Genomic DNA, 115343 nt, shown 5'->3' with positions numbered 1-115343 from the left:
AGAATCCGCCACTGGTTTTAGCCGTAACGCTAGTAATGCCCCACGTGCCTAAATGCAAACCCGTTCTTCCTTATCTGCGTTTTAGTATATATCTAATCAGCTGACATGAAATGCCGTGAGGCCTTGGTCAACTATAACCCTTATTCCCAAACAAAATGGAAAATCTTGTAGAGTACCTGGACGAGTCGTTGGTGCCGCTGGAGGAAAAGATAAAAGACTACCTGGAGGTGGAACGCAACATTCGGTTACTGGAGGTCGAGCTGCTGTCTTTGCAGAGCATCCGAAGCGACTTTGTGCCAGAGGATAGCCGTGACCAACCCAACAGCATCTCCGGCCAACTCAACGACAAAGAACGGCGCCTGAACATGTTGTTAGAGGAATACCATACCCTGCGCCAGGATGTGATCAATATGCTGCCCGAGCAGAATAAATTCTTTGAGCTGAACCTGGGGTATGGCCCCAGCATGGTCGGCTACTTCACCATAGACCACGAAACCCGGCAGCCCCTTTCCGAACCAGTCCTTCGTGTGGTACACTAACCACATGTGCCGCCCGCCCAGGCGGCAATTCTTTTTTTAACACAACTAACTTAATCCGTAGCAGGTAACCAACTTCATGGGTTTACTTATACTGTATTTAGCAATTGCCTTATTCTTTTCATTCCTGTGCTCAGTGCTAGAGGCAGTGCTGCTCAGCATCACTCCCTCTTACATCAGCATCATCTCGCAGGAAAACCCCGTTTTAGGCCAGGAACTCCACAAGCTCAAGGAAAACGTTGACAGGCCATTAGCAGCCATCCTGACCCTGAACACCTTCGCCCACACCATTGGCGCCGCGGGCGTGGGTGCACAGGCACAGGTGTTATGGGGCGACGCCTACATCTCTGTCACGTCAACCATCCTTACCCTCATTATCCTGATCTTTTCTGAGATCATACCTAAAACAATCGGTGCCAATCACTGGAAGCAATTGGCTCCTTTTACCAGCCGCATTATCAAAATCCTGATTTACTCTCCGCTATACCCCATTATTGTACTCTCGCAGTTCATCACCAGACGGCTGAAGAAAGACAAACAGCGCAGCGTCCTGAGCCGGGCAGACTTCACGGCTATGGCGGAAATTGGGATAAAGGAGGGGATCTTCAAGAAGAGTGAGTCGCAGATTATCCGCAACATTCTGCGTTTCAACAACATCATGGTACGCCACATCATGACTCCCCGCACAGTGATCGTGGGGGCGCAGGAGGATATGCCGATCATTGACTTTTTCAATAATTTCCCGGACCTGCGTTTTTCGCGCATCCCGGTGTATGGCAAAAACCTGGATGATGTGACGGGTTACGTGCTGAAAGATGAGGTGATGTATGAAATGATTGAAAACAAAGGGCATAAGCCGCTCAAAGCCATCTGCCGGAAAATACCAGTTGTACCCGAGCACATGGCCATACCTGCTTTGTTCAGCCAATTGATTGAGCGAAAAGATCAGATCGCGCTGGTGGTGGATGAATACGGGGGCACGGCGGGGCTAATCAGTGTGGAGGATATTGTGGAGACGCTGCTCGGTATGGAGATCATCGATGAACTGGACCAGATTGCAGACCTACAGACCTGGGCACGCAACAATTGGGAAAAACGTGCCCGCCGCCTCGGCTTTAAAACCGAAAACTAACCATGCACTCCTTAGCCTTTCAGAAGGTAAACAGCACCGCTCAGCCTGAGTTCATAACGCTGCAACCTTTCTATGGGCAATCATTCCCTGAGAAGGAGCGGCGGGATTTTGGGCAGTTAGGACAGTTACTGTCACCCCCCGAAATGCACCTGTTAACAGCTTATGCAGAAAGTGGCCTGGCAGAAATGTATGTCTACTGGCAACTTTCCGGATGCTGTTTTCTGGAACACCTGGCGGTGGCCCCACAGTTACGCGGGCAAGGAATCGGCACCCGTTTGATGCAGCACCTGGCCCGCCAAGTCTCAGGCTCCGGCATTGTGCTGGAAGTGGAGCGCCCGCAAACCGGTGTACAGCAACAAAGGGTAAACTTTTATGAGCGCCTTGGCTTTGTGCTCCACCCTCAGCTAGATTACCATCAACCGCCCTACCGCACAGGGCACTCCCCGGTGCCGCTTTTTCTCATGTCCTCCCCCGCCCTGGGCACCTTGGATGAGGTGCAAACCACGGCGGCCCTTATTGCACAGGAGGTATACAGGAGGCACCAGTAGAACAAACTGATTATCAGCTTAAATAGGAATAGTTTGATATTCGAAATTTGAAAAAGCGGGCAACCTACCTTTTGTGCTCCGGTTACAAAAGCTTATCTTGTGCATCAGTAAAAGCCCGTGATTGGCTTATTCTCAGCCCAAATCGAACAGTTACCGCAGCACATGGCACAACTCTTAATCCGGAAACCAGCGCAGGAGGCACTGCCTACGCCGCTCTCGCTCCACCAACTGCACCAGCAGATAAAGGAGGAGCTGGAACTTGCGTTCCCGGATAGCTATTGGGTGGTGGCAGAGGTGTCGCAGGTAACCGTAGACCGCCGTAAAGGACACTGCTACCTGACACTGGTTGACAAGGGCACAGATGCGCGGCAGATGCTGGCACAAGCCCGCGCAACGATCTGGGGCTCGCGTTACCAAATGCTAGGCCGCTATTTCGAGGAAAAGACGGGGCAGCCGCTCAAAGCCGGGCTTAAGATACTTTTCCAGGCCTCGGTGCGCTTCCATGAGTTGTATGGCCTAAGCCTGGACATTGTAAACCTAGACCCCAACTACACCCTCGGCGACCTGGCACGGCAACGGCAGGAAACCCTGCAGCGGCTGGAAAAGGAAGGACTGTTGGAGCGGAACAAACACCTGCAGCTCCCCATGGTGCCGCAACGACTGGCAGTAATCTCTTCTGCCACCGCGGCAGGCTACCAGGATTTTGTGCACCAGCTCCAGCATAACAGTTATGGTTACTCCTTTCACATCACCTTGTTCCCGGCCACAGTGCAGGGCAACGACGCGCCTGCCTCGGTAAAGCAAGCCATGCTTTTGGCAGTCAGGCAGCAGCAGCAGTTCGATGCCATTGTGCTGATACGGGGCGGAGGATCTCAGACGGACCTGAGCTGCTTCGACGATTATGCCATTGCCGCTGCCATCGGACACTCGCCGCTGCCCGTGCTGACCGGCATTGGCCATGAGCGCGACGAGAGTATTGCAGATATCGTTGCGCATACCCGACTGAAAACGCCTACGGCAGTGGCCAACTTCCTGATCGATGCCTTTCACACCTCAGAGGAGCGGGCGGAGAGCCTGTACGACAGCATCCGAATGTTTTCGGCGCAACAGCTTAAACTCACGAACGATGCCTTGGAGCGATTAATCCTGCGCTTTACCAACCAGACGAAAGAGCTGCTACAAACCAGCAAAGACAAGCTGGAAGTATCATCAAGGTCGCTCCTGCTGAAACCCAAGTCTTACCTGGAAACACAACGGCATCATTTAAGCGACCTCGACAAAGACCTGTATGCACACACCCGGGATCTGTTACATGAACGGCAGCGCCTGTTACAGGAATTGTCGGTATGCGTGGAGGGCAAGAGCCAGCGCTACCTGCACATGAAAGAGCATGAGCTAAACAACCTGGTGCATTGCATCGATAATGAGGCAAAGGATCGGGTGCAGCGAAAGCAATTGCAGTTTAACAACTGCAGCAGTCGGATTGAGTTCTCTACCCGGAAAAAGATGCAGCACGAACATCACCGGATAAAGCTGTTTGAAATGAGTACGGAGGCCAATAACCCGGAACGTTTGTTGCTGCGCGGTTATACCCTTACGTTGGTGAACGGCAAGATCACCAAGAGCATCAAAAACATTCAGAACGGAGACGTAATCGAAACGAAAATGCAGGACGGCACGCTGCACAGTATGGTTGTAACTATAGATGAAGATGACAAATAAAGACCTTAATAACCTATCTTACCGCGAAGCCACACAGGAGCTGGAGGAGATTTTGCGGGCCATCGAAAACGACTCGGTGGATGTAGACGAGCTGACACAGAAAGTCCAGCGTTCGTCTCAGCTGATTAAACTTTGCAAGGAAAAGCTGCGCAGCGCCGAAAAGGCAATTGACCAGGTTTTCAACGAGGAGAACTGCGAAACGCCACAGGCTGGCACGGCCAAAGGGCAAGAAGCAAGACCCGCCGGAAACAGCAATACCCTTTTTTAAACAGGTAGCCCACTAAAACAAGGAAGGCCGATATTATGACAATATCGGCCTTCCTTGTTTTAGTGGGCTTGACTCTCTATTAACCTGTCATTAGTGCACCCGGCGATTGCTCCTGCCGTTTGCGGGCCTGCACCAGTCTTGCCAGGGTCTGGCGCGCCTCATCGCAGGTATCTACGTGGTACTTAGCTACCGAATAGGTATTGCCCACTTTGATGGTATAAGCTTCTCGCGGCATTGCCTTGAAGATATCCTCATCGCCCCAATCGTCACCGAGCGCCATCACGAATTTGTGCGGGAACTTGGTAAGCCAGTAGCTGGATGCCTTTCCTTTGCTGATTTCCTGGGCCTTAATCTCTACCGACATTTGCCCATCCAGCACCTGCAGGTTACTGTTCGAAGCAATAAAATTAAGGTGGTTCACCAACTCACGGGCACGCATTTCGCCTAAACCTGTTTCTACGCGGCGGTAATGCCAAACCAGCGAATACTCTTTCTCTTCGATGAAGGAAGCCGGTGTGCGGTCAACATAAAGGTCCAGTATCAAACGGATGTCCTTCTTCCAGTCGTCCATCAGGCTAAGCATAGTTTGCCATCCGGTGCCACGCTGTTTAATCCATACCCCGTGTTCTGCAATGATATCGATGTTTAGTTCGCCCAGCCAATCCTGCATGGTTGCTTTCTCGCGGCTACTCACCACCACTACCCTGTTCTTAGTATCCTTGCTCAGTTCGCTCAACAGCTCCAGCAAGGCATCATCCGGACGAGCCATTAACGGGCGGTTGCGGAAGTCCACCAGGCCTCCGTCATACTCCAGAAAGAACAGGCGTGAGCTGGCCGAATCGTAGGCGTTGTTCATTTCCAGAATAGTGGCTTCATCAAGGTATGAGGTAGCCAACGACATCTGCTTGATCTTCACGTAGGAGAGGCGATCCATGAACATGCTCACCCAATGGTGAATGTTGTAGCGCTGCAGCGACTCTTGCATGTTGTTCATACGCTCTATCTGCTGCTCCTCTGGCATGGTCAGGGCAGTATAGATAGTCTCCACCATCTGGTTAATATCGTTCGGGTTGATGATGAGCGCGTCGGAAAGTTCCTTAGAGGCACCTGCCATCTCACTCAAAATCAGTACGCCTTTCTGGTCAAGCTTGCTGGCTACATACTCTTTGCACACCAGGTTCATACCATCGCGCATTGGCGTTACCAAAGCCACATCGGCCATGCGATAGAAGGCAGACAGTGTTTCGAGTGGGTATGAGCGGTAGAAGTATTGGATTGGGTTCCAGCTGATGCGGCTGTACTTACCGTTGATCCGCCCAACCAATTCGTCCACCTCTTCTTTCAGTTCTTTGTATTTCTCTACCGCGTCACGGCTTGGCACCACCAGCATCAGCAAAGTTACGCGCTCATGAAACTCAGGATATTTATCCAGGAAAAGCTCAAACGCCTTCAGGCGCTGGGCGATGCCCTTAGAGTAATCCAGCCGGTCGATCGACAAGACCACTTTCTCGGCATTCAGGTTCCCTCTGTAAATATGTTCTCGTTTGATGACCTCATCCTCAGCCGCCGTCTGGCTGTACTTCTCATAGTCTATACCCATCGGGAAAGAATCCACGAGCAGCGAACGGGTGCTGGTGTTAATCCAGCCGTGCATGCTGCCGTAGCCTACCAGGCGGTTCACAGAACTCAGAAAGTGGCGCATGTCATCGTAGGTATGGAAGCCCACCAGGTCAGAGCCGAGCATTCCTTCCAGCAGTTCCTTACGCCATGGCAACAAGCGAAACACCTCATAAGACGGGAAAGGAATATGCTGGAAAAATCCGATGGTGCTGTTCGGGAGTTTCTCGCGCAGCATACTCGGCAACAGCAGTAACTGGTAGTCATGTACCCAAATCGTATCCTCGGGGCCAGCCTGTGCCACAACAGCCTCACAGTATTTCTGGTTAACCTCCACATAGGTTTCCCAGAGCTGCTGGTTATAGATGGCATATTGGCTAAAGTAGTGAAAAGTAGGCCACAGCGTTTCGTTGCTGAAGCCCTCGTAAAACTCCTTGATCTCGTTTTCGGTCAGGAAGACGGGTTGCATGCTTTCAGGACGCAGGTCTTTGCTGATCTGGTCCTGCATCTTCTTGTCATCTACCACCATACCAGGCCAGCCAATCCACAAATTGTCTCCCTGCTTATAGATAGAGCCAAGGCCGGTTGCTAATCCGCCTTCACTGGTTTTATACTGTAGTTCACCCTCCTTCTCTTGCAGTTTAACAGGAAGCCTATTGGATACAATGATCAGTTTTGCCATGTGTTATGGTTCTTTTTTTAAGGGCTTTTACAGGTTACGCATTTGGTGCAATGGCGCATTCAACAAAGCCGCTTTAATTCCAAATTCTAAATGTTCGGGTTGGACTCAATTTCTTATTTTCTCTTACGCAGAAATTGCATTTGCGTTCCATGAGTATATTAAGATAGCTATAATGCAATCCGTGTTAAAAATGCCAGCCGTATGGTTCAAAAAATAACCCGAGCGCACCATCAACAGTAAATTGTTCTCAATACTGTCCCTTCTGTTGCCAATTATTCTAACACATCATAAATATATCAGAATATTTAAACAAACCAAATGAAGAAGATTTTAGACTATGTGCAGCACCTCGACGATTTTGCACTGAGCATAGCTTTTTTGGGGCTTGCCATTCTTATTGGAATTATCGTATGGTATGCACTATTCCGGTTACTGCGCTTCTACAACAAACGCCATAACCCATACCTGGTCAAGTCCTTAACCGAAAACATGGGTCAGCCTCTCGCCTTTTTCCTGCCTCTGCTTTCTGTGTCCATTCTTCTGCCCGGCCTTCTGCTCACCGACAAGCAATTGTTTCTTTTTCGCCGTATCGTCGAGACCCTTAACATTATTGCCTTTGCCTGGATTCTCATAAATCTGACAGACGTGGCCCGCGATATCGTGCGCAGGAAATTTGAGATCGACCAGACGGATAACATGCGTATTCGCAAGCTTTTCACGCAGCTTACTTTCCTGAAGCGGCTAACGGTATCTATCATCGTCTTCATTGCCATTGCCCTTATTTTGCTGACCTTTGAGTCGGTGCGGAAACTGGGCACAGGCTTACTGACCTCGGCAGGTGTGGCAGGTATTGTGATAGGCTTTGCTGCCCAACGCTCCATTGCCAACCTGCTGGCCGGGCTGCAGCTGGCCTTCACGCAGCCCATTCGCATCGATGATGTGCTGGTGGTGGAGGGCGAGTGGGGCCGCGTGGAGGAAATCACGCTGACCTATGTGGTGCTGCGCATCTGGGACAACCGCCGCCTGATCCTTCCGCTCAACTACTTTATCGAGAAGCCTTTCCAGAACTGGACGCGCACCGGCTCCGACCTGCTGGCAACGGTATACCTGTACACTGATTATACCGTACCCATTGATGCCATTCGGGCAGAGCTTGGCCGCATCCTTGACAAAACCGACCTATGGGATCGCCGCGTGTCCGGGTTGCAGGTAACGGACTCCAAGGAACGGACGCTGGAACTGCGGGTGCTGGTGAGCGCTAACAACTCCAGCCTGGCCTGGGACCTGCGTTGCCTTGTGCGCGAAAAACTTATCCTGTTCATCCAATTGAATTACCCCGACGCTTTACCGAAAATCAGGACGGAGCTTACTGGAAGCCATCTCCAAAGCAGAAATTAGCGCTTGATCTTGTTTGTTACGCTTCTATGGAGCCAATACATGAGCAGTGATAATGAACAAAGGACTCGATTGCCGCAGTATCCTAACTACTGCTTCACCTTAAACTTAATAATTTACGATGCGCTTTTTTGATTCAGTAGATCCTTCGGTGATGGAGTGGGTGATTATACCGGCTCTCATTTTCTTTGCCCGTATCTGTGACGTAACACTCGGCACGCTGCGGATTGTGTTTATCTCGAAAGGCAACAAAACGATTGCACCTATCCTGGGTTTCCTGGAAGTACTGATCTGGTTGATTGCCATAACGCAGGTGATGGAAAACCTGAGCAATGTGGCCTCTTACCTGGCGTGGGCGGGCGGCTTTGCCACAGGAAACTTTTTGGGCCTGCGGGTGGAGCAGAAACTAGCCCTGGGCCAGGTGATGGTGCGGGTGATTACGGCAGAGCCAGCCCATACCCTCCTCGAGCAACTCATCGACAAAGGCTACCGCCTCACGAGTGTAGATGCGCAGGGTACCAGAGGCAAAGTCAACCTGCTGTTTATGGTCGTGAAGCGCAAAAAGCTGGATGAGGTGATCGAGATCATCCGCAACTATAACCCACAGGCCTTCTACTCGATAGAAGATGTACGCTCCGTCTCAGAAACAGAACTCACCCCCGACTCAGCCAAAGCAGGCCGGAACATCCGGAAGCTATTTCCGCTCCGGAAAGGTAAATAAGGGGTGTAATAGTTAGACCAATGATTAATGTCATACACCCAGAGCACGGCTTCACTTGTTTGTATAAAAAAAGAGGCGGCAGACCACTATGGTCTGCCGCCTCTTTTTTTATATTTCACTCACTGCTACTGCGCAGCACTCAGTTTGAAGTAAGTCACAGAGAGAGGTGGTAACTTAAGCGTGATGGAAAAATCGCGCCCATGGAACGGCTCCGCTACCGACTGCAGTATAGCCTCGTTGTGCTGATTGCTGCCACCGTAACGGCTATCGTCTGAGTTAAACACCTGCTGCCACTGCCCTTCCAGCGGCACACCAAGGCGGTAATGCTCGTGCAGGGCCGGAGTGAAGTTACAAACCACCAACAAGGTATCGTTCGGGTTATCCGACTTGCGAAGGAAACTCATCACGCTATTGTGCGCGTCGTTGTAATCCACCCACTCAAAACCCCGATGATCAAAGCTGTATGTATACAAAGCCGGTTCCTGCTTGTAGATCGCGTTCAGTTCCCGAACCACATCCTGCACCCCCTGGTGATAACCGTACTGTAACAGATGCCAGTCCAAGCTACCGTCATGGTTCCACTCGCTGCTTTGCCCAATCTCGGCGCCCATAAAGAGCAACTTGGCTCCCGGATGCGCATACATGTAGGCATAGAGCGTGCGGAGGTTAGCAAAACGGGTCCACTCGTCGCCCGGCATTTTCTGTAACAGTGAGCCCTTGCCATGCACCACCTCATCGTGCGAGAGCGGCAGCATAAACTTCTCAGAGAAAGCATACATCATACTGAAGGTGATCTCGCCCTGGTGGTAGCGACGGTAGATGGAATCCTTCGAAAAGTAATCGAGGGTATCGTGCATCCAGCCCATCATCCACTTCATGTCGAAGCCTAAGCCGCCATTCTCTACTTTATCCGACACGCCTGGCCAGGCGGTTGATTCCTCCGCGATGGTTTTCACGTCCGGGAAGCGCTCACGCACGGCTTGGTTAAAGTCTTTCAGGAAGGATATGGCTTCAAGGTTCTCACGCCCGCCATACTCGTTCGGAATCCACTCGCCCGCTTTGCGGCTGTAATCCAGGTAAAGCATGGAAGCCACTGCATCCACGCGCAGTCCATCGGCATGGTACTTGTCCAGCCAGAACAGGGCGTTGCTGATCAGGAAAGAGCGAACCTCGTTTCGGCCGTAATTGAAGATGTAGCTGTTCCAATCCGGGTGGAAGCCCTTGCGCGGGTCAGCGTGCTCAAACAAGTGCGTGCCATCGAAGTAAGCCAGGCCATGCTCATCAGATGGGAAGTGCGACGGTACCCAGTCCATAATCACCCCGATGCCGCGCTGGTGCAGCTTGTCGATCAGGTGCATCAGGTCCTGCGGAGAGCCAAACGTGCTGGCCGGTGCAAAGTAGCCCGTTACCTGGTATCCCCAAGATCCTGCAAATGGGTGGAACATAATAGGCATCAACTCCACATGCGTGAAGCCCATTTTCTCCATATAATCCGGCAGTTCCTCCGCCAATTCACGGTAAGTCAGGGAGCGAAAGCCTTCTTCGACATTGCGCCGCCACGAACCGAGGTGCAATTCGTAGACGCTGTAAGGCTGCGGCTTATCGCTCATCTCCTTTCGGTTGGAGAGCCACTGCGAGTCTTGCCATGCATACTCCAGGTCTGCCACCACAGAGGCAGTGTGCGGAGGCGTTTCGCGGCTCACGGCAAACGGGTCGCTTTTCTCAACATGGTAGAGGTGGTACTGCGATTTGATATGGTACTTGTAGAGCACGCCGGCGCCTACTTGGGGTATAAACCCTTCCCAAATTCCGGAGCCATCCAGGCGTACGTGCAGGCGGTGGCTTTCGCGGTTCCAGCCGTTAAAGTCACCCATCACGGACACCACCTCGGCATTAGGGGCCCAAACAGCAAAGTGGGTTCCCTTCCTGCCATCATGCTCCATAATGTGTGAGCCTAGCTTCTCGTAAAGCGAGAAATGCTTGCCTTCACGGAAAAGGTAAATATCAAAATCGGTAAGTAAACTCGCGTACTGTACTGCTTGCTCCAAAGTATGCTCTGTTGTGCCCGTTTCAGATGGGGCGGTTTCAACCTCAGAAGCTGAGGCTGTTTCCTGATATGGCGCAGCCATGCTCTTTTCGCTGGACTGTTCCGCAGTGCCGCCGTCGGATGCAGGGGGTATGGTGCTTCCCTGTGGCTTTAAAACCACCCGCTCGGTCACCGTTTCGGAGGAGGCAATCGTCACGACAATCCCCTCTTCAGGAGTTGCGGCAGGAGCCTTGCTTTTCCGCCCCGCCTTGGTGGGCTTAGGCGTAGTATCCGTATCCGTTTTTTTGGGTCGGCCACGTTTGGCAGCAACCTTGGGCTTGTTTTCATCGCCTGTGGTTTCCGTTACCGGTGCTCCCATTTCTGCCGTTGACACCTCGGTGCTTTTCTTTCTGCCGCGCTTTGCTGCCGGTTTGGCAGCAGCGTCGTCAGGTGAGGCGGCTGCGGCTGGCTTGCGCCCTCTCTTGGAGGCCGTGTTGCCAGCGCTTTCCGCACCCGTGTCAGCTTGGTTGAATATATCGTTAGTCTCGGTGGTTGTGCTTTCTTTTTTCTTAGCCATTCTTATACTTTTTCATGATGTACTTAATGCCTCTGATGGGGATGAGCACCCAATCCGGACGGTTATTCAATTCATATCCGAGCTCGTAGATGGCCTTCTCCAGCAGGAAGGTGTGCATCAGTATCTCGAAATCCTCTTCTTTTGCCGGCACTATGCCCGAGCCATTTGTCTTGCCCAGGTAATTGTGCATAAAGAAGCCACTGGCGTATTGGTACCACTGCTCCGCCCACGCCTCCAGGTATTCTTGGTCCTCGCGTCGGAGGCCTTCCTGCTGGAACAAGGCATTGTAAGCGGCATAGTGGAACGATCGGATCATACCGGCCACATCGCGCAAGGCAGAGCGCTTCAACCGGCGTTCGCTGAACGAACGGGCGGGCTCCCCTTCAAAGTCGATGATGTAGAAGTCCTTGCCTGTAAACAGGACTTGGCCCAGGTGATAATCGCCATGGGTACGGATCTTCAGGGTATCGATCTTATGAGAGAAAATCATCTTCAGGCGCTCCAGTATCTCCTCGCGCATCTGCAGGACTTCCTGCGCCTCTGCTTTTACGTGCTCCGGCAGGTTTGGCATGTGCTTTTGCAGGCTATCGAAGTTACTGCGCACTAACGACATCAGGGAAGAGTAAAGCGACCGCTGGTAGTGCAGCGAGAACTCTTCCGGTACAAAGTCTTTTTCGCCGCTGATGTTGCCCAGGGCAAGGTGCATTTCGGCGGTACGCTGCCCCAGCAATTCCACGCGCTCTACATGGGCGCCGCCCAGTTGCATCTGTACCTCTTCCGGAATGTCCGCGAAGGCTTGCGGGCGAGCCAGGGAGCTATTGACTTGCTTCACCTTCACCCGGTCCGTCTGCGTCAGTATGCGCTCGTAGAGGCGCTTGAGGGCATCTCCCAGATAGCTCCAGGCATCTCCCTGGTTCGGAACCAGCTCCTGCAGCATCACCAGTACCATCGGCTGCTTGCCATCCTCGTGCTGCTCCAGGGCACCCATAAAGCGCGGCACATGGGCAAACCCAACTTTCTCGGTTAGCATCTGCACCACTTCCACATCCGGATTCATGGCTCTGTCCAGCTTACGGTATACTTTCAGGAATAAAGTATTGTCGAAGATGATAGACGTGTTGCTCTGCTCAGCGGCCAGTATCTTGGAATTGACATGGCCGCCCATGTTGCGCAGTGTCGTAGCCACGCTGCGGTTGCTTAAGCCAATCAGCTCGGCACCTTCATGCCGCAAACGCTTTTTCTTCACCATCAACTGCAACAGGGTTTGTCTGAATTCCTCACTATAGAGGGCATCATACAACACACCTTCCTTGCCGTCAATGGAAACACGGGAAATGATGCTGTTCGGTGAATGGGCACGCAGATCCTCTTCCTGCTCGCCTGTGGCGAAGCTCACCGGCAGTTGGTAAAGTTCCGGAAGGCCTTCGTTGTAGCTCACCTCGATAAAGAGCAGCGATGCGCCTACTTTGGCAAGCGGCAACGGCATGTTGTTCACAATCTGCATGCGCTGCACAGTGCGGGCCTTGCCACCGAACCAGCGCCGCTGGAAGATATACTGAGGCAGCACCTTCGACTCCAGTTCCTTCACGGTCTTCGCGTTTAGGGAAGACTTCAGCGAACTGATCTGCAGGGACTTCTGCCTGGAATCGTGTTCGTGCGTCACCTCCTGGGGCTGCAGCTCCATCCAGTAATAGCCATGGCCGCTCATCGTGAACAGGTATGGCTCGTCCTTCACGTTCGGGAACTTGTTCTTGCTGAACACCTCGACAGGGGTATAGCCCTTGAAATCGTGCAGGTCGAGTTCTACTGCCTCCGGGAAGCGCGACAGGTTCGCGATCACCAGGATGGTCTCGTTCTCATATTCCCTGATAAACGCCAACACTTTGGAGTTTGTAGGCGCGAGGAACTTGATGGTGCCGCGGCCAAAGGCTTTGTAACGCTTGCGCATGTTAATAATGCGGCGCATCCACCAAAGCAGCGAGTTGCTGTTGTGGTTCTGAGTCTCCACGTTAATCGACTCATACTTGTACTCCGGGTCGATGATCACGGGAAGGTACAGGCGCTGCGGGTTGGAGGTTGAGAAACCGGCGTTGCGGTCTTCGTTCCATTGCATCGGTGTGCGCACACCATCGCGGTCACCCAGGTAGTAGTTATCTCCCATCCCGATCTCGTCGCCGTAGTATACCACAGGCGTTCCACGCATCGAGAACAGGAGCACGTTCATTAGCTCTATCTTCGCACGGTCGTTGTTGAGCAACGGGGCCAGACGATGGCGTATACCCAGGTTGATGCGCGCCATCGGGTCTTTGGTGTACACTTTATACATGTAGTCCCGCTCCTCGTCGGTCACCATCTCCAGCGTTAGCTCATCGTGGTTACGCAGGAACATGGCCCACTGGCAAGTTTCCGGAATCTCGGGTGTCTGGTTGAAAATATCGATGATCGGGTACCGGTCTTCCATCTTCACCGACATGAACAGGCGCGGCATGATAGGGAAGTGATAGTTCATGTGGCACTCATCCCCATTACCGAAGTAGGAAGCGGAGTCCTCAGGCCACATGTTGGCTTCTGCCAGCAAAAGCTTGCCCTGGTGCTTGCTGTCTACGTGGGCACGCAGCTTCTTCAGGAAGTCATGCGTTTCCGGCAGGTTCTCGCTGTTGGTGCCTTCGCGCTCAAAAAGGTATGGCACGGCATCCAGACGGAAACCGTCCACACCCAGGTCAAACCAATAATCCAGTACCTTGAACACCTCTTTCTGCACTTCGGGGTTGTCGTAGTTCAGGTCGGGCTGGTGCGAGAAAAAGCGGTGCCAGTAATATTGCTGCGCCTCGGCGTCCCAGGACCAGTTAGACGGCTCATAATCCGTGAAGATGATGCGCACATCCTTGTACTTGGTCGGGTCGTCGCTCCACACGTAAAAGTCTCTGTGCTTCGAGCCTTTCTTGGCTTTGCGGGCACGCTGAAACCAGGGGTGCTGGTCGGAGGTGTGGTTGATCACAAGCTCGGTGATCACCTTCAGGCCCCGGCGATGCGCCTCTTTCACGAAAAGCTTGAAGTCCTGCATGTTGCCATACGACGGGTTGATGCTGTAGTAGTCAGCAATGTCGTAGCCATCATCGCGCAGCGGCGAAGGATAGAAAGGGAGTAACCAGATGGCAGTCACGCCCAGGTCCTCCAGGTAGTCCAGCTTTTGCATCAGGCCCTTAAAATCGCCGATACCGTCGCCGTTACCGTCTTTAAAGGCTTTGATGTGCAGTTCGTAAATGATGGCGTCTTTATACCAATGGATGTTGTCGTCTAACAGGATTTTCTCGTCTGACATATTGTGTGGTCGAATGGGGTTTAGCTTATTCGTTGATGTTTGAAGGTAACCAGTTGTCGTCTAGATTATCGTGGCCCATACCGGTGTTGGCTTCCTCTACACGCAGCACGTGCACCGGCATCTCATGCGGCCGAAGCTCCACATAGTTCCACTCGCCCGTCCAGGTATACTTGCGCTCGGTCAGCAGGTCGTGCACCAGGTACTGCTGGTCAGGAGCCAGATTGAGTTTGGCGAGCGGCACCTGCACCCAGCCCGCTTTGGTCTGGTTCGGGTCGAGGTTCACGACCACGATAATTCTGTTTTTATAGTCGCTGCTCCACTTGCTGTAGGATAGCAATGCCGGGTTGTCGGTTGCGCTAAAGGCAATGTTCCAGGTGGTCTGCAGCGCCGGGTTTACTTTCCGGATCTTGTTGATGAGTGTGATCACCTCGCGTATCTTCGTCAGCTTGCCCCAGTCCCAATGCTTGATCTCATACTTCTCAGAATCCAGGTATTCTTCTTTTCCGGGAACGGGTGTGGCTATGCCAAACTCATACACCGGCCCGTATAAACCGTAGTTAGAGGACAGCGTGGCGGCCATTACCAGGCGCGTGATGTGCGTCGGTTCGCCTCCTTCCTGCAGGGCAACGGGGTTGATGTCCGGGGTATTCGGCCAGAAGTTCGGACGGAAATACTCCCGCAGCTCAGTTTGCGTGAGCTCGGTCATGTACTCTTTCAACTCCTCAGCGGAGTTGCGCCAGGTGTAATAGGTGTAGGATTGCGTAAAGCCCAATTTTGCCAGGCGCTCCATCACCCGAGGCCGCGTAAAGGCCTCTGCCAGGAAGATGATCTCCGGATGTTTCCTGTGCAGTTCTGCAATCACCCATTCCCAGAACGCAAATGCCTTGGTATGCGGGTTGTCTACCCGGAAAATGGTTACGCCCTGGTCAATCCAATGCTGCAGCACGCGCTTGAGTTCCTGCCACAGGTTCTGCCAGTCTTCCGTCTCAAAGTTAACGGGCAGCACGTCCTGGTACTTCTTCGGAGGGTTCTCGGCATACTGCACCGTTCCGTCGGGGCGCCACTTAAACCACTGCGGGTGTTCTTTTACATAAGGATGGTCCGGGGAGCACTGAATCGCAAAATCAAGGGCAACTTCAATTCCCTGATCTTTTGCCTGCTGCACGAAGCTCCTGAAATCATCCAAAGTACCTAGCTCAGGCAGGATGGCATCATGGCCACCCTCGGCAGCACCAATCGCCCACGGCGACCCCGGTTCGCCGGGCTCTGAGGAAGGGTTATTGTTTTTTCCTTTTCTAAAGGCGTGTCCGATCGGGTGGATCGGCGGGAGGTAAATCGTATCGAAGCCCATCTCGGCAATGCGCGGCAGCAGGCGCTCGCAGTCTTTAAAGGTGCCGTGCATGCCGGCCTGTTGGGAGGCAGAACGCGGAAAGAACTCATACCAGGCGCTGAAGAGGGCTTTTTTACGCTCCACATCCAGTTGCAGCACTTTCTCATAAGTCGTTACATTCTCGCGGTCGTGGCTGTTGCGCATCAACTCCGACACTTCCTTGCCGGTGGCAATGGCCACGGCATCAGCCTTGGAATGGTTGTGGCGCAGTTCGTGTGCCGCGGCGTAGAGCTGGTTTTTGGTGTCTTCTTCAGAACCGGCGGCTGTTTCCTCAAGCATCTGCGCCCCGATCTGCAACTCTAGGGTTATGTCCTGGTTCGCTTCGAATTTCTTGCTGAGCCCCTTCTGCCAGGTATAGAAATGGTCTACCCACCCTTCAACGGTATACTCATACCTGCCCATGGCGGTGGGTGTGAAAGTTGCACGCCAACGGTCGTTTCCGAGGAACTCCATCGGCACGGTTTCCCAATTGCCTGACTCATTGTTGGTGGTGTTGCGGTACAGTAGCTGTGCTTTCACCTCATCGTGCCCATCCCCGAAAATATCGGCTGTCACGGTCATCTCCTCTCCAACTACCCGCTTTGCAGGAAACCTCCCGCAGTCTATTTCTGGTTTTAAATGCTCAATTACGATGCGTTTTGTTCCTTCGAGTTCTTCCATGTAGTGGTTCTGCTTTTTCAAGTGTAGTTACTGCGCTCCGAAAAATAGGTTGCGGACAATATTCTATTATTCCGGCTATGGCCCAGATTACAACATTATTAATCAAAGGCAATCTAAAAAATCTTTCTATCAGTGTACACTAATTTCCTTACAAAATACACAACCTATTGGCCGGGATGCTAGTTAATACGTGCTGGAAAAAACCCTTGTATGATATGTCAATAGCCAGGAAAGTAGGAGCAGCGTGCAAACAAGGCCACGGCACTACATTCACCGTATGGGCCCCGAAGGCTGACACGGTGGAGGTAGCGTTTGAGAAACCACAACGGGAAAGGGCTGCCATGCAGCGGGAAGCCTTCGGGTATTGGACGGTTTTGGTAGAGGAAGCTGCCCCTGGGGATCTTTACAAATTTGTGTTAAACGGGGAAACAGCGCGCCCTGACCCTGCTTCGCAGCACCAACCGGGTGGGGTGCATGCCGCCTCCGCCGTGGTGGACCATGACGTGTTTAACTGGACGGACCAGCAATGGAAAGGGCTGCCGCTGGAGCAGCTGATCATTTATGAATTGCACGTGGGTACGTTCACGGACGAGGGTACTTTTGAGGGTGTGATCGATAAATTGCCAGAGCTGAAAGAGCTTGGTATCACCGCCATCGAGCTAATGCCCATTGCCCAATTTCCGGGTAGCCGCAACTGGGGATACGACGGCGTATACCCCTTCGCGGCCCAGAACAGCTACGGTGGCCCGCAAGGTTTGAAAAACTTGGTGAACGCTTGCCACGAGCAGGGCATTGCGGTGGTGCTGGACGTGGTGTACAACCATATGGGGCCCGAAGGAAACTACCTGAACGACTTCGGCCCTTACTTCACGCACCGTTACAACACCCCGTGGGGCGATGCCCTGAATTTTGACGATGCCTTCTCTGACCACGTCCGTAATTTCTTCCTGCAGAATGTGCTGATGTGGCTCCGTGACTTCCATGTAGATGCCCTGCGGCTGGATGCCGTGCACGCCATTTACGACATGGGCGCGAAGCACTTTTTACAGGAAATGCGGGAGCAGGTGGATATGCTGGAAACCCAGGAAGGCCGCCCCTACCTCCTCATCGCTGAGAGCGACCAGAGCGACGTGCGCCTCATCAACCCGATCGAGCAGGGCGGGTATGGCATTGACGCGCAGTGGTTCGATGATTACCATCATGCCATCCATACCCTGGTAACCGGGGAACTGGACGGCTACTACGAGGATTATGGCAAGCCTGCCCAACTGCGCAAAGCCCTGGAGCATACCTTTGTGTATAATGGATTGTATTCAGAGCACCGCATGAAAACGCTCGGTACTGATGCCACAGCCAACCCCGCCAGCCAATTCGTAGTCTGCTCACAGAACCACGACCAGGTGGGTAACCGTATGCTAGGGGAACGCCTGACGCAGTTGGTGTCTTTCGAGATGCTGAAGGCTGTGGCGGGCTTGGTGCTGCTGTCGCCCTACGTGCCCATGCTGTTTATGGGGGAGGAATACGGCGAGGAGAACCCTTTCCTGTATTTTGTGAGCCATACAGACAAAGACCTGGTAGAGGCTGTGCGTAAAGGCCGCAAGGCTGAGTTTGCCTACTTTGCCTCGAAAGGGGAAGCCCCGGACCCACAAAGCGAAAAAACGTTTGCGCAATCTAAATTGCAGCGCAGCTATACATCCAACGAAAAACAGCGTAAGTTGCGGGAGTTCTACAAGGAACTGATCAGGCTTCGGAAGACGTCACCGGCACTGGCTAAACCAGACAAACCCTATATGCAGGTGGGGTTGGAAGAAGACAAACTGGTGCTGCACATGCTGCATCATGGCAAAGCACCCCATCTGTACTGCCTCTTTAACCTCAGCAACCAGGCGCATGACACAAATCTCCTGCCGGCAGCGCACAGCGCGTGGAGCCTGCTGCTTCACTCTGAAGACGCGCAGTGGGGCGGCCCGGGGATAGCAATGGAACAGCACCTCCGAAGCGGTGCTGCCGTTAGTTTGCCGCCTGCTTCGGTCCTCATCCTAGAACAGAAAAAATAGATGAACAACTACATATGTATACATGGGCATTTTTACCAGCCCCCTCGCGAGAACCCTTGGTTAAACGAAGTTGAATTACAGGAGTCCGCCTCGCCGTACCATGACTGGAACGAGCGGATCACGGACGAGTGCTACGCCCGTAACTCAGCCTCCCGAATTCTGGATTCGCAGGAGCGGATTATCGATATCATTAACAATTACGCCCGCATCAGTTTTAACTTCGGCCCTACCCTTTTGGAGTGGATGCAGAAGAATGAGCCGGTAACTTACCAGGCCATACTGGATGCGGATAAAGAAAGCCTGGAACGTTTCTCCGGGCATGGTTCCGCCTTGGCACAGGTGTACAACCACATCATCATGCCCCTGGCCAGTGAGCGCGACAAGCAGACGCAGGTGCGGTGGGGCATTTACGATTTTAAGCAGCGCTTTGGCAGGCACCCCGAGGGCATGTGGCTAGCCGAGACTGCTGCCGACACGCCTACCCTGGAGGTACTGGCCGAGCACGGAGTAAAGTTCACCATCCTGTCGCCTTACCAGGCACGCCGCTACCGCAAGATCGGGGAAAAGGAGTGGCACCAGGCTGAAGGGGCTAACATCAACCCACGGCGGCCATACCTGTGCAAGCTCCCCTCGGGCAAAGAGATCGTGCTGTTTTTTTATGATGGTCCTGTTTCACAAGCCATTGCCTTTGAGCACCTGCTGGACCGCGGAGAGGATTTTGCCAACCGCATTGTGAGCGCCCTGGACAGCCACACCAAGGACCCGCAGCTGATGCACATCGCCACGGACGGTGAGACGTATGGCCACCACCACCGCTTCGGCGAAATGGCCCTCTCCTACGCCCTCGATCATATCGAGCGGGAAAACCTTGCCAAGATCACAGTATATGGTGAGTACCTGGAGAAGTTCCCGCCGGAATATGAGGCGGAGATCATCGAAGAGTCTTCGTGGAGCTGTGCGCACGGGGTAGAGCGCTGGCGTAGCAACTGTGGCTGTAACACAGGTGGCAACCACGGCTGGGACCAGGAATGGCGCGGACCGCTCAGAAAAGCCTTTGACTGGCTGCGCGACAAACTGGACCCGCTGTATGAGAAGGAGATGAAAACCTTGGGTGCCGACCCGTGGCTGGCCCGCAATAATTACATCGAGCTGATCATGGACAGGTCGGAGGCTAATGTGGAGCAGTTTATTCAGCGCCACACCAGCCAGGACCTGACACGCAGCGAGAAAGTAACATTCCTGAAGCTGCTCGACATGCAATACCATGCCCTGTTGATGTATACCAGCTGCGGTTGGTTCTTCGATGAGGTGACGGGCATCGAAACGGTGCAGGACATTTTCTATGCCGCACGGGCCATACAACTGGCCCAGAGCATTCATGGGCAGGATTTTGAGGTGAAGTTTGTACAGCTGCTGGAGAAGGCACGGAGCAACCACCCGGAGAGAGTCAATGCTGCTGTGGCCTACAAAAAAACGGTAAAGCCAACCATTATCGACTTGCTGCGCGTGGGGGCGCATTACGCGGTGGCATCGCTTTTCTCGGAGCACACTCGCCGCAAAACCATCTACAGTTACGAGGCTATTTCGCAACAGCATAACATGATTACAGCCGGGCGGCAGAAACTGGCCGTAGGCCGGGCTAAGATTCGCTCGCTGGTAACCTGGGAGGAAGTAGTGATAACCTATGGCGTACTGCACCTTGGCGACCACCAGCTGTTTGGCGGCGTACGGCGCTACATGAGCGACGAGGATTATACCCAGCTGCACCACGAGCTGGCAACAGCTTTCGACAAGGGCAACGTAAGCGAAGTGATCATGCTGCTGGACAAGCACTTCGAGTCGCACAACTACTCTTTCTGGCACTTGTTCAAGGACGATCAGAAAAAGATACTGGACCAGGTGCTGGAGCACACCATGGAGAACGTGGAAAACAACTTGCAGCAACTCTACGACAACAACTATCCGTTGGTGGCGGCCATCAAAACACTGGGCATGAAGCTTCCCAAACCCCTGCGTATCACGGTCGAGCATATCATCAACACAAAACTACTGCGCCAACTGGAGTCTGACGTGCCTGACAGCCAGGAAATAAAACGCCTGCTCGACGAGGCTTCCCGTATGAAACTGAAGTTGAGCCAGTCGGTGCTGAAGTTTGCCGCCGCCCACCGGGTAGACACCCTGATGCAGCACGTGCGGGACAACCAGGAAGACCAGGATACAATGGAACTGCTGATTGACCTCTTAAAAGTAATAGACAACTCAAAACTGAACCCCGACTTCTGGCATGCCCAGAACATTGCTTTCCGGATGAAGGAGGAGGTATACGATACGTACAAACAACACAGTGAGCGTGGCGACAAAGAAGCAGCCTCGTGGAACGAGAAATTCGAATTGCTGGCTACAAACTTAAACTTGAAAATATAACATGCCTTACATACCATCGGCCACCTACAGGCTACAAGTCTCACCAAAGTTTACACTGAAGCAGGTGCGGGAAATTATACCTTTCCTGCATGAGCTGGGCATTAGCACCATTTATTCCGCTCCCTTTTTCTGCGCGCGCCCCGGCAGTGAGCACGGCTACGACGTAACTGCCCCTTATGCCATCAACCCGGAGGTGGGCACCAAAGAAGAGCTGCAACAGATAGCCGAAGAGCTGAAAAGCAAAGGTATGGGCTGGCTGCAGGACATCGTTCCCAACCACATGGCCTACCACCCGGACAATGTGTGGCTGATGGATGTGTTTGAAAAGGGGCCGATGTCGTATTTCTATACCTTCTTCGACATCGACTTTCACCACCCCGATTTTGCAGGGCAGGTGATGGTTCCCTTTTTAGGCGAGCCGCTGGAGGAAGTTATCAGGCAAGGGCAACTTAAGCTAACGTTCTCTGACAAGGGTGCATTCCTGAACTACTTTGACAGTGCTTACCCGCTGAGCGTGGCCAGCTACCGGCTTTTGCTGGAGCAGGCGCAAGCACAATCTGGTGAGCCCGCTGTTAGCGAAGCGAAGCAGCAGGCCCTGAAGGAGATGAAGCACCTGGAGGCAGATGAGAGCATCAACCCGGCGGCCTGGAACAACTTTAAAAAGAAGCTGTACAGCCAACCGGAACTCCGCAATGCCCTCGAGCAGGTCTTGCAAAGGATAAACGATGATGCGGACGAGCTACAGGCACTGCTCGAGAAACAGCATTACATTTTGTGCCATTGGCAGAAAACGGAAAAGCAAATTAATTACCGCCGCTTTTTTACAGTGAACGACCTGATTTGCCTGCGCATGGAGCACCCGGAGGTGTTTGACCAATACCACCAATTCATCAAGCAGCTCTACGACCAGGGACTGTTGCAGGGCCTGCGCGTGGACCACGTAGACGGGCTTTTCGACCCGACCACTTACCTCAAGCGCCTTCGGGCGTTAACTGGCCCTGAGGCATACCTGGTGGTGGAGAAGATTCTGGAAGGCGAAGAACAACTGCCTGAGCGCTGGCCAATCCAGGGCAACAGCGGATACGACTTTTTAGCATGGGTAAGTAACCTTTACACCTCCGGAGACGGCCGCCGCAAGCTCACGCAGATTTACAGTCGCTTGGTGCCGAACGCGTCTACCAACTACGAACAACTGGTGTTCGACAAGAAAATGTTTATCCTCGAAACCCAGATGCAGGGAGAATTGGATAATCTGCTCCGCCTGCTGCAAGAGCGGCACCTGGTACCGCTGGAAGATGAGGAGAACTGGAAGAACGCCCTGGCAGTGCTGCTGTGCGCCTGGCCCGTTTACTGCATTTACGGCAACCGCCTGCCCCTGTCGAAAGACGAACTGGAGGTTGTGGACAACGCCTTTGCGGAAGCCAATAAGCAAGCCCCCGAATTGGAGCCACAGCTGAAGGAGCTGCACAAACTATTTACACTGGAGCCTGGCGATACTGACCAGACCAAGCACGACAAGCTATATTTTGTGATGCGCAGCCAGCAGTTCACAGGGCCGCTTGCCGCCAAGGGTGTGGAGGACACCACGTTTTACAACTATAACCGCCTGATCTCCCTCAACGAGGTCGGCAACAGCCCGGACATCTTCCACCTCAACGACAACCAGTTCCATGAGCGGATGCAGTACCGGCAGCGGGTATACCCCTACTCCATTAACGCCACGGCCACCCACGACACCAAACGTGGCGAGGGAGCGCGCATCAGGTTGAATGTACTGAGCGAGCTGCCCGAAGAATGGGAGGCAAAAGTGCAAGAGTGGCTGGAAATCAGCAAAAAGTATACAACCAAGCCAACTGTAAACGACTTGTATTTCCTGTACCAGACATTGGTGGGAGTACTGCCGCTGGATGGGAAGCCCGATGAAAGCATTGTGGAGCGGGTACAGGAGTACCTGCAAAAGGCTCTCCGCGAGGCCAAGGTAAAAACAGACTGGTCGGTCCCGAACGAGGGGTATGAGCAGGCCATGCAGGAGCTCGTGCAGAAGTTGCTGCTGGAAGACGACAAGTTCATGCCCTCTTTCCACCCTTTCTTCCGGAAGGTGGCTCATTACGGCTGGATTTATGCGCTTTGCCAGGCGCTCCTGAAGGTTACCTGCCCCGGCGTGCCTGATATTTATCAAAGCTGCGAACTCTGGGATCTGAGCCTGGTGGACCCCGACAACCGCCGCCCCGTAGATTATGACCTTCGCCAACAGTATTTAACCGAGCTGAAGGAGCAGCAGGAGAAAGAGGGCACCGAAACCGTTCTTCAACACCTACTCCAAAACCCGGACGACGGCAAGGTAAAGCTATACCTGCTGTACAAGGTCCTGACCAAACGTAGGGAAATGCATGGCCTTTTCAGCTTCGGCGATTACCTTCCGCTGCAGGTAGAAGGAACCCACAAGCACCATGTACTTGCCTTTGCACGACAGCACCAGGGGCAGTGGGCCATCATCATCACACCGCTCCATTTGGTAGGCCTTATCGCGGAGGGCCAACAGCCGCTGGGGCAACAGGTTTGGGAAGATACGTCTGTGGTATTACCAGCACAAGCCCCAACCCGGTGGGAGCAGGTGCTGGGTACAGGTTCTGTGGCTACAAATGGCTCCTTATTGGTTAGCCAGGCCCTCGATTCGTTTCCTGTCGCATTTTTAACCGCATCAAGCTTATGATTATATCCAAAAGAAGTGCCGGCCTGTTGCTGCACATCACCTCCCTCCCCTCCCGTTTCGGGATAGGGGATTTGGGCCCTGAAGCGCACCGCTTTGCCGACCTGCTGCAGGAGGCGGGCCAACGCTATTGGCAGATCCTGCCGCTTAACCCCACCGAATCCGGGTATGGCAATTCCCCTTACAGCAGCCACTCTGCCTTTGCCGGCAACCCCCTGCTCATCAGCCCGGAAATGCTGGTGAAAGATGGCCTGCTAAAGCAAAGCGATTTAGAGGATGTGCCTGTCTTCAGCGAGGACCGGGTAGATTTTGAGCTGGTAGCGGACTACAAAATCGGCTTGTGGCACCGGTCCTACGACCGCTTCATGGCACACGACGATAACAACCTGAAACTGGACTACCTTGCTTTCCAGGAAGAACACCAGACCTGGCTAACGGACTTTGCACATTTCGCGGCTTTCAAGAAGAAGTTCAACAACCGCAGTTGGGTAGACTGGCCCAACGAGATCAAGAACAGGCAGGAGGACGCCATGCTTCGCCTTGCCATGGAATTGGACCAGGAAGTGCAATTCGAGAAATTCATCCAGTTCCTGTTTTACAGGCAATGGGAGCACCTCACCCATTATTGCCAACAGCGCGATATCACCTTTTTTGGGGATATGCCTTTCTATGTGAGCCACGACAGCGCGGATGTATGGTCTAACCCAGCGTATTTTAAGCTAGATGAAGAGGGTAACTCTACCGGCGTGTCGGGGGTGCCACCCGATTTCTTCAGCGAGACAGGCCAGCTGTGGGGTACGCCCGTGTTTGATTGGAGAGAACTAGCCAAGCACCAGTATGACTGGTGGGTGCGCCGTATTGACCATAACCTGCGCCTGTTCGGCGTGCTCCGCTTAGACCATTTCCGGGCATTTTCCGCTTACTGGGAAGTGCCTGCCAAGCATAAGACGGCCATACACGGCAGTTGGGAGGACTCGCCTGGCGCTGAAATCCTGACGCTTATACAGCAGAAATACCACGAGTTGCCGATCATCGCCGAGGATTTAGGGGAGATAGATCAACCGGTGCGTGACCTGATGAAGCAGTTCAACCTGCCGGGCATGTTAGTGTTGCTTTTCGCTTTTGAGTCCGATGATAATGCCTTTGAAAGCTCTTTTCTGCCGCACAATCATACCCGCGAAAGCATTGTTTACACCGGCACCCACGACAACAGCACCGTGCGGGCGTGGTACGAGGAAGCCAAACCTGGTGACCGCCAAAACCTGAGCGACTATACCTATCAGCAACTTACAGCAGCTAACGTGCATGAAGTGATGATACGGTTAGCCCTGGCCTCGGTGGCGCAGTTAGCTGTGCTACCCGTGCAGGATGTATTAGGGCTTGGCAAAGAAGGCATCATGAACACACCCTCCACCTCTAATGGCAACTGGCAATGGCGCCTGCAGCCGGGGCAGTTCGGAAAAGAGCAGGCCCAGAAACTAAAAAAGCTCACCCGCCTCTACGGCAGGTTTCAAACCGCTGATTGATACAATCTCTTTATTGGATTAAAAACACGAAGCCTCCAAACATCGCGTCTGCAGGCTTCGTGTTTTTTAGTTTTATGCCTATTAGAAGGCAAACGGTATCTGCTTAAGAAAAAACTAACTTTAGCGAATCATACTTCAGAGGATTATGTCATTTGAATAAGATAAAGAACAAGTTATGCGATGTGATTTTAATTTGACGCAAGTGCCCGCTTATTCTGTTGTAAATTGAAAAAACTAGACAAATACAATTTAATTAGATAGAATCATGATTTAAATATGATATTTAAATCATGAAAATTACATATTATTATATTTATATTTTATATATCTTTTTTTAGTATTAAGTATTTTTATTTGAATATATGCCATACTCCGTAAACGAGCGATTTCTAAATATTTTTGAGGTTTTGAAAAGCAGAGGTATAATAGCTTCTCAAAAGGAGTTTAGTACGTTATTAGATTTTCCAGATCAGCATTTCAGCGGACTTCGCAATGGGAAGCGCAAAGTAAGTCTTGATATGATAGCTAAGTTATACAAACGCTTCGGCATTAATTTTACTTATATTTTGACTGGAGAAGGTGATATGTTTGGGAAAGGCAAATTGACAGACACAATTAATGAATGCAGAATAGAATCGAGGAAGGCAACTAACAATTTTGAAAACTGCGAGCAGCAGTTGGCGGTGGCTTTAGTTAAGATTGAGTCACTAGAGATGAGGTTGCAGGAAAAAGACCAACAGATTGCTTTTCTGCAGGGGCTATTACAAAAATAGTTGCTACTGTTCTGATTCTCAACGGAAATAATTGAGCTTATAAATTCTAATAATACAGTAGGCAAGTACTTAGTAATTAAAAGGGCAGCTTCGGTGAAGTCCAAGGCTGCCCTTTTAATTAGATTTATTTAATTCATCTGTCAGGAGGCCATCGGAGGCGGCATCTGGCTGTTTCGCTCTTGCACGAGCTCTTCCATAGCCGTCATGTGGTCGAGGTACTGGGAGGTATAGGCGTCGTGCGCGGCATGGGCATAGAGGGCGGTACCTCCCATCACGGCCTTAATAATCTCATCGTGATGTTCCATCGGCACGGCAGGGCAACCCAGGCTACGGCCCAAGCGGCCAGCCTGCTTAATAAAATCCTCGGTAGCGTACTCGGCCCCATGCATCACGATGCACCGGTCTTTCGCGTTTGTGTTGAACCCTTCGTCCAGCCCCTCCAGTTTAAGTGAGAGCCCGTGTTTGCCGTAGTAGGTGTCATCGGTCACGTAAAACCCGATGCTACTCATATAGGACTCGTTTTCATTCGAGAAGTGCTCGGCAAACTCTTCCCCGGAGTTCCGCCCATGTGACACATAGGTGTTGAACATAACTTCCTTCTTTTCAATGTCCACCACCCAAAGCCGCTTCTGGTTAGAGGACTTCGTAAAGTCAATGATCGTGAGAATGGGCTTGTCTGACACCTTGTTGTTGCGCTTCATGTTATAATAGCCTGTCAGGGCCTTATCAAAAACCTCGAAGCGTAAACCAGTGCTTTGCAGGTCCATATAGCTATAAAGGTTAAAAGCCAGATGGTTGAATTTGGATAGTTTATACCCCTGTACCTTGTTCTTTATCTTTTTCTGATTCGGTTTTGCCATCGCAGCCCCGGTATTCACGGGCGTGGCAAAAGGGACCAGCACCAAGGGTGCAAATAGCGGTAGTAGCCCTTTCGTCAGCTTGCGTTTAGCATATCTCCAAGTTGGTCGTCTCATGTTAATTCGGTTTTGGCCTAAAACATTGTACGGGCAATAGTCCGCACAGTTAATAAAGGGCCGAACCTATTCATGTTTAGCCAGAAAAGTTGCATCAAAACGGCATCATTTTGGTGTAGGTAGCTGTTAAGTAAACCAATGCACTTCAATAGACATCTGTATGCCAATCAAAATAAAACAAAACGCCATCCCGCTACTTCATACCCTCCTGATACTGTTGCTGGCCAGTTGCAGCGGCAAACAGACCCTGCGCGGTGTGTTCAGCAAAAGCGAGCCCCCTTACGAGCGGTATGTGGCCAAACTTCAGGAAAGCAAGCTGGATGAAACCGCCCTCGGCCAGGAATGGCTGGCTGCCGGACAAAAAGCCTTGCAGGACTCTATCACGATCACGCTGCCCTTTAAGGAAACCGGCTATTTCCCGCCAGAAAAACCCAAAGCCCTAGGGTACCGTGTCGCGGCTAAACGCGGGGAGCGTATCGTGGTGAACCTGGAGATGCGGGCCAGGGAACCAGGGCAGGTTTTCCTGGATCTTTTTGAAGCCGCAGGGCCCAATGCTGAGCGCGTTGCCTACGCCGACACCGCTGCCACATCGCTGCAGTATGAGGTGGAGGGAGACCGGCAGCATATTTTGCGCCTGCAACCCGAGCTATTGCGGGGCGGGCAGTATACCGTCACCATCAAGGCAGAACCCACCCTCTCTTTTCCGGTGGACGGAAAGACGAGCCGACATATAGCCAGCATCTGGGGCGACCCACGCGACGGGGGTGCCCGGCGGCATGAGGGCGTGGACATATTCGCCAAACGCGGCACGCCAGCCCTGGCTGCCACTGCGGGCCTTGTGTCGCGGGTACAAACAACACCTCGGGGCGGCAAGGTAGTATGGCTCACGGACGCCGCACATGGCCAAAGCCTTTACTATGCGCACCTCGACAGCCAATTGGTGGCTGCAGGCCAGCGTGTGCAGGCAGGTGATACGTTGGGCCTGATCGGCAATACGGGCAATGCCATCACCACTAACCCACACCTGCATTTCGGCATCTACCGGTTTGGCAGAGGCGCTACCAACCCCTACCCATACCTCCACACTTCCACTGAACAGGCACCCGATGTGCAGATAAACCCCGCATTTGTGGGCAACTGGGTGCGCATCACGTCCAAAGCCGCCAATATCCGCAGGCAGCCCTCAACTAAATCCACTGTTTACGCCAGTCTGCCCCGCCACACCACGCTGCAGGTTACCGGCGGCGTTGCGGATTGGTACCGGGTGGCGCTGCCCAATGGCACCGAGGCCTACATAGCCGGCAACCTGGTTGAGGCCACCACCAAGCCTATTGCGCTTGAGAAAGTGACTACCGAAACTGACTTGCTGGCTGAAGCACACCCACAGGCTGCGTCCAAAGACACGCTTCCAACTGGAAGCACCCTGGCGGTTCTGGGCAAATACGAAGGGTATAAACTGGTGCGCCTCGAAAGCGGTGAAACAGGTTGGGTAAGTGATAGGGAGTCAGCGCGTAGGTAGCGCTCTCAAACATGCAATTGCAGGCATAACTACCTGAAAGATGTTGTTTAAGGGCATCAATATGTGAATATAAGTTTGGCAGGATGGGGCTTGGCTTCCGCTTAAAAGATAATTTCTGCTTATATTTACCTGAAGATAACCAAAAAACAGAAGCATTTGAAGTTAGCAGCCATAGATATTGGGTCGAATGCGGTGAGATGCCAGATCTCCAGCGTGCTCAACCAAAACGGCCAGGTGTTCTTTAAGAAAGTAGAGTATGTACGCTATGCCATCCGTTTTGGCGAGGATGTGTTTAACACGGGCTACATCAGCGACGTCAAGATCGAGAAGTTTATAAAGCTGCTGAATGCGTTTCAGTTGCTGCTCGATGTGCACGACGTGGACCATTACATGATCTGTGCCACCTCCGCCATGCGCTCTTCCCTTAACGCCCCCGAGATCATCGAGCGTGTGCAGCAGGAACTGGGGATGGAGATAAACGTGATTGACGGCGAAACCGAGGCCGACCTGATCAACAAAGTGATTTACAATTACCTGGATGAGCGGAACTACCTGCACATTGACGTGGGCGGTGGCAGCACAGAGTTCAACATTTATGTGAACCGCGAAAAGAAAGCCTCGCAGTCATTCGAGCAGGGCTCCATCCGGCACATGCACAACCGCGACTCTGCCCTGCTCTGGAACGAGATGCGCGAGTGGATTGAATGCAACGCCAAAAAATACCACCTTTCCCGCGCCATTGGCACAGGGGGGAACATCAATAAAATATTCGAGATAGCCGGCAAGACCTCGGGTAAGCCGATCTTCCGGAAACAGATCGAGGAAGTGGCCGCCCGCATCGGCGCCATGTCCATGGAGGAGCGCATTACTGACCTGCTCCTCAACCCCGACCGGGCCGATGTGATTGTGCCCGCCTCTGAGATTTACCTGTCGGCTATGAAGTGGGCTAAACTAGAGACCATGGTGGTCCCATCAGTGGGCCTGAAAGACGGCATGCTGCACTCCCTCTACGAGCGTTACCACCCCGAGCGATTCGTGATCAGCAAAATCAGCTGAGACAATAAGCAATAAGCAGTTAACCATAAAAAGAGGCTGCAGCAAATCTTATAAATTTGGCTGCAGCCTCTTTCATTTATCCTCACTCAGTCCTGATAACTGATAACTGCTTACTGTTAACTGATTTATACCAGTTCTCCCTCCGTTACCTCATGGCAGTAGCGGTTGAAGAACAGCTTATGGATGTCCACTTCCTCCTCATTCGGGCCGGTGCGCTTTTTTATGTACGTGCCGTCCTCACGCATGATGTATGAGTTCTGGTTGTCCTGCAGGTTATGGTACAGGATGTTTATCACTTCTTTCTTCAAGTCTTCGTTCGTGATCAGGAACAAGGCCTCGATCCGGCGGTCGAAGCTGCGCACCATAATGTCGGCACTGCCGCTGTATACCTTCGGCTCACCGTTATTGTGGAAGTAATACAGGCGCGAGTGTTCCAGGTACTCCCCTACAATCGACTTCACGGTAATATTCTCGCTCAGTTCCTCTCTCCCTGGACGCAGGCAGCAGATACCGCGCACAATCAGTTTAATCGGCACGCCTGCCTTTGAAGCTTTGTAAAATTCATCGATTACCTCCTTATCTTCCAGGGAGTTGATCTTGATAACGATACCGCTCTTTAGCCCCTTCTTGGCATTGCGGGCCTCGTTTCGGATCAGCTCGATCAGGTGGTGGCGCATGTTCTTGGGCGAGGTCATCAGGTACTTGTACTCATTCGGGCGGGAGTGGCCCGTTATAACGTTAAAGAACTCCGACACATCGTGCGCATACACCTCATTGGTGGTCAGCAGACTAACATCGGTATAGAGGCGAGCTGTCTGCTCATTGTAGTTCCCGCTGCCTATGTGCACGTAGCGCGTCACCTTCTCCCCCTCCTTCCGAATGATCATCATCATTTTGGTGTGCGTCTTGTACTTGCTGATACCGTAGATCACGAAGCACCCGGCTTTTTCCAAACGCTCCCCTTCGCGCAGGTTGCGCTCCTCATCAAAGCGGGCTTTCACCTCAAACAGCACCGAAACGTGCTTGCCGTTCTCTGCCGCTTTCAGCAACGCCGCCGTTACCCGCGACTGATCCGCCAGGCGGTAGATCGTCTGTTTTATCCCCAATACCAGCGGGTCTTCCGCAGCACGCTCCAGCAGGCTTACCACCGGCTCCATGCTGTTGTAGGGGTGGTGCAGCAGTACATCGTGCTCCTTCAGGTACTCAAACATATCTACGCCGTCGCTGGGCAGGCTAAGCGGAGGCACGGAGGCCGGTTGCTTAAAGCCTTTGTCCTTGAACTGCCGGTGCTTGATGATCTGCCACAGTCCGCGCAGGTCCATCATGCTGTTAATGGTGAACACGTTAGAGTTGTCGATCACCCAGCGCTCCTTCAGTACTTTCATCAGGAACTGCGACGGGTTGCGCTCTACCTCCAACCGCACCACGCGTCCTTTCTTGCGCGTCTTCAGCTTCGATTTGATTTCCTGCACAAAATCAGCCTCCATGTCATCCGATTCCTCCAGCGTGAAATCGCCGTTACGGGTAATGCGGAACAGGTTCGCAGATACGATCTCCACATTGCGGAACAGCTTCTTGATCTTGGTCCGGACAATCTCCTCGATCGGCACAAACACGATCTTATCCTTGCGGTTAATCTCGTAAAAACGGCCCAGGTTCTGCGGAATCTGCACGAATGTCACGCGGTCCTGCGCTTTCTGCTCCTCGGTGGTGCGCGTCACCACGCCAAACGTCAGCAGCTGGTTCATCAGCAGCGGGAAACCGTGGTAATTATCGTATACCATCGGGGTAAGCAGCGGGTAGACGGTGTTCTTGAAGTAAGAGTCGGCTTTTTTCTGCTCAATCTCCGTGAGCTCACTCATCTTCAGAATGTCGCAGCCGTTCTTGGCAAAAATCGGCTTCAGCTCGTTGTTGAACGTCAGGTACTGGTCGTTGACGAAACGGTGCGCGTAGTCCAGCAGTTTTTTCCGGAACGGCAACTCGCGCAGGCCCGAGTAATCGGTGCGCTCCTTGCCGTAGTCGAGGTAATTGTATAAACTGCCCACCCGGATCATGAAAAACTCATCGAGGTTTGACGAGGTGATGGCAATGAACTTGAGCCTATCGAAAAAGCCCTTATTTGTATCGCGCGCCTGGTCCAGCACACGGTAATTGAAGCGCAGCCAGCTTAAGTCGCGGCTTATGTATTTACTTTTCTTTATCTGGTCAGAAACCTTATTTATCAGCATGCTTTCATATCTTAATGCTCCAGACCTGCCGGTTGCCACTGAAGCCACTTGTTTGTGTTTGCCAGAATATACCTCCAAAGTAGGTGATATGCCTGATATTGCGAATTTAAATTTTTAAGCGCAACTTGTACAATCAGTTTTACATAGATTTATAAAAATTTACCGCATTCCTATGCGATTCATCCCAAAATTAGTGCAATTCTCACCCAAATCTGGTTTCAGGTTAACGCGCCTGCTGGTCTTGCTGAGTATTGCGGGGTCCGGGCTTTCTATCCTTCTTTCCGGAACCGGGTTTGGGGAGGTATACCCATTCGCGACCTGGAAGCTGTACACGCAACCGCTCGGCAACAAACAAGTTTACGAAGAATACCGCCTTTATACCCTCACCCCGGGCGATAGCGCTTTTCGGAGGCTGTCCGTCCAGGCCACGGACGCTTTTACTGCCGACGAGTACGTGTATACCTTGCACGCCCTGACACAGGCTGCTCTCGGGCAGGGTGCGGCGTCGGGCAAGGCAAAGGCGCGGTTGCTTCAATTCGCCCGCCATGTTGCCCCTGCTGCTACACAGTATCAAGTCGTGCAGGAACGCTATCACCCGAAACACCACGCTGCTGCCCCGCAGGCTTATGACACACGCACTGTTATCCGCTTCTAGCCATGCCTCGACGCAGCGCTTGGGGAGCAAAGGCGACCTTGGGCGGAACGTCTTTAACTTCTATGCAGGTACGCTGCTGTTGCGGGCGTTTAGCCTTTTTTGGCTCTGGTGGACCTTTCAGCAATACCAATTGCTATTGAGGAGGCCTCCCGCACTGTTCTGGCAACCACACCAACTGCTGCGCCTGCTCATGCCAACTCTCCCCTCAGAGATGGCTTTTTATACTGTTTTGGGCATGGCAGCAGCCTCCAATGGATATCAGCTGCTCAGGGGCCGGAACATACCGCTACTGCAAGGCTTGCTGATCGGTTGCCTGCTGTGGCTGAACCTGCCGCAGTGGGGGTATGGCTACCTTTCGCACGTGAACCATACCTTCCTGCTGGCGCATCTCTTCCTGACGTTCATCCCGGTCCGGCCCAGCGCGTTGGCGAAACCCGATCACTACCTGAGCCGAAGCATCAACTGGTATTATGCGGGCATCCTGTTCACGTATACCCTGGCGGGCTGCTGGAAAATACCGGCGCTCCTCTACAAAACCTTCATACACTCCCCCGACATAACATGGCTGCACCCGGATGCGGCACTGCATACAGCCTTTATCAGCCACCGCAACTACGACCTGCCCTTTCACCTGCAAGCCCTTTTCACCGCTTTCCCGATGATTTGGCAGTTAGGCTTTGTAGTGGTGGTATACGTGCAGGGCACCAGCCTATTCGCGGCGTTCCGACAGCCGTTACGCCTCTGGGTCGGATTGTTTCTGCTGCTGTTCCATGGGCTGAATATGCTGGTGTTTCAAACTTACTTTGTAGTAGCTAGTGTGGTGCTGGTTTGTCTGTTTCTGCCTTATGACGTGCTGTTGCCACGTTTTTACCGGAAAGTGCCGCCACAACCTGTCAGCACTTTGCCTGTCGATACCCCCTTCCTGCGCTTCCGGCAGCGGCTGCAACAGAAAAACCATTACCTGGCCGGGATTTTATACCTCCCAGGTCTGGCCACGGTTTCGCGATTAGCCAGTTTTTTCAAGCGCAACAAATAGACTGAATTACAGCCACTTGCGTACCACAAAAACAAAGGACAAGCCATGGCGACACAAGACAATTCACCACAAAATCACACGCAGTTCCCGGCGCTTCCCCTTGCCCCCTGGCAGGAGACAAAGGAAACACTGCATCTGTTTGCCCAGATTATCGGGAAGATCAGGCTAAAAAGCATGCCCCGCCGAAACCATTGGTGGAACATCACCCTGTATGTTAATTCCAGGGGACTGGGCACCGGGCCAATGCCTTTCAAATCGTTTACTTACGAGATTAACTTTGATTTCCTTGCCCATCAACTTGTCCTGCAAAATAGCCTGGGAGAGACGCAGAAAATTGACCTGTACGATGGGCTAAGTGTCGCGCAGTTCTATACTGCTACCATGCAGGCACTGGATAAAATAGGTGTGAACGTAAAGATCTTGGGTAAGCCTTATGACGTGAAAAGCACTATACCGTTTGCCGAAGACCATACCCATGCCCGCTATAAACCTGAGCAGGTGCACCGATACTGGCAGGCACTAACCACAGTAGACCAGGTATTGAAAGAATTCAGCGGGCGCTTTTACGGCAAAACCTGCCCTGTGCACCTCTACTGGCATCACTTTGACCTGACTGTGACGCGTTTTTCTGGTAAGCGCCTGCCGGTGCGTGCAGAAGCCAGTACGGTAGAGAAAGACAGCTACTCGCACGAAGTCATCAGCTTTGGTTTCTGGCCTGGGGATGACCAGGTGCCTTTTCCTGCCTTTTATGCTTATGCCTACCCCTCGCCGGCAGGTATGGATCAGGAAAAGCTAGCGCCGGAGCAAGCAAACTGGGTAGACTCGAATGGCAGCCCAATGGCGCTGCTGAATTATGAAGAACTGCGGTTGCTTGACAATCCCCGGCAAGCGCTTATGGATTTCCTGGAAAGCGCTTATCAGGCAGGTGCTAAACTGGCGGGCTGGCCGATAAAGGATTTAACGGTACCGCCTCTGGATGAGCTGTAAAGAAAACTCCATAGGTATAAAACAAAGAAGGCCAGCTTTGCAGCTGGCCTTCTCACTATCTTAAATCTCAATTTAAACGTCTACGCGCGCATACTTCGCGTTGCGCTCGATAAAGTCGCGGCGAGGGCCTACCTCATCGCCCATCAGCATCGAGAACAAGTGATCGGCCTCAGCGGCAGAGTCTATGTTCACTTTCTTTAAGCTGCGGTGCTCCGGGTCCATGGTCGTGTTCCAAAGCTGTTCCGGGTTCATCTCTCCAAGACCCTTGTAACGCTGCACGCCAACGCTTTCCTCGCGGCCTTTGCCCAGTTCGGCAATCGCCTCTACGCGGTCCTGCTCACTCCAGCAATAGCGTTCTTCCTTGCCCTTCTTCACAAGGTACAATGGCGGAAGCGCGATGTAGATATAACCGTTTTCGATCAGCTCTTTCATGTAACGGAAGAAAAACGTCAGGATCAGGGTACGGATGTGAGAACCGTCCACGTCCGCATCCGTCATGATGATGATCTTGTGGTAGCGGAGTTTCTCCATGTTCAAAGCCTTGTCATCTTCCTTCGTTCCGAAGCTCACACCAAGGGCTGTGATCATGTTCTTGATTTCCTCGTTCTCGTAGATGCGGTGCTCCTGTGCTTTCTCCACGTTCAGGATCTTACCGCGCAGCGGCAGGATAGCCTGGAACTTACGGTTACGGCCCTGCTTGGCAGAACCACCTGCGGAGTCACCCTCTACGAGGTAAATCTCGCAGTTTTCCGGGTTGCTGTCAGAGCAGTCGGCCAGTTTACCTGGCAAGCTGGTGCTGGACAGTACACTCTTGCGCTGCACCATCTCACGGGCCTTACGGGCCGCGAAACGGGCCTGCGCCGCCAAAATTACTTTCTGAACGATGATGCGCGCCTCTTTCGGGTTTTCCTCCAGGTACTGGTTCAGCATTTCGCCCACCGCCGTATCCACAGCACCGGAAACCTCGGAGTTACCGAGTTTGGTTTTGGTCTGCCCTTCAAACTGCGGCTCCTGCACTTTCACAGAGATTACGGCTGTTAAGCCCTCTCTAAAGTCATCCCCCGCAATTTCTACCTTTACCTTGTCCAGCATACCGGACTTATCAGCATAAGATTTCAGCGTACGGGTAAGGGCGCGGCGGAAACCAGCCACGTGTGTACCACCCTCGATGGTGTTAATGTTATTCACGTACGAGAAGATGTTCTCCGCGTAGGAAGTGTTGTATTGCAGGGCTATCTCAACCGGCACGCCGTTTTTCTCGCTCTCCACATGGATGGGCTCCGGGATTAGGTTCTCGCGCGTTTCATCCAGGTAGGCCACAAACTCTTTCAAACCACCTTCCGACAGGAAAGAATCGTTCATCGGCTCCCCCTGGTCATTCATCTCACGCAGGTCCGTCAGGTTAATGCGGATACCCTTGTTCAGGAATGAAAGCTCACGCAGGCGGCTGGCAATCGTGTCGTACTTATACTCTGTGGTCGTGAAGATGGAAGCGTCTGGCTGAAAGCGAACCGTGGTTCCCGTTCTGTCCGTCTCACCGATCTCACGTACCGGGTAAGCCGGCACACCTATGTTATAATGCTGCTCAAAAATCTTTCCGTTGCGGTGCACCGTTACATGCAGGTCCGTTGAAAGCGCGTTTACGCAGGATACACCCACCCCGTGCAATCCACCTGAAACCTTGTATGTGTCTTTGTCGAACTTACCACCGGCGTGCAACACCGTCATCACCACCTCCAGTGCGGAGCGGCCCTCTTTGGTATGGAAGTCTGTTGGTATACCACGCCCGTTGTCTGACACAGTAATGGAGTTGTCCTCGTTTACGGTAACCGAGATCTCATCGCAATGACCGGCAAGCGCCTCGTCAATAGAGTTGTCTACTACCTCCCATACCAGGTGGTGGAGGCCTTTGATACCGATGTCGCCGATGTACATGGCCGGGCGCTTTCGAACTGCTTCGAGGCCTTCCAGTACCTGTATGCTATTTGCTGAATAATCGTTTGCTAATTGTTTTTCTTCTACGTCACTCATGTGTGTCAAAAGATAGATTGGTAGGTAAAATTACCACTTTTATTTCGTTTATACTATACTTTTAAGCGGCATACCTACTGCCTGAAAAGCATAGTTTCCGAAGGCCTCGACTTGCCAGTACTTAAGCACTTCTAAATTAACAAGCTACCGGTATGATTAGTGCCTTCTTGCTGGCTTTAGTCCTCTCTAAAATGCAAGAACCGCAGTAAGCAATTTCAGCAGACAGCAGGTATCACTCGAAGCTCTAAATAACGCACATCCTTGGGCAGTATCCCTATTTGGTGTTGTACTAATTCTTCAGGCGGGCGTTTACCTTCACCCTGGAGACCATCCTGCGATTAAAATCATTATATTCCGGCCCGTAGGGCACGGTGTTGTCCAGTTCCGTTATGCTGACGATCTCGAAGTCAGCACCCTTAGGGGCCAGGTAACGCAGCTTTGTTTTGGCGTCGTCCACAGATTTTTGCAGCAGTTGCTGCATCAGCTCCTGCCGCTTTTTTGGCTCCAGGTAAGTACCGTTCACATTCAGGTTGAAAGGGAGTTGTCGTCTCACCAGATCCTGGAGGATGCGGCTATACATGGCACTGTCCGTGACCAGGATGTTGAACGACATACTCGACTGCATCCGGTCTGGAGAGCTGGGCTGATTCACTTCCATACCAGGCATGTGGTTAAAGAAAATATTGTCGCTGGTGAGCATCATGCTTGGCACCTGCTTTTGCAGCGAATCGGCCCACTGCCTGAACTGGTTGCGCATGGGCAATGGGCCGTTGTAGAAAAGATTGAGTTTATACCCGGCCTCCGGCATGGCCTGTTCTGCCTCCCCGATTACCTCCAGGTAGTGCCCCTGCTCATCGCTGTACTGTCGGCAGCTACCCAAGCCCGCCAAGCATAGCATTAAAAGCAGTCTATACAGGGTTTTCACGTTCATCATATTTCTCACTCTTATACTGCTACGGCTCGTATACTCCCAGGCAAAACAACCAAGGAAAAGCATTTTATTTACCTGATAAACAATCAATTAAAAACCAATCCCACCCTTCTTATAACGGGCTTTTCGACATAACGATCTAGCCCAACATGGAAACCCTCTCCCCCTCCTCCAGGTATGTTAAAGGATACTTAACCATTAAATAAAGTGAGCTATGTCAATGAACTTTGAGGACTATTTGAAAGACGCGAAAACCTGGCTGCATGAGCTGTGCACCTATCTGGGCATTGCCGATGAGCGGAAAGCAGCCCGGATCTTCAGGGCCGTGCTGCATGCCATCCGCGACCGCATCCCAACCGAGGAAGCCATCCATTTGTCGGCACAGCTGCCCATTATCTGGAAAGGGATTTACTACGATGGGTTTAAGGCGCACGAGCCGGTGCGCATCCGGCACGAAGATGAGTGGCTGGAGTTTATCCGCAGCAAGGATTCCGGGTCCGGCGAAGCCGACTTCCCAACTTTGGACCATGCTTATTACGCCTACCACGATGTGATGGCTTTTCTGCGCGAGCATCTTTCCGAAGGGCAGTACAAACAAATCACACAGGCACTGCACGCTAAGTTCGCGGTTTACGCGTAAGCGTTTGATGGGGAAAAACTTGATTTTATACCAGGCCTGGCGCTTTGCCAGGCTTTTTGCGTGTCACAAATTATCCAAAAGCCGGGGCAGTACTGATAAGCACGGACAAGCCATAGCAACATCGGGCACTCTAAACTTGTACTTGCCAGCAGGCGGGTATACCTTTGCCACAGCGGGATTGATACCTGATGTGTCATCTAAAGCGGGTTTGCTTAAAAAGAAGGCTGCTTGGCAGTTTGCTTTGCATCTTCTGAACCTGGCCTGAACATTTTCGCACCCTAAACAATTGTGTCACTACGGATCATGAAGAAAACCTGGATACTGCTTGCGTTGCCAGCGCTTTTGTGGGCCTGCTCCCCAGATAAAAAACAGGAAGAGGACCAGGCCGGCATGCTGGAAACAGAGGTAATGGCGGTACACGACGAGGCAATGGCCAAAATGGGCGATCTCTATAAGATGCGCCGTTCCCTGCGTTCGCTCCGCGACACCCTGGCGGTACGGCAAGCTGATTCGGCTACCCTGAAAACGCTACAGCAACAGATAGACGATTTAAACCAGGCCGACGAGGTAATGATGGGTTGGATGCGCAACTACCAGGCCCCTGACAGCCTTCAGCAAAAAGAGGCAGTGCTGTACCTAGAGCAGGAACTAAAAAAAGTAAAGCGCGTGAAAATAGTGATGGACAGTACCCTGGGGGCTGCCCAAACCATGTATAAGAATTATGAGCTTTAAAAATAGATTGAATTTCCGGAAAGGAATCTTAGCCGTTGCCATCATGCTTTCGGTTGGCGCACTGTATGGCTGCGGCGAAAGCGCCTCTTATGAAAAAACGCTGCCCATATTGGGTGAGCGTGAAGCCATTGAAAAAGAGGTGAATGGCCAGACGGTTATCGATACCCTCTACCATCAGGTGCCGGACTTCGCTTTCGTGAACCAGGACAGCCAGCAGGTAACACAACAAACCGTGGACGGCAAAATATACGTGACAGATTTTTTCTTCACCTCCTGCCCTTCTATCTGCCCTAAAATGAAGAGCCAGATGCTGCGCGTGTATGAGAAGTTCCAGGACAACCCGAACATCGTGCTGCTCTCCCACTCCATCGACCCGGAGCATGACACCGTGGCGGTGCTGAAAGATTATGCTGAGCGCCTGGGTGTGCAATCCGACAAATGGCATTTCCTGACCGGAGAGAAAGACCGCATTTACGACATGGCGAATAGCTACCTGGTGGCTGCGCAGGAGGACGGGCAGGCAGACGGTGGCTTCACACACGGTGGTCATTTTATACTGGTAGATGGCCAGCGCCGCATCCGGGGCGTGTACGACGGCACCGAGGAAACTTCTGTAGACCAACTTATCCAGGACATACCCCTCCTGCTGAACGAGCAGAAGCATGCGAAGAACTAGATGGCTTACCTTGCTGATGGGAACTGTTTCCCTGGCTACCCTGACGCAATGCTTTACGGATAAGCAGAACGAGGGGCAGCGCCTGTACGTGGCCAACTGCCAGAGCTGCCACATGGAGGATGGGAGCGGCCTGCGCGGACTTATACCCCCTATCGCAGGTGCCGATTACCTGCAGGCGCATCGGAGTGAGTTACCCTGCCTGATACGGCACGGCATGGAAGGCCCGATGGTTGTGAACGGCGTGGAGTACGACCGCCCCATGCCCGGTATGGAAGACATCCGCAGCGACAGGGCAACGAACCTCCTCAATTATATTCAGACCAACTTCGGCAATAACAACGAGCGCTATACCCTGCAAGAGGTGGAGCAGCTGCTGGAGGCCTGCCCCCCGCATCGGCACTAGCGCAGTAGACTATATCCCTAGCCTTCAACAACCCGTCAACGCAGCCAACTCATACCCCAGAGCAGCGTCATACCAGTCCTGGATCAGGCGGTATGAAATGGAGATTGAGGGTGGCAGGCGAAGGGATTCGTCTTGCAGGCCCGCAGCGATCTCCTCCCGCGTAAACCAGCGGGCATCCTCTAACTCCTGGTTATCCACCTGTAGTTTTCTATCCGCTGCGGTAGCTTGGAAGCCTACCATGATCGAACTTGGGAAAGGCCAGGGCTGAGAAGAGTGGTAGGTGATTTCCTGCAACGACACCCCTGTCTCCTCCTGTGCCTCGCGGGCCACGGCCTGCTCCAGCGTTTCGCCGGGTTCCAGAAAGCCCGCAATGGTGGCATACATCCCCGTAGGCCATACCGCCTGGCGCCCCAGCAAGCAAGCATCCCCTTCCGATATCAATACTATAATAGCCGTATCCGTGCGCGGAAAATGATGCGTGTTGCACTCCGGGTTAACACACTCACGCACATGCCCCGCACTGGCGCTCCGGGTTGGGCTGCTACAATTCGGGCAAAAGCGGTGCCGGAGGTTCCAGTACACCATGCCGCGGGCATACGCTAACAGCGCCCCATCTGTGGGTGAAAGTTCTGCCGCCGTAGTGCGCAGGTCAGCCAGGGTATAAGCAGCCCCCACATACTGCATAAACGCATCTGTCGCTCCCTCAAACCCCAGGGCAAAATAAGGCACCTCCCCCTCCGAACCTAAGTACACTGCCGCTGCTGCCTGCTCTGCTAACATCGTGGCGGCTTTACGCCCCAGTATAGCGGCTTGCCTGCCACCAGGCTGCTGCTCGAGTAAACTCATCGTGCCATGCACCACCAGCACCCGAACGCGCTCATGCTTCCAAAGCGCCTGCATCTGTTGCTCGTCCGGCCTGATTTCAGAAAAACGGTTCAGTGGGTTATGCGAAAAATGATTCATGACGATAGTGTACTTTATCTAGCATATTAAACTCAAAGCCGGGCGATAGGTTAGCGAAAAAAAAAGGAGCCTGCCTGAATAACAGGCAGGCTCCTTTGAATATGATGTATGCCTGGTTCTTGATATTAACGACCAAAGTCATCCTGCACGCGCACGATATCATCCTCATTGGATGGTTTCTCCGCGTCAGTGTGCTGCCAGATCTCGGCTAATACGCCCCACTCCTTCAGGCCAACCAGACGGTGGCGCTCGCCTTGTTTCAGCGTGATATAGTCGCCAGGGTTCAGGGTTTTCAGTTCCCCTTCTTCATCCGTGTCGCTGGTTACCACGCCCACACTGCCTTTCACCGATTTCCAGATCTCGGCGCGGCGGTGATGGTACTGCCACGATAAACGCTTCTCAGGTGCTACCACCAGAATCTTCGGGCTCAGTTTACCGGATATCTTCAGGTTGTCAACAGACATTCCTTCAAAGTAAGTGTCGGCAAACTGCTGTGCCTGGCTTTCGTCGATGACAAAAAAACCGCCCCATGGACGTGTCTGGTCCTGCTTGTCGATGTTGAACCCCTGCTCCGTGAGTTGCTGCTCTATCTCTTTAAATAGTTGCTGTTTGCTGTCGTCCATTGGCATTCCTGAAATTTTAAAAAGTTATACGATGGCACAAGCGGCGCTTAAAGCACCTGCTGTGTTAAATGCGAACTGTAAAAGTAAGACTATTTATAATTTTATACCGTCTGCCCACCATTTTAAAGTGCCTTGGCCAGAGACTGGCTTTAGTTTTGAGTCACTGAAAGCGGCTACTTCACTGTAAATGTTTTCTCATCTGGCCCCACACCGGTAATGGTCAGGCTTTTCCACTGTTTGGGTATAACAGACTTTACTTGTTTGATGCCCGTGGGCGTAACCTCAATTCCGCCGAAGCCCATGATAACCGCCTGCAAAACCCCGCCTGCGCCAGTGGCAAAATAAGGGTTTGTGCCGCCTTTTGTCTCAGCGATCACGCGGAACGGCGGGTTAAGGTTTGGCTCATAGGCTTCCTTAAACCACTTATACGCTTTATCCGCCTTACCCAGGCGGGCGTACAGCAACGCAAATACGCCCTGCGTCATGGCGGGCGTGCCTTCGTCCGGCACGCGGGTTTCGTAATACTCCAGGTCTTTCAGGATTTGGGCAGGTTCCGTTACCTCTTTTAAGGGGTATGCCAGCAAATTCACATCGGCCTGCTTGATTCCCTCCCCGGCATAGGAGGCATGTTCCTTCGTCACGCCATTTTCCATTTTCAGGATCGGAATGTTACTTGCCACATGCGCCCAATCCTTATCTGCGTTCAGGCCCAGAATTTTTGCGGCCTGGGTGGCGTACTGTAAGTTGGCTTTTGCGGCGGCATTGGTGAAGGCGTTATTGTCCACGTTCTCGGCCCACTCATCGGCCGCCACCACATTTTTGATGTCATACTGGCCCGGCCCGTTTCGCTCCACGCGGCTCGCCCAGAAGTCAGCGGTTTCTTTCAGGATGGGCCACCCTTTTTCGCGGAGCCACTGCTTGTCCTGCGTCACGAGGTAGTAGTTCCAGGCGGCAATGGCCACGTCGGCGGTGATATGATGCTCAAAAGGGCCGCTCAGCGCCCATACCGGGGTTTCCTCTACCCCCGTATCGGCACTCTCCCATGGGTACATCGCCCCCTTAAACCCTTTCGAGAAAGCGTTGCGGCGTGCTGCCTCCAGGCGCTCATAGCGGTACTCCACCATGCTCTTCGCCATTTCGGGGTGCATGACCAGCAGTGCCGGGTACATCCAGATCTCCGTGTCCCAGAACACATGGCCGTTATACCCCAATCCGCTGAGGCCCATCGGTGAGGGCGACAGGGCCGTGTTTTCACGCACAAAAGAATACAGGTGATAGAGCATGCTGTGCACGTCCTGCTGCGACTGCGGATCGCCTTCTATCTTAATATCGCTTTGCCACAGCTTGTCCCACGCTTTTTTGTGGAATTGCTGCAGACGGTCGCGGCCCTCCAGGCGGGCATAAATGGTGAGGCGCTCTGCCTCATTCAGCGGGTCGTCGTGGTGGGCAGAGGTGATGGAAGAACCTGCCACAGAAAAGGTATAGGTTTCGCCGGCCTTCAGTTGCTTCCCGAACTTCATCAGGTGCATGTTATTGTCCCACATCTCATGGATCACGCGCGGCTCATGGCCATGCGCCTCTTCGAACATAAACGTGTTGCTGGCCGCCATCAATAATTTACCCGTTGGGCTTTTGGCAGCAGAGGTAAGCAAACTCAGCACCACATGGGGCCGATCGATCTCGTTGTAATAATTCTGCACATCGCGTAGGGCGTCGGGTGCTTCCATCACGCTGCTGGCCGAAAAGTTGATATCCTTCTTCGCCTTCACGGTCACGTTCATCAGCACCGTGTATGGCAGATGGCGCAGGGCGTAGTAGGTATAACTAACCGTGGCATCCGGGCCATAATCGAAGGTGGTGGTAAAAGTAGCCTCGCGCATGTTCAGTTCCTGCTTCATGTTGGAGATATTCCGGCTGTCCACGCGGCGACCGTTGATGTCCATGTTCATGTTGAGCAGGTTGAAGCTGCGCAGGAAATTGCTTACCCGGCCCCGGCCATACTGGTCATAAGCGCCTGCCAGCACCACATCCTTCACCTTAAAGGGCTCCGGCGAGGACACCACGCCCAGCATCCCATTGGCCACCGTAACGCCATAGTAATTGGAGGGATCCACTTTATCTGTTTTGATAATCCAAGGGTCCGCAGACTGTGCCTGCGCTAAGGCAGGTATAAAGCAGCACATCAGGAGCAGGCAGGTCAGGAATCTTGTCATGTCAGAGAGTTATATGGTGTAAGGATCATTCAACCCAGGTGGAAGGGTATAAGCCACGCGGCACCCCAGAGGCTTTAACGTATGGGGTGCCGCATCGTATTTTCTTAATTCAGACTATCTGAGCCATAGGGGTTCACTATTTGCTGGCAACGGCCGCTGGCTTTGTCGTGCTGCGCTGCTGTGTCTTGAGTTTAGACACTACATATGCGCCTACTTGCCTGCCTTCTTCAGCGCCGTTCACGATGGCTGGCATAAAGTGAATGCCGCCATACAAGCGGCTGATGGCGGCTTCTTCGGCAGCGGCCTGAAAAGACCCAAACGAGCGCACGGGCAAGCCATACTTTACCTCCGTGGAGTCGGCGAAGGAAAACTCAGAACCAAAAAGGTCGGTTAGCACCACAGCTGCTGAATTCGAGATTACGCTATGCCCGCTAGGGTATTCCGGGAAGGGAGGCGTTTGTAACAGCGGCACCCAGTTCTCATCCAGCAGCGCATTGATCACCGACTCCGGTCTAATCCGGTCGCTGCGGTACTTTTCGTCCCAACAGGAGATAAAGCCATCTGCCAAGGCCACCGACACACGGGTATAAGCCTCCAGTGTTTGCATCAGGTCAGCGTTAGCCTTACGGGTAGCGAGACCAGTGATGCCCAGCCAGTGTCCGCCCGGTGTGATTTTCTTGGTGGCGTACATCACATGCCCGGTGGTATGCATCACAAAGGGGTTGCAGTCCCAAAAACTGGCGATTGCCTTCTGCTCTGCCGTCATGCGGGTAGTAACCTCATACACTTCCTTTACCTCCTCGTAAAAGTCGCTGCCTGGGTTCGGGTCATAGGCGACGGGCTTGGCTGGGGCAAACTGGCTGCACGAGTCAATCACGAAGGGGCGCAGCTTGTACCAAAAGGGCTCGATGGCGTCCATGTAGGCGGGTGGGGTTGGCACCCAGTGGCCTCCCTCCTGCGACACGTCGTGCCGGAATCCCCTTGTCTGCCTATACCCATCGGCGTTGGCGTAGGCGATGATGCGCTTAGCTGCTTCCTGCCCATAACGCAGCGAGCGGTTAAACACCTCCTCCGGCACGCCCATCTTGCGGTACTGCGCATACAGGTCATCCTCATACCCATCAAACTTGTCCGATGAAAAAGTCAGTTGGCGGCTCACTGTCAGGAAAGCGTTCAGGCTGGCCAGTGGCAGGCAATAAGTGGAGTCAGCGGCCGGTTCCGGGATTCCTTCAAAATCCGTCAACTGCCCTTTCAGGGACTTGTATTCCGGGTAATCATGGCGCAGCACCTCATACGCGGCAATCTGGGGGTATACATAAATGCGGCTGGCTACCGGCGGCGAAAAAATATCGTGCGTGATCACCTCCGTCAGCTTATCCACGGACCTGTGTAGAAATGCCGGGTTAGCAGCCGCCTGGCTGTAATCCCTGGTTTCCTGCTGCTGGCAGCCAAAGGCACCCAGCAAGGTTAGGAACATTCCGGTGTAGAGGAAAACCTGTTTCATGCTCGAAAGAGTCTTGTGAGTTATATTATTCAGGAACAATTCTATCGCTGCCTTTAGCGGGCGACATTTCGGTGCATGGCCAATTGACTGGCGTTTGCTGCTGTCGGCAACTTTTTGAAAATCTGCAGGGGCTCGTTGTTTCGGGCCACCAGCATCAATTGGCCTGCAGCGGTTTTCAGTTTCCGGATATCCCGTACCTGCCCGTCAAACACAAAACCCGCATCTACCAGGCTGGCCGCTTTAAATTCGCCTTTGCCGTTCCCGTAAAGCAAGCTGCCATAGCTGCCGTCGTAGCGGCCCTGGTACATGCTCACGCCGTATAAATTGCCTCCTGTAATAAGGTCAGGCTTGCCGTCTTGGTTCACGTCGGTTACATGAAAAGCGAAAATCTTGGATACCTGCGCCTCGCGTGGCAAGGCATGCTTCCTGAACTGCCCATTGCCCAGGTTCTCCCAGTACACCGACTCAAAGGTATTCACTTCCAGCACCGGAGCATCTTTCAACTCACCGTCCTTAAACAGCTCCTCCACGCTCTTGCCCGCGTAGCTCTTGTAATCGGTTATGTTCTTGTTGATGAGCGGGAGCTGCTTACCCAACTCATCTTTGGTGGCCACCGGGTACCACTTGTCATGGAGGTTATAAGCAAGCAGGTGGTCCAGGTTTTCGTTATTGTCGATGTCCTTTAAGTACATTCGCAAGGCACTCTGGTTCCCTTTCCTGAGCTTCGTATTCGTTCCCAGGTTTCCGGCAACCAAGTCCATGTCCCCGTCATTGTCGAAGTCGGCTGCCGTGAGTGTCTGCCAGAAGCCCACGGCATTTTGGAGGCCTGTATCGCTTGTCACCTTGCTGAGTTTGTTGCCCTTGTTCTGGTATACCGTCAGCGGCATCCAATCGCCGGCAAGTATCAAATCTGACTTGCCATCCTGGTCATAGTCTACCCAGGCGGCATCCGTCACCATACCCGCTTTGCGTAACTCCGGGGCCAATTGGTCTGTCTTGTCCGTAAAGCGGCCCCTGCCATCGTTAACCAACAGGTATGAGTTTGGCGAAATGCCATACTGGTAGCCCAGCACGCGCCCGCCCACAAACAGGTCCAGGTCACCGTCGTTGTCAAAATCGAAAGGACGCACACAACTCTTGTTATCATACATCGCCGGCAGGGTATGGCTGCGCGTGAAGTTTCCTTTGCCATCGTTCAGGTACAGGCGGTCGAATTGCGCATCCATCTTGCCGTAAAACTCATTCCCTCCGGACACGACATACAGGTCTGGGTGCTTGTCGTTGTTGGCATCGAAGAACACGGCATCAACATCCTCATACAGCGAATCAGCTTGGAAGATGGCTTTGTTGGAGCGCAGGAACTTGCCGTTGACCTGCTGCAGGTACAACGCACCTGGCTGGCGCTTGGCTCCTCCCACATAAAAGTCGTCCAGGCCATCGCCGTTCACATCGGCCACTGCCAACTTCGGGCCTTCGGTAGAGGTCTGAAAAGGGATCAGGCTTTCGCGGTAAAAATCGATGTAGTTGTTTTCCTCGTGCTTGTAGTCCACGAGGTAAGCCTCAGTTACATCCTCATAAGCGGGCGTAGCCTTCTGAAACAGGCTATAATAGGCAGCGACAGGCTGTTGGGCAGCGGATTGCTCCAGCACCAGGGTTGTATTCGCCTTCACGTTGGTTTTCACCTCCACCTGCTGGCTTCCCCAAATCACTACCAGAGTGTCCACCTGGGTCATTTTGCCCAAGCCAAAGTTCAGCACCGGCTCCACCGACGACATAAAGCCGCGGGTAGGCATCAGTTGCTGTAGCTGCGTTTTGCCTTTGCTCTTCAGCAGCACCTTGGCACCATGCCCGAAAAGATTCGCTTTCTCGCCTTTAAGCTTTATCTTGAGGTAGTTGTTGCCGGCAAACTGCTCGCTCCTGTTGCGGTAAATCGTGGCGGGCTCGTTGATGTTGTTGGTGATCAGTTCCAGATCGCCGTCGTTATCCAAGTCGGCATATGCCGCCCCATTCGAGATATTGGGAGCAGCGAATCCCCAGCTCAAAGACTTGTCCTCAAACTGCAGGCTATCGGTGCCTCTGTAGAGATAGTTGTGTACCCTGCCATCCGGCATCATACTCACGCCCTTCTTGTCCAACGATTTTGAGATTTCAGGCGCGTGGTACATGGAGTCCACGGTGGCGAACTTAATGTAATCCATGTTGTTGGGGCGCTTTACGATGCCGTTGGAGATGAAGATGTCCTTGATCCCGTCATTGTCATAATCAGCCATCAGGGTGCTCCAACTCCAGTCAGTGGCAGCTACCCCGGCCATCAGGCCGATGTCAGAAAAGTGTTGCCCGCCATGGCTTAGCTGCAGGCAATTGCGGCTATACTGGTTGAAATAGCCAAACTGCAGCTTGTACAGGTAAATATCAAAGGGATCCTCTCCCATGGAGGTCTTCTCGATCGTCTCGTTCTCGGGGTACATGTCTAGGGTCATCATGTCCAGGTACCCGTCGTTGTTAATGTCCGCCGCGTCATTTCCCATCGAGAAGCGGCTCAGGTGGCGGAAGTGCTTTTTAACGCTTTCCGAGAACGTGCCGTCGCCGTTGTTCAGGTAATAATAATCGTCTTCGTGAAAGTCGTTGGACACGTAGATATCATCCCAGCCATCGTTGTTGAAATCGGCCACGGCTATACCCAGGCCATACCCCATCGCAGCGCCATAGATACCGGCTTTCTCGCTTACGTTCTTGAACTTGCGCACTTCACCGGCCGGGCTCTGGCCTGCGGCGGTTATCAATTGGTTCTCGAACAGGATATCGCCGGCTTCGTTGTCGCGCAGGTTACGGGCGTTCACGCGGTTATAGCTGCGGGAGGTATGCACGGCGTGGTTCAGCAGGTACATGTCCAGGTCCCCATCATGGTCGTAGTCGAAAAAGGCAGCCTGGGTGGAAAAACCCGTAAAGTCAAGGCCGTAGTCAGCAGCCCTCTCGGTAAAGCTCACGTTGCCATCGGCATCCACGCCATTGTTGATGTAGAGTTCATTGGCGCCTTCCAGCCCTTTGTAATCGCCTACGGCACTCACGTAGATATCCAGCAGGCCATCCCCATTCACATCGGCCATCGTTACGCCTGTTTGCCAGTCGGAGTAACCGGCCACGCCGGCTGCCTCGGTGGCGTCCTCAAACTTCAGGTTGCCTTTGTTTAGGTATAACTTGTTATCGCCCTGGTTCGAGACAAAATATAGGTCTGTCTGGCCATCGTTGTTCACGTCGCCGGCTGCCACCCCGCCCCCATTGTAAAAGTACAGGTAACTGATGATGTCCAGTTTGTCCGTTGCTTTCAACTCGTTCACGAATGTCAGGTTAGTTTGCGTAGCGTCGATGGGCTCGAACAGGGCATTCTCAGTTATATCGGCCTCCGACTTACAGCCTGACAGAGAGAGCGCAGACACCAGCAGGAAAACTGCCATGGATGCCAGCCTGCTGTTAAGGTATGCCGCTGTTCGGGTATGGAAAGAATACATAGGTGAGGTGTGCTTAGTAAGCGTAAGGGTTCTGGTTCGTGGGTTGCAAGTTAGGGCTTCTTTAGGCCAAAAGCCTGTAACTTATCGTTGTTCTTGGCTAGCAGCACGTAGGTCTGCCCCGAGGGTCCTGTGAGCCGGTGCATTTTCCGGACCTGCCCTTTCGTGAAGAAACCGGACTCTTTCGGCGGGCGCACCACAAACTGACCATTGCCTGTGCCCTCCAGCAGCAAGCCGTAGTTGGCATCGTAGCGGCCCAACTCCGGCACCACATCAAAGAAGTTTCCGGCCAGCAAAATGTCCAGGTGCCCGTCCTGGTTATAGTCTAGTGTCTCGATGCCGTAAATCGGAGAGTACTGCGCCTCCACGGGCAAGGCCTTCAGGCTAAAGGACATCTTGCCATTGTTGATGAGCAATGAGGAATTGGGGTTGTTCACCTTCTTTACCACGGCTTTCTCCAGTTCCTCAGGCGGCATCAGTTCATGCACCTGCTTGCCGGCATAATCTCCGTACTTCACGAACTTGCGCTTGATGCTCGGCACCTGTTTCTGCAGGTCTTGCTTCAGCACCATCGGGTAGGCTTTGCCATCCTCGGTGTAGCAGCTGATGATCTGCTCAATCGTGCCGTTCGACTCAAAATCGTGCACATAAAGCTCCACGGGTTGCTTCTCACTGGCAGTGATGCGGCTGTTTCGGCCCAGGTTACCCAGCACAAAGTCTACATCACCATCGCCATCCGTATCTGCTGCTTTGATAGTGTTCCACCAACCGGATGAGTTTGGCACTTCGTATTTAGTGGCCAGGCTGCGGCCGCTTTTGTTCGTGAAAATAGCCACAGGCATCCAGTCGCCCACCAGCACTAGCTCCGGGTACTTATCACCGTTCAGATCCGCCCATACCGCATCGGTCACCATACCCAGTTCGTTTTTGGGCAAATAGCGCTTGGTATAGTTCTTGAACCGGCCTGTACCGTCGTTGATGTATAGATAGCTGGCGGCATCGTACCCATACCCGCCAGGCACCATGCGCCCCCCGATAAACAGGTCGAGGTCGCCGTCCTGATCGAAATCGGCAACGGCGATGCACGAAGCATTGGTGTTGATATTTGGCAGGCGGTCTTCTTTGGTGAAATTCCCTTTCCCGTCGTTGATGTATAGCCTGTCCTGCAGCTGGGGGGCGTTGGCCGTAAACTCGTTGCTGCCTGTTACCACCAACAGGTCCAGGTCACCGTCCTTGTCCGCGTCGAAAAACCTGGCCGCCACATCTTCGGAAGCTTTGTCCTGCTCAAAAAGCCTGGAAACCGCCGCTTCGCTGAACGTGCCGTTCTGCTGCTGCACGAAAAGCTTCTTGGCTGCCCCTGCGGCCCCGCCCACATACACGTCTTCCAGTCCATCGCCCGTTACATCGCCCACAGCCATGGCTGGCCCCAAGGTAGAGAACATCTGCTTCAGCAGGGCATCGCGGTTATAGTCCACGAAATTACTCTCCTGGTGCGTATAGTCGATTTTTAGGGCTTGCGTGGCGTCGTAAAATGGACGAGCGGCGTTGGGTACTTCAGGAGTAAAGGTGCGGTCTGCCAACTGGTGCCGGAGGCTAATCTCCTGGTCGGGCTTTACTTGCTGCAGTACCTGCATCTTATCATCGGTCCATACCACCTTTACCGAGTCAATCCTGGCTTCCTTGCCCAGCCCAAAAACCAGCGTCAGGTCTACAGACGACTCAAAGCCACGGTTCGGCATCTGTTGCAGGTATACCGTTTTAGAAGGTTGGTATACGTACACCTTGGCACCGATCCCATTCAGGTTTTGGCCTGTCCCCTGCAGCTTTACGCGCAGGAAATGGTGTTTCAGATTTTCAGTGGATTTGTTCTTGTAGATCGATACCGGGAGGTTCACGTTGTTGACCACCAGATCCAGGTCCCCGTCATTGTCCAGGTCGCCGTAGGCAGCGCCGTTCGAGAAGCCGGGTTTACCCAGGCCCCACGCCGCCGCCTGGTTTTCAAACTGCAGGTTGCCTTTGTTGCGGAAAGCGTAGTTTGGGATTGGCGTGGAAGTCATTTTAGCGATTAGCTCCTTGTTATACGCATAGCCCCCGCCATCCATGGCCTTACGCATCGTTTCTTCGTTACCCAGGAAGTTCACAAAATCCTGGTCCGTCAGGTCCTGGTAAATGCCATTGGCCACGAAGATATCCTTTAGCCCGTCATTGTCCATATCAAACAGCAAGGCGCCCCAGCTCCAGTCAGTCGCGGCCACCCCAGCCAGGCGCGCCACCTCGCTAAAAGTATTATCGCCGTTGTTCAGGTGCAGCATGTTCTGCATGTACTGGTAATGGAAGTCGCGGGAAAGCTTGAGCTGCTGCAGGTCATACCCCTCAAACATGGAAGTCTTTTTCAACCGGATATCATCGCCGGGCAGCATGTCTGTCACGAATATATCCTGGTTGCCATCGTTGTTCAGGTCAGCAATGTCGGCCCCCATCGAGGAAAGGCTCTCGTGCGGCATCCAGTCTTTACTGGCCTCCTTAAAGGTGCCATCCTGGTTGTTGATGTATAGGTAATCGCGCTCGTAAAAGTCGTTGGAGATGAAGATGTCCGGCCAGTTGTCGTTGTTCACATCCCCGATAGTGATGCCAAGGCCAAAGCCGATCAGGCTACCGTAAATGCCAGCATCCGCACTCACATCCACGTACTTGCCGCCATCATTTCGCAAAAGCTTGTCGCCACCCAGTGCATCGCGGCGGCCGCGCAGGTTGGTATAGCCCAGGCTACCGACAGGGTATGAGCTGTTGTTGAGCAGGTATACATCCAGGTCGCCGTCCCGGTCATAGTCAAAGAAAGTGGCATGGGTTGAATAGCCTTCGTCTGCCAAACCATAGGCAGCGGCTTCTTCCGAGAAGGCCGGAATTCCATTCGCGGTGACTCCGGTGTTGATGAAAAGTTCGTTTTTTCGGTTATCGCCGTTTACCTCACCAGCATTGCAGACATAGATATCCAGTCTGCCGTCGCCGTTCACATCCGCCATGGTCACGCCGGTGCTCCAGGCCTGGTTCCCGGCAACGCCCGCCTTCCCAGTGACATCCTCAAACTGAAGATTGCCCTTGTTGAGGTACAGCCGGTTCTGGCCTGTGTTGGCCGTTAAGTAGAGGTCAGGCAACCCATCGTTGTTCACATCGCCGATGGCTACCCCGCCGCCGTTGTAGAAGTTGCGGTAATTGAAGATATTCATCTCCTCCGTGCTCTCTACCTTGTTCACGAAATCCACGTTCGTGGCGGTGGCCGGCAATTCTTCAAACAGGGTGTCTGTCTGCTTGTCTGTCGTTCGTTTGCCACAGGCCAGGCAGGCACAAACGATAAAGGCTACTGTTAAGGGATGTATTGATTTTAGCGCCATTATTCGATTAACTTCACAGGACTGCAATGTGCCTGTTTTTTGTTAAGCTAAAAAAAGAAAGCAAGTTATACAACTTGCTTTCTTGATAAGACATATGTGTGTTTATTAGTTCAACCAGTGCTTAGTAACCCGGGTTCTGCTGTAAGTTCGGGTTGTTAGACATCTGCTGCGAAGGGATCGGGAAAAGCTTGCGCGTAGGGTCCATTTTGGTTTTGAACTGCCAGGTACTGCCCGTGTACTTCCCGAAACGAATCAGGTCATTACGGCGCCATCCTTCCCAGGCCAACTCACGGCCACGCTCCTCCAGCAAAGTCTCCAGCGTCAGGCTGGCCATCGGTGCTACGTCGGCACGAGCGCGCACTTCGTTCACTAAAACAAGCGCCTCCACCGGTCTGCCCAAGCGCAACAGCGCTTCCGCTTTCATCAGCAGCACGTCCGCATAACGGAACACCACCAAGTCGTTGTCCTGGTTCACGCGTGTGTTGTTACGCTGCACCTCATACTTCACGTTACGCACCCCTTCGTTACCGAAAGCCCTCTCTAACGATGTGATGGTAGGCGTGAAAACAAGTTGTCGCTGCTGATTATCCACTGGATCGACAAATGTGATCACCTCGCCGTCGTTGTTCAGCTGCGGGCCAGCCAGCCACATTTCCTTACGCTTATCGTCGTCAGAGAACTTATTGTAAAACTCAGCACGGGTAGCAAAACCGTTCCAAGGGTTGTTTGTCAGGCCATAAACAGTACCCTGCGCATAGTGCAGCGTACGCATGTGCATGTTCATGCCTTCTGCTAAGACCTTATCGTAAGGAATCGCAAATATGTTCTCTTTATAGGTTGCCTCCGTGTTGCCGTTGTTGATGGCAAAGTTCTGAAGGTAATCAGGGTTAAGTTGGTAACCTGCCTGCGAGTTGATGATGGCGTTCGTCGCTTCCAGCGCCTCCTGCCAGCGTGGGGTACCGGTATAAACCTCCGCGTTCAGGTAAAGCTTGGCTAGCAGGGCGTTTGCCGCCCCGCTTGTGAAGCGGCTGTACGTATTCACGTTAGCCTCATCGCGCAAGTTAGGGAGCGCAGCCTTTATTTCGCTCACCACAAAGTCGTACAGCTCTGTGCGGGAGCTTTGGGGTGGGTTACCTGCAGGGGTGTCTTCGGTGATGATCGGTACGTTCCCATACATATCCAACAGCCAGAAGTAACCGAAGGCACGCAGCATTCTGATTTCCGCGATAACCGTTTCCTTGCCCTGCACATTCAGGTCACTGCTTTCCAGGCCAGCTAGGTTTATGTTAGCACCTGCAATTACACGGTAGGCCCATTCCCAGGAGCCGTTGATCTGGCCCGGAGAAACCGGCGTCCACTCATGCTTGGCCATTTGCTGCCAGGCACCGTTGTCATACCAGTCTGGTCCGCGCGTGGGCACCACCAGTTCGTCTGAGGTGGCTTCGTTCAGCACCAGCACTGGGTCGAGGAACCCGCGCAATTGGCCATATGTAGAACCTACTGTCGATAGCAGTTCGTCTTCGTTCGCGGGGAATTTACTGGCCTCCGCCCTGTCAAACACCTCCGCATCCAAATCTGTACAGGCCTGCCCCCCCACCAGTATACTGGCAACTGAGGCAACTGCTAAAATATGTTTTAATCTATTTCTTTTCATACGAAAATCGTTTTTCACTATTAAGATTTTAGAGACTTCCATTCCTTAAAGCGTCAGCGAGAAGCCCAGTGAGAAGGAGCGTGTTCTTGGATAGAAAAGAATCGGCTCTACACCAGGAGAAAGGTTTACACTCACATCAGAACCGCCGTAGATATCACGCGAAGCACCCAATCTTGGCTCAGGGTCGATACCTCTGTAACCTGTGATCACGAAGGTGTTGTTACCTGCAATGAACACAGATGCATTGCTCATGTACTTCCAGAATTGTGGCAGTCTGTAAGACATGCGCCAGTTATCCAGCCGAACAAAATCAGCATCTTCTACCCAGAGGCTTGAGTATGCCGGAGACAAGCCATCTGGTATACCTGTGTCAAAAGCATCTTTGATGACGTTGCTACTTGGGAAGCGGTTCGGGTTAGCAAAAGAAATATAAGGGCCATTTGCAATCTGGTGTCCAACTGCTCCCCTGAAGAGGAAGTTCAAATCGAAATTTTTGTACGACAAGGAATTGCCCCATCCAAAAACAAGGTCCGGGTTTGCATCTCCCAGGTACGTGCGGTCCGCACCAAACGGATCAATTGCGCCGTCGTTATTAATGTCTTTGAAGATGTACTCGTTGTCTGCGCTGAACCCTTCAAATACAGGTCCGAAGAACTGTCCAATAGGCCTGCCTTCCTGCAAAACTACCGGCTGTGCCAATCCACCCTGAGGGCTTCCGAAATCACCGTACGTACGCGGTGAGGATGCGTCATAGGTAAAGATACCGGAGCTAAGGGATACGATTTCGTTGACGTTTCGCGAAAGGTTCACGTTGGTTCTCCATTGGAAATCTGCTTTGTCCATCACAAGGTAGTCCAGGGCTAGCTCGATACCCTTGTTGTTGATCTCTCCCACGTTTGCCAAAAGGCTGTTTGTAACCGCTGTCAGCTGGTCTGAACCATACTTGGTACCGATTGCGATCGGGTAGTCAAACAAGAGGTCTTCGGTGTCTTTGTTATAAAACTCGAGTGAACCGTTCAGGCGGCCATTCAGGAACGCAAAGTCAATACCGATGTTGGTCATTGCCGAAGTCTCCCACTTAAGGTCTGGGTTAGAGTTCTGGCTAAAGTTATAAGCTGTCTGGAAACCACCCTGCGTAAAGTAAGAGCCGCTCGGGCCATACAACAAGCGCGATGCATAATCAGCGATGCCTTCTTGGTTACCCGTTACGCCATACCCAATGCGCAGCTTCAGGTCATCGATGAAGCTCACATTCTGCATGAACTCCTCTTGCATAATTCTCCAACCTACGGATACAGAGGGGAACCAGCCCCAGCGGTTGTTCTCACCAAAGCGCGAAGAACCGTCACGTCGGATATTGGAGGTGAAGAGGTACCTGTCTTTGTATGAATAGGTTACGCGGCCCAGGAATCCGATCAGGATCGCCTCTGATTTGTAAGACCCAACCTCTCTGTTTGTAGAGTTCGTTTCGTCGATGTTCGCATTACCAGCTCCCAGGTTGTTATAACCGAAAACATCAGGGAATCTGCTGTTAGCTGCGTTAAACCCTTCGTTGGATAGTTTCTGATAGGTATAACCACCTAAAGCGCTGAACTGATGGTCACCGAAGTCGCCTGTGTATTGCGCGGTGAGTTCGGTTAGCTTGTCAATTACTTCGCGCTGCTCTCGTCTGGCAATGGCAGTATTGTTGCCACCTGCCACAAAAGAACTTGGCTGGAAAAAGCCGTATAGCCTGTTGAAGTTGTTGATAGAAGAGTTCACGCCGAACCGCAAGCCTTCTACTGGCTCCAGATAAACCTTGAGGTTAGCCAGGGTTTGCTTCTCGCGCGCCTCATTGGTTAACTGCTCCATTCTGGCTACCGGGTTCTCCAGTCTGAAACCACCCGGGATTCGGTTGCCGTTGAACATGTCGAAATTCTCAATGCCTGGCTGCAGGTAGGTGCCGTTGTCGTTGAAAACAGGAATGGTTGGATTAAGCTGACCGGCTGCCAGAAAGGAGAAGTAGTCTACGAAATTCTTGTTGCTCACTTGCTGTGATAGCAACAGTTGCACCTCCAGCTTGTCATCCAATGCTTTCTGAGACAGGTTCAAGCGGGCATTCAAACGGTCAAAGCCAGAATTCAAAGCAATACCCGGCTGGTCCAGGTATACCACCGAGCCACGGTAGTTAAACTTATCGGTACCACCGGAAACCGCTACGTTGTAGTTTTGGCTGTATGCCTTGCGCGTGATTTCGTCGAACCAATCGGTACGTGCGCCATAGTCATTTGCGCTTCGGTCTATGCCCAGTTCGTCTAACTTCGCCACATACTCACCTGGCGATAAGAAAGGAATCGTGTTAGACACGGCTTCCATACCTACATAGCTACTTAGCTCTACCGTTGTTTTGCCTGCAGTACCGCGCTTGGTGGTGATAATGATTACCCCGTTAGAACCTCTTGAACCGTAAATAGCGGCAGAAGAAGCATCTTTTAGGATGTCCATGGAGGCAATGTCTTCCGGTGCCACCGTGTTCAGATCAGCACCAGCTACCCCGTCAATAACGATCAGTGGTTCGCTGTTCGCGCTTAAGGAAGAAGTACCCCTGAGACGAATGGTTGGGCGGTTATTGGTGGGGTCACCACCGCTCGAAACTACGTTCAGACCGGCCACCTTGCCCTGCACCGCCTGCATCGGGTTGTTGATTACACCGGCGTTCAGGTCTTTGGCGTTTACAGTAGCTGTTGCACCGGTTACGTCTGCCTTCTTCTGCGTACCGTAACCCGTTACAACAACCTCTTCCAGGGCCTGGGCATCGGTTGCCATGCGCACGTTCACCACGGCGCGATTGTTAATCGGAATCTCCTGCGTTTTGAATCCAATAAAGGAAACCACCAGGGTTCCGCTTCCACTTGGTACATTCAGGGTAAAGTTACCGTTCACATCGGTGGCGGTACCCACTGAAGTTCCTTTTACCACAACGGTGGCACCAGGTACGCCTGTGCCATCCTCGCCGGTTACTTTTCCTTTTACTTCGGTACCCTGCCGGGTAGCCAACACGTTCATTTCATAGTTAGCCAAAGGAGAAGCGTATGCTGCCCCTTGAGACAGGCATAGCGCTGCTACCAGAATGGCGAACTTTTTCTTGGATGGTAAACTACCTGAATGCGTGCTCTTGTGCAGCACCTTCGGTGTAGTGTAATCTTTTCTCATACAATGGCTTTAAGATGGTGAAACATTTGTCTCTGGGATAAAAGCATTATGCGTGTAGTTCTATAATTTATATAACACAACTAAATATAAAATCAGGAAAACTCTTTAAGGCTAATACAGGGTGTATATTCAAAAGGTTGTGCACTGATTACTTCAGCAGATCTTAAATAAATGAGTACTTACTTGCCAAAGAAAAAACTCTACACCTTCCCACTATTTCTGTCTCTGCCTGTGGGAATTTTTCTTATCCCAACTACCTATTACGGAAAGGCAACCTTTTCGCATCAGCGGGATGTATGATTTCCTTATCCGACTTCCTGTTTACAAATAAACAAGTATATACCTTCAAGGTCAACCCTACCCTGCATAAGGTAAAAAGTAACTACTCACATTGTATGCAAACATTTAATTTACAATCATTTATGAAAACTAAAATCTACTAAAAAGTAACTGGAAAGTAATCACTTTTCAATGTTTTAACGGGCATTGCTGTCAAATAATCGAAAGCTACCCGCACAAATGTTTGAACATCATTTGACCTGAAAGGGCGTTCGTGCAACTGGACACGGCAGGTAGGGGAAGGGTGCGTGAAGAGGACAGCGGCAGTTCGCTCATCCTGAAAAAAGGTGAATCCGGGATATACCTTGTGCAACTTGCTTGCATTTGTGGGGCCAAACACCCCCATGAAATGATAAGGCTTGGGCTAGCCAAAGCAGGGGGGATAGACTCACCAAGCACACGCAGGCTAATACTGCCTTCGGATGAAGAATTGAACCCGCGATTTAAATCGCCTTTATCTCCATGATTTTGCGCTCAAACTCCTCGTTTGAAAGGATAGAGCGGTTCTTGACTTTGGTCTTATAATTATAGACTGTCCGGACGGAATACTCAAGAATCTTGGCGATCTGCTCATGGTCGCTGATCCCGATACGGATGAGGGCAAAGATCCGCAGCTCGACATTCAACGACTGATCATCTCTGAGTTCAAATCGGTCCTCCTCCTTAAAATACGCATTGAATTCGTCCACGAAGTTAGGGAACAGCTTCAGGAATATCTTGTCGAAACTCTCGTAGAGTCCCTCCCGCTCTTCCTTCAGGCTCACGGAGTCCATTACCGGGCTTATATCGCCGTACTTCTTCTGCCGCAGCCGTTTCTCCACCGCCACTTTCAATTTCTCAATCTTGTCGATGTAGGCGGTGTACATGTTAAAGGAATGGCCGATGTACTCCTCTTTGATTTTGTTTGCCTCCAGCAGCGCGTCGTTCGTTTGCTGGAGCATGCCATTCACTTCCTGCTGCCTGCCGTTGGCCTCCAGCAAACTGGCGTTTGCTGCCGTTAAGCTTCGCTTTGTTTGTCTCAGCTGCCTCACCTGCTTGAAAATAACGAACGCAAACACCACCACCAGCAGCGACAGCAGCGAGATAGCCATGGAGAAAATGAAAAGGCGTTGCCGCTGGCTTTCCACGGAGGCCAGGCGCCCTCCTTCTATAACCGGCAAAATGGCAGCTACCTGCATTTCCCGAAGCCTTGCCCCGTAAAACTTGGCATCCTCCAGGGCCTGCTTAATGTAATAATAGGCCCGGGCCTCATCACCTTTGAGGTAGAGCAGTTCCGCTAAATGCATCAGGGCAATTGCCTCTGTGGTAGAGGATTTCACGTCCGCTATTGCAGCGCGGGCCATCATCTCAATAGCCAAATCCTCATCCCCCTCCGCCCTGTGCGCGTTGCCCAGCGAGTAAGCGGCCATCGCATACGCATGGTAGCCTGGCTTAAACCGGTTCAATACCGTCCTGAACTGGGACTTTACCTGGCCATAATCCTTCATGGCCTCATATTTACTTCCCCAAAGCGTGTAGTACCGGAAATTGCCCTTGCTAGTGAGGGCAATGGCTGAGTCGATGTACTGGCTTCCTTTTTGGGTATAGCGGTCAGAGAAATTCTTGTCCTTGTTATAACTTGCCAAATCGAAGTGAATCCGGGCCATTTGCGAATAATACGCTTCTTTAATGCTGTCTGGTGCGCCCCCCACCTTAACGGCCTCCAACGCGTCAAAAGCCTCCTTGAACATACCCGCAGACAGCAATATGAAGCTCATGCTAAGTTGCGCCTGGGTTATTTTGTCGGGATCCTCTAGCTTGGCAGCTGTTTCCTGTAGCTTCTGGGCATATATAAACGCGGTATCATACTGAAACGAGCTATATTCTGCATAGAGCTTCTTGTAGAGGGTATGGCGTTCCGCCAGTGTTGGTTCATCGGTGGCAAGCATCGTCTGCAGTTGCGCAATACGCTCCTGCTTCTCCCGGATATACTTGCTTTTGTTTTCGATGGTCCTGGTCAGTTCCTGTAGCAGGCTGTCGGATTTAGGAGTACAAAAAGCGTTGGAAGTATTTATCAGGCAGATAAACAATAATGCTATATAAATACACTGCATGAGAATGTATGGCCCTGCTGTTGAGTGATACAAAACTCTCTAAGATAACGCTACTTTGGCTTAAGTCAAATCCAAGAATGGCCAAAACATCACCATTTATCCTATGTTATTTTAAATTTCAGGATGAAATCGCCCTCCAAAGCCCTTTAAAATCAGCTGCTAAAACGCCTAAGTAGTAACTTATCCTATAATAACCCCACTTTTAAATTTCATCTCCTATGGAAGCTTCGTTGGGATAAAAAAAAGGCTACCTGTTGTGCAGGTAGCCTTTGCTTTTAACGTAGGTTCGGATGGTCCCGGTCTGCCTACAGGTTACGGATCCAGATGTTGCGGTAGCTGATGGGCTCGCTTGGGTCGCCGTGGTCCTGTAGTTTGATAGGCGCTTTGCCATGCTGCTTGTATTCAGGCAGGCCGATGTACTGCGTAGGGCCTTCTATTCTGGTGTTGTGCTGAATTACGACGCCATTGTGCAGCACAGTGACGCGCGCAGGGGTAAACAGGCTTCCGTCTTCTTTGAAGCGCGGCGCTGTGAAGAGAATGTCATACGTGTTCCATTCACCGGGTTTGCGGGTAACATTTTTCAGCGGGGGGTGCTGCTTGTAAATGCTGCCCGCCTGCCCGTTAGCGTAGGTGCGGTTATTGTACGAGTCCAGGATCTGCAACTCATACCCGGCATCGCCCTCTCCGGTAGAGGCCAGGAACAGGCCACTATTGCCACGCCCCTGCCCTTTTCCTGTAATGTTAGCCGGAATCTTCCACTCGATATGCAGTTGGTAATCCTGGAACTCCTGCTTCGTCTGGATGTTGCCGGTTCCTTTCTTCACCGTAAACTCGCCGTTGTTCACGGTCCATTTGGCGGGGGTGGACGGGTTGTTCGTGGAGACCCACTGGTTCAGGTTTTTGCCATCAAACAGCACAACAGCGTCGGCCGGGGCCTCAGCGGCTGTTTTACCGGGCTGCACCGTCTCTACCTCAGGTTCCCAAAACTCAGTCATTTCCGGGGTCATCTTGGGTGGTTTGGGCACTTCCTGTGCGTTTGCATCTGCCATGGCTAAGAATCCAAGGGCCGACAGCGCCAGGGCTGCGGTTCTAGCGGTAAAGAAGCTTCTGTTTTTCATATCTACTTGTATGGATTTTACTTTTTAGCAGTCGTTGCGCCCGGTATGCTGTTCATGGTATACCAAGCCTCAGTAGACCACAGGCTCTGCCCCGATGCACTCTTGATGGCGTCTCTGTTCAGGTGCACGTATACCACGTGGTTCGGTTTCATACCCCCCAGTTGCAGGTAAGCCTTCTTACGGTCCGGAGACAAAGTCACCTTTTCGATCGGCAACGCCTTGTCATCCAGTTTCGGCCCGCCATAGTCTGCGGTAGGCTTGTAATACCACTGCCGGATGTTGTAGTCAGCAGCTTTGGTGCCCATGCCCTCTTTTAATGGCTCGGTAAACTCAATTTCTATACCGTTTGGCTTAGCCCGCACAGCCAGCATCTCAAACGCAGGTTTCCCGTTATATGTTAGCTTTTGCAGGCCATGCCCTAACTTGCCATAGTGCTGCCAGTTACCCGTCGAGCCGATGCCGCCTATGTATAGCGAATTATCCGGGCCCCACACCAGGCGATTCACACCTGCCTCCAGGCCCTGGGTAAAGCGGAACACTGCGCCCTGGTACGCGCCGTTTACCTTCTCGGCAAATACCCGCTTGATGCCGCCATGCGTTACCTCGCCGTGGAGCATCTGGTTTTTATAAGGGCCCACGTTAATGCGCACAGGCTGGCTTGGCGAGTTTCCGATCTCATCCTGTGGCAGCCACACCACCGGCGGCACCTGCGTTTTGCCTTCTGTTCCTTTAAAGTCCACGGAGCGGGAGCCATACCAGGCGTTCTCCTGCAGGTGCACAATCTTGCTGGCTGGCAGCCAGTCGCCCTGGTTATCAGCGATGAAGATTTCGTTGTCTACACCATAGCCAATGCCGTTCGGGGTGCGCAGGCCGCTGGCAATCAGCTCATGCGAGCCGTCCTTACGGGAGATCTTCACCACCTTGCCGCGGTCAGGGATCTGGGGCTGCGTGCTGGCGCCACCCGGGTTAATGGCTGTAGCCAGAGTGCCGTAAAAGTAGCCGTCCTTGTAGAGCAGGCCAAAAGCAAATTCGTGGAAGTTAGCAGATACTTTCCAGCCGTTGGCCACGGTCTGGTACTCATCTATGATGTCGTCGTTGTTCAGGTCCACCAGTTTGGTAAGCTCCTGCTTCTGCAGCACGTAGATCTCGTCATCCACCACTTTCAGTCCAAGCGGCTCGGCCAGGCCAAAGGCAATGCGCTTCACCTTGATGTCCTCCGGCTTTTTCTTCGTAACACCATCCAGGATGTACACAGACCCCAGAGAGTCCCAGGTGCTCACTACCATCCTGCCATCCGAAAGGAAATCCATACCCCCTACTTTTGGGTGGAAGCTATCGGGGCGGGCCTGTGCCAGCGTAAAGCTGGGGTGCACGGCATCCAGGGAAGCCGCATCGCCGGGCACCTCGTCCTTTTTAGCTGCAATAGGTTGTGCCTGTGTCTTGCGAATAGCGCTGCCTTTATACGTAAGCATGTCCGGCGGCACTACCACAAACTCCTCAGAGCCATGCGGGCGCCACTGCAACGACAGCCCCTTGCCGCCGCTCCCCTGGAAGTACTCGACTTTGAAAGGGTGCTTGCCTGGCTTAAGGATGATCTCACCGTCTTTGGGCTGCAAACCGTGGTTGCCTCCATTGTCCACCACCAGCTTATCGTCTATGAAAAGCCGAGAACCGTCGTCGCTTACCAGCCGGAACACAATGTTTGTCTCTTTCTTGATGTTGAGCAGGCCGCTGGCGTGCAGCACGAAGTTGTCCTTCAGCTCGCCGAAGTCGCCCTCGTTGGCGTGCAGGGCATTTACTTTGCCTGAGAACGTCGGCAGCATTTCCGCGTTTATCTCCGGGAAGTCCGTCACGTTGTCGCTGAACTGGTAGATGTTCACGGCAATACCCGGTTTCTCGGCGGCGGCGTCCACCTGGTCAGCTTTTACCTCTTCGAAAGTGATCGAGTAGTCCGGCGTTGGCATAAGTTCGTTGGCGGCGGCAGCCTGCTCCTGCTCCGCATCCAGCGCCAGGATATACGACACCATGGTGCTGGCATCCTCTTTCTTCAGGTCAGGGTGCGGCGTCATCGGGATCTCGCCCCAGTTACCGGCACCGCCTGCAATAATTTTCTCTACCAGCTTGTCGCGGTTCTCGTTGGTGTTTTCGTAGCGCTCCGCGATGGCCATATAAGCAGGTCCCACGGTTTTCACGTCTTTGTTGTGGCAGGTGTTGCAGTCGCTTTTGGCCATTAGCGCGAACACAGCGCCCTCACCCGAAACCTGATCGGCTGCAGCCACCGCCAAAGCTGGTTTGCGCTTGAACTGCACGGCCAACCTCGTTTCGTCGTTGCTGTTCAGCAGCAGGCTGCCCTGTACGGCGTGATACTGCTGGTTCTCCAGGCTCTCCGTAGACTTCTCCCCTGCCTCAAACGTGCCATTAGTCTCGTAGTCTTTCTCTGACGCGAGCGAGTTGAGGTGCAAGTTCAGCTTCAATTGAGCCCCATCCGGCACACCTGAGGTCTTGAAGATACGCTCAAAGCCGATCTTGCCATCCTTGCCTTCAAAGTACTCCGGCGTTTCCTGTACCACAACCCGTTTTCCATTGCTTACCAGTTCATACTTTAGCACAACGGCATTGTCCTGGATGGTGTGCCCTTTGAAAACCACTTCCGGAGTTGTTTCCTTTCCGCCTTGTACCAGGCGCCATGGGTTACTGTCCGGCTCCTCCATCAAAGTGGTGCCGACAGTGGTTGGCTGCGGGCCGTGCGCCGAGGTATACACCGGCCCATCGAAATCTATATCGCCTACCCAGGCCTTGTAGAGCGCTGCATCCTGGGTGCTGTAGGCTATCCAGAGGCTGTCGTGCAGCGCGATGCTGAGCATACGTGGCTTCTGGTCTAACACGGACCGCAGCACCCAGGCCTCACGTGGCCGCTCCACCTGCTGGCCTTTGCGGCTACAGGCTCCTGCTCCCAACACCAGCAATGCCAGCAAAAGAATAAGTTTAGAACTAAGCTTTTTCATGAAATATATTTATACTATTTTAATATTTAGCGTAAAGCCCTCGGCTTTTATGCTTCCTTGGTTTCGATCTGTTGATAGCTACACAAGCCACAAATCCTTCCGCAACTTTATCGTAAATTATCGCTGAGCGCTATGAACAATCGCTCAACAAAGAAACAAGTTCTGGGCTGCAAGGGCAATCATGTCTGTCAGAAGGTAAAAAGTAACTACTCACACCCAGTATAACGATTTGTAATACAGATGATTGCAAAAAATCATACGTCGCTAAAAAGTAACATTAAACGGAATAAACCGGTGGTTGAAATGAGCACAATGTCACAACAGTCTAATACCCGTCCTTCTTGAAATGGCTATTTGGCAGGAGATTACTTGGCTGAGTTATCAAGGCGACCTTCAGCAATAAGAAACGCGACGCTGCAAACTTTTTTGAATTACGAAGCCAGGCTAATAGTAGGATTCGCGCAAATCACTGACAGCATTTTCAGGGGTTGTGAGTAGTGCCGCACATGCTGCTGCCGTAACCAGTGGAACGCTTGGAAAGCAAACGCCTGTGCGATAAGTACCTTTAAAACAAGATAGAAATGCCCTGTTGCTAGGAAGAAACAAAATCTGCGTAATAGTTCTGAGCCAGCAAATAAAGTAGCTCCCTGAAAGCATCAGGCATCTAGTCTTCGAGGATATACCACTCCACCTCCTTCAGCTGTTTGCGCCTGCCCCTATCTTCGGGCGCGTAATTTCGGGTGAGGTATTCGATGATGGGGGCTTCATTTTCGCCCAAATCCCAAAGCCCTTGTGTTTGCTGCATCCAGCGGATCGTGGAAAGCCATCCTTCGCGGGTGGCACGCTTGTTCTTAACCAAGTCCAGGGAATGGCAGCTGATGCAATTGTTGCGCACCAGTAAATATCCTTCGTCGGCAATCAGGCCAGTGGGGACGTGTATACCATCCACCACCTCTTCGTCTGTAGTAGCCAAGGCGGTGTCCTGTGCCGAAACGACCGTGTCAGGGGAAGATTGAACAGGCACCTGCGCCGTGCCCGGCTGATCTTGATGGCAACTCATGCCAGACAGCATCAGCAGACAAAGCACTATCCATTTAAGGGAGGCAAGGCCTCCAGCGTTGGAGAACGCGTTTGCTGGAATTGTCAGGCTCCTTGTTCTATTCTTCAAATCAGATGCAATTTTATTCGACACCGTCCTGGTGTTGCCGTTGATACCTTCCGTAAGTTTATACTCAAATCAAAAACGCTTACTGCTTAGGCGATTTTCACTGCAATCCGGTGGCAGGCGTTGTTTAGGTAGCCACCGGGGTTCCAGGCGGGTACTACCATGGGTTGCGTTTTCCCGGCAGTGTCTGTGGCCCGTGCCCATACCTCAAAGTAGCCGGCAGATGGGAATTTCAGCTGCGCCTTCCAGTGCTGCCAGGCTAACCTGTTCACGGGTTTTTCCAGCTCGCACTTCTGCCAGGTCGCCCCATAGTCTGTTGATACGTGCATTTCCTTCACTTCCAGGTCTCCGGCCCAGGCGTGGCCACGCACTTGCAGCGTTTTTTTACCCTGCAAAGTTGCCCCAGTTTTAGGATAGGTAATCAGTGACCGAACCGGCATCGACTCGATGATGCGCATGTCCTGATCGTCCGGCGCAGGCGCCCCCGGCGCGATAGGGTATGCCGGCACCATGTAGCTGCCTTTGTTCATCTTTGGCCCATCGTGCACCTTGTTCCGGACCACGATGCGGTCCACCCATTTGCCGCTCGCCGAAGCTGGCCAACCTCCAAACACTACCCGCAGGGGGTAACCGTGTATCGGGGGAATGTCTTTGCCGTTTATCGCCCACGCAATGAGAGACTCGTCTTCCATCGCTTTGTTGATCGGCACACCCCTGGAAATCGGAACCGAGGAGGTATCGCCGCTCAGGTGCGTGTCTTTGCCGTAATAGGCCACGTATACCGCATCGGATTTGATGCCGACAGATGCTAACACATCTTTTACCCGAGCCCCCGTCCATTCGCTGCAGTACACTGCGCCGTTACCCCATTGGTTGCCTTTGCCCGGAGGACTGTACTCTGCCCGGCCGTTTCCGCCGCACTCCAGCTGCAATTGGTAGGTAAAGTGCTTGAATTTTGACTTGAGCTCTGCGAGGGTAAATACCTTTTTGGTGCGTGCCGACTCTCCCTCAATGGTCAGGGTCCAGGAAGCGGCATCTACTTTGCGGGGAGGCAAGCCGTTGTTGCGGATAAATATTTTGTCTGCGGGCGTTACCCGGTCATCCAGGAGGTGCGGTGGGGTTTCCACGTTCCAGGGCCTGTCGCTGAGCACAACCAGATCAGGGTGCTTGCCCTGCATTTTGAAAACCGCTGGTTTAAGGGTGCCAGCCTGGGCCGCAGCCTGCAGTGACGTAAAATTCACTGCACTGCCACCCAGTGCAAAGGCCAGCGTGCCCAGCATGCCTTTAGCCAAGAATGTTCGCCTGCCTGCTGTGTCTAATTTTTTAAGCTGGTCGGGTGGTGTTGGTTGCTCCTGTTCTTCCATGTTGTGGGTATCTCCGGGCTTGTAATTACGCAAACTTGCCCCTCAAATAAAAGGATTTGGATCGCAAAACCTCTCACGCTTCACTGCCAGGCTAATCCAGGTCCTTCACACACCTGAAACCGGTATGGCTGGTGCCGGAGTCCTTGCTGGAACGCATTCTGCGCGAAACTCTGTAGCCACTGCAGTAGCTCTCGTTGCACAGGTAAGAGCCACCCCGGATCACGAACTTCTCGTTGTATGGCTCCGTGGGGTCGTAGGATTGCCGGGGCCCTGTGGGGTTTTCAGAGATACCGTTCGCCGCTGCCTGGGCGTAGGCTTCTACGTGGTATTTATCCTGGCACCATTCCCATACGTTGCCTGCCATGTCGTAGAGGCCATACCCGTTGGGAGGGAACGACCGGACAGGCGCCGTGCCATCAAAACCATCCTTCGCGTAGTTTTTGAAAGGAAACATCCCCTGCCAGAAATTGGCATTGCCTTCGGCTTCTTCAATCGGTTTGTCGCCCCAGGGGTATTTGGGGTCCTCTAAGCCCCCCATCGAGGCCCACTCCCACTCAGCTTCGGTGGGCAGGCGCTTGCCAGCCCAACCCGCATAGGCCAGTGCGTCATCATACGAAACATGCACTACCGGATGCTCCATACGGCCTTTGATCGAGCTGCCTGGGCCTTCCGGTTGTCGCCAGTTCGCGCCGATGGTCCACTTCCACCACTGCGAGTAATCGCGCATGTCCACGGGGCCGGCGGTTTGCCGAAACACCAGCGATCCGGCTTTTAGCACCGAATCATCTGGTTTTGGGGTGCCCGGCGGCAGTTGCTTTCTGATCTCCTCCCAATCCACGTCTTTCTCTGCAACAGTCACATAACCGGTAGCTTCCACAAACGCTGCGAACTGGGCGTTGGTCACCTCGGTACGGTCCATGTAAAAGCCGGACACCGTTACCTGATGCCGGGGCAACTCGTCTTTGTCAGCCTGCTCCGACTTCCCTCCCATTAAAAAGGTGCCCCCCGGAATCACGACCATACCCTCCCCCGCCTCAGCAGCCAGCGCGTTGCTGGTAGCAGGAGTTGCTGCTGTGTCGGCTTTTTCCTCGGTCTGCTGACAGCCTGCCAGCAACATAAAGGCAAGACTTGCACAGCAAAGGGTATTTATTGATCTCATTCGCATCGTTGCAGCATAAACTTCACCTTAAATTTAAGCATTTAGGCGCGAAAGTCTATTTTGACTTTGTATTCCAGTCCAATCCCATGGCATGCCGGGTTTAAAGCTTAAACAAGACGCCTAGCGTTTTTTGTAGTGAACCTTTGCCAGTTCCCGCATCCGGGCAGCGCTGGATTCCGGGGTGATGTCGCGCTGGGGGTTGGCCAGCATCTCATACCCTACCATAAACTTTTTGACGGTGGCCGAGCGCAGCAACGGCGGGAAAAACACGAGGTGCATGTCCCACTCCGGGTGGTCAAGGGCATCGGTGGGTGCCTGGTGTATACCAGCCGAGTACGGGAAAGAGATCTCAAACAGATTGTCATACATCACCGTCAGCTGCTTGTAGGCATCTGCCATCGAAACCACCTCTTTCTCCGACAGCGCCCCCACGTGCGGCACATGGCGCTTCGGCACAATCATCGCCTCGAAGGGCCATACCGCCCAGAAAGGCACCAGCCCTACAAAGTGGTCGTTCTCGAACAGAATGCGCTCCTGCTTTTTCAGCTCTTCCTGCAGATAGTCCAGTAGCATGCTGCGGCCATGCCGCTTGTAGTACACCGAGAACCTTGCCTGCTTTTTGGCGGGCTCGTCTGGCACCGATTCCTGCGCCCATACCTGCCCGTGCGGGTGCGGGTTGGAGCAGCCCATTACCTGGCCCTTGTTCTCGAATATCTGCACGTAGTTCACGAAATCCATACGCCCTAGTTCGGCATATTCCTGCTGCCACAGGCGCACCACTTGCGCGATCTCATCCACTTCCATTTCCGGGATGGTCAGGTCGTGGCGCGGCGAAAAGCAAATGACCTTGCACAGCCCGCGCTCACTCCGCGCTAGGAAAAACTCCCCCTCCTCCATCTGTCCGGCAGGGGCATCTTCGGTAATGGCCGCGAAGTCGTTTTTAAAGGCGTAGGTGCCCGTATACACTGGGTTTTGCTCTCCATTGGCCCGCGTATTTCCGGGGCACAGGTAGCAGGTCGGGTCATAGGTTGGGCGCTTTTCTTCCGACACTTTTTCCTGCTGTCCCTGCCAAGGCCGCTTGGCGCGGTGCGGCGATACCTGCAGCCAGTCGCCTGTCAGGGGGTTGAATCTTCTGTGTGAGTGCTCTTCAAAGTTAAACTGATGCATGTTATGGGCTTGGAATGCTGGTGCAACAATACTTTATTTGTTAATGCCTGGACGTAAAAGGCATAGCGCTGTTTGCGGCCATGCCTACGCTTGGACTTAGTCTGGCCGTGCTGATGGCAACAAGCCTGTTCCGTCCGTGACGTTTACCTCGTAGGTTTTAAGGTCGATGCCGAACGTTGCCTGGTACGCCGCCGCCATTTGCTGCACGAAGCTGTCTTTTTGCGCTTTGGCCACTAGGTTAAGAGTGCACCCCCCAAAACCGCCGCCCATCATCCGGGCTCCTACCACATGTTGGTTCTCCTGCGTAGCCTCTACCAAGAAATCAAGTTCAGGACAGCTAACCTCGTATAGCTCAGAGAGCCCCTTGTGAGAGCCGTACATCTTTTCGCCAAAGCCCTTAATATCCCCTTTTTCCAGCAACTCACAGCCGCTCAACAGGCGCTCATTCTCCTCGATCACGTAGGTGCAGCGCTTGTACACGTCTTCACTCAGCTGGGCTTTCGCCTCTTGCAACATTTCCAGGTTAACGTCGCGCAGGCTATTTACCTTCGGGTAAAGCGTTTGTACGGCTGCAACGCCTGTTTCGCACTCGCTGCGCCGGGTATTGTAGGCCGAACTGGCAAGCGAGTGCTTTACCTGGGTGTCGCAGAGTACAAGCTGGTAATCCTGTAACTGAATAGGGAAATAGCTGAAGTCCAGGGAACGGCAATCCAGGCGGAGGGCATGCATCTCCTTGCCCATTACGCTGGCAAACTGGTCCATGATGCCGCATTGCACGCCGGCAAAGGTATGCTCAGCCTGCTGGGCAAACCTCACCAAACTGGTGTTGTCCACTTCTAAATCAAAAAGTTTAATCAGGGCATACCCCGCACCGCACTCCAGCGCTGCCGAAGAAGAAAGGCCCGACCCCATTGGGATGTCACCGCCAAACACGCAGTCGAACCCGCCGATTTTGTGCCCGGCCTTTTGCAACTGGTCCACCACGCCTAAAATGTAATTGGCCCAAGACACTGCCGAGGGCTTCAATCCCTCCAGGCTAAACTCCGCCGATCTGTCCAGATCCGAAGCGAAAAGCCGGATGGTTTGGGTATCGTTCTTGGCCACTGCCAGCACCATCTGCTTATCGATGGCGGCCGGGAGCACAAAGCCCTCGTTGTAATCGGTATGCTCCCCAATGAGGTTGATCCTGCCGGGGGAGCGAACCAGCAAAGGCTCTGAATGGAACAAGTCTTTGAATTTTGCCTCTAGGATGTCTGCGTGCATGGGGTTTGACTTTTATACTTTTGTGCCTGTCCTTTAAGTTGCGCAGCCAGTCCGATTTAGATGCCGGAGACTGCTATACCTGTTTAAAACGGGCTTCTACTTTTTCAATTGCCGAGCTATTGCCTGGCTTTCTCACAATTTACCAGAATCAGTGCTTAAAAGCATTGCCTTGATAGCCCTGCACGCAAGAAAACGTTTCCGGTAACGTTTGCATACGTCAAAAAAAAATTCAGGCCTTTGTCTGATATTCTAAAAACAACGGCAGCTGGCACAGGGCTTCATTGATAAACGCTATGCTACAGCATTACCTCGCTTTTGCATTTGCAGCTAGCTTTGCCTGAGTTATCTAAAAACCTATACTGTGTCTGCTACTGTCAAGTCGCCGCTTTACAACGTGCCAAAGGTGATGAACTCACTTTAACTAATGTTTGAAAGCCAATAGAGCTTCATTGAGAAGAGTGCCTTTATAAAGTATAAACTTTATCATATATTTATGCTTGGTGAAGACAAACCTATTTTATCAATGAAAAAGCTACTCCTGTTACCTGTTCTTTTCCTGCTGCTATTGACTTCATGTAAAGAGTCCGGAAACATCGACCCTCTCAGCGAGCAGATACAGGGGAAATGGAAAAGTATCGCAGAAACGCGCCAGTACTATAATGAAAAAAACCAGGAGCTTCATGTTATAAACTATGATTATCATAGATATTGGGAGTTTATGGCTGACTCAACCTTTTATGATAAGTGGCATCCAAACTCAGCTGGTCCAAAGATGAGGTATGCTGTATATCCCCAGGATGGGAAAAACTACATTAAATTAAACGTCACCCTACATAACTTGTTTGAGGTGAAAATCTTAGGTGACCGGATGACGTGGGTAGGCAAATTTATGGATCAGATTTATTACGAGGACAATGAGGACCGAACGTTGGTCAGGGCGCATCATGAGATTTACACCATAGAATTCGAAAGAGAATAACCACAAAACCAGTCCTGCATTGCTCTGGGGAAGATATGGCTGGCGGGCTTAGCTAATGGAAATCTAACTTGTTTTTAAAGAAGAATTACGAACCACCAGTTCAGTGGCGAGCGTGATAGTTTGCGGAATAAAATCTGCAGGGTGCCGGATCTGTCCCAGGATTTGCTGCACGGCAATCTGTCCCAGTTTATAGCCGGGTTGCGCCACTGTGGTTAAAGACGGTTCTACCAAAGCTGAGGCCGGCTCATTTGTAAAGCCAACAACGGCAATTTCGCGTGGGATATTTATACCCCGCTCTTTCAACAGCAGCATCACCTGAAACGCCACCGGGTCGTTGATGGCGACAATGGCATCGGGCCGCATGGTGCCGTCCAGCAGGGCATTTGTCTGCTGCACGCTTTCGGCTGCTGAAAAATCGCAGTACCGAACAAGCGCTTCCGGCACGGCCAAACTGTGTTTCGAGAGTGCGTCTTTATACCCCTGCAGCCTGTTTTGTGTGATCAGCAAATGCTGCGGCCCGCCCAGGAAGGCAATGTTTTTACAGCCCTGTTGTATCAAATGCTCTGTGGCCTTGAGCGCTCCCTGCCGGTCATCAACAATGATCTTGGTTGTGTCGATGTCCTCGCATACCCTGTCAAACAAAACCAAAGGCACGTTGCGCGCGCGCAGGGCCTGTAAATGCTCGAAGTTACTGGTCTCTTTGGACAGGGAAATCAGCAGGCCATCCACCCGGCTTGACATCATCACCTGGATATTGCTCACTTCCGTCTCATACGACTCATTCGACTGGCAGATGATGATGTTGTAGCCCTCCTTTTTAGCCCAATCCTGCATCCCGCTGATGTTGGTTGCGAAAAAATGCGTTTCTATTTCGGGCACAATGACGCCCAGGGTATGGGTTTTCCGGGTTCTCAGGTTCTGGGCCACCACGTTCGGGGCATAGTGCAGCATCTTGGCCGCCTCCAGCACCTCCCTTTTAGTCTGGGGGCTCACCTCAGGCATGTTCCGCAAAGCCCTGGACACCGTGGAAATGGAAATGTTCAGTTTTAAGGCAATATCCCGGATGGTGGCATACCCTTTCTTCATAGCGCGTGATCCTGTTTAAAAGCAAGGCAATTTCTGATGCTCTAAGTTAGGGAGAATGTTCGCCAAATTTGCTGAAAGCGCTTCTAAACTATGCATTAGGGCAGCAAGTGAGCAGTTAGGGAAACAAGATACCGCGATTGAGGACAGTAATTTAACTGAAGGAAAAGTGAAGCCATGTTTTAACAAAGGCGATAACCAGCTTTTCTCTCCGGATAACGCTGAACCCAAATGCTGCGTGTCCATTGGTGGCTATAGCTTTTTTACTGGCAGCAGAGGTATAAACCGCTACTTGAGAAGCATTAAACAAATCAAACCTATCGTTAAGAATATCAAACTTCTTTTCAGCAGTAGTTACCTGCTACAACTCCTTTTCCCGTAGTTATAATCTGTATGCTGTAATTTCAGAAATGAAGCTCATGACCGGATGTTGCCTGTTTTTTGGTCTCGTTTCTATTATCTCTACTTATCTATTTATTATGTCAGACGAAAATAAGCAACCGGAACTATCGGAAGATGAGAAAAGCCTGTTGGAAGGAATGTCATCTGAGGCCCTGAGGGAATGGGAAAACTTCGATTTCGGGCGAAGGCGGTTTTTCAGACAGTCAACCCTGGCTGCTGGGGGCGCTGTATTAGCATCGCAAATGATCAGTTCAGACCTTATTGCGCAACCAGACCCCACTGCGGCGGCTATACCCCCTGCAAGCTTTGAAAACGCCGTCGATGTTTCCTTAAAGATAAACGGATCGCCTAAAAAGGTCACGCTCGATTCACGTACCACGTTGCTCGACACCCTGCGTGAGAAACTGGACCTGACCGGCACCAAGAAAGGATGCGACCATGGCCAGTGCGGCGCCTGCACCGTGATTGTGGACGGGAAAAGGGTCCTGTCGTGCCTGACACTAGCAGCCAGTTGCGGAGGAAAGTCGGTCACCACCATTGAGGGCCTGGCAAAAGGCGATTTACTGCACCCGATGCAGGAGGCTTTTGTAAAGCACGATGGCTTCCAGTGCGGCTACTGCACGCCAGGCCAGATCTGCTCTGCTGTCGCGCTGCTGAATGAGGCCAAGAACGGGGAGATCAGCTACGTAACTGAAAACGTTCGCCAGAACCCGGGGCCTCTGGTGCTGAGCGAAGAAGAGATCCGGGAGCGGATGTCGGGCAACCTCTGCCGCTGCGGGGCCTATGTCAACATCGTCAATGCCATCCGCGAGGTGCAAACAGGCAAAAGCGATGCGCAGGCCTGGCAATTCGCCGGCGACAGCGACCAACCATTATTTATTTCCGGCAAGTAGAAAACCTGACTTCATGAGACCATTCCAATATACGGCTGCACCATCTCCTGCTTCAGCCACCACAACCATGCAGGCAAACCCGGAAGCCAAGTACCTGGCCGGCGGAACCAACCTGTTAGACCTGATGAAAGAAGAGGTGGAGCGCCCAGCCCAACTCGTGGACATTTCCGGGCTAAAGGACGTGAGTATTACCGCTATCGCTTCCGGGGCCAACAAAGGAGGCGTGTCGATCAGTGGGTTCGGCAAGAACACAGAAGCTGCCAATCACCCGCTCATCCGGATGAATTACCCCATGCTGTCGCAGGCGATCCTGTCGGCTGCCACCGAGCAGATCCGCAACATGGCCACCAACGGCGGCAACCTCAACCAGCGCACCCGGTGTTCTTACTTTTATGAAACTGGCCTGCCTTGCAATAAGCGGGAACCCGGCACCGGCTGCAGCGCTTTGGAGGGTATAAACCGCAATCACGCCATCTTCGGTTGGTCAGAGAAGTGCGTGGCAACCCACCCTTCGGATATGTGTGTGGCCCTGGCTGCTTTGAATAGCGTGGTGCGGGTGCGTAGCGCGAATGGCAACGAGCGCTTGATTCCGTTTACGGACTACCATCGCCTGCCAGGCGATATGCCACAAAAAGACAACATCCTGGAGCACGGAGACCTGGTGGTGGCGCTGGAAATACCGCCCAACAACTTTGCCACTAGTTCTTACTACCTCAAAGTTCGGGACCGTGCCAGTTATGCCTTCGCACTTGTGTCGGTAGCAGCAGGCATCGTGACCACAAACAACAGAATAGACGAAGCCCGCATTGCCATGGGCGGTGTGGCGCACAAGCCCTGGCGGGCATTAGAGGCAGAAAAGTACCTCAAGGGCAAAGCAGCTACAGAGGCAAACTTTTCGGCTGCCGCAGAACGGGAGATGGCCAAAGCGCGCCCGCTAGAGCACAACCAGTTTAAGGTGGAATTAGGTAAAAAAGCGATCGTAAGGGCTTTGCATCAAGCCATGCAAGGCGCTACCAACTAATCAATCGTAAAGCGGCCTGAATACCTCAGGTACAATTCAGCGAATCAGGATGGCAATATCATCTGGCTGACTGCACACCCACACCTGGCAAGGCTGTAAATAAGTTAACAGTATAAAATCAAAGGAGAAGCATAGCATGGTCATGATCAGCAAACCTATAGACCGCGTGGACGGTATCTTAAAAGTAACCGGTCAAGCAAAGTATGCGGCAGAATTTAACGTCCCGGGCGTGGTTTATGCCATGCCGGTGCGGGCTAAAATCGCAAAAGGCACCATCAAGTCAATCGACACATCGGCCGCCAAAAAAGCTGCCGGCGTGCTTGCTGTGATTACCCATGACAATGCGCCAAAGCTGACCGAACTGGACCCGAAGAAGGTGCGGGAGACCAGCGGGAACCTAGGCGAAGATTTGGTGCCGTTGCAGGACAATAAAGTGCATTACTTCGGCCAGTATGTGGCGCTGGTGGTGGCGGAAACATTTGAACAGGCCAATTATGCGGCATCGCTGGTAGAGCCCGTTTACAATGCAGACAAACCGGATATTGACCTGTCGAAGATGCCCAATGCACGAAACCCTGATGACGCAAAGGGCGAGAACAATCAGGTTGACACAGGTAAAGTGCAGGGGATCATTCAGAAGGCCACACACAAAACCGAGCAATCCTACTCCACCCCTACCGAGAATCATCACCCGATGGAGCCGCATGCCACCGTAGCGGTATGGGAAAGCAGTGACCGGCTAAAGGTGTATGATGCCACTCAGGCGGTGATCGGTGACAGCGGCATACTGGCATACCTGTTTGGCCTGGAGAGGAAAAATGTGCACGTCATATCTCCTTTTGTGGGCGGTGCTTTTGGATGCAAAGGCTCGGTATGGGGGCATGTGGTGCTGTCGGCTATGGGCGCCAAAGTGGTTGACCGGCCGGTAAAGCTGGCAATCACTCGGCAGATGATGGTCACCAATGTTGGCAGAAGGCCTGAAACAATCCAAACCGTAGCCATGGGCACTGACGATAGCGGCGCCTTGGCAGCCATCAGTCACCATACCGACACGTATGGCAACCTTTCGGACTTTTATGAACTCTGCGGCAGACCTACCAAAGTGCTTTATAATGCCCCGGACAGGGAGATCACGTACAAGGTGGCGAAACTCAATATCAACACGCCCACTTACATGCGGGCGCCAGGCGAAACGCCCGGCTCGTTTGCACTGGAGTCAGCCATAGATGAGATGGCGCATGCTGCCAATATAGACCCCGTGCAGTTTAGGGTGCGCAACCATACCAGTCAGGACCCGGTGAACAAAAACCCCTACTCTTCTGAAAACCTGTTGGAGTGCTACCGGATAGGCGCTGAGAAATTCGACTGGTCCAGGCGCAACATGCAGCCCGGCCAGAACCGCAACGGCCACCAGTTGGTAGGGTATGGGATGGCAACGGCCACCTATCCCGCTTACAGAAGTACCGCCTCAGTGAAGGTGCAAATGAGTGCCGATGGAAAAGTGACCGTGCTCTGTGCTACCCAAGATTTAGGCACCGGCACTTATACCATACTGGCTCAGACAGCCTCGGCTGTATTGGGAGTGCCCGTGAACGATATAATCGTCAAAATAGGCGACTCTACCCTACCCCCGGCCCCTGTAAGCGGAGGCTCGCAGACGGTAGCCAGCGTGAACCCTGCGGTGCTTACGGCTACAAAAACCCTCCGAAATGACCTGCTGCAGCTGGCTTTAGCTGATAAAAAATCAGCGCTGAAAGGTAAGAAAACCGAGGAGGTTGCCTTTGAGAATGGCCGTTTTTTCCTGAAAAGCAAGCCTGCTAAAAGCGATAGCTATGCTGATATTATGCGGCGTAACGGCAGAAAAACGATGGAGGCTTGCTTCACCGCTAACCCTAAGTCAGGGCTAACCTCTCAAGGAGCGAAAGAGGCGCCTTGCATGCCAGCTAACATCCCGGACGAGGAGAACCGGGATACGGACATGTATTCATTCCACTCGTTTGGAGCCCATTTTGTGGAGGTTTGGGTAGATGCCGACCTGGGAACAATACGGGTGAAAAAGGTGGTTAGTGTGCAGGACGTAGGCCGCGTGATGAATGAGAAAACGGCTCGATCTCAGATTATGGGGGGTATCATCTATGGCCTGGGTGCAGGACTAATGGAGGAAACCCTTTACGACAAACGGTACGGCAACCCTATCCAGCGTTCACTCGCCGACTACCATGTGCCCGTAAACTTTGATGTGCCGGATATTGATGTCTTCTTTATCGGCAAGCCCGACCCGCACATTTCTCCTATTGGCGCGCGCGGTATAGGCGAAATCGGAACTACCGGCATTGCAGCAGCGATCGCCAATGCCGTGTTCAACGCCACCGGCAAGCGTATACGCAGCCAGCCTTTAACACCAGACAAGCTGCTGCTTTATAAAGAGCAGAGTAGCTAAAGTGACGTTTTGAGGATTGCCATAAACAAGAAGTTATCATCTGAGATAGCTATAAATGGAGGCTGCCGGATAACCTACTTTTGCAGTTCAATTACTTGCATATCTTCCGTTACAGCGGGCTGTCTTTGCTAGCAATGGGAAACTGGCGCTTCAGAAGCTCCATGAAGACCGAGGTAAGAAGGAATGCTGCGTTCAGTAGTCCTTTTGGCTGTAGTTGCGGGTGGCCTGGCCGTCGCTTTCTATTTGAAACACATTGAGGCTCTTAAACTTTAGCTCGGAGTTGACCCTGAAACCGGACGCACTACTTTGTTTTCCAGCTACCAAAATTAAGGGATTCAAGTATACAAAGCGAGAACAGGGCTTAGCGTTTTAAAAGCTCATTCATCAAACACGGCCTGTTACAACCATTATTTTGGAATGTCTACATTTCAGGAAAGCAGGTATGGATTATCCCCTTTCGATTTTTGGTTTCTGTGGCTGCTTTTGCCGCAGCACTTTGTTATCGATGGAGTAGCGGCCAGGGCCTTTGATCATGAAAAACACCAGTAGGCCTGTTACCAGCAAAGACAGAACCAGTTCTGTGTTGCCTGCATTGATCCCGCGCTGCGGGTTCACAACAAGCAGGGCGCCAACTAGGATTGGAATCTGGCAGAGCAGCGCCAGGCGTGTCAGCATGCCGAAAGCAATCATTAAGCCGCCGACGATATGCACCATACTGGTCAGGAAATGCGCTTTACCGGCAGAAATAACATCCTGGCTTGAACTGAAGACATAAAACACTTCCGTGGTGTGCTCCAGGAATAAAAGGCCTTTAAGGAAAAGAAAAAGCCCGAGAACGATTCTCAAACCGTCCATCCAGACGGGATTGTTGGCACTGTTTATACGATGGGGGTGGCGGATTTCCTGTGACAGTGCCATGGCGTGGGAAGGTTTTATGAAACAAAAGCGCTATATCTATATTTACGGTTTGTCGCCTCTAAATGGTTGTATCAGGGATCAAAACCGGCGTTCGGGCAGAAAATCAGAGAAGTCATTCCCATTCTAAGGTACATTGACTAGTTTTGCAAACCGAATGAATATTCAATTTGGAGATAAGTGGATGAATGGAAAATATCGCAGATAAGAAGAAAGCTATTTTTGAGAGCACCATGGAGTTGGTCAGGGAAAAAGGCTTTCATGGCACCCCTATGAGCATGGTGGCGAAGCATGCCGGGGTGGCTGCCGGCACTATTTACCATTACTTCGAAAGCAAGGATCAACTGATCTGTGAATTGTTCAGCTATGCAAAGCAGCAGGTGATGGCGGTAGTGGAAAAAGAGGCATGCCAGGTAAAGCCCTTCAAAGCGTGCTTCTTTAACCTTTGGTTCGGACTCTATGCGTTTTACCTGGATAACCCGAATGTGCTGAAGTTCTTTGAGCAATTCGTCAACTCCCCTTACAGCACAAAGCTCCCTGCTTTGGAGCAGGATAAGTTTTATTTGTTGCTGTTCGAGTTTTATGAACGCGGCATTACAGAAGGGCATCTCAAGCAGACAAGTTCTAAGATCCTGGGCACAATGGCATTCAGCAGTGTGATTTCCGCCGCCAAGTTGGCCGTTGCCCAAAGGCTTGTGCTCAAACCAAATGAATTGAAGCAGCTCCCCCAGATACTGTGGGATGGCATGAAGTTAAGCTAATTCACCTGCAAAACCTTATGTGCCTGATGGAAGCATGAAGGCTTTCTCGCTAAAAAAGAATTGTATGAGCACAAGGACCCCAAAGCAGGTTACCGGAACCTGGCAGTCTGCGTTCAAAAACCATCAGCAAATCGACGTATTTCATCAGTGGATATATTATGTATTATAGGAAAATTAAAATAGTGCTTGCAGGCCTCCTGCTGTTGCCAGCAACACTGTTTGCCCAGACCAAAGCAACGGTTCAGGATACGGCTAGCTTTACGTTGGAGCAGTGCCTGAACTTTGCGCTGGAGAACAGGGCTGCTGTAGCGCAGGCACTGCTAGACGAGAGAATCGGGGAGCGCGAAATCAGGGCGAACCTGGCTGGCTGGTACCCGCAGGTCTCCGCCCGCTACGGCGGCACCCACAACATAAAGCTGCAGCAACAGCCTTTCGGGGATCAGATTGTGACGCTGGGGCAGCGGTATACCTCCAACCTGGCTTTGGAGGGAACACAGACCTTGTTCAGCAGCAGTCTGTTGCTGGCGTCCAAGGCGGCACGCTTCAGAAGGCAACAACTCGATCTGCAGACCGAGGATGCGCGCATTAACACCATTGTGAGTGTAAGCAAGGCTTTTTACGATGTGCTGCTGACGCAGGAGCAACTCCGGATATTGGAACTGAACCTGGTCCGGCAGGAAAAACAATACGCCGACGCCCGCAGCAGGTATGAGGTAGGGCTGGTGGACAAAACAGATTACCAGCGTGCTGCCATTACCCTGGCAAACATCCGAAGCGACAGAAAGCGCGCTGCGGAAGGGATCAAGGCGCGCACCGCCTACCTGAAGCAGCTCATGGGCTACCCGATTGAGGAGGAACTGGAGCTCGTCTATGAGTACAGCCAAATGGAGCAGGCGGTGCTGGTGGATACCTCGCAGGTGATGACTTTCGAAGACAGAGTGGAAGTGCAGCAGCTCCAAACGCAACGGCAGCTGTTGTCGCTGAATACGGCCTTCAACAAGTGGAGCTTTCTTCCGACCTTATCGGCTTTTGGCAACTACAACCTGCTGTACTTTAACAACGAACTCGCCAACCTCTACAACCAGTCATACCCCACCTCGGCGGTTGGGCTGCAGGTGGCAGTACCTATTTTTCAGGGAACCAGCAGGTTCCAGAACCTCAGAATTGCCAAACTACAGGAAGAGCGCCTAGAAGTTGAGATAGAGGAAACTCGCCGTGTGATCAATACGGAATTGCAGACGGCACTGGCAAATTACAAAGCCGACTATACCGAGTGGCGCACGGTGCAAAGCAACCTGGAGATGGCCGAGGAAGTGTATGAGATCATCAAGCTACAGTATGACGAAGGTGTGAAGGCCTATGTGGACCTGCTGGTCGCAGAAACAGAACTGCGCACCACACAGCTCAACTATTACAACGCGCTTTACAATGTGCTTTCCAGCAAACTCGAGCTTCAGAGAGCTTTCGGTACGATCGACATCACCAGATAAACAGAACACACGCAACATGAAAAATAAATACAATTGGCTGCTCGCAGCCATTCTCAGCCCCACTGTACTTGTATCCTGTGGCGGTGATGAGGCAGGCCAGCAGCAAATGAACCCTGCCGACATGGCTGCCCCGGTTACTACTTTAAAGGTAAGCCGGGAGAGTGTGACAGGAACCGACACGTATCCCGGGGCAGTAGTGGCGCTGCAGGAAGTGGAGCTGCGCCCGCAGGTATCGGGCTACATCACCAACATATATGTACAAGACGGGCAACGCGTAACAAAAGGGCAGCGCCTCTACGAGATAGACCAGAACAGATACCAGGCGGGCATACAGCAGGCACAAGCAAACCTGCAAAGCGTTAAGGCCAACCTGGCCAGAGCAGAAAAAGACCTGGACCGTTACGAAAGGCTGGCAGAACGCGATGCCATTGCCAGGCAGCAGGTAGACTATGCCCGTACCGAGGTACAGACTGCCAGAGCACAGGTGTCTGCTGCCGAGGCGCAGGTACGGAGTGCTTCTACGGACCTGGATTACTCCGTAGTGAATGCGCCTTTCAGCGGTACCATCGGTATCTCCCAGGTACGGGTGGGGGCTCAGGTGTCGCCGGGACAGCCGTTACTGAACACCATATCCTCTGTGGATCCGATAGCCGTTGATTTTGTGATAAATGAGCAGGAAATCGCCCGCTTCAGCAGCATGAAGCAAGGCAACCAACCGGACTCGCTCTTCACCATCCGCCTGAACAACGGGCAGGTATACCCACACACAGGTAAGCTATTGGTTATTGACCGGGCCATTGGCCGCCAGTCGGGTACTACTACCGTAAGGGTGCAGTTTCCGAATCCGAACGGAGTGCTGATACCAGGTATGACGGTGAGTATGAACGTGCTGAACCAGGATATCGGAAAGCAGGTCGTGATACCATACAAAGCTGTGACAGAGCAATTGGGCGAGTACTACGTGTATGTGGTGCAGGGCGACTCCGTGGTGCAGCAGAATGTGGAGCTGGGCACACGCGTGAGCGGCAGCATCGTGGTGCGTGAAGGCCTCAAGGAAGGGCAGCAGATCGTGACAGAAGGCATACAGCGCTTGCGCCAGGGAGCCAAGATACAGGTGGATGCTCCGCAGAGTGGCCAGCCACAGGCAGGCGCTGGCAGATAATCCGTTTCCTCTTCAAAAAAGACCTTACAGAACAACATGATATCAGACGTATTTATTAGAAGGCCTGTAACCGCCATGGTGATCTCGATTGTGATCGTGCTGGTGGGGATACTGGCTATGATGAACCTGCCTGTTACGCAGTACCCGGACATATCGCCACCCACCGTTTCGGTATCGGCGATCTATACCGGGGCAGATGCCCAGACAGTAGAGCAGACGGTGGCCACGCCCGTGGAAACACAGATAAACGGCACGCCGGGCATGGCCTATATCACCTCCACCAATACCAGCACGGGGCAGATGAACATGACCGTGACCTTTGAGATTGGCACCGACATTGATATTGCCACCCTGGATGTGCAGAACCGGGCGAGTATCGCGGAGCCGAGCCTACCTGAGGAAGTGCGCAGACTGGGTGTAACGGTGCGTAAACGCAACCCGAGCATCATGATGGTGGTGGGTATCTTCTCACCGGAGAAAACACATACCATCGAGTTCCTGGATAACTACACCAACATCTTTGTGCGGGATGCCTTGCTTCGTGTGCCCGGTGTGGGCGACATTAATGCCCTGGGGCAGGACTTTAGCATGCGAATCTGGCTGAAGCCGGATAAACTGGCGCAGTATGGCATCAGTGCCAACCAGATCACAGGCGCTATACAGGAGCAGAACCTGCAGGTGGCCGCAGGTACCGTGGGCGCCAAACCCCAGTACGACACGCAGGCTTTCCAATACCCTATCACGGTTCGCGGACGCCTGCAAACGCAGGATGAATTTGAGAATATTGTGGTGCGTACCAATCCGGAGGACGGAAGCCTGGTATACCTGAAAGACGTGGCCCGCATTGAGTTTGGCCGCTTCGACTACGGGCGCTCAGCCACCATTAACGGCAACCCTTCTGCCATCCTGTTAATGTACCAGGCACCGGGAAGTAACGCCCTGGAAACAGCGGAGGGTGTCTATGCCGCCCTGGATGAACTGAAGGCTTCTTTCCCTGCCGACGTGGATTATGTGGTTTCATTCGAAACCGTGTCGGTGGTGCAGGTGTCTATCAACGAAGTGGTGAAAACACTGATTGAGGCGCTTATACTGGTTATCATAGTCGTGTTCCTGTTCCTGCAGAGCTGGCGCGCCACGCTGGTGCCGATATTGGCAATTCCGGTTTCCATCATCGGTACGTTCATCTTCTTCCTGCCGCTGGGCTTTACCATTAACACCCTCACCTTGTTTGGCTTCGTGCTGGCCATTGGTATTGTAGTGGATGATGCCATTGTGGTGGTGGAAGCAGTGCAGCATTACATCGACCACGAGGGACTATCGGCAAAGGCTGCCACCCGCAAGGCCATGAAAGACATCACGGCACCGGTTATTGCCATTGCCCTTATCCTGGCGGCGGTGTTTATACCCGTGGGCTTTATACCGGGTATCGTCGGCCGCTTGTACCAGCAGTTTGCCATCACCATCGCGATCTCGGTGCTTATCTCTGCCTTTGTGGCCTTAACGCTGACGCCGGCCCTTTGCTCGCTCATGCTGAAGCCCATGAAGGTGGACAAGAACTCCAGGGGCATCAACAAGTTATTCTACAAGTTCAACAACTGGTTTGCCCGTACCACGGGATCATACGCTGTGGGGGTGCGCAAGAGTATAAAGACCGCGCCGCTTGTGCTCATCCTGCTGGTGTGCGTGTATGTGGGCACAACCGGTCTGTTTGCTACCAAGCCAACCGGTTTCATTCCGACGGAGGATGAGGGCAGGCTCTTTGTTTCGATAGAGTTACCAGAAGGCTCCTCGGCCACCAGAACTGAAGCCCTGCTGGCTGATATCGGAAAGATTATGGCTGATATACCTGCCATCCGAAACTACACCGCTATTGGTGGCCTCAACGCCATTAACTTCTCCTTTAAGTCGAACAGCGGCACCATGTTCGTGCAGCTTCAGCCCTGGGCGCAGCGCGAAAACGAGGAGGAACAGCTACAGGGCGTGATAAATACCCTGAACCAGCGGTTTACGGCGCTAAAAGAAGCCAACATCAGGGTAGTTGCCCCTCCGGCCATACCTGGTCTGGGGCAATCCGGCGGATTCAGCTTTATGCTGGAGCAGCGAGCCGGAGGAGGTGACCTGAAGGAGTTTGAGGCGGTACTGGGGCAGTTCGTCGGGGCTGTGAACCAACGGCCTGAAATCGCGATGGCTTATACCTTTTTTAACACCCGTACGCCGGGCTACCAGGTAGAGGTGGACCGGGCAAAGGCGAAGCAGCTGGGGGTGAACATAGCAGATGTATATGCTACGATGTCCTCGCTGATGGGTAGCCGCTACATCAATGATTTCACACGCTATGGCCGTAACTTCCGGGTAGTTGCCCAGGCCGACACCGCTTACCGGATGGATATTTCGGATCTGAACCAGTACTACGTGCTGAACAGGCTGGGTGAATCGGTGCCATTGGGTGCGCTGGTAACAAATGAGGTCGTAGAGAATCCTGCCGTAATTTCCCACTACAACCTGTTCCGCTCTGCCGAGGTGTTGGGCAATGCAGCCCCAGGCTATAGTAGCGGGCAGGCACTGCAGGCACTGCAGGAAGTGGCGGCAGAGGTACTGCCGGCAGGGTATGGCTACGACTTCTCCGGCCTGAGCCGCGAAGAACTGGCAGCGGGAGACAGTACTGTTTACATTTTCTCTTTGTCTATCATACTGGTGTTGCTCTTGCTGGCGGCCCTGTACGAAAGCTGGTCGGTACCTTTCTCTATCCTGTTTGCCATTCCGCTGGGTATGTTCGGTGCTATTCTGGCGCTCACCCTGCTGCCAAAGCTGGATAACAACGTGTACGCGCAGATTGGCATGATCACGCTGATAGGTCTGGCCGCAAAGAACGCCATCCTGATCGTGGAATTTGCCAAAGAACGCGTGCACCAGGGTATGGAGTTGGTCGAAGCGACCATTGAAGCGGTGAAGCTGCGTCTGCGGCCAATCATCATGACCTCGATGGCCTTTATCCTGGGTGTGGTTCCGCTGGCCCTGTCTTCTGGTGCTGGTGCTGTGTCGCGCCAGACCATTGGCTGGGTGGTCATTGGTGGTATGCTCGCGGCTACCTTCCTGGCTATCTTTGTGGTGCCGGTGCTTTATGTCGTCATCACCAGGGTAGCTTACGGTAAGAGCGGCCTCGAAGCCCTCAGAAGAGAGAACAACTACAGGCAAGGCGAAGACGAAGGGGGTGACCTTGCCTACGTCAATCCTCATGCTTAGCCTCATGAGTTGATCAAAAAGCCCTGGCCAGCATTGGTCGGGGCTGCTTGTTTTATAGCGATTCCTCCAGATAAGCGTCATACTTAAAAGGGCCTTGTTTCAACCAGGTGTCGCTGCACAGGCGTATTTGCCAAATATATTTATACCCGTTGCTCGCACACCATAAGCTGCACATCCTCCCAGAGCTGTTTTGTTGCCTTAGCTGGGAAAGATCGTACAACTGAGCAATTTTCATATTCAAGAAACAAACATTGAACAGGAAGACCAAAAATCAGATACAGGCCCTGGCGCTCTACCAGATCATCGGCGGCCTCTTAGGTATAATACTCACTGGTTGGGTGCTGATGAGGGGTGAACTTGCCGTGGACCAGCCTGCCCTGCGCATCAGCTTGTTTGCTGGCGCCCTCTATGTATTCTCCATCCTTTGCGGACGCATGCTGTTCCGTAATCCGGAAAAAGGCCTTAAACTTTCCCTTTTAAACCAAGTGCTGCAGGTCGTGTACTTCTCATTTGGTTCCTACGGCTTTCAGTATGTGGCAGGCATACGCGTAGGAGTGGGTGCAGATATGGTAGATGGCTGGATCGTAAAGTTCAGGCTCGCGCTCTCCTCCTTCCATATAAACCTGGGCACAGACCTGGGCCAGAAATTTATAGGCGTAAACCTTGTAGCGCTTTTGTTGATTTTCTATATCGAGCAAATTTTGGAGAAAGTAAAGGGCGGTTGAGCGCCGTTCGTTTCATCGCTTTAGTAGCTTGCAATATGCTTGACCGGTTGGTAGAGAGATGCTGTAGAGCTGGTGGCCAGTAGTTTTGAACAACGCCAGGCCGTTACAGCGCTTCATCAGGAAAGGGGGCTGCACCCTTATGATGCGACCTTGCGAACTCGTGTGCATGTAGTTAACCCAAAGGTAGAGCTCTCCCTGTAGGTTCAAGGCCATCTGTTTAGTCACCTTGGCACCCATTATGGTACACCCGGTTACGCCCTGCGTATCATGACTGCTGGATTGCGAACCAGTAACCGCAACCCTTGGCTGTTAAACCTCCGTCTTGCTGCCAGCCCTGACATACTTAAGCTATTCTCCGCAGAAATTCACGCCTGTCTGATTACTTTACACCTTCTCTGACCACCGTGCTGTGGCAGCAAGGGCAATTTAACCGGGTCACTCGCTCTTAAGTGCCAGTCGCCACTCTTGCTGCCATTATTGTTCGGCTATCTAAGAAACCAGCCCATCAAAACAAAGGTGATATTGTAACCACACTATATAAAAACAAAATATATTACCCCTCCTATTGTTTTAGTCCTGCCAACCTCATTCCTTTGCTTCCGTGAAAACAATAGGTATACAGATCATTCAGAAGTTGAACATACTGCTCGCAATCCTGCTGTGCAGCGTGCTGGTTTCTGCTATACCTGTCACTGCACGAGCTGCGCAAAGCCCGAACGTAACGCAGCATGATGCCATAGACCTTACTTTAGAGAACCAACTGGTTCTATTCGCAGGCGAGGTATCCTCGGGGGTGCCGGAAGCTGTGCTGCAACTGGATAAGTCACTCCTGGCACCCGTTCTGCACGTCTTACTGCAACGGCTCTACCCACAAGGACAGCGCTCCGTACCAGCACCACACTCCTACCCCGCCTCCAAAGGCGACTGTGGCCTCCATACGGTTCTTACCAAAGGCCCTTAGTAACATTTCTCTTCTGCCCTTCTCAATCCTTGAGGAGCCAAATTTCCTGTGCCCGTGCGCATAGGAAACCCTGCTTGTGGTTTCTTTATTTTCCTGCCCTTTTTGAGTTTACGACATGGAGTTATTCTCTTACCTCCTCGATTTTGTCCTGCACATCGATCAGCACCTGATCGTGTTGCTGCAAACGTACCAGACCTGGATCTACCTGATCCTTTTTATGATCATTTTCTGTGAGACTGGGCTGGTGGTCACGCCATTTCTACCGGGGGACTCTCTTCTTTTTGCGCTGGGAGCGCTGGCAGCCATACCGTCATCAGGTTTAAACATGCTATTACTGCTAGGGCTGCTTTGCGTGGCAGCCATCCTGGGCGACTCCTTCAACTACCTGACGGGGGCAAAATTAGGATCAAAAGTATACCACAAAAACTACTGGTTCCTGCGGCAGAGCCACTTACAGCAGGCTGAGCAATTTTATGCCCGCTATGGTGGCCGCACCATCATTTACGCCCGCTTTATACCTATTGTCCGCAGCTTCGCGCCCTTTGTGGCAGGCATGGCCAAAATGAACTACAGGCGCTTCATCTATTTCAATGTAGCAGGGGCACTGCTGTGGGTAGTCTTCTTTATCATGATCGGCTACCTGTTCGGAAACCTGCCTGGCGTGAAGCAGAATTTCTCGCTTCTGATATTAGGGATCATGATCGTTTCGATACTTCCGCCTGTCCTCTCATTCGTGAGGCAACAGCTTAAGTTGCGCAGCCAACTCTAAACCATTGAGACAAACTAAAGCTTCCGTAATGCTGCACTGTAGCAGCGACTTTTTTCATAACGATCAATTAGATGAGTCTTCAATCTAAAGGCAACGCGGTTTCTACGGCAGGGGTGCTCATATCGCTGGGTATAATTTACGGCGACATTGGCACGTCTCCCCTGTATGTGATGAAAGCCATCATCGGGAAGGCTACCATCTCGGAGGCGCTGGTATATGGCGGCATTTCCTGCGTTTTCTGGACGCTGACCCTCCAAACCACGCTGAAATACGTGCTTCTTACCTTGCAGGCAGACAACAATGGCGAGGGAGGCATCTTTTCCTTATACACGCTGATCAGGCGCAAAGCAAGTTGGTTGATTGTTCCTGCTATGGTTGGGGGAGCGGCGCTGTTGGCGGATGGTATCATCACCCCGCCGATATCTGTCTCCTCTGCCATAGAAGGTTTGAGAATCCTGTACCCTGGCATCCCAACCGTACCGATTGTGCTGGCGATACTCACCGGCCTATTCCTGATGCAGAGTTTTGGAACCGAGATCGTAGGGAAGGCTTTCGGCCCGATCATGCTGGTATGGTTCACGATGCTGGCCTCGCTGGGAGCCATTTCGATGCTGCACCACCCTGAGATTTTACGGGCCCTGAACCCCTATTACGCTTACAACCTGCTGGTAAACTACCCGAACGGATTCTGGCTACTAGGGGCTGTGTTCTTGTGTACCACGGGTGCCGAGGCGCTTTATTCTGACCTGGGCCACTGCGGCCGCCCCAATATACGCCTGAGCTGGACCTTCGTAAAAACAAGCTTGTTGCTGAATTACCTGGGCCAGGGTGCCTACCTCATGACGCAGGAGGGGAAACTGCTGACCGGAAATCCTTTCTATGACCTTATGCCCGGCTGGTTTCTGCTCTTTGGCATCACCATAGCCACCATCGCAGCCATTATCGCGAGCCAAGCGCTGGTATCGGGGTCATTTACACTCATCAGTGAAGCGATACGCCTTAACCTCTGGCCAAAGGTAAAGCTAGTGTACCCGACTAACTTAAAGGGGCAGCTCTACGTGCCCAGCGTTAACTGGCTCTTGTGGCTGGGTTGCGTAGGCGTGGTGCTCTATTTCCGTGAGTCTGAGCGCATGGAGGCGGCTTACGGTTTAGCCATCACGATGGCGATGCTTTCCACCACCATGCTCATGTCCTACTACCTCTACACCAGGTTTAAGTCTAAGGTACTGGTGTCCCTTTTTCTAGGTATCTATCTGGCAATTGAGTTGGCTTTCCTGGCGGCGAACCTGAGCAAGTTCCCCCACGGCGGCTGGGTGTCGCTACTTATCGGGGGGCTCCTGCTGACAGTTATGTACATCTGGATCAACGCTTACCACATCAAGCGAAGTTTTACAGAATACGTGCACCTGGCTGATTACCTTCCTTCCCTGAACGAGCTGAGCGCAGACGAGAGCATCCCTAAGTACACCACGCACCTTGTGTTTATGACAAGCGCGGCCAACCCCAGGGAGCTTGAAACGAAAATTATCTACTCTATTTTTCAAAAGCGGCCCAAGCGGGCAGACATCTACTGGTTTATACATGTAGAGACGACCGACGAGCCTTATACAACCGAGTACAAGGTACGCCACCTGGCCAAGGACGATGTCATCCGCATAGACTTTAAACTTGGGTTTCGGGTGGAGCAGCGCATAAACCTTTTCTTCCGCAAGGTGGTGGAGGAACTGGTGGAAAACGGCGAGGTTGACATCACCAGCCGTTACCACTCCCTGAGCAAACAGCAGCTGATTGGAGACTTCAGGTTTGTGGTACTGGAAAAATTCCTCTCCTACGAAAACGATCTTCCTTTTAGCAAAAGGCTAATCATGGAGTGGTATTTTACCCTAAAACAGTTTGCCACATCCGAAAGTAAGTGGTTTGGCCTGGATAGCAGCTCGGTAAAAGTAGAGAAAGTGCCATTAGTGATTATGCCGGCAAAACTGCCGCAGCTAAAAAGGGTAATGGCTTGAAGAGGCAAGTAAGATGACCCTGACAAAAGAAAGCCTTCTGGCAACCTTCTCGCCCCGCAAGCTCATTCTGCCCATACTGCTTGGCCTTTGCATGGCAGGGTATATGCTACGCCAAAGCCAAGAGCAAGTGCAGTTACAAACCCTGCTGCAGGCCAGTTTTTTCTGGCTGGGCATGGCCATCCTGCTGCTACTGGTGCGCGACTACGGTTACATGTACCGTATCCGTTACATCACCGGCAAGGACCTGAGCTGGAAACAGAGCTTTCAGGTGATTATGCTGTGGGAGTTTGCGTCCTGTGCCCTGCCATCCGTGGTGGGAGGCTCTACCATAGCAGCCTATATTCTGTACAAGGAAGGGGTAGCGCTGGGCAAATCCATTGCGCAGGTGATGGTGACCACCCTGCTTGACAACCTGTATTTTGTGCTGGCAGTGCCTGCGGTGCTGCTGGTTACAAAAAAGCAGTTATTGCCCGAGCTGGAGGTGCTAAACGATACCGTCAGGTATAGCTTAAGCATCGCGTTCATGGCGTCCTACCTGCTGATTGCCCTCTACGCGTTTGCGATGTTCTATGCCCTTTTCATCAACCCGAGCGCTGTAAGGCGCTTTCTGATCCAGCTTGGTCAATTCAGGCTATTCCGCCGGTGGAGGCAGGCGCTTATTCGCCATTCAAGTGAACTGCTGGTCGCTTCCAATCACATGCGCACCAAAAGCATGGCCTATTGGCTGCACGCTGGCGTGTCCACCGCTTTTGTCTGGACAGCCCGCTACGCCATTATCGGTTGCTTTATAGCGGCCTTTACAGAACTGAGCATGGCTTCCCATTTTGTCGTGTTCTCCCGCAACCTGGTCTATAAGATCGTACTGCTCGTGTCGGTAACACCCGGCGGAGCAGGGTTTGCCGAGATAGCTTTCCCTGCGTTTTTCGGCGCATTCTTAGGCGGGTTTACCACGATCATTGTGCTGCTCTACCGCCTGCTGACCTACTACCTTTACTTAGTGGCAGGAGCCTTAATCTTTCCCCGCTGGGTGGCCAGGGTATACCCGAAAGAGGTTGTTACCCAAGCGCCTGCCCATGCCTTAAACCAAGTCTAACACCAATAACACAGATGGCTGTAGGTCAGCCGCGACATGAGTAATTTCCTTCAAAACATTACACGCCGAAAAAGCGCCACGGCACTACTGGCAGACTATAGTCAGGACGGCAGCACGCATGGCACCGATCTGGTGCGAACGCTTCAACTAAAAGACCTGGTGTCCTTTGGCATCGCTGCCATTATTGGGGCGGGCATCTTCAGTACCATCGGAAATGCCAGTGCAGCCGGAGGGCCAGGTGTGTCACTGCTGTTTGTTTTCACGGCTGTCGCCTGTGGCTTCTCTGCGCTGTGCTATGCACAGTTTGCCTCCACCATACCCGTTTCGGGGAGCGCTTATACCTATGCCTATGCCTCTTTCGGAGAATTGATTGCCTGGGTTATCGGCTGGGACCTGCTGATGGAGTATGCCATCGGCAACATTGCCGTGGCGATCTCCTGGTCAGACTACTTTACGGCAGTGCTGCGCGGCGTGGGAATAGACATACCAGAGTACCTGACCATGGATTTCCTTAGCGCTTCCCGAGGCTACCAAGCTGCGCTGGAACTGCTGGCACAGGGGCAGACACTTGCCACCCTATCCGGAAACACCCGGGAGGCATACCTGGCGTGGTTGAACGCACCCTCGATGGGAAGTATCAAACTGGTGGCTGATGTCCCAGCCCTGGGCATTACAGTACTGATCACTTACCTGGTATACGTCGGCATTAAGGAATCCAAGCGCACGGCTAACTTTTTGGTATTACTGAAGCTCCTCGTGATTTTGCTGGTGATTACCGTGGGAGCCTTCTATGTGAATACCGATAACTGGACACCTTTTGCGCCCAACGGGCTGGCTGGCATCATGAAAGGCGTGTCAGCGGTATTCTTTGCCTACATAGGGTTTGATGCCATCTCCACCACTGCCGAAGAATGTGAGAACCCACAGCGCGACCTGCCCCGCGCGATGATTTTTGCCCTGGTAATCTGCACTGTGCTTTATGTGGTGCTGGCTCTGATCCTCACCGGAATGGTACCCTTCAATGAACTGGCTGTAGGTGACCCGTTGGCGTATGTGTTCACTAGATTGAACTTGGATGCAGTGGCTGGTATAGTAGCCGTGAGCGCCATCGTGGCCATGGCGAGCGTGCTGCTGGTGTTCCAGTACGGCCAGCCGCGTATCTGGATGTCCATGAGCCGCGACGGCCTTCTGCCAGGCGCCTTCTCCCGCATTCACCCCAAACACAAAACGCCCTACTTCGCTACGATTGTAACAGGAGTTGTCGTAGCTGTGCCGGCCCTCTTCATGAACCTCACAGAGGTGACGGATCTGACGAGCATCGGAACCCTGTTTGCTTTCGTGCTAGTCTGCGGTGGAATCTTATTGCTGGAAGAGAAACAGAAAGCAGCTAGCACAACGCACACAGGTTTCCGGGTGCCTTACATAAATGGTAAGTATATACTGCCGCTCCTGATTGTGACAGTTTTGGTACTTCTGTTTCGGTACAACGCAACAGAGTTGGCTGCCTTTGTTAGCATGAGCGGCGGCTGGGAAAGCTTCCAGCACAAGATTCCGCTGATCGGGTTTATAGGCGTCACGGCGGTGCTCACAATTTTAACCCATAGGCATTGTCTGTCGCTTATCCCGGTACTTGGGCTCCTCACCAACCTGTACTTGATGACAGAGTTGGGGATCACCAATTGGAGCCGCTTTCTGGCTTGGTTGGCCATCGGGCTGGTCGTCTATTTCGCCTATGGCTACCGGAACAGCAAGCTGCATAACAGGCCAGCAGCGCTCGAAGTATAAACCGCACTTCTCTTGGAAAACCGGCATAACATATCCATCCCGTTCATCCTGCTTTTGTGGGTTGGAATGTTATGCCTTGCAACTTGCCTCAAGGCCGAGCAGCTTCACCTGCCTGCTAACAGTTACTCACGGGGTATAACGGCCGAAAGCCTTACTTCTGAAGATCTGACTTTACCTGTAGTCACTTCAGAGCCTACTGCAGCACTGCGTATCACACACCCTGTAGACCCGGTGCTCCCGGGGCTGTTCTACCTGTACTCCATACATACGCGTCAACTCACGCAGCTTGACTCAAAGCTTCCCCATATCGTTGTTCGGTTTACTACCCTTACAGAACAGTTCCGGATACTGCCTAACGCCCCTTAGCCACTCCCTCCTTCTCGTCGAGATTTGTACGCTACAGCCACATGCATGTGGGTATAAGCCTATCCATGAATAATTATGGAACAGTCTTACGCATGCGCTGCAGCACCAACTCCATAAACATTCTTCATACTTTAAATCACATTGATGACTAAGAATATTTTTGCGACGAAGTCCGTCGATAAACTTATCAGAGAATCCGAAAGCGGGGACCGTGGCCTGAAACGCACGCTCACCGCCTCTAACCTGACCATGCTAGGCGTAGGCGCCATCATCGGGGCTGGTATTTTTGTACTTACCGGTACGGCAGCAGCTAACGCAGCCGGCCCTGCTATTGTCATTTCCTTCCTGATTGCAGGCCTTGGCTGCCTCTTCGCCGGCCTCTGCTATGCTGAATTTGCGTCTATGATCCCGATTGCGGGCAGCGCCTACACCTATGGCTATGCTACACTAGGGGAGTTTATTGCGTGGATTATCGGCTGGGACTTGATTTTAGAGTATCTATTTGGGGCGGCGACGGTAGCCGTGGGATGGAGCGGCAACTTTGTAAGCCTGCTTCGGTCGTTGGGAATAGATGTTCCAACGGCCATAGCCTCTGCCCCGCTTGCCTATACCGGCGGTTCTTTTGAACTGACTGGCGCCATTGTCAATCTGCCGGCGATCGTTCTGATACTTATCATGACGGCGCTCCTGGTCGTCGGCATCCAGGAGTCGGCCAGGTTCAATAACATCATAGTGGTTGTGAAGGTAGCCATTGTGCTACTGGTCATAGGCTTCGGGTTTCAGTACGTTAACACTGCTAACTGGGAGCCTTTTATACCCGGTAAGGAGATTCTGACGGACGGCAGCAGCCGATATGGCTGGCAGGGTGTAGTGGCAGGGGCCGCCATTGTGTTCTTCTCATACATCGGCTTCGATGCGGTAAGCACCGCCGCGCAGGAGGCCAAGAACCCTCAACGCGACATGCCCATCAGCATGCTGGCTTCATTAGGTACCTGCACCCTGCTGTATGTTCTGATGTCGCTGGTCCTCACGGGGCTGGTGCCTTATCAGACGCTGAATGTACCTGATCCCGTGTTAGTGGCCTTACAGGCTGCAGGCCCAGGGTTGAAATGGCTTTACTTCCTGACGGGTATTGGCGCAGTGGCCGGGCTGGCTTCTGTGGTGTTGGTAATGCTGATGGCCCAGCCACGCATATTCTACGCCATGAGCCGCGATGGCCTGCTGCCTGCTGTTTTCGGCAGCGTACACCCCAGGTTCAATACTCCCCATGTCACAACTATACTAACCGGGCTGGTGGCAGCCGTCGTGGCAGGTATCTTCCCGATCGGTTTGTTAGGTGAACTGGTAAGCATTGGCACGCTGCTGGCTTTCGTGATTGTTTGTGCCGGTATCATCATCCTGCGCCGAACCAATCCTACTATTCACCGCCCTTTTAAAACCCCTTTTGTGCCCCTCGTCCCGATCCTGGGCATATTAATCTGCGGCTATATGATGGTAAATCTCGGTTTCGACACCTGGCTGCGCCTGATCGTGTGGATGGTTATTGGCGTGGCGATATATTTCCTCTATGGCCGCCAACACAGTAAACTTCAGCAGAAGGAAGTAACCAAAACAGCTAAACTGGTCAGCTGAAACCCCATACTTAACCTTGTTTCTGGTTGCCATCGCTAACGCAGCGCCGCCACTTTACAAGCAATTATTTTATCCCAATACAACTTCAAGCGAAATAACATCTTTCCAAAAATTAAAAGAATAAGTATGAATTTAGAATCACTTTTATGGAGTTTTTGCGCTGTGCTGGTAATGGCTGCGCTGTTCCTTTATTTTCAGAGAAAGCAAAGGATAAGTGACAATAACACCAAACTCTACTTAGACAATTTAGCTCAATCGCAGGGTTTAACGTTCTCGCGTTTTGAGTTCTGGGGCTCAGGGTACGTTATCGGAATGGATACCGCTAAAGGCATTCTGTGCTATTCCAATAATATCACAGCACCAGTCGAGTGTACGCGCATTAACTTAGCTGATGTAGCGAGTTGCACTGTTATCAACAACCACAGAGATGTTAACAGCAACAGGATAATCGATCAGATCAAACTGGGCTTTACATTCCGAGATGCGCACCCTCACAGCAGCCTGCTTTTCTACGACAGAGAAGCTAGTCTGCATTTTGAAAACGAGCTTATAACAGCTGAAAAGTGGAAAAGCATTATATGCGCTTATATCGGTTTAGATCAGTTAGTCGGTAAGTGATGATTTAAAACCCGCCGTTGTTAACGGCGGGTTTTATCTGTTGCTGCACTATAATAACCTTAGCTCCCCTACCCATGGACATCGTATATCTTCTAACTTTTCTTTTGTTTCTTACCCTCCTAACATTATATTTCAGGTATACAGACAGGAAGGGGAAAAAGCAATAAGTCTCTTACCAACGACAGGCTCATAATCCGACGGGTACAAGTTAACCCAAGGCCGCTGTAGAAGACAGTACCTGCCATGGCGCTGATTTTGAAACCGCCCGCATACCTACTGCCTGTGGGTTGGGAACAGCATGTAGGGTTGCTGATGCCTGATATAGGATATAGGGTCGCTTACCCTGCCTTATTCTACATGATGTAGAACTTCTGCGGCGCTAAGGGCTTTGGCACCCCGTGTTCTTGCAGTACCTGTTTTATATTCACCTCGATAGTTCTGGCGATAGCCGTGACAGGGGTATCGGTTGGTTTGTTGCGGAAGGGGTCCTGCATGTGCTTGGCCGTCCGCTCAATCAGAAAAAAGGTAGAGGCAATTAGCGTCAGCACAGGAATCTCGTAGAATCCAATAGTCTCCACAAGCGCAAGGGAAAGAATCAGCAGGAAGAGGTAGATAAAAAAGTGCAAAAACATTCCATAAGTGACCGGGAATACGGTGTTATTGATGCGCTCCGCCTTGCCCATGGATTCACACAGCCGCACAACGGTGTTATCAAGCTGCACTTGTTGAAAGGAATTGACAGCCTCCTTTTGATGCAGTTCCCTTAAGTCAGTCATGTGCAACATTAAGAGGGCATAAGGCTTGTTATTTTGTGTGCTGATAAACGACAGGTCCTCCTCTCTGAGCAGTTCCTGCTGCTTTTCCGCGATCGGCTCTAATTCCCTCAACGACTGCCCCAAGCAATAACACCAGGCAATCTGACGGTATGCCATTCGCTTGACAGTAAGATCTGCCTCATCCCCTAGCGAACTGGTATTGACAAACGCCTTTAGCTGCAGCACCAGTGAGCGTGAGTCGTTGACGATCGCCCCCCACACCTTCCGGGCCTCCCACCATCGGTCGTACGACTGGTTTAGCTTAAAAGCCAACAGTAGCGATATGGAGATACCCAGGATAGTCGGAAGCTGAAACGGTATTTGCGGCAGATGCTCTGAGAAAAAGTACTTCAGCAAATGAAAGACTATTGAGAAGAGCAATACCCTGAACACATCGTTTTTGATCTTAGCAAAAATATAACGGAGGGGAATTTTCTTTTCTATCAGCATAAAACTAAGTTCTTTATGAGTCCTGCTATATCCATTGCATTGTACTCAATTTTCCTTTGCCCTGTTTCTTGCAGCCAACGTGTAGGCAATGTATGGCATGCAGAAGGCTGATTACCCCCAAGCAGGCTCTTCGAGGTGAAACATTTAGGTTCAGGCTGCACCAATGAAGTGTATTCGGTACTGCGAACATTCCTTCTCACTTTAAAACCATTCTCATGCTTTCCGGGTAATTCAGAAACGCATATTTCTATTTATCAACCCTATAGAGCACTACAAGGCGTGACAAATAATTCTGAAACAAATGGTTTTCAAATGAGCAACTGGCACACGGTACCCCGGCAGAAAGTCCTGGCCGACTACAACACAACACCTGAAGGCCTTCAGGAAGATGAGGCAGCGGCGCGTCTGAAGGAGCACGGCCCCAACAGGCTGGAGGAAAAAAGTCGAAAAAGCGCCTTCAAAATGCTGCTGCAGCAGTTCACCGAAACCATGGTGGTCATTCTGATCGTTGCCGCACTGCTTTCCCTCTTCCTCGGAAAGACGACAGAGGCCGTTGCAATCTTGATCATTGTGCTCCTCTTTGGCTTTCTCGGCTTTATACAGGAGTACCGCGCTGACCGGGCCATGGCTGCCCTTAACAGGATGGTGGTTCCCAAGGTCAGGGTCAGGAGAGGAGGTAAAATAAGGGAGATCGCTGCCACAGATCTCGTGCCGGGGGACATTGTAGAGCTTGAGGCCGGAAACGTTATCCCTGCTGATCTGCGGGTTATGGAGGCACACAACCTGAAAATACAGGAGGCTGCGCTGACAGGCGAGTCAGAATCCATCGAAAAGGTGACAGCCCCCATCACACAAGACGATGCCCCGCTAGGCGACAGAAAAAACATGGCCTACATGGGCACGGTGGTCACATACGGAAGAGGTGTGGGTATAACGGTCTCAACCGGGATGCAAACCGAACTGGGAAAAATCGCCAACATGATTGGCAATGTAGAGACGGGGAAAACCCCGCTTCAGCAAAAGCTTGACCGCCTCGGGAAAATGCTGGCGCTATTCGGGGCCGCTGCCGCTGCCTTGATATTCGCAGTAGGTGTGCTATCTGGTGAAACAGTCGCGGACATGTTCTTAACAGCCGTGAGTGTGGCTGTGGCAGTGGTTCCAGAGGGTTTACCTGCCGTGGTTACCATTACCCTTGCTCTGGGGGGGCAGAGGATGCTGAAGCGAAACGCGCTGATTAGAAAGCTCCCGGCAGTGGAGACGTTGGGCGCTGTCACGGTGATCTGCTCGGATAAAACCGGAACCCTTACAGAAAACAAAATGACCGTCACGGTGATCGACCTGCCCGCGCAGGTCATCCAGGTACCCTCTTCCGCTCCACTGCATGTGGACGATGCTACAGCCAGAAGCCTGGATTTTGCGCTTGCCGTTTCGGTGCTGTGCAACGACGCAACCTACGAGAGAGAGCCGGATGCGGATACTGAACAAGTTATCGGTGACCCAACGGAGACATCTCTTCTGATCGCTGGCGCTAAAAGAGGCATTAGCAAAGAGCACCTTTACGAGGTGCTTCCGAGAGTAAGCGAAATCCCGTTTGATAGTACCAGGAAAAGGATGTCTACCATCCACCAGGTTACCGGGGAATTGCCCGGCTACTATCACACGGTTCAGGATGCTTCTTTTCTCCTCTGCTGCAAGGGAGCGCCTGATGCACTGCTTAGTGTTTCTAAATATGTGTGGGAGAATGGGGAGAATGTGCTACTTGACTCAAACTGGAAGGACCGAATACTTGAGGCAAACGCTAAGCTAGCGAAGAACGGGATGCGAGTGCTTGGACTGGCCTTTCGTACGTTGTCTGATCCCAAGAGCGATGCAGACGCCGAGCAAGACCTTATTTTTATAGGCCTTGCAGGTATCATCGACCCTCCGCGTCAGGAAGTAAAGGCCGCGGTGGAACAGTGCCGGCATGCGGGGATCAGGCCTGTTATGATAACCGGCGATCATCCCTTAACGGCCGCAGCGATTGGGAGGGAGTTGCATTTTTCAGACCAGGCAGATGCCGTAACCGGGGAAAGATTACAATCGGCTAGTGAGGAGGAGCTTTTGGGCTTAGTGGGTAAAACCTCGGTTTACGCGCGCGTTTCTCCTGAAGACAAACTTCGAATCATCAACGCGCTTCAACAAAAGGGAGAAGTGGTGGCCATGACCGGCGACGGAGTCAACGATGCCCCGGCCCTCCGGAAGGCAGACATCGGGGTAGCGATGGGCATAACCGGCACAGACGTGGCCAAAGAGGCGGCCGACATGGTATTGCTGGATGATAATTTCAAGACCATTGTTGCGGCCGTGGAGGAAGGCAGAGTTATATTCGACAACCTTCTCCGATTTATCAGGTTCTCGCTTGCAGGCAACATCGGTAAGGTGCTGATCATGCTCATCGCGCCCCTGCTTGGCATGGTGATAGCACTGCAGCCCCTGCAACTGCTATGGCTGAACCTGCTCACAGATGGCTTGCTGGGGCTGGGTCTTGGAACAGAACCTGCTGAAGAAGATACTATGAGAAGGCCGCCGAGAGATCCGCAGAAAGGTGCACTGGAGAAAAAAGACTATTACCAAATGGGGATAGTGGGAGCAACGATTGCGGCGGTTTCGCTTGGGCTTGCTGCTTATTATTATACCCCCTCGGAACCTGAGGATCTTACCTGGCAGACCATGATCTTTGCAACCGTAGGATTTGCCCAGGTTTTCCAGGCCCTTGCCTTACGCTCTTCGAGTCATTCCCCTTTCGCCGTATTCACGAACCCCCTGATGGTGATCGTGACGGTTTCGGCGCTGCTGCTGCAACTGGTTGTCATTTATCTGCCTGGACTAAAGGGCTTCTTTAAGCTCGTGCCTTTATCAGCAATAGACTTGTTAGTTTCAATTGCTGCAGGAAGCCTAGTGTTTTTTGTAGTGAAAATCGATAGAAGGCTCATGAAAAGGTTATAAATGATTGAACCGACAAAAAGCAAACTGCTTACCAGCAACGGGGTATTCCGAAAACAGTATACAGCAAAGTGACACGATAGTGCTTAAGTCGCCGTTCAAACAATTTTAGCTACACCAGACGGCATAAATGAGCAGGCTGCAATAAGGCGACACAAACATCTACGTGTGGGCTGGTGTATAACAAATGAGAGCCAATAAAGTATGCGTGTATCATAAATACTGCACATTAGAGAAAAAACACGCTCTACAAGACTGTAAAGTGGGTTTTTGTACGTTTTCTGTGATCCCGTTGTGAGTCATTACTAGCGATATAATATACTAGCTATCAATTAGTTATTGTTTTAGAGTAACACAAAACGTTACTCTAATTTTTCTGTTTTCTGCTATAGGCAGCACTGAAGAGTGTGTTGCCTTCGTCAACTACAAGGTCTGTAATATGCCGCCAGACTACCACGATTCCATTTACTCCCGCCGGTGCTATATATGCCTTTATAATGCACTTGAAGTGGCCTAACAGGCTTTTGTGGAAGCTGCTAACGTCTTTCCTGTCGGTGCTGTGCAGATAGGAAGCTTATTTTCCAGCTTTATAGCGCCCACAAAACTGTCTTTGGCCACGTCGATACCGGTATAAGTTTGATCCCACATGCTGACACCTCCTTCAGTTAGCCACCAACTTAGTCATCAGCCCGGTCGCTAACTTAGCCGTTCCCGACTAAGTTGTTTTGTAAGAAGGACGCATGGCAGAAAATCTCCACTTCCAAGAAGATGAAGGCATCATCAGTCCGGAAAATAGCCGCAGATAACACCACGATTTCATACTTTGAAAAACATCGGAATACTGAGGGTGAATCTTACAGAGTAAATCAAACTAAGAAACGCTGAAGTTGCTATATACTTTCTTATATTGAGTAAGGCAAACGCTATCTTTTTCACGCGGTCGGCATGGCTGCTAATAGCAACATCATGGGAACAAAACTGCTTTTAGTCATCACATTGCTTTTTACGCTGGCCCTAAACCCAGCGCAAGAACCAGACTTAAAGAAGATCTTTAACGGAAAGAACCTGAAAGGCTGGGTGGAGCCGGAAAACAACATCTGGTGGCGTGCCGGCAATGGCGTGCTTTCGGCAAAAAGCGGTCCTGCTAAAAAGGGCTCTATTTTATGGACAGAAAAAGAATACCGTAACTTCACGGTGCAGGCAGACTTTAAAATGGGAGCGGGCACGGTGGACTCCGGCATCTTCTTGCGAAACGAGAATGAGCAGATTCAGATCGGTATATCCGGATCGCTGAAACGTGACATGACTGGCTCTCCGTACATCCCTGGGAAAGGCTATCCGGTGGAGGCGGCAGGCGTTGAGAACCTGCTTAGGAGAGATGATTGGAACACCATGAGAATCCAGGCCCAGGGCAAGGAATATGTCGTGTGGCTCAATGGACAGGAGGTGTTGACCTATACTTCAGAAGATGTCCCCACGAAAGGGCCGATCGGCCTGCAACTGCATCCCGGCAATGAGATGAGCATTGACTTCCGCAACATCATGGTGGCAGAGCTATAGTAAATTATACTCTCTCTGTCACCTGAACCAGGGAGTCAAAGCCATCTTCAACAATGGCAAAGCGAAGGCTATTCGGATCTCAACGCTGGAGGCCACCTGCAGAGAACTGGATGGCCGGCCTGTTTCAAGCAGCACATTCTGCAAAAGCAACTCCCTCCTGATATCAAAAGGCCGCTGCTGAGCATAGGCTTACTTATAGGTTATTGAAGAAGAAGCCTTTTATCCCGGCTCCCTTTCTGCTACATCACCTTGTTTACTGTCACTCCTCTTTCTTTCCCTTTTGTAGCAACTAAGTAGCAGACAATAAGGCTATAAGAGAGGAAAGCAGGTTGGTTATCAAACGTTTTTTCTAATCCGTCTATACATCCTCTATCCTTTGAATGCCATTTCACCTACCGCTACCGCACCAAGCGCGGCAACACCTAGCACTTCTGCTACAACTACGGCTACCCGAGGAGAAGGTGCTCATCGTTAACTGGCAGCCCTACATGGACCAGGGCGGTAGCTGGAGGCCGGACCCGTGACCAGGCGTTGCAGGTGTGCGTGCCGCCCCGGCTCTCTCCTGGGTAAGCTGCACGGCTACAGCGTTCTCCTGCTCACCCAAGCCCATAACAACTGTTATGATAAGCAACATATTGATGAATAAAGGATTTGCTGAACGCAAGGCTTATCGGAAAGCACATCCTGAAAAGACTTGAATGCACTGTATTAAGCCCCTTTCCTACTGGTATTTTTTAACTGGTGAAATTGGCTTTGATGCGAGTGTCAAAGAAAAAATCTTCGACACTTCTGATCTTAATCCTTGGAAAGTCCGGATGGCGGGTGTTAAGGATGTAGTTATACTCCTCAGGGATAATGGAAGAGGGAACCCGTAGCACTGCCGACTTGCGCTGACTGTACCACGCACTGCCCTGCGCCTGGCACATAGGGTAGCTTCTTACTTGCTGCCAGTTTACGGGCAGCTCATCAGCTGAAACGCTTTCTATGTTTGCATCATCAGGTATGGTGATGACCACTGTTTTAAAGTTGTCGCTCAATCCTTCCCCGCTACGGTGCACCACGTTTTCCAGGCAGGCCAGCGCCCTGCTACCTGCCGTATAGATCACGAAGTTCCCTTTTGAATTCCAGCGACCGCGGATACCGGAAGCGTAAAGCTCTCCTGCATACTTTGCCACACAGATCCTGTAAACCTCCACTTAAGCTAAATCCCCGTAAGCTATCCGTTCCAACTCTTCCATCACTAAATCAATACCCCCGCTAGTTTCCAGCAAAACCAGCGGGAGCTGCCCGTCCAGGCCGTAAGCAGGCTTCTCCAGCCACCTGCGAAAGGCATCTGCGGCACCGAAGACTTCTTTGCCCTTCAGTTGCAGCGCCAGGAGTTTAAGCGTTTGCTCACTGTGGGCAGGACTAAGCCTCTTCTTGCTCTGCCGGTAATGTTGCAGGGTCTTCGTGGTGGTATGGAGGAGATCAGCCATCTGATTGAGATGAAGCTGAAGCAGGTCTGCTACCTCAAAGGCGATCCTGGCAAAAATTCCCTCCCGCGCAGTCATCACCAGCGAAAAGGAATCCCGCACCACGACCTCAAAGTTTAGGAGCTCGGCACTATTTTTCCCGGATGGGGTCTTTCCCGCTCCTCTTGACGGTGTATTTTTCGGATGTGTGGTTGTGGCAGCCATAGTCGATCATCTAAACAGTATAAAGATAGGAAATATTTCCCGATAAATCGGAAATATTTCCTATGTGCTACTTATACGCTCCCACGCTAAGAAGTTGCCTGTCAATAAAGGAGTGAAGCAGCTAGCCCAGGTTCTCAAAGCCACTTGTTATAAAAGGGGCACTTTTCCCCTCCAATATGAAATAACAGGCACGCAGCTGTCTTACCTCTTTAGCACCAGTGCATTAGCCAGTGGCACTTAGGGCGGTTTGGCCGCGCAGGGAGGGGGTAGCCCGAAGTGGGCATACGACATAACGCACCTGCGCGCACCCCAGGCAGGTGCGGCTGGTTTTACAGTTTCCGCCCCCCCATCAGACGGTTACGCCCCCCACCTTGCAGCAGGGCGTGATGCACAGGGTGGTGGAGACACTGGCAAAAGACCTGATGGAGCGAGGCGGTGTGGATTTGAGCGAGTGCTTTGTTGACGGCTCCTTCTACATGGCCAAAACGGGGGCTCTGCAGTGGGCAAAACTCAAGCGAGGTAAAGGCACCAAAAGCATGGCAGTCACTCAACGCTACAGGTCTTGTATTCTCTCTCACAATTGAATTAGCCTCTCCTCATGAGGTAGGACTGGTAGAAAAAGTGCTGCAGGAGCGGTTTTGGAGTCTCTCCCTGAGCGATTGATTGGCGACAGGACGTATGACTCTGACCCGCTGGATGCAAAGCTCAAAGAGAAGGGAGTATAAATGATTGCCCCACACCGAAAGAAGCAGAAAACACAGGACGGAAGGAAGCTCAGACGCTACAGGAGGCGCTGGCAAGTAGAGCGCTTCTTTGCCTGGCTTTTCAACTTCCGAAGAACCCTGGCCAGGCAGAAGCAGAAGGCTGAGAATTACCTGGCGTTCCTGCTGTTCGCGTGCATGAAAATAATGCTCAGGTATTTTTGAGATAGCTTCTAGCAATGTCTTACAATAAAAACATCCTCACGGGTGAGTCACAGCCATCAAAAAGGATATTGCCCCCATACCCAAAGGGGCAATATCCTTGAGGTGTCTGAAGGAACATGGCCAACATAGGCACAGCAGTCACCTATGGAAGTGGCTTAGACATTGCTGTCTTAATGGGATGGAGTTGCAAACATGATCGACTCGGTGGAGGCTGGCACAACCCTGCTGCAGCAACAGCTTGACGTCCTTGGCATGAAATGCACGCTCTGTTCGGGGCCGCAGCACCCCTGATAGGCATGCTGCTGGGCGAGCCAGCCACAGGCATGTTCCTGACAGCCGCAAGCGTGGTGGCGGTTCCGGAGGAGCTCCCGGCAGTGTTGCCCCATACGCTTACGGTTGGCGGGCAATCAGTGAAATGATCTGAATCCATTGTGATTCTCCTTCTGCGTGGAAGCTACAGGGTTGTCTTTCGCTTGCCTTTGATGCTCCCCACCAGGGCCGATGGCGTAAGGTCAATCATATCCAGCTTTCTGATCCCCCAATCATCCACCGACGTACGGTTTGTGAGCGTCCAGTCAAAGCCCCGGTAGGCTTTCAGCAAGACAATGCCTGGCTGGTCTTTGGCCGGCACCCATTTTCCTGTGATCACTTTCCCATTTAAGGGCTTCCAGCGATAAGTCCTGTCAGCGTTCACGCGGAGGGTTTCAGTGGCGTTCATGTAATAATAGGTGTCCTTTTCAATGCCGTTTTTTACCTCATTATGGTGCGCCGCCACTTCCCCGATCTCCCAGGCACCTACAAACCAGCTCGTCCAGAACGGCTCGCGGGCTGGCCTGACCACCCCGGTCCACTCGTACCACTCCTCACTGAGCGCAGAGGCGTCAGGGTCAATCAGGTATTTCTTATCGGAGTAATCAACGGACACTTTCCCGGATTTATGCAGCACGCCTATTTTCCTTATAACGCCTTTTCTCCATCCCGACGGCACCCAATACAGCACAGGCTCACCTACCCGGTACAACCCGAACACAGGCCAGGCATTCGCACCGGGCACTGTGCCGGGCACAGGTTTAGGGGCTGGAGAAGCAGTTGGAGAAGCGGGGGTTTCGTCCTCCTTCGCTTGGCTCTCCAGCTTCTCCGGTTCCATTATTTTCTCCTCTGGCTCTGCTTTCGTTCCCCTCATCGCATCCAGGAGAAGCTGCTCAATGTCTTTGGCGCCCACCGACCGGGCCTTGTCCAGGGCTGTCATGTTCCACCAGTCCTTTGCCGCAGGGTCAGCACCCAGCCCGAGTAGGTAGCGTACCACCCCTATCTTACCGCTTCCGGCCGCAGACATCAAGACGGTAGAGTTGGTTATACTGGCCTTGGCATGGATGTTTCCCCCGCCGGCGACAATGCTTTTCACCTCCTCCAGGTTTCCGGCGCTGGCCTCGCGATACAGGGCATCATCCTTTAACTGCTGGTCGTATTTAGCCCATGGCCCTGACTGGGCGAGGCACACCTGGGCGAGGCTTAGCAGGAGCAGGCACAGCGATGTCTTGATTCGATTCATTTGGCGAAGACTGGAGTTAAGAATTCTAGAAGAACAGCATTTAAAAGTTACTGTAAGCACTCACCTCTGCCTGTGTACAGATGCTGAGCTCTGTAAGGCAAGTGTAAAGCTGTCTTAACAGCGCTTACGGCAGTGGCACACCCCCGCGACTGCATGGCACCTCGCTTCCTCATACCGCCAACACGCTCTATTGAGTGTAATAAATATAATATTTATTCAAATAATAATACAGAAAATCAAAATGCTTTTTACAAGTATGTAGAACTCCTTGAAACTCTTAAACCTTTACAGATAGGCGGCAGCCTCGCATTATCTCAAGTTTTGCAATGTACCCCCGGGCTTCTCCTTCCCGTCTGTCTTATAAACATACTGCCCCTTACCCTATAAGGCTGATAACCCTAAAGGCATGGCTGGAAATCGATAACATGCGGGAAGTTAATGCGTGAACGGCGATTGGCGTACGTTAGCATACGACAGAGAGAATAGTAAGAACTACCGATGAGGGCAATGTCAGCGCCTTGCGCTTAGGCGTGTTTCGAGGCGGTAGAACAAATAACCCGCAGGCAGGCAGACAGCCATGTTTAGGAACAGGTTATCATTCTCGCTGGCAAGGCCGAAGTATAAGACCTGTGCCAGAAAGATATGGTAGGAGGCTTGCCCTAAGCCTGCCAACAGTTTAAGCGAAGGATTCTCGGAGGCTGTGGGTAATATATAAATGCCCAAAAGCACAAGCATTGCCGCATACCCAAACGAAAGCACGTTCTGTTTTTCCCAGCTGTCGTAGACTTGGGGAATCTCCAGGCCGCCTGTTGCGCCGAAGTACAGGTAGACCGCCCCTACCCCGCCCGCAATTGCAAATGCAAACAACGCACCCCGGCTGAGGGGTTGACGGATCGCTTTTGCCAGCCATAGCCCGTAGGCCAGCGCCGTGAAGTAGCGTGGCAGGGCAGCACTGTACATGTAAGCTTCTTTATCGAAGAGCTGATAATGTTTGCTTAGGAGTAGGAACAGCACCTCCATTAGGAGAAGGGCAACTGTCGTAAGCACAGGCCTTTTTGTAAAACAGTAGCCGAGCAAGGGCAGCACGAGTATCGACTGCAGCAAAAGGGTGATAAAGTAGTTCCCGCGGCCAGGCACCGGCAACACGCCCACCAGGGTGTATCCGCTGAACTGTAACACATCCCTGCCAAGCAGGGGTTCCCATAAGAGGCCCAGCAGTATGGAGGCACAAAACACCAGTAGGAACGGAATCAGGATGCGTGTCGCCTTTTTTCTGAAGTATGCTTTGGTATAAAGGTCTGAAAAAGGTATCGGTTTTAGACTCAGCCTCAGGTTCAGGCCCATCAGGACCATAAACAGCGGCACTGCCTGCCAGATATGGTAAACAGCAAACGACTTGAGTAGTGCTGGCTTGCTGAGCGAGTGCAAAACGATAACCGCTATGATAGCCAAGCCCTTTAGGGTGTCTATTTGCTGGTAGTTTCTCTTCCGGTTTTGTTGCTGCGGCATTTTGCAAACTGCTGAATCAATATCACGATGGATAGGCCTGTCCAATTTAAATCGAGGCATCGCATCATCTAAACACACGCCATTTCCCTAGTGAAGCTGTTTTACGCTTCTTCCGGCCTTAACGGCCGGGCGTTCACACACCGCTTTCTTTCATTTACCGAAACCGCGTTGATTCCAACTTACTTATGCCATCGCCAAGGAAGCGCCAATGCCCCCTTGGCTAGCTTTGGTGGGCTTTGTTTGCTGCAAATTGGCCCCGGCAGAGCCACACATTTCAGCGCGAGCACTGGTTCTTCGTCCAGGTTAAAGCTCCCCTCCTTCAGGTAAAACCCAAATACTAAACTGGCTTTGTCTTTTTTGAAGGAAAATTTTCAGAATAATATAGACTATCGCGTAAATACCTCCCCAAGACAATGCATCAACTAAGAACTTGACGTTAAATATGCCCTCACTGAACATATCATAGTTGAATCCTACTAGCCAATGCCCTGGTTTTACAGTTACACAGGTTATAAAAAGTGGAATAAAATCAACTGACCAGCTGTTTCACCTACTTCTATTTGTTTAATGACAACTTGTTTCCCTTTGTACTGAGTTGTAAAGGGCATTGGCTCATTCATTATAAACTGAGCTAGAGGATGCCCACATCCCCCAAGCTACACCTGCAGTTATCAAATTATACCCCCTTCCTCTTTTTTAACTGGCTCTTGCATGAAGTAATCTGCTACTTAACCGGGTTTTTCTTCTAAAAATAAATCCATCGCTTTCTCCCCAAAATAGCTTGATATGATATTTCGGCTTATCGCCAACGTAAGTCTAGATGGCGTCTCGTTGGAGGGTCGCTGTGCTCGGCAAGGTTCCTCCAATGGCATCAAGACGGTGTTGGTCGAGGTTGTTTTCCCTTTTTCCGTCCGGGTTATGCGAACTTTGCCCCGGATTAATGCGAACTTTTTTCTTCTTGTTCAAGGGAAAACAACCTGCATGGTTGGGTTATTTTCTCCTCTTAAATTCCATTCTAAGTGGCGCTTTAGCCGCAGGCAATGACGTTAATGTTCTATTAGCGACGTTGCCGCAGGCGTCAGGCTCCGGGCCGGGCCATAATCGATAGAAGAACTAATTAATCATTGGCCTCTCTATTACAGACAAGCACCTGAAAAGAGGCACCTGCAGAAGGTAGGCACTTGACTTTGTCCTTTTCAAAGCCTAACTTCAGCAGCCGCTAAGTCTTGCATGGGACGTTCCCGTCCGAAAGCGCTGGCTTTCTCCCGGCATCGCCGCCGCAAGACTTGGGGCCTTCAATCACAGATTCATGCCCTTGCCTCTTTTTCAGGTGCTTGCCCGCTTTGGTGGCCTTTGATGCCCTCCAGCCCCTTAAAAGCCTGAAAATCGCGCCACTTTAAAACCTGAAAATAATCCCAATCACGGCCAACGGTCTTGTACATGAGGTGGGCGAGGCGCAGCCGCAGCTTTGCTCATGTGCTTTGTTAGTGCTTGTTATTCTTCCTTTTTATAATGTGGCAAGTGCCGACACCCCGTGGCCTTCAAAGCATTAATAGATTTGTAATGAGTTTGGGAGCATGTCCATAAGCCATGAAGTATTGTCCCATGATAAGCTGGTAAATACTTTTGCAGTCACTTCATCGCCATCGAACTTCGTTATTATTACAAATTCTTCCAAACCACCAAATGCAGACTTTTCAGTGTTGGACGGCACTTCGCTGATGAAGCGGTTTAACTCACTGGCTTTATCTTCGGTTGTTCTAAGAGGAAGCCATCCGCCTTGTGCATATCTGGTGAAAAAGTAAGAAGCTGAATCGCCCTTCTCTATTATCAAATACTTGCCGATAAATATTTCCTCTCCAGATATATGCAGTTCAACTATGTAGGCGGAGTCATAAGGAATGGAGTCTCCTGCCGAATCACTCATACGCATCGAATCGATGTAGCTTTCCCTTAACAGAACAGAGTGCTCGTTTAAAATATTTATGTTGGATTGGCTAAGAGAGTTCTCAATATAGCTTATTATAAAGCTCTCCCCATATGAGGCAGTGAAGGAATCTAAAGCTGCATCAGTAACAGTATTCCACTTTTTTAGCCTCTCTTCAGAGAAGAACTCATTCTTCACCAAAGTATGCTCTTCTTCTGGCTGACAGCTAACAAGAAACATAGCATAAAGTACTACAAAATAATTTATCAGCTTTATACTTCCGTTCATTCAATGTTATTCTTAGATTTCTACATTCAATATGTGCTAACGGTGTGGTGTATGGTGCGTTTACATCCCGAAGGGTGAAAATGCACTATAAATTGTGTTGTGCTTTCGTTATTTTATTTTTCAAATCTGTTGGGATGTTTACCCATTCTGTATCATCTGATAAAATAAGCTCACAGTTACATTCTTCTTTTGCAACAAACACTATATGATTATACCAGTCCAAATAACTCCATTCCCTTGGCTTTGGTGAGTAAAGAGACTCCTTTTCAGAATCCCAATGTACCTCAGTTGCTGTTCTATAAATAAGAGTAAATTTTGTTCGTTCTGGTTTTAGATGCAGTTTGCCAGCATCGTCAATTTCAATTTTTATGATTTTGTCCTTTACTACCTGCATATCCATTCAACTCGTTCTGTTTAGATTTAAAATAGTATGCACAAGCCTCTGATTCATTATAAAACTCTATTACGGAATGTTTTTCGCCTCTTTCTTTCGAGTAGACTTCCCATATAGCTGAATACCTGCCCCTTTTTATGGTCATTGACAATTTTTCATTGTCATCTTTACTTCCATATAATCCGTGCAAATAAATCTCATTGTCACCAATGCCTATTCTCTTCAATTCTGAATACAGTTCTGATAAATTCATAATGGTAATGTAGCACAACTAGTGTATAGCAGGAGTACCTATTCCTACTATCTGCACTATGTGTGGAGTGGCATGGCTGCCTTCTTGAGATAACTTTAAAAATTTAGCAGGCTCCTTCACTCTATTCATAGCGTAACACTAATATAGCTTGTTCCTATAAATTATCAAGCGGACTCACAATTTTATCCAACGCATACGTGGTCACGTGGGTGTAGATCTCGGTTGTCTTGCTGCTTCTGTGCCCGAGCAGCGTCTGGATGTAGCGCAGGTCCGTGCCCTGCTCCAGCAAGTGTGTGGCAAAGGAGTGCCTGAGCGTGTGCGGGGTGGCTTTTGTTGTGATGCCTGCCTTGGCCATGCAGGCCCTGAACACATTGCGCAGGCTGTCTGCCGTGTATTGCCCCCCGAACTGCCCTTCGAACAGCCACGTTTTTGGCCTGTACTCCTTATAGTATATCCTCAGGTTCTCCAGCAGCTTTTGCGACAGCACCGTGGTGCGGTCTTTCTTGCCCTTGCCGCCCCTGATCAGCAGCAGGTTCCTGTCCGATTGCACGGCTGTGAGCTTCAGGTTAATCACCTCCCCTATGCGCAGGCCACCCGCGTAAAGCAGCTGCAGCATGCAGCGGTGCTTCAGGTTGTCGGTGGCCTCTAGGATGCGCTTAACCTCCTGCTTGCTGAGGACCGTGGGCAGGCGTTCGGGCTTCTCAGGCCGCTCCACGTTGTTTAGCCGCACCTCGTGGCGCCCAAGCACCCGCTGGTAGTAGAACTTCACAGCATTTATACTCTGGTTCACAAACGAACACGAGTAGCTGCCCGCCTGCACCAGCAGACGGTGGTACTGGTTGATGTCCTCCTCGGTAAAGGTGTTTACTGCTTCCAGGCCCTTCTCCCTGTGGCTGTTCAAAAAGCGCAGCAGCAGGCCGTGGTAGGTGCGGATGGTGTTCATGGAGTAGTTGAGCAGGTAGAGTTTTTCCAGGTAGCCGATCGGGCAGGTAAGGTAGTCCGGCCCCTTCACATAGGTTTGCTCCCAGAGCATGCGCAGCAGCGCGATGTCGCGCACTATCAGCTCCTGGCTAAGCCATAGCCAACCAATCCCCTCCAACTCCCCGGCCAGCGCCTGAATGTGCTGTCCTCCCTCAGGAATGGCGAAGCACTTCTGTGCCCGCTGCCAGGTTGCCAGGGTGCTGTACTTCAGCCTTTCGTAAATGCCCCTGCACGGCTTAAAAGTGACGCTTATCACCGTCTTGCCCTCCTCGGTAAGCATAGGCTGCAGCCTTACCACCGGCATGTCAGGCTTTTTGGGGAGCGGCTCCCCTTGTTGCCCGCTAGCAAGCACAGGCACTAGCCTGTCTGGCTTTAGGCGCTTGGGCCTGTAGAGGTAACGCGTGTTAACTTGGGCCAGCCCCTGGAAATGCGAGAAGGTCATCTCGATGCTTTGCGGGCTGTGGTGCATCACAAAGCACTTGTAGGTCTTGCTGTACCTCACCCAAGTTGCCTCTTTCAGGCGCTTTGAGATGAAGGGGTTTGCCTTGAACCAGAGGCGGATAAAGCGTTTCCCCTCGTGCTCCAGGGCGTTGAGGTAGACTGCGGGCTGATTGTTGGTGTAAGACATGGGGCAACAGGCTATATCAAAGCCCTAAATACGCGTTATCCGAGTATGTAAGCGCAAACTATGCGCATAGATGCGTTTATAAACGTATAAAGCGCAATCATACGTTTATAGACGCTTATGGCTCCAGAACCTATGCAAGCAAGCAAAAGAGCATGTGCCCAGTGCAAACAGGATATAATCGGCAGGGCCGACAAGCAGTACTGCTCCAGCCAGTGCCGGGCTGCGGCCAGCAACAGCCGCAAGGCAGACGACGCGGGCGAGCGCCTGATGAGGGAGATCAACAGCAGGCTGCGCCACAACCGCCAGGTGCTGCACCGGGCCAGTCCCGAGGGCAAAACCACCCTGCGCCGGGAAGTGCTGCAGCAGCAAGGCTTCGACTTCCGCCACTTCACCCACCTCTACCGCACCAAGAACGGCACCACCTATTACTTCTGCTACGACTACGGCTACCTGCTGCTCGAAGAGGAGAAAGTGCTCATCGTGAACTGGCAGCCCTATATGGCCGGGAACTGAATAGCCCCAGATCGCAGGTAATGCGCACATGCAGCTAAATGACAGTATAAGAAGTTCGGTAAATTATTTCTTCTAGTCACTCAAGCGCCTCTCAAGTAGTTCTAAGCGTGTTTTCTCATTTTATTCGTCGCATCCACGTATGATTTAGACGTACTTCTTAAATTTTTTTTGCTATGCCATTTCCACATCCTAATCAATTCTCCAGATTGATCAGGATGCTTTAGCTATTACGAGTGCTAAGGGATAATTCAGCCAGAGAGGTTTTTCCATCGCATAGATACCCAAATCTATATCTCTGGATACTACTGGGGCATGTTAAATTGTATACCTGTGAGTTCTTGCCCATCAAGAAGCCTCTTATATATCAACAGGCTCCATGAGCAGGGGTGCCGTGGGTGATGAAGTCTGGCACCGTTTATTGTAGCTTGCTTATTTAGCCAGACATCACAGCTCCACTTGCTGCCTAAGGCCCACTCTTTATTTCAAATTTTCAGATCAAAAGGATTGATGCCATTAAGAGCAAAAAAAGACCAAATTATATTTTTCCCTTCAGACGTAAAATAAAAGCTACTCTCCCTCTAAGTTTTTCCGACTTTAGACGACTAATTGGAAAAACAAGCATTTTGAAAGAGCAATTTCTTTTACGCATCACCCAGCATCAAGGCCTGATCTTCAAGGTGTGCAATATGTATTGCAACACAAAAGAAGACAGAGAGGATCTTTTTCAGGACGTTGTGCTTCAGTTGTGGCGCTCCTACCCTTCCTTTCAAGGAGAGGCTAAGGTAACTACCTGGATGTACCGGGTTGCCTTGAACACGGCCATCTCCAGCGTGAGAAAGGATACTAAAAGAGAGAAATTCGCAGTACTGGGTACAGAGGCCTTTGAGGTGCCTTCGCTGGAAGGCGATACAGACGAGAATTTGCTGTTGATGTACCAGGGAATCAAGCAACTCTCCCAAGTGGACCAGGCGTTGACATTGCTTTATCTGGATGATTGCAGCTACAAAGAAATAGCCGAGATCATGGGACTTTCAGAATCAAACGTGGGATTTAAGTTAAATAAAATTAAAGCCAGGTTAAGAACACTGGTAAATACCGCACTTACAACTATAGGATAACATGGAACTGGAAGAATTTAAAGCGCACTGGAAAGCTGTCCAGCAGGAAGATATAATACAACAGGAACACACGCCTGAAACACTGAATCAGATTATCATTAACACCACCAACACCATGGGAGAACTGCAGGAAAAAAGCAGCTATTGGAGAACATTCGGAAGCTGGAACAGTGGCCTGATGCTCCTGCTGGTTATTGTATATTGCTCGATGCTCTATTACAGAGGCGAGGCTGTTCAAACGATTTTAGATAAGCTTCCTCTGATCACCATAATAGTGGTTTTTGCCTTGTTTTCGAACTGGGTTTATAAAAGGCAGGAAGAGATTTTTTCAGCTACTACTAACGAAAGCCTGAAAGAGGGAATCAGAAACACCTTACTGAATTTTAAGCGGTACTACCGTTTCACGAACCTTGTTTTCCTTCTCCTGGCTCCTGTGGCATTCTATGCGATATTTGAGTTGTTTCTTAAGGGGATGGCGCTGCCCCTCTCCTCCATCCTCTTGATCTCTATTGCCTTGACCGTCTTTTCTTTCGCTATTAGGTACTGGTATTACCGCACAATCTATTTTAAGCGAATAAAAGCAATGGAGGCGAATCTAAGTGAGTTGGAGAGTGTGCAGTAACGCTTCAAATACTTCATCATCCCTTTAAATGATAAACCTAAACCCCTCAATCTTAAAACATGAAGCATCTTTTACTTACCCTCGCGTTTGCCTTTACTTCCCTGACCCTGGCTGCTCAAAACTTTGAAGGCAAGATCGTCTATCAAAACACTTATAAAAGCAAATCCCCTGAACTCTCCGATAAACAGCTTAACCTGATGATGGGTACCGAGCAAAGCTGGTATCTGAAGGGTGGAGATTATAAATCAGAGACAAATGGCATGCTGATGCTTTGGCAGTTATACCTGGGCAGCGATAACAGGCTTTACAGCAAGTTTGCCAATGCTGACATGGTGGTTTGGAATGACGGTGCCGCGAATGCTGATGAGGTGATAAAAACTGAACTTCGCAAGGGGGCAGTTGAGATACTTGGCTATACGTGTGATGAACTGGTACTAACCTGCAAGAGTGGCATCCAAAAATATTATTTCAGCTCAAAGCTACCTGTAGATGCCAAGCTGTTTCAAAGTCATCTTTACGGGAACTGGTTTGCCTATCTTACTAAAGCCAATGCCGTTCCCCTGAAAATCGTGATTGACTCACCTCAGTTTGCATTGGAGAGCGTGGCAACACTGGTACAGCCTATGAAACTAAGCGCCAAGCTGTTTGCGCTCCCTACCGATGTGCAGACCATGAAGAGCCCTTATTAGAAGGAGGTATAGGCAACAGCCAGGGCCCTCAAATCTATATGCAGTAAGGTTCATAATCCCATTCTTTGGTCTACCACAATTAAAAAGCCGCTTCAAGCTAACTGGAGCGGCTTTTTTGGTTCGATATTTTTCCACTTTGTTGCACTTATTGAACTTACTACGCGTCAAAGCGCCACAGCACAGAGAACAAGACGAGGCAGTCGCTTGTGATTTTAACGCTTTCGCTTGGTCAAATACGTCCTGCTTGCTTGGCACTGAAAGTAATCATAGCGACGCTTGCATCGGGCGCGTGCGCTACCGTTACTTCGATACCACCACTTACAACATAACATGCGATGGCCAATGGACCACGCCTATGTGTCCTATAAGTATGAGGTGGCAACCCTGCAATAGCTCCCGAGGTTTTGGTCAGCCCATTTCCTTATACATATAGAGCTTGTGTTCTCAAAATAACTCTACAACGTATAGGGCTGACTTTACGGCTTATAGGTTTTATGCCCGCTTCAGATTACTATCTTTGCTACACACATAACTACCACTCCCACAGACCTCATATGAAAATACTTTTACCGCTTCTGTTTTTTCTGCAGCTACACGCCGGGTTTACTACAGCCCAGCAGTTGCCTAACATCCTGCCCCTGCGCGAAAGGGCAGCCATAGAAGATGCGCTGCTGCAGGAGCGCCTGGAGAAGCTCCTCCCCGATCTGATGCGCCGTGAGGGCATTGACATGTGGGTGATCGTGGCGCGGGAATATAACGAAGACCCAGTAGCTAAAACCATGCTGCCTGCTACCTGGCTGGCAGCGCGCCGACGCACCATCATGCTCTTTCATGATAAAGGCGAGGCCAAGGGCATAGAGAAACTGGCCGTTGCCCGTTACGACATCGGCAACCTGCTCAAGGGTACCTGGGCGCCAGAAAAGGAGCCTAACCAGTGGAAGCGTTTAGTGCAGCTGATAGAAGAACGTAACCCTAAAAAGATTGGCCTGAACTTCTCCCCCGCTTACGCCCACGCCGATGGCCTTACCAAAGCAGAATACGACAGCCTGATGCACTACCTGCCTGCAGCTCATAAAAAATCCGTCGTGTCGGCAGAGCGCCTGGCCGTGGACTGGCTGCAAACCCGCACTGACCGTGAACTGGAGATTTATGAGCAGATCAGCCGCATCGGGCACAGCATTATAGCAGCAGGATTTTCGGAGGAGGTGGTGCAACCGGGAATTACCACAACCGAGGATGTGATGTGGTGGTACCGTGAGCGCATCGCCGACCTGAAACTGGATGCCTGGTTCCACCCAATCGTGGATGTGCAGCGCGCCAACCCCGGTGCCGGAGATTCGCAACGCTCGTTCTCACAGCACCCCGGCGTGGAAGTAATCATGCCCGGTGACCTGCTGCACGTAGACTTGGGCATTACGTACCTGGGCCTGAACACCGATGTGCAACAGCTGGCCTATGTACTGAAGCCTGGCGAGGCAGAGGCACCAGCCTACCTTGCAAAAGCACTAGCCACCGGTAATCGCCTGCAAGACATCCTGACATCAAAATTTAAAGAAGGTAAAACCGGGAACCAGGTACTGAATGAGGCGCTGGCTCAGGCGCAGAAAGAGAAAATCATTGCCAGCATTTACTCACACCCCATTGGTTACCACGGCCACGGCGCCGGTCCTGCCATCGGCATGTGGGACATGCAGCAAGGCGTGCCTGGCACAGGCGATTACCCGTTGCGCCATAATACGGCTTACGCCATCGAGCTCAATGCAAAGGTTAACCTGCCGGAGTGGAACAACAAAGAGATAAGGGTGATGCTGGAGGAGCAGGCAATTCTCACGCCAACCGGGGTGCGCTACATAGACGGCCGTCAAAAAGAACTGCTGCTTATTCCGCGTAAAACAACCTATCTGAGGCAGTAGCTTTACCAGTCCTGGGTATAATTGTTATACTTCCAGTTGCTGCGCTGACACGGAATAGTCGTCAGACGTACTGCCGCTTTCGGAATAAACTGAACAGCTAACCAGTAGCGGATAATGTATTCTATTACAGTACCAATCTTGGAGTATTTTGAAAAAAAAAGTGTGCTTAGCAGCCTGCAGCAGATCCGTTGCGCTCTATCACTAAACTTGACCTCTACTGAGATATGCACGTTCTGTGTCTTATCATTTTGCGAGAGGCCCAACAACCGCTTTTTGGTAGTTGAACCGAAGTAGAAGCAACATTACTTTTGCGAGAGGCTTGACTATTAAATTGAAAAATACATAGCGAATAAAATAAGGAGCCTGGTGATTTCTTAGCCTATACAAAGGCTATAAGTATTCTCTTAGAAGCTGTTTTAAAAGGTAGTTATGGATAAAAAGAGTGCCCACTTTGGTTAAGAAAGTTGAACGACCAACTAATCAAAACCTAGGTGAGCACCAATCAAAAGAAACAAAAAAGGAAGCC

At 51.8% G+C, this 115343-nt stretch carries 87 protein-coding genes (1 of these 87 running past the window's edge); 49 read left to right on the top strand and 38 right to left on the bottom strand.

Going from position 1 to position 115343, the window contains the following annotated elements:
* From ACXYMU_RS10325 to xseB, 6 genes are all read left to right on the top strand, one after another.
* Positions 1-21 carry the final stretch of an aldehyde dehydrogenase gene (locus tag ACXYMU_RS10325; RefSeq protein ID WP_458986308.1) on the top strand. Its footprint begins 1407 nt before the window's first position, so only the last 21 of its 1428 coding nucleotides appear in the window; its start codon lies beyond the left edge, outside the window; the stop codon is at positions 19-21.
* 134 nt (positions 22-155) lie between these two features.
* Complete coding sequence (locus ACXYMU_RS10320) at positions 156-539, top strand: hypothetical protein (RefSeq protein ID WP_458986307.1); 384 nt, start codon at positions 156-158, stop codon at positions 537-539.
* A 76-nt stretch (positions 540-615) separates the two neighbouring features.
* On the top strand, positions 616-1668 hold the full coding sequence (locus ACXYMU_RS10315) for a CNNM domain-containing protein (protein ID WP_458986306.1): 1053 nt from the start codon (positions 616-618) through the stop codon (positions 1666-1668).
* A gap of 2 nt (positions 1669-1670) precedes the next feature.
* Positions 1671-2216 (top strand): GNAT family N-acetyltransferase, encoded by a 546-nt coding sequence (locus tag ACXYMU_RS10310; protein ID WP_458986305.1) that lies wholly within the window; start codon positions 1671-1673, stop codon positions 2214-2216.
* A gap of 162 nt (positions 2217-2378) precedes the next feature.
* Entirely contained in the window at positions 2379-3938 is a 1560-nt protein-coding gene (gene xseA, locus ACXYMU_RS10305) for an exodeoxyribonuclease VII large subunit (protein WP_458986304.1), read from the top strand.
* Complete coding sequence (gene xseB, locus ACXYMU_RS10300) at positions 3928-4206, top strand: exodeoxyribonuclease VII small subunit (protein WP_458986303.1); 279 nt, start codon at positions 3928-3930, stop codon at positions 4204-4206. Before xseA ends, xseB begins: the two co-directional genes overlap by 11 nt.
* Before the next feature lie 79 nt (positions 4207-4285).
* Here xseB and ACXYMU_RS10295 read toward each other — a convergent pair whose 3' ends face one another.
* Entirely contained in the window at positions 4286-6505 is a 2220-nt protein-coding gene (locus ACXYMU_RS10295) for a bifunctional alpha,alpha-trehalose-phosphate synthase (UDP-forming)/trehalose-phosphatase (RefSeq protein WP_458986302.1), read from the bottom strand.
* A gap of 318 nt (positions 6506-6823) precedes the next feature.
* On the opposite strand from ACXYMU_RS10295, the gene ACXYMU_RS10290 reads away from it, so the two are divergent.
* A complete protein-coding gene (locus ACXYMU_RS10290; protein WP_458986301.1) occupies positions 6824-7903 on the top strand; it encodes a mechanosensitive ion channel family protein in 1080 nt (359 codons plus the stop codon).
* Between the two features lie 118 nt (positions 7904-8021).
* Positions 8022-8621, top strand: a complete 600-nt coding sequence (locus ACXYMU_RS10285) for a DUF2179 domain-containing protein (RefSeq protein WP_458986300.1) — start codon at positions 8022-8024, stop codon at positions 8619-8621.
* Between the two features lie 125 nt (positions 8622-8746).
* Here ACXYMU_RS10285 and glgB read toward each other — a convergent pair whose 3' ends face one another.
* The 3 genes from glgB to ACXYMU_RS10270 are packed head-to-tail and all read right to left on the bottom strand — an operon-like array spanning position 8747 to position 16596.
* Positions 8747-11224, bottom strand: coding sequence for a 1,4-alpha-glucan branching protein GlgB (gene glgB / locus ACXYMU_RS10280; protein ID WP_458986299.1), 2478 nt, complete (start codon positions 11222-11224; stop codon positions 8747-8749).
* Positions 11217-14546 (bottom strand): maltose alpha-D-glucosyltransferase, encoded by a 3330-nt coding sequence (gene treS / locus ACXYMU_RS10275; RefSeq protein WP_458986298.1) that lies wholly within the window; start codon positions 14544-14546, stop codon positions 11217-11219. The genes glgB and treS overlap by 8 nt, the downstream gene beginning before the upstream one ends.
* A gap of 25 nt (positions 14547-14571) precedes the next feature.
* Entirely contained in the window at positions 14572-16596 is a 2025-nt protein-coding gene (locus ACXYMU_RS10270) for an alpha-1,4-glucan--maltose-1-phosphate maltosyltransferase (RefSeq protein WP_458986297.1), read from the bottom strand.
* Positions 16597-16811: 215 nt separating this feature from the next.
* On the opposite strand from ACXYMU_RS10270, the gene treZ reads away from it, so the two are divergent.
* The 5 genes from treZ to ACXYMU_RS10245 all read left to right on the top strand — a co-directional run bounded on the left by treZ (position 16812) and on the right by ACXYMU_RS10245 (position 26086).
* Positions 16812-18653 carry a malto-oligosyltrehalose trehalohydrolase gene (treZ, locus tag ACXYMU_RS10265; protein WP_458986296.1) on the top strand — a complete coding sequence of 614 codons (1842 nt, stop codon included), beginning with the start codon at positions 16812-16814 and terminating at the stop codon, positions 18651-18653.
* Positions 18654-21077, top strand: coding sequence for a DUF3536 domain-containing protein (locus ACXYMU_RS10260; RefSeq protein WP_458986295.1), 2424 nt, complete (start codon positions 18654-18656; stop codon positions 21075-21077).
* Between the two features lies 1 nt (position 21078).
* Complete coding sequence (treY, locus tag ACXYMU_RS10255) at positions 21079-23790, top strand: malto-oligosyltrehalose synthase (protein ID WP_458986294.1); 2712 nt, start codon at positions 21079-21081, stop codon at positions 23788-23790.
* Positions 23787-25313 (top strand): 4-alpha-glucanotransferase, encoded by a 1527-nt coding sequence (gene malQ / locus ACXYMU_RS10250; RefSeq protein WP_458986293.1) that lies wholly within the window; start codon positions 23787-23789, stop codon positions 25311-25313. Before treY ends, malQ begins: the two co-directional genes overlap by 4 nt.
* Positions 25314-25675: 362 nt before the next feature.
* Entirely contained in the window at positions 25676-26086 is a 411-nt protein-coding gene (locus ACXYMU_RS10245; RefSeq protein WP_458986292.1) for a hypothetical protein, read from the top strand.
* A 140-nt stretch (positions 26087-26226) separates the two neighbouring features.
* Here ACXYMU_RS10245 and ACXYMU_RS10240 read toward each other — a convergent pair whose 3' ends face one another.
* The gene (locus ACXYMU_RS10240; RefSeq protein WP_458986291.1) at positions 26227-27060 is read right to left on the bottom strand and encodes a murein L,D-transpeptidase catalytic domain family protein; all 834 of its coding nucleotides are present in this window, start codon (positions 27058-27060) and stop codon (positions 26227-26229) included.
* Between the two features lie 160 nt (positions 27061-27220).
* Here ACXYMU_RS10240 and ACXYMU_RS10235 point away from each other — a divergent pair, with 160 nt between their 5' ends.
* Together ACXYMU_RS10235 and ACXYMU_RS10230 are read left to right on the top strand one after the other, a co-directional pair.
* A complete protein-coding gene (locus tag ACXYMU_RS10235; protein WP_458986290.1) occupies positions 27221-28579 on the top strand; it encodes a peptidoglycan DD-metalloendopeptidase family protein in 1359 nt (452 codons plus the stop codon).
* A 156-nt stretch (positions 28580-28735) separates the two neighbouring features.
* Positions 28736-29635: a Ppx/GppA phosphatase family protein gene (locus ACXYMU_RS10230; protein ID WP_458986289.1), complete on the top strand. Its 900-nt coding sequence runs from the start codon at positions 28736-28738 to the stop codon at positions 29633-29635.
* A 125-nt stretch (positions 29636-29760) separates the two neighbouring features.
* Here the strand turns inward: ACXYMU_RS10230 and ppk1 are convergent, their stop codons facing one another.
* Positions 29761-31863: a polyphosphate kinase 1 gene (gene ppk1 / locus ACXYMU_RS10225; protein WP_458986288.1), complete on the bottom strand. Its 2103-nt coding sequence runs from the start codon at positions 31861-31863 to the stop codon at positions 29761-29763.
* 172 nt (positions 31864-32035) lie between these two features.
* On the opposite strand from ppk1, the gene ACXYMU_RS10220 reads away from it, so the two are divergent.
* Genes ACXYMU_RS10220 through ACXYMU_RS10210 form a run of 3 tightly spaced genes read left to right on the top strand, consistent with a single transcriptional unit; the run spans position 32036 to position 34541 of the window.
* Positions 32036-32518, top strand: coding sequence for a hypothetical protein (locus ACXYMU_RS10220; RefSeq protein WP_458986287.1), 483 nt, complete (start codon positions 32036-32038; stop codon positions 32516-32518).
* On the top strand, positions 32490-33554 hold the full coding sequence (locus ACXYMU_RS10215) for a hypothetical protein (RefSeq protein WP_458986286.1): 1065 nt from the start codon (positions 32490-32492) through the stop codon (positions 33552-33554). Before ACXYMU_RS10220 ends, ACXYMU_RS10215 begins: the two co-directional genes overlap by 29 nt.
* Before the next feature lie 45 nt (positions 33555-33599).
* Entirely contained in the window at positions 33600-34541 is a 942-nt protein-coding gene (locus tag ACXYMU_RS10210) for a DUF5996 family protein (protein WP_458986285.1), read from the top strand.
* Between the two features lie 72 nt (positions 34542-34613).
* Here the strand turns inward: ACXYMU_RS10210 and gyrB are convergent, their stop codons facing one another.
* Entirely contained in the window at positions 34614-36572 is a 1959-nt protein-coding gene (gene gyrB / locus ACXYMU_RS10205; RefSeq protein WP_458986284.1) for a DNA topoisomerase (ATP-hydrolyzing) subunit B, read from the bottom strand.
* Between the two features lie 289 nt (positions 36573-36861).
* The gene (locus ACXYMU_RS10200) at positions 36862-37506 is read right to left on the bottom strand and encodes an SIMPL domain-containing protein (RefSeq protein WP_458986283.1); all 645 of its coding nucleotides are present in this window, start codon (positions 37504-37506) and stop codon (positions 36862-36864) included.
* 211 nt (positions 37507-37717) lie between these two features.
* Here ACXYMU_RS10200 and ACXYMU_RS10195 point away from each other — a divergent pair, with 211 nt between their 5' ends.
* The 4 genes from ACXYMU_RS10195 (at position 37718) to ACXYMU_RS10180 (ending at position 39954) form a co-directional block, all read left to right on the top strand.
* On the top strand, positions 37718-38143 hold the full coding sequence (locus tag ACXYMU_RS10195; protein WP_458986282.1) for a DUF2267 domain-containing protein: 426 nt from the start codon (positions 37718-37720) through the stop codon (positions 38141-38143).
* Between the two features lie 303 nt (positions 38144-38446).
* Entirely contained in the window at positions 38447-38875 is a 429-nt protein-coding gene (locus ACXYMU_RS10190; protein WP_458986281.1) for a hypothetical protein, read from the top strand.
* Positions 38865-39551, top strand: a complete 687-nt coding sequence (locus ACXYMU_RS10185; protein ID WP_458986280.1) for an SCO family protein — start codon at positions 38865-38867, stop codon at positions 39549-39551. Before ACXYMU_RS10190 ends, ACXYMU_RS10185 begins: the two co-directional genes overlap by 11 nt.
* Positions 39538-39954: a c-type cytochrome gene (locus tag ACXYMU_RS10180; RefSeq protein ID WP_458986279.1), complete on the top strand. Its 417-nt coding sequence runs from the start codon at positions 39538-39540 to the stop codon at positions 39952-39954. The genes ACXYMU_RS10185 and ACXYMU_RS10180 overlap by 14 nt, the downstream gene beginning before the upstream one ends.
* 24 nt (positions 39955-39978) lie before the next feature.
* Here ACXYMU_RS10180 and nudC read toward each other — a convergent pair whose 3' ends face one another.
* From nudC to galK, 16 genes are all read right to left on the bottom strand, one after another.
* The gene (gene nudC, locus ACXYMU_RS10175; protein ID WP_458986278.1) at positions 39979-40917 is read right to left on the bottom strand and encodes an NAD(+) diphosphatase; all 939 of its coding nucleotides are present in this window, start codon (positions 40915-40917) and stop codon (positions 39979-39981) included.
* 125 nt (positions 40918-41042) lie between these two features.
* Positions 41043-41546 (bottom strand): cupin domain-containing protein, encoded by a 504-nt coding sequence (locus ACXYMU_RS10170; protein ID WP_458986277.1) that lies wholly within the window; start codon positions 41544-41546, stop codon positions 41043-41045.
* A 167-nt stretch (positions 41547-41713) separates the two neighbouring features.
* Entirely contained in the window at positions 41714-43753 is a 2040-nt protein-coding gene (locus tag ACXYMU_RS10165) for a glycosyl hydrolase family 95 catalytic domain-containing protein (protein ID WP_458986276.1), read from the bottom strand.
* Positions 43754-43889: 136 nt separating this feature from the next.
* Positions 43890-45257 carry a vanadium-dependent haloperoxidase gene (locus tag ACXYMU_RS10160; protein ID WP_458986275.1) on the bottom strand — a complete coding sequence of 456 codons (1368 nt, stop codon included), beginning with the start codon at positions 45255-45257 and terminating at the stop codon, positions 43890-43892.
* A 53-nt stretch (positions 45258-45310) separates the two neighbouring features.
* Positions 45311-48766, bottom strand: coding sequence for a VCBS repeat-containing protein (locus ACXYMU_RS10155; protein WP_458986274.1), 3456 nt, complete (start codon positions 48764-48766; stop codon positions 45311-45313).
* 50 nt (positions 48767-48816) lie between these two features.
* A complete protein-coding gene (locus ACXYMU_RS10150) occupies positions 48817-52155 on the bottom strand; it encodes a VCBS repeat-containing protein (protein ID WP_458986273.1) in 3339 nt (1112 codons plus the stop codon).
* Between the two features lie 121 nt (positions 52156-52276).
* Positions 52277-53809, bottom strand: coding sequence for a RagB/SusD family nutrient uptake outer membrane protein (locus ACXYMU_RS10145; protein ID WP_458986272.1), 1533 nt, complete (start codon positions 53807-53809; stop codon positions 52277-52279).
* Positions 53810-53854: 45 nt separating this feature from the next.
* Complete coding sequence (locus tag ACXYMU_RS10140; protein WP_458986271.1) at positions 53855-57001, bottom strand: SusC/RagA family TonB-linked outer membrane protein; 3147 nt, start codon at positions 56999-57001, stop codon at positions 53855-53857.
* 782 nt (positions 57002-57783) lie between these two features.
* Positions 57784-59433: a DUF6377 domain-containing protein gene (locus ACXYMU_RS10135; RefSeq protein WP_458986270.1), complete on the bottom strand. Its 1650-nt coding sequence runs from the start codon at positions 59431-59433 to the stop codon at positions 57784-57786.
* Positions 59434-59738: 305 nt separating this feature from the next.
* Positions 59739-60551 carry a 3-keto-disaccharide hydrolase gene (locus tag ACXYMU_RS10130; RefSeq protein ID WP_458986269.1) on the bottom strand — a complete coding sequence of 271 codons (813 nt, stop codon included), beginning with the start codon at positions 60549-60551 and terminating at the stop codon, positions 59739-59741.
* Between the two features lie 17 nt (positions 60552-60568).
* On the bottom strand, positions 60569-63556 hold the full coding sequence (locus ACXYMU_RS10125) for a PA14 domain-containing protein (RefSeq protein WP_458986268.1): 2988 nt from the start codon (positions 63554-63556) through the stop codon (positions 60569-60571).
* 664 nt (positions 63557-64220) lie between these two features.
* A complete protein-coding gene (locus ACXYMU_RS10120; protein WP_458986267.1) occupies positions 64221-64724 on the bottom strand; it encodes a hypothetical protein in 504 nt (167 codons plus the stop codon).
* Positions 64725-64810: 86 nt separating this feature from the next.
* Entirely contained in the window at positions 64811-66085 is a 1275-nt protein-coding gene (locus ACXYMU_RS10115; protein ID WP_458986266.1) for a sulfite oxidase, read from the bottom strand.
* Positions 66086-66176: 91 nt separating this feature from the next.
* A complete protein-coding gene (locus ACXYMU_RS10110; protein WP_458986265.1) occupies positions 66177-67244 on the bottom strand; it encodes a formylglycine-generating enzyme family protein in 1068 nt (355 codons plus the stop codon).
* A 120-nt stretch (positions 67245-67364) separates the two neighbouring features.
* The gene (locus tag ACXYMU_RS10105; protein ID WP_458986264.1) at positions 67365-68411 is read right to left on the bottom strand and encodes a UDP-glucose--hexose-1-phosphate uridylyltransferase; all 1047 of its coding nucleotides are present in this window, start codon (positions 68409-68411) and stop codon (positions 67365-67367) included.
* Positions 68412-68507: 96 nt separating this feature from the next.
* On the bottom strand, positions 68508-69674 hold the full coding sequence (gene galK, locus ACXYMU_RS10100; RefSeq protein ID WP_458986263.1) for a galactokinase: 1167 nt from the start codon (positions 69672-69674) through the stop codon (positions 68508-68510).
* Positions 69675-70167: 493 nt separating this feature from the next.
* On the opposite strand from galK, the gene ACXYMU_RS10095 reads away from it, so the two are divergent.
* On the top strand, positions 70168-70653 hold the full coding sequence (locus ACXYMU_RS10095) for a hypothetical protein (RefSeq protein WP_458986262.1): 486 nt from the start codon (positions 70168-70170) through the stop codon (positions 70651-70653).
* Positions 70654-70716: 63 nt separating this feature from the next.
* Here ACXYMU_RS10095 and ACXYMU_RS10090 read toward each other — a convergent pair whose 3' ends face one another.
* Entirely contained in the window at positions 70717-71739 is a 1023-nt protein-coding gene (locus tag ACXYMU_RS10090; protein ID WP_458986261.1) for a LacI family DNA-binding transcriptional regulator, read from the bottom strand.
* 55 nt (positions 71740-71794) lie between these two features.
* On the opposite strand from ACXYMU_RS10090, the gene ACXYMU_RS10085 reads away from it, so the two are divergent.
* From ACXYMU_RS10085 to ACXYMU_RS10070, 4 genes are all read left to right on the top strand, one after another.
* Complete coding sequence (locus ACXYMU_RS10085) at positions 71795-72118, top strand: hypothetical protein (RefSeq protein ID WP_458986260.1); 324 nt, start codon at positions 71795-71797, stop codon at positions 72116-72118.
* 97 nt (positions 72119-72215) lie between these two features.
* On the top strand, positions 72216-73031 hold the full coding sequence (locus tag ACXYMU_RS10080; protein ID WP_458986259.1) for a 2Fe-2S iron-sulfur cluster-binding protein: 816 nt from the start codon (positions 72216-72218) through the stop codon (positions 73029-73031).
* Positions 73032-73044: 13 nt separating this feature from the next.
* Positions 73045-74052, top strand: a complete 1008-nt coding sequence (locus tag ACXYMU_RS10075; protein ID WP_458986258.1) for an FAD binding domain-containing protein — start codon at positions 73045-73047, stop codon at positions 74050-74052.
* Between the two features lie 142 nt (positions 74053-74194).
* Positions 74195-76492 carry a xanthine dehydrogenase family protein molybdopterin-binding subunit gene (locus ACXYMU_RS10070; RefSeq protein ID WP_458986257.1) on the top strand — a complete coding sequence of 766 codons (2298 nt, stop codon included), beginning with the start codon at positions 74195-74197 and terminating at the stop codon, positions 76490-76492.
* 447 nt (positions 76493-76939) lie between these two features.
* On the opposite strand, the gene ACXYMU_RS10065 is transcribed toward ACXYMU_RS10070, so the two are convergent.
* Positions 76940-77410: a DoxX family protein gene (locus tag ACXYMU_RS10065; RefSeq protein ID WP_458986256.1), complete on the bottom strand. Its 471-nt coding sequence runs from the start codon at positions 77408-77410 to the stop codon at positions 76940-76942.
* Between the two features lie 185 nt (positions 77411-77595).
* Between ACXYMU_RS10065 and ACXYMU_RS10060 the strand changes: the two genes are divergently transcribed.
* The 12 genes from ACXYMU_RS10060 to ACXYMU_RS10005 all read left to right on the top strand — a co-directional run bounded on the left by ACXYMU_RS10060 (position 77596) and on the right by ACXYMU_RS10005 (position 94021).
* Positions 77596-78168, top strand: a complete 573-nt coding sequence (locus ACXYMU_RS10060; RefSeq protein ID WP_458986255.1) for a TetR/AcrR family transcriptional regulator — start codon at positions 77596-77598, stop codon at positions 78166-78168.
* Positions 78169-78350: 182 nt separating this feature from the next.
* The gene (locus ACXYMU_RS10055; protein ID WP_458986254.1) at positions 78351-79658 is read left to right on the top strand and encodes a TolC family protein; all 1308 of its coding nucleotides are present in this window, start codon (positions 78351-78353) and stop codon (positions 79656-79658) included.
* A 16-nt stretch (positions 79659-79674) separates the two neighbouring features.
* On the top strand, positions 79675-80820 hold the full coding sequence (locus ACXYMU_RS10050; RefSeq protein WP_458986253.1) for an efflux RND transporter periplasmic adaptor subunit: 1146 nt from the start codon (positions 79675-79677) through the stop codon (positions 80818-80820).
* 36 nt (positions 80821-80856) lie between these two features.
* On the top strand, positions 80857-84063 hold the full coding sequence (locus tag ACXYMU_RS10045; RefSeq protein ID WP_458986252.1) for an efflux RND transporter permease subunit: 3207 nt from the start codon (positions 80857-80859) through the stop codon (positions 84061-84063).
* 251 nt (positions 84064-84314) lie between these two features.
* Positions 84315-84788, top strand: a complete 474-nt coding sequence (locus tag ACXYMU_RS10040) for a hypothetical protein (protein ID WP_458986251.1) — start codon at positions 84315-84317, stop codon at positions 84786-84788.
* Between the two features lie 601 nt (positions 84789-85389).
* A complete protein-coding gene (locus ACXYMU_RS10035) occupies positions 85390-85749 on the top strand; it encodes a hypothetical protein (RefSeq protein ID WP_458986250.1) in 360 nt (119 codons plus the stop codon).
* A 115-nt stretch (positions 85750-85864) separates the two neighbouring features.
* Complete coding sequence (locus ACXYMU_RS10030; RefSeq protein WP_458986249.1) at positions 85865-86518, top strand: DedA family protein; 654 nt, start codon at positions 85865-85867, stop codon at positions 86516-86518.
* Between the two features lie 71 nt (positions 86519-86589).
* Entirely contained in the window at positions 86590-88527 is a 1938-nt protein-coding gene (locus ACXYMU_RS10025; protein WP_458986248.1) for a KUP/HAK/KT family potassium transporter, read from the top strand.
* Between the two features lie 13 nt (positions 88528-88540).
* Complete coding sequence (locus ACXYMU_RS10020; RefSeq protein WP_458986247.1) at positions 88541-89620, top strand: lysylphosphatidylglycerol synthase transmembrane domain-containing protein; 1080 nt, start codon at positions 88541-88543, stop codon at positions 89618-89620.
* A 36-nt stretch (positions 89621-89656) separates the two neighbouring features.
* Positions 89657-91405 (top strand): amino acid permease, encoded by a 1749-nt coding sequence (locus tag ACXYMU_RS10015; RefSeq protein WP_458986246.1) that lies wholly within the window; start codon positions 89657-89659, stop codon positions 91403-91405.
* A gap of 510 nt (positions 91406-91915) precedes the next feature.
* Positions 91916-93403: an amino acid permease gene (locus ACXYMU_RS10010; protein ID WP_458986245.1), complete on the top strand. Its 1488-nt coding sequence runs from the start codon at positions 91916-91918 to the stop codon at positions 93401-93403.
* 126 nt (positions 93404-93529) lie between these two features.
* Positions 93530-94021 carry a hypothetical protein gene (locus tag ACXYMU_RS10005; protein ID WP_458986244.1) on the top strand — a complete coding sequence of 164 codons (492 nt, stop codon included), beginning with the start codon at positions 93530-93532 and terminating at the stop codon, positions 94019-94021.
* A 353-nt stretch (positions 94022-94374) separates the two neighbouring features.
* Here the strand turns inward: ACXYMU_RS10005 and ACXYMU_RS10000 are convergent, their stop codons facing one another.
* Positions 94375-95286 carry a bestrophin family protein gene (locus ACXYMU_RS10000; RefSeq protein ID WP_458986243.1) on the bottom strand — a complete coding sequence of 304 codons (912 nt, stop codon included), beginning with the start codon at positions 95284-95286 and terminating at the stop codon, positions 94375-94377.
* Between the two features lie 312 nt (positions 95287-95598).
* On the opposite strand from ACXYMU_RS10000, the gene ACXYMU_RS09995 reads away from it, so the two are divergent.
* Positions 95599-98271, top strand: a complete 2673-nt coding sequence (locus tag ACXYMU_RS09995) for a cation-translocating P-type ATPase (RefSeq protein ID WP_458986242.1) — start codon at positions 95599-95601, stop codon at positions 98269-98271.
* Positions 98272-98781: 510 nt separating this feature from the next.
* Here ACXYMU_RS09995 and ACXYMU_RS09990 read toward each other — a convergent pair.
* Complete coding sequence (locus ACXYMU_RS09990) at positions 98782-98916, bottom strand: hypothetical protein (protein ID WP_458986241.1); 135 nt, start codon at positions 98914-98916, stop codon at positions 98782-98784.
* 318 nt (positions 98917-99234) lie between these two features.
* On the opposite strand from ACXYMU_RS09990, the gene ACXYMU_RS09985 reads away from it, so the two are divergent.
* The gene (locus ACXYMU_RS09985; RefSeq protein WP_458986240.1) at positions 99235-99828 is read left to right on the top strand and encodes a 3-keto-disaccharide hydrolase; all 594 of its coding nucleotides are present in this window, start codon (positions 99235-99237) and stop codon (positions 99826-99828) included.
* Positions 99829-100312: 484 nt separating this feature from the next.
* Here the strand turns inward: ACXYMU_RS09985 and ACXYMU_RS09980 are convergent, their stop codons facing one another.
* The 3 genes from ACXYMU_RS09980 to parS form a co-directional block, all read right to left on the bottom strand.
* Positions 100313-100462: a hypothetical protein gene (locus tag ACXYMU_RS09980; RefSeq protein WP_458986239.1), complete on the bottom strand. Its 150-nt coding sequence runs from the start codon at positions 100460-100462 to the stop codon at positions 100313-100315.
* 100 nt (positions 100463-100562) lie between these two features.
* Positions 100563-101003 (bottom strand): RES family NAD+ phosphorylase, encoded by a 441-nt coding sequence (locus ACXYMU_RS09975; RefSeq protein ID WP_458986238.1) that lies wholly within the window; start codon positions 101001-101003, stop codon positions 100563-100565.
* 21 nt (positions 101004-101024) lie between these two features.
* On the bottom strand, positions 101025-101504 hold the full coding sequence (gene parS / locus ACXYMU_RS09970; protein WP_458986237.1) for a type II RES/Xre toxin-antitoxin system antitoxin: 480 nt from the start codon (positions 101502-101504) through the stop codon (positions 101025-101027).
* 317 nt (positions 101505-101821) lie between these two features.
* On the opposite strand from parS, the gene ACXYMU_RS09965 reads away from it, so the two are divergent.
* From ACXYMU_RS09965 to ACXYMU_RS09955, 3 genes are all read left to right on the top strand, one after another.
* The gene (locus ACXYMU_RS09965) at positions 101822-102088 is read left to right on the top strand and encodes a hypothetical protein (RefSeq protein WP_458986236.1); all 267 of its coding nucleotides are present in this window, start codon (positions 101822-101824) and stop codon (positions 102086-102088) included.
* 141 nt (positions 102089-102229) lie between these two features.
* A complete protein-coding gene (locus ACXYMU_RS09960) occupies positions 102230-102430 on the top strand; it encodes a transposase (RefSeq protein ID WP_458986235.1) in 201 nt (66 codons plus the stop codon).
* 257 nt (positions 102431-102687) lie between these two features.
* The gene (locus ACXYMU_RS09955; protein WP_458986234.1) at positions 102688-102849 is read left to right on the top strand and encodes a hypothetical protein; all 162 of its coding nucleotides are present in this window, start codon (positions 102688-102690) and stop codon (positions 102847-102849) included.
* 35 nt (positions 102850-102884) lie between these two features.
* On the opposite strand, the gene ACXYMU_RS09950 is transcribed toward ACXYMU_RS09955, so the two are convergent.
* The 7 genes from ACXYMU_RS09950 to ACXYMU_RS09920 all read right to left on the bottom strand — a co-directional run bounded on the left by ACXYMU_RS09950 (position 102885) and on the right by ACXYMU_RS09920 (position 109962).
* The gene (locus tag ACXYMU_RS09950) at positions 102885-103982 is read right to left on the bottom strand and encodes an ankyrin repeat domain-containing protein (RefSeq protein ID WP_458986233.1); all 1098 of its coding nucleotides are present in this window, start codon (positions 103980-103982) and stop codon (positions 102885-102887) included.
* A 510-nt stretch (positions 103983-104492) separates the two neighbouring features.
* Complete coding sequence (locus ACXYMU_RS09945) at positions 104493-105491, bottom strand: acyltransferase family protein (RefSeq protein WP_458986232.1); 999 nt, start codon at positions 105489-105491, stop codon at positions 104493-104495.
* Positions 105492-106798: 1307 nt separating this feature from the next.
* A complete protein-coding gene (locus ACXYMU_RS09940; protein ID WP_458986231.1) occupies positions 106799-106933 on the bottom strand; it encodes a hypothetical protein in 135 nt (44 codons plus the stop codon).
* Positions 106934-107040: 107 nt separating this feature from the next.
* Complete coding sequence (locus tag ACXYMU_RS09935) at positions 107041-107706, bottom strand: hypothetical protein (protein WP_458986230.1); 666 nt, start codon at positions 107704-107706, stop codon at positions 107041-107043.
* A gap of 85 nt (positions 107707-107791) precedes the next feature.
* Positions 107792-108106 (bottom strand): hypothetical protein, encoded by a 315-nt coding sequence (locus ACXYMU_RS09930; RefSeq protein ID WP_458986229.1) that lies wholly within the window; start codon positions 108104-108106, stop codon positions 107792-107794.
* Entirely contained in the window at positions 108066-108353 is a 288-nt protein-coding gene (locus tag ACXYMU_RS09925; protein WP_458986228.1) for a hypothetical protein, read from the bottom strand. Before ACXYMU_RS09925 ends, ACXYMU_RS09930 begins: the two co-directional genes overlap by 41 nt.
* Positions 108354-108507: 154 nt before the next feature.
* A complete protein-coding gene (locus ACXYMU_RS09920) occupies positions 108508-109962 on the bottom strand; it encodes a tyrosine-type recombinase/integrase (protein ID WP_458986227.1) in 1455 nt (484 codons plus the stop codon).
* A gap of 117 nt (positions 109963-110079) precedes the next feature.
* On the opposite strand from ACXYMU_RS09920, the gene ACXYMU_RS09915 reads away from it, so the two are divergent.
* The 5 genes from ACXYMU_RS09915 to ACXYMU_RS09895 all read left to right on the top strand — a co-directional run bounded on the left by ACXYMU_RS09915 (position 110080) and on the right by ACXYMU_RS09895 (position 114817).
* On the top strand, positions 110080-110475 hold the full coding sequence (locus ACXYMU_RS09915) for a hypothetical protein (RefSeq protein ID WP_458986226.1): 396 nt from the start codon (positions 110080-110082) through the stop codon (positions 110473-110475).
* Between the two features lie 623 nt (positions 110476-111098).
* Entirely contained in the window at positions 111099-111593 is a 495-nt protein-coding gene (locus tag ACXYMU_RS09910; RefSeq protein WP_458986225.1) for an RNA polymerase sigma factor, read from the top strand.
* 1 nt (position 111594) lies between these two features.
* Positions 111595-112215 (top strand): hypothetical protein, encoded by a 621-nt coding sequence (locus ACXYMU_RS09905; protein ID WP_458986224.1) that lies wholly within the window; start codon positions 111595-111597, stop codon positions 112213-112215.
* Between the two features lie 59 nt (positions 112216-112274).
* Positions 112275-112904: a hypothetical protein gene (locus tag ACXYMU_RS09900; protein ID WP_458986223.1), complete on the top strand. Its 630-nt coding sequence runs from the start codon at positions 112275-112277 to the stop codon at positions 112902-112904.
* A gap of 554 nt (positions 112905-113458) precedes the next feature.
* Positions 113459-114817: a M24 family metallopeptidase gene (locus tag ACXYMU_RS09895; protein WP_458986222.1), complete on the top strand. Its 1359-nt coding sequence runs from the start codon at positions 113459-113461 to the stop codon at positions 114815-114817.
* Positions 114818-115343 lie beyond the last annotated feature (526 nt).

Source organism: Pontibacter sp. CAU 1760 (assembly GCF_054482735.1).
This window is presented reverse-complemented; position numbering and strand designations above follow the sequence as displayed.

What these genes read in the sequence shown, in the direction of transcription:
- ACXYMU_RS10320 (WP_458986307.1), top strand. Translation starts at nt 156, where the DNA reads ATGGAAAATCTTGTAGAGTACCTGGACGAGTCGTTGGTGCCGCTGGAG.
- ACXYMU_RS10315 (WP_458986306.1), top strand. Translation starts at nt 616, where the DNA reads ATGGGTTTACTTATACTGTATTTAGCAATTGCCTTATTCTTTTCATTC.
- ACXYMU_RS10310 (WP_458986305.1), top strand. Translation starts at nt 1,671, where the DNA reads ATGCACTCCTTAGCCTTTCAGAAGGTAAACAGCACCGCTCAGCCTGAG.
- xseA (WP_458986304.1), top strand. Translation starts at nt 2,379, where the DNA reads ATGGCACAACTCTTAATCCGGAAACCAGCGCAGGAGGCACTGCCTACG.
- xseB (WP_458986303.1), top strand. Translation starts at nt 3,928, where the DNA reads ATGACAAATAAAGACCTTAATAACCTATCTTACCGCGAAGCCACACAG.
- ACXYMU_RS10295 (WP_458986302.1), bottom strand. Translation starts at nt 6,505, where the DNA reads ATGGCAAAACTGATCATTGTATCCAATAGGCTTCCTGTTAAACTGCAA.
- ACXYMU_RS10290 (WP_458986301.1), top strand. Translation starts at nt 6,824, where the DNA reads ATGAAGAAGATTTTAGACTATGTGCAGCACCTCGACGATTTTGCACTG.
- ACXYMU_RS10285 (WP_458986300.1), top strand. Translation starts at nt 8,022, where the DNA reads ATGCGCTTTTTTGATTCAGTAGATCCTTCGGTGATGGAGTGGGTGATT.
- glgB (WP_458986299.1), bottom strand. Translation starts at nt 11,224, where the DNA reads ATGGCTAAGAAAAAAGAAAGCACAACCACCGAGACTAACGATATATTC.
- treS (WP_458986298.1), bottom strand. Translation starts at nt 14,546, where the DNA reads ATGTCAGACGAGAAAATCCTGTTAGACGACAACATCCATTGGTATAAA.
- ACXYMU_RS10270 (WP_458986297.1), bottom strand. Translation starts at nt 16,596, where the DNA reads ATGGAAGAACTCGAAGGAACAAAACGCATCGTAATTGAGCATTTAAAA.
- treZ (WP_458986296.1), top strand. Translation starts at nt 16,812, where the DNA reads ATGTCAATAGCCAGGAAAGTAGGAGCAGCGTGCAAACAAGGCCACGGC.
- ACXYMU_RS10260 (WP_458986295.1), top strand. Translation starts at nt 18,654, where the DNA reads ATGAACAACTACATATGTATACATGGGCATTTTTACCAGCCCCCTCGC.
- treY (WP_458986294.1), top strand. Translation starts at nt 21,079, where the DNA reads ATGCCTTACATACCATCGGCCACCTACAGGCTACAAGTCTCACCAAAG.
- malQ (WP_458986293.1), top strand. Translation starts at nt 23,787, where the DNA reads ATGATTATATCCAAAAGAAGTGCCGGCCTGTTGCTGCACATCACCTCC.
- ACXYMU_RS10245 (WP_458986292.1), top strand. Translation starts at nt 25,676, where the DNA reads ATGCCATACTCCGTAAACGAGCGATTTCTAAATATTTTTGAGGTTTTG.
- ACXYMU_RS10240 (WP_458986291.1), bottom strand. Translation starts at nt 27,060, where the DNA reads ATGAGACGACCAACTTGGAGATATGCTAAACGCAAGCTGACGAAAGGG.
- ACXYMU_RS10235 (WP_458986290.1), top strand. Translation starts at nt 27,221, where the DNA reads ATGCCAATCAAAATAAAACAAAACGCCATCCCGCTACTTCATACCCTC.
- ppk1 (WP_458986288.1), bottom strand. Translation starts at nt 31,863, where the DNA reads ATGCTGATAAATAAGGTTTCTGACCAGATAAAGAAAAGTAAATACATA.
- ACXYMU_RS10220 (WP_458986287.1), top strand. Translation starts at nt 32,036, where the DNA reads ATGCGATTCATCCCAAAATTAGTGCAATTCTCACCCAAATCTGGTTTC.
- ACXYMU_RS10215 (WP_458986286.1), top strand. Translation starts at nt 32,490, where the DNA reads ATGACACACGCACTGTTATCCGCTTCTAGCCATGCCTCGACGCAGCGC.
- ACXYMU_RS10210 (WP_458986285.1), top strand. Translation starts at nt 33,600, where the DNA reads ATGGCGACACAAGACAATTCACCACAAAATCACACGCAGTTCCCGGCG.
- gyrB (WP_458986284.1), bottom strand. Translation starts at nt 36,572, where the DNA reads ATGAGTGACGTAGAAGAAAAACAATTAGCAAACGATTATTCAGCAAAT.
- ACXYMU_RS10200 (WP_458986283.1), bottom strand. Translation starts at nt 37,506, where the DNA reads ATGATGAACGTGAAAACCCTGTATAGACTGCTTTTAATGCTATGCTTG.
- ACXYMU_RS10195 (WP_458986282.1), top strand. Translation starts at nt 37,718, where the DNA reads ATGTCAATGAACTTTGAGGACTATTTGAAAGACGCGAAAACCTGGCTG.
- ACXYMU_RS10190 (WP_458986281.1), top strand. Translation starts at nt 38,447, where the DNA reads ATGAAGAAAACCTGGATACTGCTTGCGTTGCCAGCGCTTTTGTGGGCC.
- ACXYMU_RS10185 (WP_458986280.1), top strand. Translation starts at nt 38,865, where the DNA reads ATGAGCTTTAAAAATAGATTGAATTTCCGGAAAGGAATCTTAGCCGTT.
- ACXYMU_RS10180 (WP_458986279.1), top strand. Translation starts at nt 39,538, where the DNA reads ATGCGAAGAACTAGATGGCTTACCTTGCTGATGGGAACTGTTTCCCTG.
- nudC (WP_458986278.1), bottom strand. Translation starts at nt 40,917, where the DNA reads ATGAATCATTTTTCGCATAACCCACTGAACCGTTTTTCTGAAATCAGG.
- ACXYMU_RS10170 (WP_458986277.1), bottom strand. Translation starts at nt 41,546, where the DNA reads ATGCCAATGGACGACAGCAAACAGCAACTATTTAAAGAGATAGAGCAG.
- ACXYMU_RS10165 (WP_458986276.1), bottom strand. Translation starts at nt 43,753, where the DNA reads ATGACAAGATTCCTGACCTGCCTGCTCCTGATGTGCTGCTTTATACCT.
- ACXYMU_RS10160 (WP_458986275.1), bottom strand. Translation starts at nt 45,257, where the DNA reads ATGAAACAGGTTTTCCTCTACACCGGAATGTTCCTAACCTTGCTGGGT.
- ACXYMU_RS10155 (WP_458986274.1), bottom strand. Translation starts at nt 48,766, where the DNA reads ATGTATTCTTTCCATACCCGAACAGCGGCATACCTTAACAGCAGGCTG.
- ACXYMU_RS10150 (WP_458986273.1), bottom strand. Translation starts at nt 52,155, where the DNA reads ATGGCGCTAAAATCAATACATCCCTTAACAGTAGCCTTTATCGTTTGT.
- ACXYMU_RS10145 (WP_458986272.1), bottom strand. Translation starts at nt 53,809, where the DNA reads ATGAAAAGAAATAGATTAAAACATATTTTAGCAGTTGCCTCAGTTGCC.
- ACXYMU_RS10140 (WP_458986271.1), bottom strand. Translation starts at nt 57,001, where the DNA reads ATGAGAAAAGATTACACTACACCGAAGGTGCTGCACAAGAGCACGCAT.
- ACXYMU_RS10135 (WP_458986270.1), bottom strand. Translation starts at nt 59,433, where the DNA reads ATGCAGTGTATTTATATAGCATTATTGTTTATCTGCCTGATAAATACT.
- ACXYMU_RS10130 (WP_458986269.1), bottom strand. Translation starts at nt 60,551, where the DNA reads ATGAAAAACAGAAGCTTCTTTACCGCTAGAACCGCAGCCCTGGCGCTG.
- ACXYMU_RS10125 (WP_458986268.1), bottom strand. Translation starts at nt 63,556, where the DNA reads ATGAAAAAGCTTAGTTCTAAACTTATTCTTTTGCTGGCATTGCTGGTG.
- ACXYMU_RS10115 (WP_458986266.1), bottom strand. Translation starts at nt 66,085, where the DNA reads ATGGAAGAACAGGAGCAACCAACACCACCCGACCAGCTTAAAAAATTA.
- ACXYMU_RS10110 (WP_458986265.1), bottom strand. Translation starts at nt 67,244, where the DNA reads ATGAGATCAATAAATACCCTTTGCTGTGCAAGTCTTGCCTTTATGTTG.
- ACXYMU_RS10105 (WP_458986264.1), bottom strand. Translation starts at nt 68,411, where the DNA reads ATGCATCAGTTTAACTTTGAAGAGCACTCACACAGAAGATTCAACCCC.
- galK (WP_458986263.1), bottom strand. Translation starts at nt 69,674, where the DNA reads ATGCACGCAGACATCCTAGAGGCAAAATTCAAAGACTTGTTCCATTCA.
- ACXYMU_RS10095 (WP_458986262.1), top strand. Translation starts at nt 70,168, where the DNA reads ATGCTTGGTGAAGACAAACCTATTTTATCAATGAAAAAGCTACTCCTG.
- ACXYMU_RS10090 (WP_458986261.1), bottom strand. Translation starts at nt 71,739, where the DNA reads ATGAAGAAAGGGTATGCCACCATCCGGGATATTGCCTTAAAACTGAAC.
- ACXYMU_RS10085 (WP_458986260.1), top strand. Translation starts at nt 71,795, where the DNA reads ATGTTCGCCAAATTTGCTGAAAGCGCTTCTAAACTATGCATTAGGGCA.
- ACXYMU_RS10080 (WP_458986259.1), top strand. Translation starts at nt 72,216, where the DNA reads ATGTCAGACGAAAATAAGCAACCGGAACTATCGGAAGATGAGAAAAGC.
- ACXYMU_RS10075 (WP_458986258.1), top strand. Translation starts at nt 73,045, where the DNA reads ATGAGACCATTCCAATATACGGCTGCACCATCTCCTGCTTCAGCCACC.
- ACXYMU_RS10070 (WP_458986257.1), top strand. Translation starts at nt 74,195, where the DNA reads ATGATCAGCAAACCTATAGACCGCGTGGACGGTATCTTAAAAGTAACC.
- ACXYMU_RS10065 (WP_458986256.1), bottom strand. Translation starts at nt 77,410, where the DNA reads ATGGCACTGTCACAGGAAATCCGCCACCCCCATCGTATAAACAGTGCC.
- ACXYMU_RS10060 (WP_458986255.1), top strand. Translation starts at nt 77,596, where the DNA reads ATGGAAAATATCGCAGATAAGAAGAAAGCTATTTTTGAGAGCACCATG.
- ACXYMU_RS10050 (WP_458986253.1), top strand. Translation starts at nt 79,675, where the DNA reads ATGAAAAATAAATACAATTGGCTGCTCGCAGCCATTCTCAGCCCCACT.
- ACXYMU_RS10045 (WP_458986252.1), top strand. Translation starts at nt 80,857, where the DNA reads ATGATATCAGACGTATTTATTAGAAGGCCTGTAACCGCCATGGTGATC.
- ACXYMU_RS10030 (WP_458986249.1), top strand. Translation starts at nt 85,865, where the DNA reads ATGGAGTTATTCTCTTACCTCCTCGATTTTGTCCTGCACATCGATCAG.
- ACXYMU_RS10025 (WP_458986248.1), top strand. Translation starts at nt 86,590, where the DNA reads ATGAGTCTTCAATCTAAAGGCAACGCGGTTTCTACGGCAGGGGTGCTC.
- ACXYMU_RS10020 (WP_458986247.1), top strand. Translation starts at nt 88,541, where the DNA reads ATGACCCTGACAAAAGAAAGCCTTCTGGCAACCTTCTCGCCCCGCAAG.
- ACXYMU_RS10015 (WP_458986246.1), top strand. Translation starts at nt 89,657, where the DNA reads ATGAGTAATTTCCTTCAAAACATTACACGCCGAAAAAGCGCCACGGCA.
- ACXYMU_RS10010 (WP_458986245.1), top strand. Translation starts at nt 91,916, where the DNA reads ATGACTAAGAATATTTTTGCGACGAAGTCCGTCGATAAACTTATCAGA.
- ACXYMU_RS10005 (WP_458986244.1), top strand. Translation starts at nt 93,530, where the DNA reads ATGAATTTAGAATCACTTTTATGGAGTTTTTGCGCTGTGCTGGTAATG.
- ACXYMU_RS10000 (WP_458986243.1), bottom strand. Translation starts at nt 95,286, where the DNA reads ATGCTGATAGAAAAGAAAATTCCCCTCCGTTATATTTTTGCTAAGATC.
- ACXYMU_RS09995 (WP_458986242.1), top strand. Translation starts at nt 95,599, where the DNA reads ATGAGCAACTGGCACACGGTACCCCGGCAGAAAGTCCTGGCCGACTAC.
- ACXYMU_RS09990 (WP_458986241.1), bottom strand. Translation starts at nt 98,916, where the DNA reads ATGTGGGATCAAACTTATACCGGTATCGACGTGGCCAAAGACAGTTTT.
- ACXYMU_RS09985 (WP_458986240.1), top strand. Translation starts at nt 99,235, where the DNA reads ATGGGAACAAAACTGCTTTTAGTCATCACATTGCTTTTTACGCTGGCC.
- ACXYMU_RS09980 (WP_458986239.1), bottom strand. Translation starts at nt 100,462, where the DNA reads ATGTTGCTTATCATAACAGTTGTTATGGGCTTGGGTGAGCAGGAGAAC.
- parS (WP_458986237.1), bottom strand. Translation starts at nt 101,504, where the DNA reads ATGGCTGCCACAACCACACATCCGAAAAATACACCGTCAAGAGGAGCG.
- ACXYMU_RS09960 (WP_458986235.1), top strand. Translation starts at nt 102,230, where the DNA reads ATGATTGCCCCACACCGAAAGAAGCAGAAAACACAGGACGGAAGGAAG.
- ACXYMU_RS09955 (WP_458986234.1), top strand. Translation starts at nt 102,688, where the DNA reads ATGCACGCTCTGTTCGGGGCCGCAGCACCCCTGATAGGCATGCTGCTG.
- ACXYMU_RS09950 (WP_458986233.1), bottom strand. Translation starts at nt 103,982, where the DNA reads ATGAATCGAATCAAGACATCGCTGTGCCTGCTCCTGCTAAGCCTCGCC.
- ACXYMU_RS09945 (WP_458986232.1), bottom strand. Translation starts at nt 105,491, where the DNA reads ATGCCGCAGCAACAAAACCGGAAGAGAAACTACCAGCAAATAGACACC.
- ACXYMU_RS09940 (WP_458986231.1), bottom strand. Translation starts at nt 106,933, where the DNA reads ATGTACAAGACCGTTGGCCGTGATTGGGATTATTTTCAGGTTTTAAAG.
- ACXYMU_RS09935 (WP_458986230.1), bottom strand. Translation starts at nt 107,706, where the DNA reads ATGAACGGAAGTATAAAGCTGATAAATTATTTTGTAGTACTTTATGCT.
- ACXYMU_RS09930 (WP_458986229.1), bottom strand. Translation starts at nt 108,106, where the DNA reads ATGGATATGCAGGTAGTAAAGGACAAAATCATAAAAATTGAAATTGAC.
- ACXYMU_RS09925 (WP_458986228.1), bottom strand. Translation starts at nt 108,353, where the DNA reads ATGAATTTATCAGAACTGTATTCAGAATTGAAGAGAATAGGCATTGGT.
- ACXYMU_RS09920 (WP_458986227.1), bottom strand. Translation starts at nt 109,962, where the DNA reads ATGTCTTACACCAACAATCAGCCCGCAGTCTACCTCAACGCCCTGGAG.
- ACXYMU_RS09915 (WP_458986226.1), top strand. Translation starts at nt 110,080, where the DNA reads ATGGCTCCAGAACCTATGCAAGCAAGCAAAAGAGCATGTGCCCAGTGC.
- ACXYMU_RS09905 (WP_458986224.1), top strand. Translation starts at nt 111,595, where the DNA reads ATGGAACTGGAAGAATTTAAAGCGCACTGGAAAGCTGTCCAGCAGGAA.
- ACXYMU_RS09900 (WP_458986223.1), top strand. Translation starts at nt 112,275, where the DNA reads ATGAAGCATCTTTTACTTACCCTCGCGTTTGCCTTTACTTCCCTGACC.
- ACXYMU_RS09895 (WP_458986222.1), top strand. Translation starts at nt 113,459, where the DNA reads ATGAAAATACTTTTACCGCTTCTGTTTTTTCTGCAGCTACACGCCGGG.